The sequence below is a fragment of the Limnobaculum allomyrinae genome (genome assembly GCF_016649425.1).
In the GTDB taxonomy this organism is placed as follows: Bacteria; Pseudomonadota; Gammaproteobacteria; order Enterobacterales; family Enterobacteriaceae; genus Limnobaculum; species Limnobaculum allomyrinae.
The window spans coordinates 133,971-249,313 of sequence record NZ_JADRCR010000005.1 but is presented as its reverse complement, the minus strand read 5'-3'; the positions used below and the strand labels follow the sequence as shown (position 1 = coordinate 249,313).

General features: G+C 45.7%; 94 protein-coding genes, 1 tRNA gene and 1 pseudogene (1 of these 96 only partly in view). 50 read left to right on the top strand and 46 right to left on the bottom strand.

The window, feature by feature from the left end:
• Positions 1-2,354, top strand: the 3' portion of a protein-coding gene (gene pbpC / locus I2494_RS11625; protein ID WP_218467025.1) for a penicillin-binding protein 1C. Its footprint begins 37 nt before the window's first position; the window shows 2,354 of its 2,391 coding nt (coding positions 38-2,391); its start codon lies off the left edge, out of view; it ends in the stop codon at positions 2,352-2,354.
• A 3-nt stretch (positions 2,355-2,357) separates the two neighbouring features.
• On the opposite strand, the gene I2494_RS11620 is transcribed toward pbpC, so the two are convergent.
• Together I2494_RS11620 and I2494_RS20700 are read right to left on the bottom strand one after the other, a co-directional pair.
• A complete protein-coding gene (locus tag I2494_RS11620; RefSeq protein ID WP_218466854.1) occupies positions 2,358-3,524 on the bottom strand; it encodes a YbfB/YjiJ family MFS transporter in 1,167 nt (388 codons plus the stop codon).
• A 380-nt stretch (positions 3,525-3,904) separates the two neighbouring features.
• A complete protein-coding gene (locus I2494_RS20700) occupies positions 3,905-4,528 on the bottom strand; it encodes a peptidoglycan DD-metalloendopeptidase family protein (RefSeq protein WP_407657903.1) in 624 nt (207 codons plus the stop codon).
• A gap of 19 nt (positions 4,529-4,547) precedes the next feature.
• Here I2494_RS20700 and I2494_RS11610 point away from each other — a divergent pair, with 19 nt between their 5' ends.
• Positions 4,548-4,865 (top strand): hypothetical protein, encoded by a 318-nt coding sequence (locus I2494_RS11610; RefSeq protein WP_228350932.1) that lies wholly within the window; start codon positions 4,548-4,550, stop codon positions 4,863-4,865.
• Positions 4,866-5,334: 469 nt separating this feature from the next.
• On the opposite strand, the gene I2494_RS11605 is transcribed toward I2494_RS11610, so the two are convergent.
• Complete coding sequence (locus I2494_RS11605; RefSeq protein ID WP_218466856.1) at positions 5,335-7,125, bottom strand: DUF4153 domain-containing protein; 1,791 nt, start codon at positions 7,123-7,125, stop codon at positions 5,335-5,337.
• Positions 7,126-8,021: 896 nt separating this feature from the next.
• On the opposite strand from I2494_RS11605, the gene I2494_RS11600 reads away from it, so the two are divergent.
• The 4 genes from I2494_RS11600 (at position 8,022) to I2494_RS11585 (ending at position 14,640) form a co-directional block, all read left to right on the top strand.
• Positions 8,022-12,350, top strand: coding sequence for a 2-hydroxyacyl-CoA dehydratase (locus I2494_RS11600; protein ID WP_218466857.1), 4,329 nt, complete (start codon positions 8,022-8,024; stop codon positions 12,348-12,350).
• Between the two features lie 127 nt (positions 12,351-12,477).
• Entirely contained in the window at positions 12,478-13,224 is a 747-nt protein-coding gene (locus I2494_RS11595) for a hypothetical protein (protein WP_218466858.1), read from the top strand.
• 164 nt (positions 13,225-13,388) lie between these two features.
• The gene (locus I2494_RS11590; RefSeq protein WP_218466859.1) at positions 13,389-14,120 is read left to right on the top strand and encodes a DUF6882 domain-containing protein; all 732 of its coding nucleotides are present in this window, start codon (positions 13,389-13,391) and stop codon (positions 14,118-14,120) included.
• Between the two features lie 67 nt (positions 14,121-14,187).
• Entirely contained in the window at positions 14,188-14,640 is a 453-nt protein-coding gene (locus I2494_RS11585) for a hypothetical protein (protein WP_218466860.1), read from the top strand.
• Positions 14,641-14,729: 89 nt separating this feature from the next.
• Here the strand turns inward: I2494_RS11585 and I2494_RS11580 are convergent, their stop codons facing one another.
• Positions 14,730-16,754 carry a TonB-dependent receptor family protein gene (locus I2494_RS11580; RefSeq protein WP_407657908.1) on the bottom strand — a complete coding sequence of 675 codons (2,025 nt, stop codon included), beginning with the start codon at positions 16,752-16,754 and terminating at the stop codon, positions 14,730-14,732.
• Positions 16,755-16,985: 231 nt separating this feature from the next.
• Positions 16,986-18,125: an ABC transporter substrate-binding protein gene (locus tag I2494_RS11575; protein ID WP_218466862.1), complete on the bottom strand. Its 1,140-nt coding sequence runs from the start codon at positions 18,123-18,125 to the stop codon at positions 16,986-16,988.
• A 617-nt stretch (positions 18,126-18,742) separates the two neighbouring features.
• Between I2494_RS11575 and I2494_RS11570 the strand changes: the two genes are divergently transcribed.
• Together I2494_RS11570 and I2494_RS11565 are read left to right on the top strand one after the other, a co-directional pair.
• The gene (locus I2494_RS11570; RefSeq protein WP_218466863.1) at positions 18,743-19,516 is read left to right on the top strand and encodes an SDR family NAD(P)-dependent oxidoreductase; all 774 of its coding nucleotides are present in this window, start codon (positions 18,743-18,745) and stop codon (positions 19,514-19,516) included.
• Between the two features lie 72 nt (positions 19,517-19,588).
• Positions 19,589-20,626 (top strand): LacI family DNA-binding transcriptional regulator, encoded by a 1,038-nt coding sequence (locus tag I2494_RS11565; RefSeq protein WP_218466864.1) that lies wholly within the window; start codon positions 19,589-19,591, stop codon positions 20,624-20,626.
• 319 nt (positions 20,627-20,945) lie between these two features.
• Here I2494_RS11565 and I2494_RS11560 read toward each other — a convergent pair whose 3' ends face one another.
• Complete coding sequence (locus tag I2494_RS11560) at positions 20,946-21,461, bottom strand: periplasmic heavy metal sensor (RefSeq protein WP_218466865.1); 516 nt, start codon at positions 21,459-21,461, stop codon at positions 20,946-20,948.
• 235 nt (positions 21,462-21,696) lie between these two features.
• Between I2494_RS11560 and I2494_RS11555 the strand changes: the two genes are divergently transcribed.
• From I2494_RS11555 to I2494_RS11540, 4 genes are all read left to right on the top strand, one after another.
• The gene (locus I2494_RS11555) at positions 21,697-21,843 is read left to right on the top strand and encodes a hypothetical protein (protein ID WP_218467034.1); all 147 of its coding nucleotides are present in this window, start codon (positions 21,697-21,699) and stop codon (positions 21,841-21,843) included.
• Positions 21,830-23,629 carry an ATP-binding protein gene (locus tag I2494_RS11550; protein ID WP_228350931.1) on the top strand — a complete coding sequence of 600 codons (1,800 nt, stop codon included), beginning with the start codon at positions 21,830-21,832 and terminating at the stop codon, positions 23,627-23,629. The genes I2494_RS11555 and I2494_RS11550 overlap by 14 nt, the downstream gene beginning before the upstream one ends.
• Positions 23,616-24,962, top strand: a complete 1,347-nt coding sequence (locus tag I2494_RS11545) for a sigma 54-interacting transcriptional regulator (RefSeq protein ID WP_218466867.1) — start codon at positions 23,616-23,618, stop codon at positions 24,960-24,962. The genes I2494_RS11550 and I2494_RS11545 overlap by 14 nt, the downstream gene beginning before the upstream one ends.
• A 134-nt stretch (positions 24,963-25,096) precedes the next feature.
• Positions 25,097-25,462 (top strand): 5-carboxymethyl-2-hydroxymuconate Delta-isomerase, encoded by a 366-nt coding sequence (locus I2494_RS11540; protein ID WP_218466868.1) that lies wholly within the window; start codon positions 25,097-25,099, stop codon positions 25,460-25,462.
• 58 nt (positions 25,463-25,520) lie between these two features.
• Here the strand turns inward: I2494_RS11540 and I2494_RS11535 are convergent, their stop codons facing one another.
• Positions 25,521-26,543, bottom strand: coding sequence for a TerC/Alx family metal homeostasis membrane protein (locus I2494_RS11535; protein ID WP_218466869.1), 1,023 nt, complete (start codon positions 26,541-26,543; stop codon positions 25,521-25,523).
• A gap of 168 nt (positions 26,544-26,711) precedes the next feature.
• Entirely contained in the window at positions 26,712-27,176 is a 465-nt protein-coding gene (locus tag I2494_RS11530; protein ID WP_218466870.1) for a multidrug/biocide efflux PACE transporter, read from the bottom strand.
• 115 nt (positions 27,177-27,291) lie between these two features.
• Here I2494_RS11530 and I2494_RS11525 point away from each other — a divergent pair, with 115 nt between their 5' ends.
• Positions 27,292-28,167 carry a LysR family transcriptional regulator gene (locus I2494_RS11525; RefSeq protein WP_218466871.1) on the top strand — a complete coding sequence of 292 codons (876 nt, stop codon included), beginning with the start codon at positions 27,292-27,294 and terminating at the stop codon, positions 28,165-28,167.
• A 175-nt stretch (positions 28,168-28,342) separates the two neighbouring features.
• Positions 28,343-28,804, top strand: coding sequence for a YehS family protein (locus I2494_RS11520; protein WP_218466872.1), 462 nt, complete (start codon positions 28,343-28,345; stop codon positions 28,802-28,804).
• 45 nt (positions 28,805-28,849) lie between these two features.
• Here I2494_RS11520 and I2494_RS11515 read toward each other — a convergent pair whose 3' ends face one another.
• The 4 genes from I2494_RS11515 to I2494_RS11500 all read right to left on the bottom strand — a co-directional run bounded on the left by I2494_RS11515 (position 28,850) and on the right by I2494_RS11500 (position 33,744).
• On the bottom strand, positions 28,850-30,577 hold the full coding sequence (locus I2494_RS11515; RefSeq protein ID WP_218466873.1) for a ShlB/FhaC/HecB family hemolysin secretion/activation protein: 1,728 nt from the start codon (positions 30,575-30,577) through the stop codon (positions 28,850-28,852).
• 77 nt (positions 30,578-30,654) lie between these two features.
• Positions 30,655-31,959: a collagen-like triple helix repeat-containing protein gene (locus tag I2494_RS11510; protein WP_218466874.1), complete on the bottom strand. Its 1,305-nt coding sequence runs from the start codon at positions 31,957-31,959 to the stop codon at positions 30,655-30,657.
• A 456-nt stretch (positions 31,960-32,415) separates the two neighbouring features.
• Positions 32,416-33,003, bottom strand: coding sequence for an undecaprenyl-diphosphate phosphatase (gene ybjG, locus I2494_RS11505; protein WP_218466875.1), 588 nt, complete (start codon positions 33,001-33,003; stop codon positions 32,416-32,418).
• A gap of 15 nt (positions 33,004-33,018) precedes the next feature.
• Positions 33,019-33,744 (bottom strand): phosphatase PAP2 family protein, encoded by a 726-nt coding sequence (locus I2494_RS11500; protein ID WP_218466876.1) that lies wholly within the window; start codon positions 33,742-33,744, stop codon positions 33,019-33,021.
• Positions 33,745-33,978: 234 nt separating this feature from the next.
• On the opposite strand from I2494_RS11500, the gene panE reads away from it, so the two are divergent.
• Complete coding sequence (gene panE / locus I2494_RS11495; protein ID WP_218466877.1) at positions 33,979-34,908, top strand: 2-dehydropantoate 2-reductase; 930 nt, start codon at positions 33,979-33,981, stop codon at positions 34,906-34,908.
• A 39-nt stretch (positions 34,909-34,947) separates the two neighbouring features.
• Here panE and I2494_RS11490 read toward each other — a convergent pair whose 3' ends face one another.
• The 8 genes from I2494_RS11490 to ulaA form a co-directional block, all read right to left on the bottom strand.
• Entirely contained in the window at positions 34,948-35,388 is a 441-nt protein-coding gene (locus tag I2494_RS11490; protein ID WP_218466878.1) for a type II toxin-antitoxin system HicB family antitoxin, read from the bottom strand.
• 18 nt (positions 35,389-35,406) lie between these two features.
• The gene (locus I2494_RS11485; protein ID WP_130590345.1) at positions 35,407-35,589 is read right to left on the bottom strand and encodes a type II toxin-antitoxin system HicA family toxin; all 183 of its coding nucleotides are present in this window, start codon (positions 35,587-35,589) and stop codon (positions 35,407-35,409) included.
• A gap of 402 nt (positions 35,590-35,991) precedes the next feature.
• On the bottom strand, positions 35,992-36,678 hold the full coding sequence (locus I2494_RS11480; protein WP_218466879.1) for an L-ribulose-5-phosphate 4-epimerase: 687 nt from the start codon (positions 36,676-36,678) through the stop codon (positions 35,992-35,994).
• On the bottom strand, positions 36,678-37,538 hold the full coding sequence (locus I2494_RS11475; protein WP_218466880.1) for an L-ribulose-5-phosphate 3-epimerase: 861 nt from the start codon (positions 37,536-37,538) through the stop codon (positions 36,678-36,680). Before I2494_RS11475 ends, I2494_RS11480 begins: the two co-directional genes overlap by 1 nt.
• Positions 37,539-37,547: 9 nt before the next feature.
• Entirely contained in the window at positions 37,548-38,204 is a 657-nt protein-coding gene (locus I2494_RS11470) for a 3-keto-L-gulonate-6-phosphate decarboxylase UlaD (RefSeq protein WP_218466881.1), read from the bottom strand.
• Positions 38,205-38,252: 48 nt separating this feature from the next.
• Positions 38,253-38,711 (bottom strand): PTS ascorbate transporter subunit IIA, encoded by a 459-nt coding sequence (gene ulaC / locus I2494_RS11465; RefSeq protein ID WP_130590342.1) that lies wholly within the window; start codon positions 38,709-38,711, stop codon positions 38,253-38,255.
• Positions 38,712-38,720: 9 nt separating this feature from the next.
• Positions 38,721-39,026: a PTS ascorbate transporter subunit IIB gene (gene ulaB, locus I2494_RS11460; protein ID WP_130590341.1), complete on the bottom strand. Its 306-nt coding sequence runs from the start codon at positions 39,024-39,026 to the stop codon at positions 38,721-38,723.
• Positions 39,027-39,044: 18 nt separating this feature from the next.
• A complete protein-coding gene (gene ulaA, locus I2494_RS11455) occupies positions 39,045-40,451 on the bottom strand; it encodes a PTS ascorbate transporter subunit IIC (RefSeq protein WP_218466882.1) in 1,407 nt (468 codons plus the stop codon).
• Positions 40,452-40,882: 431 nt separating this feature from the next.
• On the opposite strand from ulaA, the gene ulaG reads away from it, so the two are divergent.
• Complete coding sequence (gene ulaG / locus I2494_RS11450; RefSeq protein WP_218466883.1) at positions 40,883-41,947, top strand: L-ascorbate 6-phosphate lactonase; 1,065 nt, start codon at positions 40,883-40,885, stop codon at positions 41,945-41,947.
• A gap of 112 nt (positions 41,948-42,059) precedes the next feature.
• Positions 42,060-42,815: an HTH-type transcriptional regulator UlaR gene (ulaR, locus tag I2494_RS11445; protein WP_228350930.1), complete on the top strand. Its 756-nt coding sequence runs from the start codon at positions 42,060-42,062 to the stop codon at positions 42,813-42,815.
• A 103-nt stretch (positions 42,816-42,918) separates the two neighbouring features.
• Here ulaR and mgtE read toward each other — a convergent pair.
• Positions 42,919-44,373 (bottom strand): annotated as a pseudogene (gene mgtE, locus I2494_RS11440) (magnesium transporter).
• 338 nt (positions 44,374-44,711) lie between these two features.
• On the opposite strand from mgtE, the gene I2494_RS11435 reads away from it, so the two are divergent.
• The gene (locus tag I2494_RS11435) at positions 44,712-45,869 is read left to right on the top strand and encodes a 4Fe-4S binding protein (RefSeq protein ID WP_218466885.1); all 1,158 of its coding nucleotides are present in this window, start codon (positions 44,712-44,714) and stop codon (positions 45,867-45,869) included.
• Positions 45,870-45,926: 57 nt separating this feature from the next.
• Here I2494_RS11435 and uxaC read toward each other — a convergent pair whose 3' ends face one another.
• The 4 genes from uxaC to I2494_RS11415 form a co-directional block, all read right to left on the bottom strand.
• Positions 45,927-47,336: a glucuronate isomerase gene (gene uxaC, locus I2494_RS11430; RefSeq protein WP_218467026.1), complete on the bottom strand. Its 1,410-nt coding sequence runs from the start codon at positions 47,334-47,336 to the stop codon at positions 45,927-45,929.
• Positions 47,336-48,817 carry a mannitol dehydrogenase family protein gene (locus I2494_RS11425; protein ID WP_218466886.1) on the bottom strand — a complete coding sequence of 494 codons (1,482 nt, stop codon included), beginning with the start codon at positions 48,815-48,817 and terminating at the stop codon, positions 47,336-47,338. The genes uxaC and I2494_RS11425 overlap by 1 nt, the downstream gene beginning before the upstream one ends.
• Before the next feature lie 103 nt (positions 48,818-48,920).
• Positions 48,921-50,225 carry a TRAP transporter large permease gene (locus tag I2494_RS11420; protein ID WP_218466887.1) on the bottom strand — a complete coding sequence of 435 codons (1,305 nt, stop codon included), beginning with the start codon at positions 50,223-50,225 and terminating at the stop codon, positions 48,921-48,923.
• Between the two features lie 78 nt (positions 50,226-50,303).
• A complete protein-coding gene (locus I2494_RS11415) occupies positions 50,304-50,798 on the bottom strand; it encodes a TRAP transporter small permease (RefSeq protein ID WP_218466888.1) in 495 nt (164 codons plus the stop codon).
• A 322-nt stretch (positions 50,799-51,120) separates the two neighbouring features.
• Here I2494_RS11415 and I2494_RS11410 point away from each other — a divergent pair, with 322 nt between their 5' ends.
• The 3 genes from I2494_RS11410 (at position 51,121) to uxuA (ending at position 54,309) form a co-directional block, all read left to right on the top strand.
• Entirely contained in the window at positions 51,121-52,095 is a 975-nt protein-coding gene (locus I2494_RS11410; RefSeq protein WP_218466889.1) for a TRAP transporter substrate-binding protein, read from the top strand.
• A 104-nt stretch (positions 52,096-52,199) separates the two neighbouring features.
• Positions 52,200-52,952 (top strand): FCD domain-containing protein, encoded by a 753-nt coding sequence (locus I2494_RS11405; RefSeq protein WP_218466890.1) that lies wholly within the window; start codon positions 52,200-52,202, stop codon positions 52,950-52,952.
• Positions 52,953-53,118: 166 nt separating this feature from the next.
• Positions 53,119-54,309, top strand: coding sequence for a mannonate dehydratase (uxuA, locus tag I2494_RS11400; protein ID WP_218466891.1), 1,191 nt, complete (start codon positions 53,119-53,121; stop codon positions 54,307-54,309).
• Between the two features lie 73 nt (positions 54,310-54,382).
• Here the strand turns inward: uxuA and I2494_RS11395 are convergent, their stop codons facing one another.
• A complete protein-coding gene (locus I2494_RS11395) occupies positions 54,383-56,758 on the bottom strand; it encodes a glycoside hydrolase family 31 protein (protein WP_218466892.1) in 2,376 nt (791 codons plus the stop codon).
• Between the two features lie 386 nt (positions 56,759-57,144).
• Here I2494_RS11395 and I2494_RS11390 point away from each other — a divergent pair, with 386 nt between their 5' ends.
• Complete coding sequence (locus I2494_RS11390; protein ID WP_218466893.1) at positions 57,145-57,336, top strand: hypothetical protein; 192 nt, start codon at positions 57,145-57,147, stop codon at positions 57,334-57,336.
• 66 nt (positions 57,337-57,402) lie between these two features.
• Here I2494_RS11390 and I2494_RS11385 read toward each other — a convergent pair whose 3' ends face one another.
• On the bottom strand, positions 57,403-59,688 hold the full coding sequence (locus I2494_RS11385) for a YgiQ family radical SAM protein (protein WP_218466894.1): 2,286 nt from the start codon (positions 59,686-59,688) through the stop codon (positions 57,403-57,405).
• A 394-nt stretch (positions 59,689-60,082) separates the two neighbouring features.
• On the opposite strand from I2494_RS11385, the gene nrdD reads away from it, so the two are divergent.
• The 4 genes from nrdD to I2494_RS11365 all read left to right on the top strand — a co-directional run bounded on the left by nrdD (position 60,083) and on the right by I2494_RS11365 (position 63,537).
• Positions 60,083-62,242 carry an anaerobic ribonucleoside-triphosphate reductase gene (gene nrdD, locus I2494_RS11380; RefSeq protein ID WP_218466895.1) on the top strand — a complete coding sequence of 720 codons (2,160 nt, stop codon included), beginning with the start codon at positions 60,083-60,085 and terminating at the stop codon, positions 62,240-62,242.
• Between the two features lie 95 nt (positions 62,243-62,337).
• Positions 62,338-62,802 carry an anaerobic ribonucleoside-triphosphate reductase-activating protein gene (gene nrdG / locus I2494_RS11375; RefSeq protein WP_218466896.1) on the top strand — a complete coding sequence of 155 codons (465 nt, stop codon included), beginning with the start codon at positions 62,338-62,340 and terminating at the stop codon, positions 62,800-62,802.
• Positions 62,803-63,009: 207 nt separating this feature from the next.
• On the top strand, positions 63,010-63,267 hold the full coding sequence (locus I2494_RS11370; RefSeq protein WP_140919777.1) for a type II toxin-antitoxin system RelB/DinJ family antitoxin: 258 nt from the start codon (positions 63,010-63,012) through the stop codon (positions 63,265-63,267).
• A 3-nt stretch (positions 63,268-63,270) separates the two neighbouring features.
• Positions 63,271-63,537, top strand: coding sequence for a type II toxin-antitoxin system RelE/ParE family toxin (locus I2494_RS11365; protein WP_218466897.1), 267 nt, complete (start codon positions 63,271-63,273; stop codon positions 63,535-63,537).
• Here I2494_RS11365 and I2494_RS11360 read toward each other — a convergent pair whose 3' ends face one another.
• Entirely contained in the window at positions 63,538-63,987 is a 450-nt protein-coding gene (locus tag I2494_RS11360; RefSeq protein WP_218466898.1) for a YhbP family protein, read from the bottom strand.
• A 110-nt stretch (positions 63,988-64,097) separates the two neighbouring features.
• On the opposite strand from I2494_RS11360, the gene I2494_RS11355 reads away from it, so the two are divergent.
• The gene (locus tag I2494_RS11355; RefSeq protein ID WP_218466899.1) at positions 64,098-64,445 is read left to right on the top strand and encodes a GIY-YIG nuclease family protein; all 348 of its coding nucleotides are present in this window, start codon (positions 64,098-64,100) and stop codon (positions 64,443-64,445) included.
• Here the strand turns inward: I2494_RS11355 and I2494_RS11350 are convergent.
• Positions 64,442-64,945 (bottom strand): GNAT family N-acetyltransferase, encoded by a 504-nt coding sequence (locus I2494_RS11350; RefSeq protein WP_218466900.1) that lies wholly within the window; start codon positions 64,943-64,945, stop codon positions 64,442-64,444. The genes I2494_RS11355 and I2494_RS11350 overlap by 4 nt on opposite strands.
• Positions 64,939-65,460 (bottom strand): ubiquinone anaerobic biosynthesis accessory factor UbiT, encoded by a 522-nt coding sequence (gene ubiT / locus I2494_RS11345; RefSeq protein WP_218466901.1) that lies wholly within the window; start codon positions 65,458-65,460, stop codon positions 64,939-64,941. The genes I2494_RS11350 and ubiT overlap by 7 nt, the downstream gene beginning before the upstream one ends.
• Positions 65,461-65,770: 310 nt before the next feature.
• On the opposite strand from ubiT, the gene ubiU reads away from it, so the two are divergent.
• The 3 genes from ubiU to I2494_RS11330 all read left to right on the top strand — a co-directional run bounded on the left by ubiU (position 65,771) and on the right by I2494_RS11330 (position 68,940).
• Entirely contained in the window at positions 65,771-66,766 is a 996-nt protein-coding gene (ubiU, locus tag I2494_RS11340; protein ID WP_218466902.1) for a ubiquinone anaerobic biosynthesis protein UbiU, read from the top strand.
• A gap of 12 nt (positions 66,767-66,778) precedes the next feature.
• On the top strand, positions 66,779-67,660 hold the full coding sequence (locus I2494_RS11335; RefSeq protein ID WP_218466903.1) for a U32 family peptidase: 882 nt from the start codon (positions 66,779-66,781) through the stop codon (positions 67,658-67,660).
• Positions 67,661-68,088: 428 nt separating this feature from the next.
• Positions 68,089-68,940 (top strand): ergot alkaloid biosynthesis protein, encoded by an 852-nt coding sequence (locus tag I2494_RS11330; RefSeq protein ID WP_218466904.1) that lies wholly within the window; start codon positions 68,089-68,091, stop codon positions 68,938-68,940.
• A gap of 28 nt (positions 68,941-68,968) precedes the next feature.
• On the opposite strand, the gene I2494_RS11325 is transcribed toward I2494_RS11330, so the two are convergent.
• Entirely contained in the window at positions 68,969-70,690 is a 1,722-nt protein-coding gene (locus tag I2494_RS11325) for a M14 family metallopeptidase (protein ID WP_218466905.1), read from the bottom strand.
• Between the two features lie 224 nt (positions 70,691-70,914).
• Between I2494_RS11325 and I2494_RS11320 the strand changes: the two genes are divergently transcribed.
• From I2494_RS11320 to I2494_RS11280, 9 genes are all read left to right on the top strand, one after another.
• The gene (locus tag I2494_RS11320) at positions 70,915-71,466 is read left to right on the top strand and encodes a metal-dependent hydrolase (RefSeq protein ID WP_218466906.1); all 552 of its coding nucleotides are present in this window, start codon (positions 70,915-70,917) and stop codon (positions 71,464-71,466) included.
• A gap of 400 nt (positions 71,467-71,866) precedes the next feature.
• Complete coding sequence (gene cyoA / locus I2494_RS11315; protein ID WP_218466907.1) at positions 71,867-72,754, top strand: ubiquinol oxidase subunit II; 888 nt, start codon at positions 71,867-71,869, stop codon at positions 72,752-72,754.
• Between the two features lie 3 nt (positions 72,755-72,757).
• A complete protein-coding gene (gene cyoB / locus I2494_RS11310) occupies positions 72,758-74,752 on the top strand; it encodes a cytochrome o ubiquinol oxidase subunit I (protein ID WP_218466908.1) in 1,995 nt (664 codons plus the stop codon).
• Positions 74,742-75,362, top strand: a complete 621-nt coding sequence (locus I2494_RS11305) for a cytochrome o ubiquinol oxidase subunit III (protein WP_218466909.1) — start codon at positions 74,742-74,744, stop codon at positions 75,360-75,362. Before cyoB ends, I2494_RS11305 begins: the two co-directional genes overlap by 11 nt.
• Complete coding sequence (locus I2494_RS11300; RefSeq protein WP_218466910.1) at positions 75,363-75,695, top strand: cytochrome o ubiquinol oxidase subunit IV; 333 nt, start codon at positions 75,363-75,365, stop codon at positions 75,693-75,695.
• 11 nt (positions 75,696-75,706) lie between these two features.
• Positions 75,707-76,600 carry a heme o synthase gene (gene cyoE / locus I2494_RS11295; RefSeq protein WP_218466911.1) on the top strand — a complete coding sequence of 298 codons (894 nt, stop codon included), beginning with the start codon at positions 75,707-75,709 and terminating at the stop codon, positions 76,598-76,600.
• Between the two features lie 237 nt (positions 76,601-76,837).
• Positions 76,838-78,217 carry an MFS transporter gene (locus tag I2494_RS11290; RefSeq protein ID WP_218466912.1) on the top strand — a complete coding sequence of 460 codons (1,380 nt, stop codon included), beginning with the start codon at positions 76,838-76,840 and terminating at the stop codon, positions 78,215-78,217.
• 48 nt (positions 78,218-78,265) lie between these two features.
• Entirely contained in the window at positions 78,266-79,276 is a 1,011-nt protein-coding gene (locus I2494_RS11285; protein WP_218466913.1) for a luciferase-like monooxygenase, read from the top strand.
• A gap of 78 nt (positions 79,277-79,354) precedes the next feature.
• Positions 79,355-80,311 carry a D-2-hydroxyacid dehydrogenase gene (locus tag I2494_RS11280; protein WP_218466914.1) on the top strand — a complete coding sequence of 319 codons (957 nt, stop codon included), beginning with the start codon at positions 79,355-79,357 and terminating at the stop codon, positions 80,309-80,311.
• 55 nt (positions 80,312-80,366) lie between these two features.
• Here the strand turns inward: I2494_RS11280 and yedF are convergent, their stop codons facing one another.
• From yedF to rpsO, 8 genes are all read right to left on the bottom strand, one after another.
• Positions 80,367-80,612 (bottom strand): sulfurtransferase-like selenium metabolism protein YedF, encoded by a 246-nt coding sequence (gene yedF / locus I2494_RS11275; RefSeq protein ID WP_218466915.1) that lies wholly within the window; start codon positions 80,610-80,612, stop codon positions 80,367-80,369.
• Positions 80,609-81,832, bottom strand: a complete 1,224-nt coding sequence (gene yedE / locus I2494_RS11270; RefSeq protein WP_218466916.1) for a selenium metabolism membrane protein YedE/FdhT — start codon at positions 81,830-81,832, stop codon at positions 80,609-80,611. Before yedE ends, yedF begins: the two co-directional genes overlap by 4 nt.
• A gap of 296 nt (positions 81,833-82,128) precedes the next feature.
• The gene (locus I2494_RS11265) at positions 82,129-82,887 is read right to left on the bottom strand and encodes a hypothetical protein (protein ID WP_218466917.1); all 759 of its coding nucleotides are present in this window, start codon (positions 82,885-82,887) and stop codon (positions 82,129-82,131) included.
• A gap of 231 nt (positions 82,888-83,118) precedes the next feature.
• The gene (locus tag I2494_RS11260) at positions 83,119-85,032 is read right to left on the bottom strand and encodes a DEAD/DEAH family ATP-dependent RNA helicase (protein WP_218466918.1); all 1,914 of its coding nucleotides are present in this window, start codon (positions 85,030-85,032) and stop codon (positions 83,119-83,121) included.
• Positions 85,025-85,096, bottom strand: a complete 72-nt coding sequence (gene yrbN / locus I2494_RS20695) for a protein YrbN (protein ID WP_407656544.1) — start codon at positions 85,094-85,096, stop codon at positions 85,025-85,027. Before yrbN ends, I2494_RS11260 begins: the two co-directional genes overlap by 8 nt.
• A gap of 107 nt (positions 85,097-85,203) precedes the next feature.
• Positions 85,204-86,091 carry a lipoprotein NlpI gene (gene nlpI, locus I2494_RS11255; RefSeq protein ID WP_218466919.1) on the bottom strand — a complete coding sequence of 296 codons (888 nt, stop codon included), beginning with the start codon at positions 86,089-86,091 and terminating at the stop codon, positions 85,204-85,206.
• Between the two features lie 151 nt (positions 86,092-86,242).
• A complete protein-coding gene (gene pnp, locus I2494_RS11250; RefSeq protein ID WP_218466920.1) occupies positions 86,243-88,363 on the bottom strand; it encodes a polyribonucleotide nucleotidyltransferase in 2,121 nt (706 codons plus the stop codon).
• A 275-nt stretch (positions 88,364-88,638) separates the two neighbouring features.
• Complete coding sequence (rpsO, locus tag I2494_RS11245) at positions 88,639-88,908, bottom strand: 30S ribosomal protein S15 (protein ID WP_047779836.1); 270 nt, start codon at positions 88,906-88,908, stop codon at positions 88,639-88,641.
• A gap of 425 nt (positions 88,909-89,333) precedes the next feature.
• On the opposite strand from rpsO, the gene I2494_RS11240 reads away from it, so the two are divergent.
• From I2494_RS11240 to I2494_RS11210, 7 genes are read left to right on the top strand one after another with little or no spacing between them, the layout of a single operon-like run.
• A complete protein-coding gene (locus I2494_RS11240) occupies positions 89,334-90,143 on the top strand; it encodes a BPSS1780 family membrane protein (protein WP_228350929.1) in 810 nt (269 codons plus the stop codon).
• 40 nt (positions 90,144-90,183) lie between these two features.
• A complete protein-coding gene (locus I2494_RS11235) occupies positions 90,184-90,879 on the top strand; it encodes an RDD family protein (RefSeq protein ID WP_218466921.1) in 696 nt (231 codons plus the stop codon).
• Positions 90,876-91,874, top strand: coding sequence for a stage II sporulation protein M (locus I2494_RS11230; protein ID WP_218466922.1), 999 nt, complete (start codon positions 90,876-90,878; stop codon positions 91,872-91,874). Before I2494_RS11235 ends, I2494_RS11230 begins: the two co-directional genes overlap by 4 nt.
• Complete coding sequence (locus I2494_RS11225; protein ID WP_218466923.1) at positions 91,864-93,393, top strand: DUF4129 domain-containing protein; 1,530 nt, start codon at positions 91,864-91,866, stop codon at positions 93,391-93,393. Before I2494_RS11230 ends, I2494_RS11225 begins: the two co-directional genes overlap by 11 nt.
• 2 nt (positions 93,394-93,395) lie before the next feature.
• Positions 93,396-94,655 carry a DUF4350 domain-containing protein gene (locus I2494_RS11220; RefSeq protein WP_218466924.1) on the top strand — a complete coding sequence of 420 codons (1,260 nt, stop codon included), beginning with the start codon at positions 93,396-93,398 and terminating at the stop codon, positions 94,653-94,655.
• Positions 94,645-95,664 (top strand): AAA family ATPase, encoded by a 1,020-nt coding sequence (locus tag I2494_RS11215; protein ID WP_218466925.1) that lies wholly within the window; start codon positions 94,645-94,647, stop codon positions 95,662-95,664. Before I2494_RS11220 ends, I2494_RS11215 begins: the two co-directional genes overlap by 11 nt.
• Complete coding sequence (locus I2494_RS11210; protein ID WP_218466926.1) at positions 95,661-96,965, top strand: DUF58 domain-containing protein; 1,305 nt, start codon at positions 95,661-95,663, stop codon at positions 96,963-96,965. Before I2494_RS11215 ends, I2494_RS11210 begins: the two co-directional genes overlap by 4 nt.
• A 313-nt stretch (positions 96,966-97,278) precedes the next feature.
• On the opposite strand, the gene truB is transcribed toward I2494_RS11210, so the two are convergent.
• The 6 genes from truB to I2494_RS11180 all read right to left on the bottom strand — a co-directional run bounded on the left by truB (position 97,279) and on the right by I2494_RS11180 (position 103,633).
• Positions 97,279-98,226, bottom strand: a complete 948-nt coding sequence (gene truB / locus I2494_RS11205) for a tRNA pseudouridine(55) synthase TruB (RefSeq protein ID WP_218466927.1) — start codon at positions 98,224-98,226, stop codon at positions 97,279-97,281.
• On the bottom strand, positions 98,226-98,627 hold the full coding sequence (gene rbfA, locus I2494_RS11200; protein ID WP_130590296.1) for a 30S ribosome-binding factor RbfA: 402 nt from the start codon (positions 98,625-98,627) through the stop codon (positions 98,226-98,228). Before rbfA ends, truB begins: the two co-directional genes overlap by 1 nt.
• Positions 98,628-98,697: 70 nt before the next feature.
• Positions 98,698-101,370, bottom strand: a complete 2,673-nt coding sequence (gene infB / locus I2494_RS11195; RefSeq protein ID WP_218466928.1) for a translation initiation factor IF-2 — start codon at positions 101,368-101,370, stop codon at positions 98,698-98,700.
• 23 nt (positions 101,371-101,393) lie between these two features.
• A complete protein-coding gene (nusA, locus tag I2494_RS11190; protein ID WP_218466929.1) occupies positions 101,394-102,881 on the bottom strand; it encodes a transcription termination factor NusA in 1,488 nt (495 codons plus the stop codon).
• Between the two features lie 20 nt (positions 102,882-102,901).
• Positions 102,902-103,354 carry a ribosome maturation factor RimP gene (rimP, locus tag I2494_RS11185; RefSeq protein ID WP_218466930.1) on the bottom strand — a complete coding sequence of 151 codons (453 nt, stop codon included), beginning with the start codon at positions 103,352-103,354 and terminating at the stop codon, positions 102,902-102,904.
• Between the two features lie 202 nt (positions 103,355-103,556).
• Positions 103,557-103,633, bottom strand: a tRNA-Met gene (locus I2494_RS11180).
• Positions 103,634-104,218: 585 nt separating this feature from the next.
• Between I2494_RS11180 and I2494_RS11175 the strand changes: the two genes are divergently transcribed.
• The 4 genes from I2494_RS11175 (at position 104,219) to I2494_RS11160 (ending at position 111,477) form a co-directional block, all read left to right on the top strand.
• Positions 104,219-106,372 (top strand): carbon starvation CstA family protein, encoded by a 2,154-nt coding sequence (locus I2494_RS11175; RefSeq protein ID WP_218466931.1) that lies wholly within the window; start codon positions 104,219-104,221, stop codon positions 106,370-106,372.
• Positions 106,373-106,516: 144 nt separating this feature from the next.
• A complete protein-coding gene (locus I2494_RS11170) occupies positions 106,517-106,720 on the top strand; it encodes a YbdD/YjiX family protein (RefSeq protein WP_130590291.1) in 204 nt (67 codons plus the stop codon).
• A 19-nt stretch (positions 106,721-106,739) separates the two neighbouring features.
• Positions 106,740-107,705: a GTPase gene (yjiA, locus tag I2494_RS11165; protein WP_218466932.1), complete on the top strand. Its 966-nt coding sequence runs from the start codon at positions 106,740-106,742 to the stop codon at positions 107,703-107,705.
• A gap of 715 nt (positions 107,706-108,420) precedes the next feature.
• On the top strand, positions 108,421-111,477 hold the full coding sequence (locus I2494_RS11160; RefSeq protein ID WP_218466933.1) for an autotransporter outer membrane beta-barrel domain-containing protein: 3,057 nt from the start codon (positions 108,421-108,423) through the stop codon (positions 111,475-111,477).
• A 99-nt stretch (positions 111,478-111,576) separates the two neighbouring features.
• Here I2494_RS11160 and I2494_RS11155 read toward each other — a convergent pair.
• On the bottom strand, positions 111,577-115,343 hold a 3,767-nt coding region (locus I2494_RS11155), incomplete at its 5' end, for an Ig-like domain-containing protein (RefSeq protein ID WP_228350928.1).

The window sequence follows — 115,343 nt, the reverse complement described above, 5'->3', positions numbered from 1 at the left end:
TACAACCGGCTACCTTTAAGCGTCACATGCAAAACCTGTTGATGGGCGTGTTTTTGCTGGCGCTATTTTGCATCGGTTTTCGCTTGTGGCCTCACCCACCGCTCTCTCAGGGGTTACCTCTCTCAACGGCTTATTACGACCGTCAGGGAACCCTACTGCGTTTTTCTTTAGCTAATGACGACCGTTATCGGCTATGGACCAAACTGGAAGATATTTCACCGTTGGTGGTGGAAGGCATTCAACTTCATGAAGACCGCTGGTTTAAGTACCATCCAGGCTTTAACCCTTACAGCCTGATACGTGGTTTTTGGGTCAGCTATATCAGCGGAGGGCGGCAACAAGGTGGTTCAACACTGACCATGCAGTTAGCCCGTATGCACTGGCAACTCAACACCAAAACCCCGCAGGGTAAGCTGGTGCAAATTGTGCGCGCCATTCAGTTAGAACTCAGCTATTCAAAACACGATATTCTGGAAGCCTATCTGAACTATGCGCCCTATGGACGCAATATTGAGAGCATCGGTGCCGCCAGCCTTATCTACTTTGATAAACAACCCAATGACCTGACGTTACCGGAAGCCCTGACTCTCGCCGTTCTACCCCAATCACCCAGTTATCGTATTGATATTAATATCGGTATTGTTGGAGAGGCATTAACCAAAGCGCGCAACCAGCTCTATCATCGCTGGCAGTCAGAACACCCGTCAGATAACAGAATGTCTGCGCTGTTTCAGTTACCGCTTTCTCTGCGCCAACCTGAAAAACTGCCTTTTATTGCACCTCATTTTGTTGAACAAATACAACAAGACAAACAGCGTCGGGCAATCACCAACCAAACCGTTATAACCACACTGGACAGCAATTTACAGCTGTTGGTGGAAAAACAGGTGAATGCCTTTATTGAGCGCAATCAGAGTAGAGGAATACACAACAGCGCTGTCTTATTAGTCGATACACGGGATATGGGGATCAGAGCCATGGTTGGTTCAGCGGATTACCATAATCGAAAAATTCAGGGACAAGTTAATGGAACCAATGCCAAACGCTCTCCTGGTTCTACGCTAAAGCCGTTTATTTACGCCCTTGGCCTGGAACAAGGCATTCTTCACCCGATGACCATACTGAAAGATGTACCTTCATCTTTTGGCGCTTATGCACCTGAAAATTTTGACCGCCGCTTTCTCGGCCCTGTCTCTGCTACAGATGCCTTGAACTACAGCCGCAATATACCTGCGGTTTATATCTCTTCTCGCCTGAAACAGCCTAATCTTTATCAATTTCTACAGCTGGCCGGTGTGGCAAATCTGGCCAGTGAAAAGCACTATGGTTTATCTTTGATTCTGGGTGGTGGTGAAATTACCGCCCAGGAACTGGCGCGAATGTATTCTATGTTGGCTAATCGCGGTGAATTAAAACCGCTACGCCTGGAACAATCGGCACCAATGACATCATCAGTGCGCCTGTTAAGCAATGAAGCCAGCTTTATCACATTAAGTATGCTGAGTCAGCACCGCAGGCCGGGAGATACACTGGCTCAGCAGCCTACCTCGCTACCAGTCTACTGGAAAACAGGTACCTCATGGGGATTTCGCGATGCCTGGAGCAGCGGGATTTTTGGCCCCTATGTGTTGATTGTCTGGCAGGGAAATTTTGACGGTAAGGGTAATAATGCGTTTATTGGTGCAGATGCCGCAGCCCCGCTGTTTTTTAATATTATCGATAGCATACAGGCTGACTATCCGGCGTTAAAAGAGCCCAATCGTGGGCTACCACCGAACATTAAGCAGGTGGAAATATGTCTGGCCAGCGGCGATTTACCTACTCCCTGGTGCCAGCGTAAAGGTAAAACCTGGTTTATTCCCGGCAAGTCACCGATTAAAGTGGATACGGTTTATCGGCCTGTGGTTATCGATAAAGCCAGTGGCCAGGTTGCCTGCCCGCCTTATCGGGATGAGGACGTCACTACCGAAATATTTGAATTCTGGCCTTCCGATTTAGCTAACGTCTTTGCCCAGGCTGGTTTACCCAAACGTACACCGCCCTCTTCTGCTCATTGTAAAATAAGCGGAGCAGTTACCACCGGGCAAGCACCGCGCATTACATCTCCGCTACGCAACACCACCTACACGCTGCGTAATGTTAAACAACGCAACGACCCCATCGTTTTTAGCGCCATTACCGATGCCGATACCAAGGTCATTTACTGGTTTGTTGATGATATCTACCTGGGAAATACCGCCAGTAAACGCACTATCGAATGGCGACCAATTACCAGTGGGCGTTATCGCGTACGGGCTATAGACGATCGCGGGCGGGCAGACTCCAGAACCCTGAACGTTGAATTGGTCAACTAGTGTCTAAGCCTCTGCGCCTTCCTGTTCAGATTGTTTAACGTTTTCCGTCCATACCAGAAAACCGGCTAACAACAGTGCCAGTGCTGCAATATATAATGCAGGTTCCAAATGATGAGTTAATGAAGTCGACAACGCTGATAACATCGGGCCAACCAATTGTCCTACTGCATAGCCTGTTGTTAGCAAACCAGCCATATAACGGGCGTAGTCCGGTGCCAGTTCTCTGCCATATTGCAAAGCAAGCTGAACCACACATAAAAATGCACCGCCAACCAAAGTAGCACCTATCACCAATCCGCTAATTCCGGGCACCAGCTCAGCACAGGCAATACCTATTGCCTGTAACCAAAGAGCAATGGCCAAACGCACAGGTGTCGGAGTACTAAAATAGTGACGAGTCATAATACCTATGGCGATACCTACTACAGAAGCTGCACCAAATACCGGCCAGACAAACTGAGCAAACAGACTCTCGGGAAAACGTTGAACCGCCATTTGAGATAAGAAAGTAGCAGGAAGAATATAACCAAATCCCGCCAGGCTGTAGCTGAGAACCAGTCGTTTTACTTTGCGAGTCATCACCAGCGGAGACTGAACAACACCACCGGCTCGATGTAGCTCGCCTTTACGTGGGAAATTGGCAGTGACACAGGCGATCAGAATCAACGCTATACAGCCATAACCAAACCAGGCCATCTGAGCGTTCCAGTTAAAGGTATGAAACAGTACTGCCAGCATCCCACTAAGAAAAATTCCGGCACCCGGCCCGGCAAATACTGCCGCTGCCAATCCCGGTTTCCCCAACGTTAATAAACGTTCATTGCTCCAGGCCGCGACCATCACTAATCCCCAACCACTGGCCCAGCCAATAACAAAACGGATCAGGCTATGCCAATAAATACCGGATACCATACCCGACAACAGCGTCAACAGCACCGCTCCCCAGACACCGCCCCATAAGCGATATTCCACATGGCGCGTAGAGCGCATGGCATCATAAGAACCGCACAGATATCCCAGATAGTTAAAAGCCGCGACAATACCCGCCCCAGTGAGAGAAAAATCACCTTCAGCCAACATCAAAGGAACCTGAGGCGTAAAAGCAAAACGCCCAATTCCCATCGCCACGACTAAAGCAATAAACCCACTGAAAGCAATACGTAACGCCATCGTTGTCCCCCGATATATTTAAGACAGCGGTATAACTATAGTTGAGATTTAAACCAGAAATAAAAACGAAGGACGAGCTTGAGAGGAATATCACTTATTGTTTATTGGAGTAGCAATGCTTTCATCTTTTTCATTGTGAACGGGCGTTCAACCAACAACCAAATGAGATGGCAATACTCAAATAACAAAAAACCAGCCTTAAGCTGGTTTCAGACTGCTGACAAAGCCAGAACGTTCAATTTTTTACCTTAAGATAGCCAACTGTCAGGTCAAGTACAGGCTGTCTTCCGGCCGGACACAATGGCATTACATGCAACATCATTATGACGGCCGGAACATCCTCAAAATCAGATAAAAATATTATGATTCAAAGAATGACTTTAATCCGTCGACTTTTGTGCTCTCATCGTATAAAGAATCCGCCCTTCACCTAGCGAGCGATACTCAATATCACGACGTGGTTTAGCAAAGCCACCTTCTTGCCCCTGGTAGCTGGCAAACTCAACATCACGAGTTTTCGCATTACCAAATGGGTTTCTTCCTACATTACCGCTGTTGTCCGCAAGACGGGTATTGTCATAACCACCACCGGGTAAATTGAAGTTATTTACCAGAACTAAATCGCTGGACAGTGGATCCACAGCACGGTCATTCACTCTCAACTCATAGTGTAAGTGAGCGCCTGTGCTACGACCGGTATTACCCGATAATGCAATTTTCTGACCACGGCTTACTCTTTGCCCTGGCTGTACCATCAGTTTACTCAAATGCATGTAGTAGGTTTCATAGCTATTCTTATGACGAATGACTATGTAATTACCAGCAGAAGGACTGTATTTAGCAATAACCACTTCGCCCTCACCCGTAGAGACTACGGTTGAGCCAATGGGCATTGAAAAATCAATTCCTTCATGTGGAGCACGCTTACGTGTAACCGGATTTAAACGATAAGGGTCAAACTGAGATGTCACTTTAAGAGGCTCAGCGGTCGGGTAGCGAAACATAGCGCTACTGCTAGGGCCGGTGGCTAAAGTATATGACTTGGCATCCGCCATTTTGGTTGAAGACAACCGCTCAGATGAAACTTTGGCTGTTTTAGCCGTTTTAGTGCCCGCAGATTTAGTTTTTGCCGTTTTAGTTACGGAGACTTTTTTATCTGATGCTTTGGTTTTTGTGCTCTTGGTACCTGAAGATTTAGCGGCAGAAGCCGTTTTAGTACCAGAAGTTTTCGTATTTGATGTTTTGGCGTTAGACGTTTTGCTATTAGTCGACTTAACAGAAACTTTAGCCGTAGAAGCTTTATTTGATTTGCTACTTGAACTACTGTTCTGGGAAGCGTAAGAACTACTCGCTACCAATAGCAGACAGCATCCAATAGCTTGACATAATCGCTTATTAGAAACTTTCTTTATAATATTAAATCCCGCTGACATTGCACCTGTACCCCACTACAAACATCCATTTTCTATTGTGGATTCCGAATAAATAACAAACCGAGGGCGTATTGTGCACTATCTGAGTCAGAATTTGCGTATAATTTTGTAAATATCAGGGATAACGCCAATAAAAATTGAAGTTAGCAACAACATGGTAATAAAAATTTTATACAGATCAAAGAATAATTCTACTTCTATTTCTAATAAAAAATTTCTCCCTGACACCGGTTGTTTAATGAAACAGGCCCTCAAACATGAGATATAACGCTATAAAATTGTAATAATTTAGTAAAATCTTAATATATTCCTACCAAACTTCGATTTTTATATAATTAATCTCATTTAAAGCTAATAATCCATGATTGTTATTATCTTCATTCTACCGCTGGATAATAAATCTTAACCGGTTCGTTGCCGACTTCTGCATCGAGCCATCGTTTATTTCTTGCTTTCACATTTCCCTCCTTCAACGCCTGCTCAAAATAGGTTACGTTTACCGTTGTCGGAGGAAAATAAGCATGTCCAATACTTTTCCATTCTTCGCGCTGTTTAGCAAAAACATGGCAGCTGATATCTGAACCACGTTCAATATGACATAACAAGTATTCATATATACCATCCTGATTTAAATCCAGAGAGTTGACGACACAGACATCGCTATCTCGCAAGCATAAATCAATATCAACCTGTTGATTATTCTGTAACATTTTCCACCAATTCTCTTCCGGCATTTCGGTGTTTTTCGCTAATACTAACTTTTGCTGAATAAAATTTGATGTGAATTTTGGATGTATCTCTTTTAGTTCTTCAAGCTCACCATGAACTTCCCAGCGATTATGCTCTGTCATCACCCTCTCCAGACGCTGTTTACGCTGCGTATTGCTGACAAACGACGTGTCCTGATAGAGAAATATCAGCGCTTCCTGACCTCGTTTACCCGTATTAAACCGTAACAGGGACAAATCTAAATTGTCTGCACTGACCTCTCCGGTTTGATAGCGCTTCATTTGGTCATTGACGCTAATACGGTAAGGGTCAATCAATGGTGTATTAATCAAAATCAGCAGAACTATACAACCAGGAATCAAAACTCGATTAATCGAGCCTAATGGATGTAACCAGCTTCGCCGACTACGAATCACTGCAATGGCGTAACTACATGAGAAAAAGAACGATACGATTATCACCAGATATCCCCATACTCGTATCGGAGTCCAACCATATTCATTCACACGAATAGAGATTGCATACAGAGCCAACCCTGCATACAGCGGTAAAACCAATAAAGATGCATTGACTATCAGCCTGACCGGCGTTGGGTATGGCGGTACTTTTAATCCGCTTTTATAAACAATATTTATTGCGGTAATCAGCAGGCCAACCATAGTGACCAATAGCGCTGAAGGTGACCAGGTAGCGGATAACGCATCCAGACCAACAAATGGCAAAGTAGCCATAAAGATTAACGCCACAAAAGAAAGCACAGGAAGCAGCCCTTTAACCATAATGGTTAAAAGATTGCGTACGGCTTTCATCAAATGGGTCTGAAGGCGACAGGTTCTAATCCCCATCCCGATAAGAAAACCATTGATAGTATAAATAAACAGATTATTTCTAAAAAACAGGTGACGAAAAAAGTGAATATCCAGTTGCTTAAACAACTCAACGCATAACCATAAGATTCCCCAAAAGAGAACGATCAACAGCAGGGTGAAAATAATGGTAATAGCATTAACACATAGATGATCATAAATAGTGGCATAGCTAACGTTCCACTGTTTATTCTTAATACGCGTCTGTAACCAGGGCAATGCAATAAACATCAGAGCACACAATGAACAGAGATAAGGTACGACAACACCATCATATTGACTAATGTTATCCACCTCCTCCACATTCCAGTTAACCCAGGTCGTGGTCAGTAGAATAACCAGTAAGCAAATCGCCAGATTCTGCCATAAAAACCGATCTCTCAATCTCATGATGGTAAAAGCAAACACCAGAGGTAATACCAGTAGTAATGCTTGCCAGTACAAAATGGTGTTTTGTTGCAGCAGCAGTGAGCTACCACTGCCATGATGGATTATAAAGGTTAGAAAACCCTGCAATATGCAGACAAATATGATGAGAATACGACTCAATCTGGGTAAGGAATTATCACTCATAATGGCTGTTTCCATCTGCCTGAAATAAAGTGAATAACGTATTGCGGTATAAATGAAGCTTGTCACAACATTCTGGCTCCAAATCAATATCCGTTATTATCACGTAACAAAACTTTAAACCCATTTTAGTCGCTTCAATTTAAATTACGTACTGTACTTACGTGATATAACAACTCAACAGAACGAAATCCCCCCTGAAATATCCTGGTTATTTTGGATAACCAACTAATAGCGATCATAATGACTTGATATAGTTGGAATTTTGATCATTTATTTTGCAAAAACTACACATTAACTCTCTTGAAAGACAATTAATCATAAAAATTAAAATAAAATAATGCGGTTAAATTAAATTATTATATAAATCAAATAATTTATGTATCAGGGAAATTATTTTTCGGTAAAACACGAGTTTCATTATAGAAATGATGCTCAAGATAAGATTTCATAAGGAATAGTTTTATAAACAACTATTTCATATTGAATTAGCACATCTGTTTTATCCATCTGTGCGTTATCTGCCTGACAAAAAAGAGTCTCTTTAATTTAAGAATCGCCTAACCTTTTGAGTTACAGGTCTCTTTAGACATAAAATTCTACCAGGCATCAAAATTGCCATTAATCTATCTGTAGAAAGCCCCTAAATTTAATGGTAGCTTATCGATTAATTACATAAACATAAGTTATTTTTATCCCTGGACAACGATTGAAAAATTGAAAGGCACAGGATGAAGAACGCTATGGTTATTAAGATGTGTACAGGCCGTACCTGTTAGCCAGCGTTATTCTCAGCCAAAGGTCACATTCCGGCTGTTTTGATTTTCAGTGAGATCGTCAACAAGTCCGCACTCTCTAATCGATATGGGATCATTTTTTAGAGGAGGTTGATTTATACCATGGCGTTTTATACACCAGGTCATTATTTTGCCGGAATCGATGTGGGCTCAACCACCGTTAAATTGGTGCTACTCGATCAACAGCAACAGCTGATTTATCATGACTACCAGCGTCACTTTTCTGATATCCGCCAAACGCTGCTCGTTCTGCTCGAACAGGTACAACAACAATATCCAACTATCTCTATCACACCAGTCATTACCGGCTCCGGTGGTCTGGCGCTATCTGACCTGTTAGCGATTCCCTTCGAACAGGAAGTTATCGCCAGCTCTAAAACTATCACCACGCTGGTGCCGCAAACTGATGTAGCAATAGAACTCGGCGGGGAAGACGCCAAAATTACCTATTTCGACCATCACAGCGTTGATCAACGTATGAATAATAGCTGCGCCGGGGGGACGGGGGCTTTTATCGATCAAATGGCTTCACTGCTGGAAACCGATGCGGCAGGCCTGAATCTGCTGGCTAACCAATACCAAACGATTCACCCAATCGCTTCCCGCTGTGGGGTTTTTGCCAAAACTGACGTTCAGCCATTAATCAATCAGGGAGCCGCAAAGGAAGATATTGCCGCCTCCATTTTACAGGCTATTGTCAACCAAACCATTAGCGGATTAGCTTGTGGTAAGCCTATTCGCGGGAAAGTTGCCTTTCTGGGCGGCCCTCTCTATTTTTTAGATAATTTACGTAAACTGTTTATCAAAACGCTGCGGCTGAAAAAAGATGATGTTATTTTTCCTGAACATCCACAGCTGTTTGTGGCGATAGGTGCTGCGTTACTGGCCAGACAGCAGGGAGATAGTCTGCCATTAACACAACTCATCGATCGCCTGCGTAGCGCTCAGGAAAATACGGTTAAAGAGGTCGATCTACTGCCTCCGCTATTTAATAGCCGGGAAGACGTAGAACAATTCCGCCAGCGTCATGCAAAAGCCAACGTTAAACGCTTACCGTTGGAGAGTTATCGCGGCAACGCATTTCTCGGGATCGACTCCGGCTCGACTACCACCAAAATCGCTATGATTGGTGAACAGGGTGAACTGCTATACGACTTCTACGGTAACAATAAAGGTAATCCGCTGAATATTGTGTGTGAAATCATACGAGATATTTATCAGCGCTTACCGGAACAAGTCACTATCGCCAAAGTTGCCACTACGGGTTATGGCGAACAACTGATTAAAGCGGCTTTCCGTGCCGATATTGGCGAAGTGGAAACCGTCGCCCATTATAAAGCCGCAGAGCAATTACTGCCCGGAGTAGAGTTTATTCTGGATATCGGCGGGCAGGATATGAAGTGCCTGTATATTCGTGATGGTGTCATTAATAGCATTTTACTCAATGAAGCCTGCTCTGCCGGGTGTGGCTCTTTTATTGAAATGTTTGCCCGTTCGCTGAAAATTCCGGTAACGGAGTTCTCACAGCAGGCACTGCTTGCTACTCATCCGGTAGATTTAGGTACTCGTTGTACAGTCTTTATGAACTCAAAGGTGAAGCAGGCACAAAAAGAAGGCGCTACCGTTGCCGATATTTCTGCTGGTCTCTCTTACTCTGTGATTAAAAATGCCCTGTATAAAGTAATTAAGTTAAAGCAGTTAGACATGCTGCCCAAAAAGATCATGGTTCAGGGTGGAACATTCTATAACGAAGCAGTGCTTCGTGCCTTCGAAAACCTGACGGAACGCCATGTCACACGAGTTGATATCGCCGGGTTAATGGGTGCTTACGGCGCAGCGTTAATTGCCAGAGAATTAGCCCGGCGGGATAACCAGCCCACGACGCTGCTGCTGCCTGATGAATTGATCAATTTTGATGTTGAACAGAGCAGCGACCGCTGTCGGGAATGTAATAACCAGTGCATGTTAACCATCAATACGTTTGATGATGGTCGTGAGTTCGTTTCCGGTAACCGCTGTGAAAAAGGGGCAAGAATTGAAATCACCCCCAGCCGATTACCTAACCTGTATGAATACAAAGAACATCGGGTATTTGACTATAAATCGTTACCAAAAGAGCAGGCACCGAACGGTACTGTCGGGATCCCTCGGGTATTGAACCAATTTGAAAACTATCCCTTCTGGCATACCTTTTTTACCGAACTGGGTTTCCGGGTAGTATTGTCACCCCCCTCGACTGAACGCCTCTATTTGAAAGGAATTGAGACAATTCCGTCAGAGTCCGCTTGCTACCCCGCTAAGCTGGTTCACGGTCATATTGAACACCTGATTGATCGTAACGTTGATCGTATCTTCTTCCCATCAGTAACCTATGAGTGGCAAGAGGATAAAGGCAGCGATCATCACTTTAACTGTCCGGTGGTGAGTACCTACTCCGAAGTGATTCGCACCAACATGGACCCAATAAGCCATGGCGATATTCCATTCCATAATCCATTCATCAACTTTAACCATCTGGAATCTGTCGAAAAGGTATTGTTTGATGAGCTGAAATCCCTGGGGCTTAAACATAAAGAGGTCAGGAAAGCTGTACAGGCTGCCTGGCAAGAGTTACAGGCAGTACGCGATGATATTCGCAATAAAGGAAAGGAAGTCGTGTCATGGCTGGTGGAAAATAATCTCCCCGGTATTGTTCTGGCTGGCCGCCCTTATCATGTTGACCCCGGTATTCATCACGGCATTGACCGAATTATCATTGAAGAAGGTATGGCTGTCCTCACCGAAGATAGCGTGGCGCATCTGGGTGAGTCCCTGCTGCAACGCCCTTTACGCGTTGTTGACCAGTGGGCTTATCACTCTCGCCTGTATGCTGCAGGAGCCTATGTAGCTGCCAGCCCGCAGTTAGAGCTGGTACAGCTTACTTCATTTGGCTGTGGTTTAGATGCACTGACCGCCGATCAGGTTGAAGAAGTGCTGAAAGCGGCCAATAAGGTCTATACCCTGATAAAAATTGATGAAGGGGCTAATCTGGGAGCAGTACGCATTCGTATCCGTTCGTTAAAAGCCGCCATGACAGCTCGCCGCCTGCGCGGTGTCAGCGCGACCGATACGCCTTACAAATCGAAAAGAACTGCCTTTACCGAAGAGATGCGCAGTACCCATACGATTCTGGCACCACAAATGGCGCCAATGCATTTCGATTTGATTCAGTCCGTATTTCGCTCTGAAGGCTATCGCCTGCACGTGCTGCCGACCGTCACTAAATCAGCCATTGAGCAAGGGTTGAAATATGTCAATAACGATGCCTGCTACCCCTGTGTTCTGGTGACCGGCCAAATTGTCGATGCGCTGCAAAGCGGTGAGTTTGATGCCGAAACCAGCGCCGCTATCATCACTCAAACTGGGGGAGCCTGCCGGGCAACCAACTATATTGCTTTTATTCGTAAGGCACTGGAAGACGCCGGTTTTTCCCAGGTTCCGGTAATATCTCTGAGTGCCTCCGGACTGGAGGAAAACCCCGGATTTCGCTACAGCTTTAGTATGGTGAAAAAAGCCGTAATGGCCGTTATTTATGCCGATTTACTGATGCGCACACTGTTTCGCACCCGCCCTTATGAAGCTGAGGTGGGTTCTGCACAACGGCTGTATGAGCACTGGAACCAGAGAGTTAAGCAGAATCTGGAAGGCGAAGGCAGTATGGGGCAATTTAAACAGGATGTGGCAGATATCGTTACCGATTTCGATCGATTACCCCTGCTGGCGGTACGCAAGCCTAAGGTGGGTGTGGTGGGTGAAATTCTGGTGAAATATCATCCTGGCGCCAATAACGATCTGGTTGGTCAGATTGAGGCCGAAGGCGGTGAAGCTGTAGTGCCGGATATGCTGGACTTTTTCCTCTCCTGCACTTACGGTACCCGCTATGACCGCCATCAATATGGACTGAATTTCCTGAGTATGGCACTCAATCAGGCGGCAACGACCACGATTGAATGGATGAGAAAATCCGTTAACAAGGCACTAAAACGCAGCCAACGTTTCAGTGCGCCTCCGGCCATTGCTGAACTTGCCTCAATGGCGGAAGAGGTTGTCTCCTTAGGTAATCAGGCAGGTGAAGGCTGGTTATTGACTGCTGAAATGCTGGAACTGCTGGAGATGGGCGTCAGTAATATTGTTTGCGTTCAGCCATTTGGCTGCTTACCAAACCACATTACCGGCAGAGGTGTTATCAAAAGTCTTAAGCAACGCTACCCCGCAGCCAATATTTTCGCTATCGATTACGATCCGGGTGCCAGTGAAGTTAACCAACTCAATCGGCTAAAACTGATGATGTCTGTCGCACAAAACGCAATTGACGTTCGGGTTGCTAACAATGAAGGTGAAAAAGGCTTAGGCTTTGGTAGCTCCTACCGACCGAAACCTTCTACCAGCTAACCATCAGTACCGGTTTAGAAATGAACCGGTACCTTTTAATAATGGAACAACAAATTGTTCAAATAGCCAGACGCTGTCTGAACGCTTTTCCCATGGAAAGGGTTATACCCGTTTTAAGGACAATGTAATGAAAAAGTTTGCCCTATTGCTGTTACCAGCGCTGCTCTCCGGCTGTGTTGCTTCTGGCCCTTCATCCCCAACAGTTGAAGCTTCCACTATTGTGCCAAACTCCATCATTCATCTGGACGATAAGATGAATGCCATGAGAAAAATTACGTTAACCAATGGGCAAGAACATCAACTGTGGTTTAACTACGACTGTACCGATAAGAAAATCTGGTCGCTATATCGCGACCAATACCAAAACGGCAAATTACAACAGCGTTATTATGGCTATGGCAGCGGCACACTCAGCTCACAATATACGGCTCCCGTTCTGATCGGCGGTGGTGCAGAAAACCCACAACAGGAAGCGGATATTGCTGCAATTTGTCAGATCAAAAGTATGAAAGTTGACTGGATTACACTGTCTGCAGCCAACGCTTCTGATTATCGTCTGTTATTTGATCGAAAAAATAGTGCCCGCAAAGGTGATTTATTAATGGCAAGACTGGGATTTCAGTTCAGTAAAAATAAATATATTTCCGCCTATAACGCCCCTTATTCACTAACAGTTGAAGACCATATATTTAATTGTAAAACTCAGGAAGACACCGTTGTCGCTACCTTTAACGTTGATAAACAAAACTTTATTACTAATGCCGATATAGGCCGCCCCTCTATCACTCATGATGATGCTCATCCGGATGCCACTCAAAAACGGTTAGTCTCAATGTGTAAGGTAAATGATCTGACCAGTTATAAAAATAAATAAAATCAATTCATTAAATGAAAAATATTTTTACCCGATTTAGTACAATAATTAACCCCTTGAATCGGGTAAAAAATACCTGTTCAAACCAGTGGTATGAATAAATGATGTCAGCTAAATGGATTATTATTAGAATATTTAAATAACCATTTTATACGGACGTCAAAATGAACTTCCTCAGAAAACTTTTCGGTAATCAAGAAAAGTCAGCCGCCTATCAAATACTCCAATTTGAAGGCGAACCAGCCTGTAAAAATCAGCAGGAATTGCTGGAAAGATATGGCACCATTGCGTTAGAAAAGCAGAGTACCCTTGGCAGTATCGTAGCAGACTTATCCTGGGAAACCGATCTGGAAAAAGGCACTATTCAGTTCGCCGGCAAGGCAACATTTCCTATACAAGTGTTGGGGACGTTGTCCCACTCTTCCGGAACATGGATGTGGGCATGGGCGAATGCTAAGTCAGATATTTCACAAAATTTATTACAGCAATCATTAATTCTGAAACAGTATGGTCAGGATAATGGTATTGATATCTTAACTAACCCGGAATTTACTGCAGACGACCGCGATTTGCATGTCATTGGCATGATTGCTTCGGGTATGTTTAATAACAGCGGTTATTATCTGGCTGACTATGGTCGTGGCATTATGTGCGTCACGATCAAATCCAATGATATCGATCTGGATTATCACAACACTCAGCTTGATGCACTTAGCACTTTCCCACGGATGATATCCCTTTACGACATTAACCATCGTCGCGCTCTAATCTGTTATTTAAAGCAGAAGGGTTATCAAATCACAGAAAATGGTGCCCAGCTCACTGCCGTTCGCAATGATGAAACCATCACCGCCTCGTTTGACGATCTTAACCGGTTATCGCAGTTGAAGGGGTAATTAGTTAATAACCATGGCAAAATTTAATTGTCGTTGTGGGTATACCATTTCTGATGGTCTCGAATATATGAGCAATAGGGCTCACTATATTGCCAATCAGGATTATTGGGATCTGTTGGATAAGTTGGAGCCAGCCCAGACATGGGAAGAAAACGCTCACCATCTGGCCCAATATTGCAGGCAAATCTATCAGTGTCCTCAGTGCAATAATTTAATATTTTTTGCTAAAGGAAACCGTTTTGATTTTAGCCCATTATCCGATAACACAAATAATTTGCTGTCTTCATGTTTAGGCTCTCAGTGGAAAGGAATGCTAAGAGGCCACTACCGGAAGAATACGGGAGAAGTTTTCTGGCAAACCAATTCAGAAAGTGGATTTAAGCAAGACCTTACACAAGCTGAACTTGAAGAGCTTTATTACCGTAAATTTGAACAATTAAATGCTCAACAAATATTGCGTGACGCCTTGTTAGAGATCGATGGTGAAACAGTTCATAAGTTTGATATCAACAAAATCTGACAATGATATATCTGTAGTTTTGTTCTTTATTGATTAGCCTTGAAGAAACAGAGGGTGAAATATATTTCCCCTCTGTTTCTGTAACTTACTTAAAACGCCAGCGAAGCCTGTACAAAGTAGATCCGCGGATCGCCAACATACTTACCAAAGTTATTATCATTGGAACGCGTGTAATAGCGCTGATCAAACAAGTTCTTCACGCCAGCGCCCACTTTCAGATTTGATACCTGAGGGCCAAAGTCATATTCACCACGGAAGTTCCATACCATATAGCCCGGAATATCACCGAACTGACCATCAGCACTCTCCTGTGTAATATAGTCCGGCCCGGTTCCCGGTGAACGCTGTTTTGACTGAGCGTAGCTGTCAACATTCCATACCCAGTTCCCCGTTTGATAGCGAGAACCAACCGTCACTACCGAGCGGGAATAGAAAGGCAGATCTTTACCTGCAAAATCACCGTTATCACTGGTGGCCTTGGTATAAGAGTAACTGCTGTAAATACTCGCACCATCTAAAGCACGGCTGAGATCGCTGAGATCATAAGTTAGTGCTAACTCCAGTCCCTTATGTTTTGTGGCGCCCAGGCTGGTCCAGCCAACTGTGTTGCTGATGTACTGTAGCTGATTGTCAAAATCGATATAAAACAGCGTGAATTCACCAGTCCAGACGGTGTCGTCAAAACGAGTCCCTACTTCATAAGTATGTGCTTTTTCGGCACTCAGTCCCGGAGCCGGATCGTTACCATTTCCCCCTTTAGACAGTTGGAAGTACTGCATACTGCCAAAAGAGGTACTGGCATTAGCAAACAGCTTCCATTCGTCAGTCAGATGGTACATCGCATTCATGGAAGGCAGCGGCTCGCTGTAGTGCTCTTTGCGGTGTGTATCAGCAAACGAATCATCAACATGAGTTCGGATATTCTCATAGCGAATCCCCGGGATCAGAGTCCAGTTCCCTACGTTAATGGTATCGTCCAGGTAGACGGCATGCGCTTCAGTTCCACCTGAGGTGTGCTGGTAATAATCGGTGGCGTCCGGTGCAGAGGTAATGGTGGCCGGGTTATACCAACCGGAACGGTATGCTTTCTCGTCCATTGTCTCTTTCAGATAGCGATAACCTACGGTTATCTCTTGGGTTGCATACTGATGATGGAACACCTGCGAATAGCTTGGCTCAATACCGTAGGTGGTGTAATTGCGAGGATAAGTCACCATACGCTTTTTACCCGCATTGGCACCGCTGCCCTCGGACTCAATACCGCTTCCGCGGTAGCTATCGGTATAGTAAGAGAGCAGTTCAAACTGGCGATCGTCTTCCTGATGTTTATATTTTAATGACACGTCTTTACGACGGCCGCTAAATTCATCATAAGGTCGGGTAACCTGGAATGGATCATCGGCATACTGTGCGCTGGTTAATCCACCGGGCATACCGGATTGTGCATCATAATAATGGAAGTTTGCCGCCAGTTGGTCTTTCTCCGTCAGGGCATAGCTGGTTTTTAACATCACATCATCAATATCGGTATTATCGTTACTTGCCCGATAGCCCTGCCCGTGTAACCCGGAATAGAGTAATACGGCACCAAAACCATTATCTGCCGTCCCGCCTACCGAGGTGCTGGTCAGCGTTTTTAATCCGCCCTTTCCTGCCCCCTGAGTTTGTACGCTGGCATCTCCACCAAATTCTTTCGGAATCGATTTAGTCACAAAATTGATAACGCCACCCACATTCTGCGGCCCATAGCGTACTGAACCACCTCCGCGTACTACATCCACCGACTGTAAATTACCAATCGATAGCGGAGCCATCGACAATTGAGGTTGACCATATGGCGCTACCGCCAGCGGTACTCCATCCATCAAAATAGTAGAACGAGGTGACAGACGAGCCGTTAACCCTCTAACCCCTACGTTTAGAGAGATATCACTCCCTCCGGTACCGTTATTATCCCGAACCTGTACGCCAGGAATACCGCGTAATACATCTGCGATGGTTTCACTGCCTTTCTCTTTCATTTTCTCTTCCGTGACAATGGTTCTGGCACCAGGATGGTTCAGCAATATCGAACTATTATCCTGGGCATCCAGCCAGTTACCAACCACGGTCATCGTTTCCTTCAGACCTGATGAATCAGAATCAACAGATTCTGTTACTGCATATGCAGAATGGGCCAACAGAATTGAACCTGCCAGCAGAGATAAACGAAACATTGAGGACATTCTCGAACCTTAACGGGGAGATAATAATTGAATGCTTATAATAATCATTATCAGTTACATGTAAATAGAATCACAAACAAAAAGCGTGCTGAAACCCTTATTCCAGCACGCTTTGCAGGGTTATTTAGCATTAATCCAAAATAGCCCCTGGTACTCCAGAGAAGAGAATTCGCGGTGCATCATTTTCAGATCGGCTAATGGATCAAGATCTGCAAACAGCGTTGGATGAAGAAATTTAGCGATTGCTTCCACTGCCGCGATATTAAACGGGCTGTCATAAAACTGGTGATAAAACGCCATCACTCGCCCCTCTTTCACCGCAGTAAGCACCCGCTGACTGCGACGCTCCATTAATCCCTTCAACATCTTTTGAGATATTTGTTCATCAGCACCATATCCCAAAGGAATAGAAACCGAACCTTTATGAGCCTGACTCCAGTCTGCCGCGGTCATCAGATAAAAACGAGGCTGGCTGGTAATCAGCTGCTCTTCGTTAATTTCACCGCCCATGGTCTCAAACCACTGGCTTCCCAGGTTATTCCCCCCGGCAGCTTGAATAAATTCACCAAAATTACCTTTACCAAAAGTATGACAGCAAGCGTCTGTACCCGTCATACCAGCATGGCGTTCAATAAATACCGTTGGTCGCTGCTGAGGAGTGAGTGTGGCAACCCGCTGTTGAATCAGTGATAAGCGCTGTTGGTAAAAAGAGATGTATTTTTCCCCATTTTTCTCTTCCCCAAATACTTTGCCCAGCAATCGAATACTGGCGACGGTATTGGTCAATGGCTGCTGGCGGAAATCGATAAAAATCACCGGAACGCCTGACTTTTCTAACTGATTAAGGGTACCGCTATCCCTTAATTTAGCCAGCAAACCCGTATCAAATATCACCAGATCGGGCTTCATTTTCAACGCCCGCTCAACACTGAAATCAGAAGCATAGGGGTTGGCAAATACCGGAACTTTATCTATTGCCGGAAATTTTTTGCTGTATGCCTGTGCCATATCCGGCACTTTTACTTGTAATGCGTTATCCCAGGCAATAATGCCATGCAGCGGATTTTGTGGATTCAGAATATTCAAGGCCACTAACGCCCGGCTGTCCGCCAGTACGACTCGCGATACCGGCGCATTTAGCGTTACCTGCCTGCCGGCAATATCGGTCACCGTGATGGATGAAGCAAAACAAGAGAAGGAAAAAGTCAGTGCGACCAGCGGCACCAACCGGTTTAAAACAGACAGTACAGGACACAGCATTGAATGACTCTTTAATCACAAGACGATAATGAGAATGATAATTCATCTCCTTTGCTAAAACACCTAAAACAAGTCCACTGACTTATCAGGGTTTTTAGCTAAATAATCACGATTGTGAGGCTAACGTCGTCGATTATCTAAAAATCACAAAAAATCATCGGCTATTTCACCTGATAATCTTTCTGCCAGAAAGATCGCAATAGATCCTGAGACTGCTGGCAAACTTAATCAATCAGCAGCCGTGCCTATTCCGGCCGTAAAAACCATATTGCTCATATCATCTTCATATCCGGTCGGAAGACCATCTGTGCTTAGCTAAGGAGTGCTCCGGCAGCTAATGCTGCTACGGCCTCAACGAACAACGCCTTACGTTGTCCCGAAGGGCAGGCACCCGTCTGTAAATCTCTCCCTTCGATTGGTTATGCTAAAACATAAAATTGAATCATCTGGCTTTGTCATCGACCTGAAAGATCTCATGAGATCTTTTTGTAGCACTTTATGATATTTGGTGTATCGTTACACTAAAAAGCCATACTTAACGGGTAAATATGTCGTGATATGAATCGTCAAGGCATGTTCTACCGACTTAACTGAAGATGAAAACAGGAAACAGACTTATGTTTAACGATCTCCAAGGTAAACGAGTTCTTATCACCGGTTCCACCGCTGGTATTGGTTTGGCCGCGGCAAAAGCATTCATCCGCAGCGGAGCAAAAGTTGGCATTAACGGCTCTCGTAATGAAAGTTGCCAAAAAGCAAAAGCAGAACTGGCTGCGCTGGGTGGCGATGTGGAATTCTTTATTGCTGATGTATCCAAATCCGAACAGTGCGAAAAACTGGTTAATGATTTCGTTGAACGCTTTGGTGGTATGGATGTACTCATCAATAATGCCGGTGGTTTAGGTGGCCGCCGTGGGTTAGAAGCTATCGATGATGAGTTTTACGACCACGTTATGAACCTTAATGCACGCTCAGCTATGATGGTAACTAAGTTTGCCATTCCTCATTTGCGTGCGGCGGCTAAAGCCAGTGGAAAAACCACGTCGGTAATCAGTAGCGGTTCCATTGCCGGACGTGAAGGTGGCGGTCTGGGTGCCAGCCTCTACGCCAGCTCTAAAGCCTGGTTGCACAATATGCATCGTAACTGGGTGAAAGAGTTCACTAAGGACAACATTCGCTTTAACGTGGTTGCTCCGGGCAGTATTGATACTGCATTCCACAGTGATAAGAGTCAGGAGTTGATTGAAAAAATCAGCTCAACTATTCCAATGGGTCGTTTTGGTACCAGTGAAGAAGTGGCACCAACCTATCTCTTTCTGGCATCTCACGCCTGTAGCGGTTACATTACCGGTCAAATTATTGACGTAAATGGCGGCCAGATGGCACCTTAAGCCGTTACTGGTTGGCAAATTGGTATCGACAGCCCGGCTTTTTCCGGGCTGTTCGCTATAAATCGGGGAAACATGGCAAACATACGTGATGTAGCACAGCGCGCTGGGGTTTCCGTCAGCACCGTATCTAACCTGCTCAATGGCCGGACTAATCGCATGAGGCCAGAGACACTGGCGCGGATTGAAGCCGCCATTACCGAACTGCAATTCTCGCCTAACCGTGCCGCCCGTCAATTAAAAACCGGGCAGGTCAACATGTTGGGGCTATTAGTTCCTTCTATTGTTAACCCCAGTTTTGCTGAATTAGCTCATGAAATAGATCTGGCCGCGAAACAACACGGCTACCGGGTTTTATTAGGTAACACATATCGCAATCAGGAAGAAGAGCGCACCTTCCTTAACGATCTGCTTTCTCAGGGGATCCGCGGCATGATTGTGGTCTCTACTATGACTGAGCAATCCCATTTTCATGATGCCATCGCCCGAGGTTTAGTGATGGTCAACTACGATATGCAAACTCACCCCGACTCGCCAGAGCGCTCAGTGATTGGCGATAGCATTTCCATGGATAACTTTCAGGCGGGAAAAATTGCCGCTCAGCACCTGATAGATCGGGGCTGCAAACATATCGCCTTCGTCACTGAAAGCGGTAAAACCGTAAGCCGAATGAACCGGATTAGCGGTTTTATCAACGCCGCTCAACAGTCTGGTCTGTCAGATCATTATCGCATTATCGAAGGCAAAGCCCGCTCCGGTTATGGCGATGCCGAGATGACTGAACTGGGTAAGATGCTGGCGAAAACCATCAGCCAACAACCAACACCTCCGGACGGTATTGTCGCGGTTAACGATGTGATGGCCATTGGCCTGATTGCCGGTTTTCGTGCTGCTGGTATCCGCGTGCCTGAAGACATCTCCGTAGTGGGTATCGACAATACCTTCCTCACCAGTCTGGTTACACCAGCATTAACCTCTGTTGCTCCACCGCTCACCGAGATTGCTACAGTGATGGTCGACAGACTTATCGCCCGGCTGGATGACCAATCCATTGAAGTAGAAGAATTTTTGTTTTTACCGGCGTTGGTAGTCAGAGAATCGGTAGTAGAGTAGTTTTTACTTTATAGAATGCGTTTCAGATTGGTGAAAAGTCTAAAAAACCGATTGTCGGGAGGAACAGGCGTTGAGGTCGACCTGGCGTAAGCCAACGACAAACAGGTAAAGCCTGTTTGAACAGCGCTAGCGCTGGCCCGACACACTCCGTCGCTAAGTATATGGCTCTTCCGTCCGAGCACTTTAGTCGTATGAGCACATAACTTTTACGGCTGGAATATTCACTGAAGATAATTTATTTGGTTTCAATAATAATTAAAAAACCCCGCACCGCGGGGTTTTTTAAACTCTAAAACAACAAGATATCAAACAACAATAATTAACGGCATCCTCTTCCACCGTGCATACCCTGACCACCATGCATACCTTTACCACCCATGTGGTCGCCCATTCCCATACCCATGTGACGGCCAGTCATTGGCATACCGGCTTTCGCCATTTCAATGTCCATGGCAACGCGGTTCTGGTGAAGAGCATTACGTAATTCATCAATCTCTTTACTTACAGCCTGAACCTTTTGCTCATCCAGCGGGCTACTGGTTAACAGCGCTTTGTATTCATAATTTTTAGACATCATTTTCTGACGCAGGTCAGCACTTTTAGTCTGGAACTCATTGAATATTTTCTGACTGGTAGCTTGCTGTTCTGGCGTCAAATTAGCCATAAAGCCACGATGATAACCTTGTCCCGGCTTCATTCCGTTATATCCCATCATTGGCTGACCATTCATACCCGGCTGAGGTGCGGTTTCGCTTTGTGCCATAGCAACACCGCCAAATCCGGTCAGGGCAGCAAGAGAAAGTACGGCAGCAATAGCAGTTTTATTCAGAGTCATAATTAATTTCCTTCTGTTGGTATATCAATAAATAAGTGAAACATCACACTGTGGTTTAATTTGATATTGCAACTGGCGTGCCAGTTTTTCTCTGGCACGGAAATTGAATAGCTATAAGTACTATTTACGATAAGTAATCTGTCCGTCAGAGCGCATTACAGCAGGCCTTTTTCCTAACAGCTGCGCTTCTGCTGGTTAATCAATAAATTTTAGTTACCCGTGATTTGAGGTTTAAATGGTGGCATGCGGTCAGGAAGATCGGGTAATTATTACCCATTCGGTTTATAGTGTGAGTAATTATTACCCGCATGATACGTTAACCATGTCCGGTTATGACCTTCCTCACGCCAACTATAAGGATACCTGTAGTGAAAGCGCTTAAGTGGAGGCCGGGGTTACCCGCCATCTTACCCTCGTGGTTTTTTATCGGCTCCGTCATTATTCTGATTGCCGTGATTATTATCGTGACGGTAAAAGATCTGAATCGGGGACGCGATATTGAAATTCAAACACTGCTGGAAAAAAGCACGGTATTAATACGCGCTTTCGAATCAGGTACCCGCACCGGAATGGGTATGCGCTGGCGTCACGACCAGCGACAAACTCTGCTGGAAGAGATGGCCTATCAGCCTGGTATTCTGTATATCGCCATTACCGATACCTCCGGCAGAATTCTGGCGCACAGCGATCCGGATAAAGTCGGCGCACAACTTTACACACCACAGGAAATGCGGGATCTGCATGTTGCTCAAACAGAGCAGTGGCGTATCACCCCATTTGCTGACGAACAGGACAAACATCAAAGTGCTTTTGAAGTCTATCGTTTCTTCAAACCGTTAAAGCGGATGGCTGGCCACCGTATGCATATGGGGAGCAAAAGACCGGATACCTACTGGTCTGATGATATCGAGGATGAAGATCAGGATCGTAATGTCATCTTTACTGCCTTTGATACCTCCACATTGGAAGCTTCACAAGCAAAAGATATTCGCAATACGCTAATTTTTCTGTCTATTCTTGGTCTGTTGGCCTTAGCCAGCATACTATCGCTATTTTGGGCCAAACGGTACCAGCGCTCCAGCCGCCAATTGCAAGATTCCAAAGCATTCTCATCAGAGATTATCAGCAATTTGCCAATTGGGTTAATCACCACCAACGAACACCGACAAATCAGCGTAGTAAACCATACTGCAGAAGAAATTCTGGGGCACAGCGCTATCGGGCTGTCCGGACGTAATATCAAACAGGCGCTTCCCGACAGTTGGAACCAACTGGCTGGCAGTGAGCATAACCATCAGCCGGTAATAGAGCGGGAAATTGATTATACCCTGACCTCAGGCCAGACCATTCCTCTAAGTATCAGTGTGGCTAACATTGTTAATAACAACGGAAATTTTTTAGGTAACGTATTTATCTTCCGGGATATGCGCGAAGTCCGACAGCTACAGGAAGAGGTTCGACGTAAAGAGAAAATGGCTGCCATCGGCAATCTGGCCGCTGGTGTTGCACATGAAATCAGAAACCCACTCTCCTCCATTAAAGGCTTTGCCAAATACTTTGAAGGTCGTTCAGAACAGGGCAGTGAAGAGCAAGAACTGGCAAAAGTCATGGCAAAAGAAGTTGACCGTTTAAACCGGGTTATAACCGAACTACTGGAGCTGGTTCGCCCTACGGACTTAAGAATTCAGCGGGTGAATATTTGTGATGTCATTGAGCACTCACTTCATCTGATACGGCAGGATGCAGAAGCTAAACATATCAACATTTTGTTTAAAGCAGAGCCCGGGCTACCGCTGGTTGATATTGATCCGGATCGTTTTACTCAAGCGCTATTGAACCTTTATCTGAATGCGATCCAAGCTATAGGCAACAACGGTACCGTCGAAGTTCATTTGAGTACCAATGCAGCTTCGGAGCTACAGATCATCGTTAAAGATTCAGGTAAAGGTATTCCTGCTGACGATCTGACCAATATTTTTAACCCGTACTTTACTACTAAGGCTTCTGGCACTGGCCTTGGCCTGACCGTGGTTCAAAAAGTGGTGGAAGAACATCAGGGTAAAATAGGTGTTACCAGTCAACTCTCAATCGGCACCCGCTTTGAACTAACGATTCCAATGAAACATAGCCCATCAACACAGGAGGCATCTGACCATGGCCACCCATAAAGCCCATATTCTGGTCGTTGATGACGATCTGAGCCACTGCACTATTATTCAGGCACTGATGAAAGGCTGGGGCTATCAGGTTACTCTGGCTCATAACGGCCTTGAAGCACTGGAGCAGGTCAGACAAACGCCATTCGATCTGATTTTGACCGATGTACGTATGTCTGAAATGGACGGCATTGAGGCATTGAAAGCCATCAAAGCCTACAATCCTGCCATCCCTATTCTGATTATGACCGCCTATTCAAATGTAGAGTCCGCGGTGGAAGCCATCAAAGCCGGTGCATACGATTACCTCACCAAACCACTGGATTTTGATATGTTACAGTTGACCATCGAACGGGCACTGGAACACACCAATCTAAAAACAGAGAACCAGCAATTACGCCAGCAGCTTACAGTAGATAATCCCAATATGATCGGTCGCAGCCCACAAATGCGGCGCCTGATGGAAATGGTTGCAATGATCGCCCCCTCAGAAGCAACCGTACTGATATGTGGGGAATCAGGCACCGGTAAAGAGCTGATTGCGCGTTCTGTTCACGCTTATAGTTTACGCAAAGACCAACCGCTGGTTATCGTTAACTGCGCAGCTTTAAGTGAGTCTCTGTTGGAGTCAGAGTTATTTGGTCATGAAAAAGGTGCATTTACCGGTGCCGATAAGCGTCGGGAAGGCCGCTTTATGGAGGCGGACAAGGGCACGTTATTTCTGGATGAAATTGGTGAAGTTTCGCTGTTGATGCAGGCCAAACTATTACGAGCTATTCAGGAACGGGAGATTCAGCGAGTAGGCAGCAACCAAACCCTGACGGTGGATGTACGACTGATTGCCGCTACCAACCGCGACCTTAAAGCTGATGTGGAAGCGGGAAAGTTTCGTCAGGATCTTTACTATCGCCTCAATGTGGTTACCGTCGATGCTCCGGCCCTAAGAGAGAGGCGAGAAGATATTCCTCCACTGGCCATGCATTTTCTGGAGAAGTTTGCTCAACGCAACCGTAAGTCGGTGAAGGGCTTTACTCCCCAGGCCATGGATATGTTGTTGAAATATAGCTGGCCCGGTAATGTTCGCGAATTAGAAAATACTATTGAACGGGCCGTTATTCTATTGACCGGTGACTTTATCAGCGAAAAAGAGCTACCGTTAAGCATCCATCAGTTTGCAGAAGAGCATCCACACAGCCTCGATTTAGATAAGCCCATTCAACCACTGGAACTGGTAGAGAAAGAAGCCATTTTAACCGCGCTGGAAAAAACCGGCGGTAATAAAACTGAAGCGGCTAAACAGTTAGGTATTACCCGAAAAACGTTGTTGGCAAAGCTACAAAAATAACCGGCATGATTGAAGGTTATCCGGGGCGCCGATAATAAGCGCCCCTACTCTATGTTTTCATTGGATTTATTCGTGCCAAATGCCGCGTTATCAGGTATATATACTAAAAAAACCTAATAACGGAACCTGACTTCATGCCACAAATTCATATCACTTATACTCCTAACCTGCCGTCACAATCGCAGTTAGAGTCTTTTGTTATTCAGATACATCAATCAGTATCACCGCTAATTTCATCGGATGCCTCTAACTTTAAAACTTACCTTACCCCAATTGAAAGATCGGTAATTGGTCTGGCAGATAAAGAAAAAGCCGTGATGCACATTGATTTCAGAATGTTTGCCGGACGCAGTGCCTCGATCAAACAGGAGGTGGCAAAAACCATCCTGGCGCTGGCAAAAAGTACCTTTTCACAGCCAAATGGTGTTGAAACAGAAATTACGTTAGAGGTAGGAAATCTGGACAACGATAACTATCATAAAGTTATCGTTAATCAGTAACATCATCCGCCAAGATTCAGCATACCGGTAACACCCCTCAGGAGTTACCGGCCTGTAGCTACTTGTCGTCTTTCGCCGGGAAGATAAAACTGCTCAGGATACCAATGGCTAATGCAGCCAATACCACACCAAGACTGGCCGTTGCGCTGATTTCATACCCATGATGCCATATATGCTCACTGGCATTTAGCGCCAGTTTAAAACCAACAAAGAACAGTAAGAAGATGACCGCTTTTTCCAAATGAACCAGATGGTTACGTAGCGCCTCCAACACAAAGTAGAAGGTTCTCAAGCCTAATACGGCAAACATCATGGCTGAGTAGACAATGAGCGGTTCGCGGCTAACTGCTATCACCGCAGGAACGCTGTCAAAAGCGAACATCACATCAGAAATTTCCACCACCGCTACACATAAAAATAACGGCGTGGCGTAACGTACGTTTTTCTTCACGTGAAAAACAAAATCTTTATTTTCAGGGCGGGCTAAATCAGCCTTTACTTCTTCAGCACTTAGCAAAAAGTGATTACCCACCAGCTTTGGATAGACGGGAAAGAAGCGCCGCACTAAACGGTTGGCAGGATGACGCGAATAGTCTTCAATTTCGTCACCATCATGATTGGAACGAAGCATCATAATCGCTGTAAAAAATACAATCACCGCAAACAGCATCTCAACCCAAGGGCCTAACGCTAATAAACCGGTACCTATCGCCACAAAAATACCGCGGAAAACAATGGCGCCAATAATGCCCCAATAGAGTACTCGATGGCGATATCCGTTTGGGATCTTAAACCAGGCGAAAATAGCCATGATGACAAACAAATTATCGACAGACAGCACCTCTTCCAGCGCATACCCCGTCAAATACAGACTGGCGATATCTGCGCCATGTTGAACATAGAGAAAACCACCAAATCCAAGACCAATAGACAACCAAAACAGGCACCAGATTGAAGCGTTTTTCAAACTAATCGGCTTATCCTTGCGATGTGCTATCAGGTCGATAGCCAGGGCAGAAACGGCAAGTACAATAAAAACCGTTACGGTTAACGGAGGAAAACCAAGGCTGGTTTGTTCCATGATTTGACAGGGCCTTTATTAAATTTGAATAAATTATATACGATGGGATTCGTGCCGTCGTCGATTATAGCACCGTTGATAAAGAGGTGGAGGAAAGAGTTACCGCTAAAAGAACGAACGAAAAACAATATTAATGGGGGGCAATTTTAATATTTCCCCCCATTGGTTTTACTTCTTATAATTTCCAGCCAGTCGCATTTCCATCTTTCTGCTCCGGTGCTTAATCACCTTCTCCCTTAAGGTGTCGTAAGCCAGATTGAAGATATAGGTATAAGGCAAGAAAAAGAGAAAGAAACCAATCTCCATCAGGAATGCCGTTTTAACACTCACGCCTAATATTGCTACCACTAATCCCAAACCGATAATGATAAATCCACCTTCAAAACCCAGTGCATGGAAAGTTCGCACTTTGGCGTTACGGGTAATACGACTTGAAGGCCAGAAACGATCGAACAATGCGTTATAAATCACGTTCCAGATCATCGCGGTAGTCGAAAGCACTATTGCCAACGTCCCCATCTGCAGGATGGAGCGCCCCATCAGCCACGAAAAAAGTGGCGCAGTAATGATAATGGCAATCACCTCAAAACAGACCGCGTGAAAAATACGTTCTGCTAATGTTTTCTTCTGCATAAATGACCTGCTTGTTACTTTAAGTTAAAAAAAATCCAAACTATTCGGAATTGTCGATTATCATCGATTTTTGGGATATATTAAAAATAGATACCATCTAAAAAATCGATACATCATGAATTACTCTCCGGAAGCACTCGTTGCCTTTGTTGAAGCCGCCGCGCTGGGCTCCTTCTCCGCCGCAGCCCGGAAGCTACACAAAAGCCAGTCCACTATTAGCACGGCTATTGCCAATCTGGAAGTTGATCTCGGACTTATGCTGTTTGATCGCAATAGCCGTCATCCGGTACTGACCCCTCAGGGTCTCAGAGTACTAAATCAAGTAAAAGAGATTCTGAATGCCAGTCAGCACCTTGATGAACTGGCTATTCGCCTCTCGACCCACATTGAGCCACGCCTCAGCTTTGTCTTGTCTGATACTTATCAGCCAACCCGCCATGAAGAGATCATGCAAAATTTTGAACGCCGCTATCCCGATATCGAGTTCGAATGTTTGATAGCCGAAGACGAAGATGTCATTAACCTGCTACAAACTGGCCGGGCTCATATCGGACTCATCGAAGTTCAAAACAGCTATCCGCAGGACATCGGTTCCTCCCGATTGCTGGAGCAGACAGAAATGAGTTTGTTTGTCGCAAAACAGCACCCATTGGCATCATTAAAACAGGTAACAAAAGAGCAATTAGCCAGTTCACGCCAGCTTTGTCTTAATACCTATCAGCGCACTCAGGAGCGAATACCTCAAGGGCTTATCTGGTCAGCGCCCAGTTATTTAATGCTGCTGGAAATGGCTGAACAGGGCTTTGGCTGGGCGATACTTCCCCGCTGGTTGGTTCGTCAGTTCAGCCAGCGTCCTCTGATTGAACTGAACGCTCGGGGCTGGCCAAAAACCATTTCTGTGGATGCCGTTTGGTCAAAGAACTCTCCCCCTGGCCCTGCCGGACGATGGTTTTTGGATCAACTCTTGGATCTGAATAAACAGCCCCTGTAAGGCGTTGCACAATGGCTTCACCATAAAATAATCTCGATTAAATATTGAGAAACCATGGATTAATGCCTACTATGCTGCCGTTAATGTCAGCGGTTAAAGAATATCCACTGAACAATAATGAAACCGGCACCGACAACAAAGTTCAGTCCGAAACGAAAAATGTGGATAATAATCAATGATTAATACTTATACCTTACGAAGTGTACGTTACATGCTGGATCTCAGTGATGCTCAGATGGTTCAAATCATTAAACTGGCGGATCTGGAAGTCTCTGTAGCCGACATGGCTTGCTGGTTAAAAAAAGAAGATGAGCCGGACTACAAAGCGTGCGACGATCGGGTTATGGGCCATTTTCTTAACGGCCTGATCTTCTTTAGACGCGGCAAAGATGAAAACTTCCCTGCTCCTGAAATTGAGCCTCGGATAACTAATAACATCGTATTAAAGAAATTGCGTATCGCTTTTGAGCTAAAAGATACTGACCTGCTGGATATTTATAAATCAGTAGATTTCCGCGTATCTAAACCCGAATTAAGCGCAGTGTTCCGCAAACCAGGCCATAAGAATTACCGCGAATGTGGCGATCAACTATTACGCTACTTTCTGAAAGGTCTTACCAAACGCCTGCGTGGCTAATTGAGTTCATTACTAATAATCAGGCCGGGATATCCCGGCCTGATGTTAATTATTAAAGTTATAAGTAAAAGTGGCATTAAAGCGAAAACCACGTTTATCACTGTCGCTGGGAACATCGCCCACTGGTCGCGCACCTTCCAGAGACAGAGAATAGTGCTTACTGTCACCAATAGTGACACCCGCCGCATAGGATGCCAACTTCCGGTCATCTAACGCTCGCTGATTAAAGTAACTTCTGGCAGTATCGACTAATACGTAGGGTTGAACAGTATTAAGCCAACGACTTTCGCGGCTATACATATACCGCATTTCAAGTTGTCCACCATAGCCATAGTCACCACTGGCATCACCATCCGGATATCCCCGACCATAACGTAAACCACCAAAACTGACGCGCTCCGGCTCAGGCAAATCGTTATCTGACCAGTCCCCTTCCAGACTGGCGCTTAATCGCCATTTTTCAGCCAAAAGATAAGCGGCATCGTTATTTAATCGCCAGCGAGTAAAAGCAAGATCGGTATCGGGTAGATCGCTGTTAGCCATTGAACCTTCAATACCCTGGCGTAAATTCAGCCGGGTAGACCAGACGCCCAAAGTATATTCCCGGTAACGCGCTAACGATAAATCCGCAGCCGGATAGCGTAATTTAAATCCTTCTTTTGCTGAGAAAGGATCGCCCAGCAATCGACCATGATAAGAAACGTCATATTGCTTATCCAGATAGTCCAGACCACCACTTAAAGTCCATTGATTCTGTCTGGTTAATAACAAAGGGTAATTAAACTGGATACCGCTGGTATATTGAGTCTCTTCCGTTTTACTTCCAATATCCACATCTAACTGGGGCAATACCAGTACAGGCGTATTATTCTTTGGCTTCTTATTGTAATAACTTCCTTTCAGTTGCACCTGCAAACCATCATCATTCAAATACTGTTGGTAGTTCATACCAACATAGTTCTCTTTATTGTCATTGCTCCCCAAAGGAACCAAAGTGGCAATACCAAGCTGTTCACCATAAGAAGTTAAACCACTCAGGGTGCCGTTAATGACTGCTTTCTGCTGGTCTTTCCGACTATCTACCGTTGAACTCAGATTCCAATAGTGAGGATGGTCTGCTTTAACATCCAGTTGAGTAGCACCATAAATATTATCCGGATTTTTTGCTGATGCGCTGACAGTTGTATCAGGCGTTCGGTTCATTAAAATGCTGTAGCGCTCAAACCACTCTTGTGTCAGCGGTTTTTGCTCCATAATTTTACGCGACAGCCTTTCTAATCGGTGAGCGATAGCCGTGTTATCACTTTGCACACGACTATTAGCAATATAACCTTCTACCAATGCCACACTTAAGGTGCCCTGTTGAAAATTTTTGGATGGCAGATAGGCATAAGAGAGAATATAGCCATCCCGATGGTACTTTTCAGTAATGGCTTGCGTCGCTTCAATCAGTTTTTTCAACGGAATTTTTTTACCAATAAAATCAGCATAGGGTTTGATCAATTCCTCATTGGAATAACGCGTACCACCAATAAATTGCAAGTGTTTAACTTCAATTAATGTTTCCAGCGTCAACCCGCCAGCTGCGGTCTGTTCATCAGAAGAGGGAACTGTGGCCTGTGCACCTCTCTCTCGTGGTGTACCAGGTTTAGCCACTTCACTGGCTAATTTTGCCGGGTTATTAGGGTCAATCAGCGTTGGCAAAACGTCAGCCCACGCGCTGCCTACGCCAGAAGTGAATAAACACAACAAGCCAATTTGTCTTATTTTCATAATCGATTTCTCGTGGCATACCCAGATACTAAAGTGCCCCCACGAATGGGGGCACTAATCATGATGATTAAAAATGATTATTTACCTGACTTATTTTGTGTTCCACCAATGCTGATGCCAGCCCCCGCACCAAGACCTGCTGTAACATTACCGACCAGACTTCCAACCGGATTAGTATTGGTGCCACCAGTAGCATTACCAGAAGTGACACCACCAACCGTATTGGTTACACCACTAACTAAACCACCAACCAGACCACCAACGCTACCTGCACTTCCCGATGAAGAACCTCCGGTAGAACCGGTTGCACCAGATGCTGTGTTAGTCAGAGTATTAACCACACTACCCACGACTCCACCGCCAGATGATGCTGAATCCGAAGTGACCAGGCCGCCAGTGTCTCCGACCGCTTTTCCTGCATTAGCAACGGTATCCCCCAGGCCATTTAACGCTGGTGCAGTATTGCCTACCTGATTTCCCAAATTAGCAACTGCAGTACCAACCTGACCAAGTACTGTATTAACCGGAGCCCCTAATCCTGTGGTATCTCCTACTTTTTGGGTAATATTTTCTGTTGTAACAACCACCGGAGTAACAACGCCGGTTAATGCTGTTGTCACTTTAGCTGTGGTACCCGAAGTTAGATCTTTTGCTAATCCATCACCAACATCAGAAACAACCCCACCAACCTTATTAACTACCCCGCCAGTTGTATCCAGTACACCTGTTTTACCGACAGTACCCAATAGTTTGGTATCGCCTAAAGCTGCAACGGTATCACCTAAACCAGAAACACCATCACCCAATGAGCTCACTGCTTTTGGTACGCCAGCAGCGGTATCACCTAAAGCATTTGGGTTTGAACCCAACTTACCAACGCCGTTCTGAATGCCGCTACCTACATCATTAATGGCATTACCTGCAGAATCCACCAGCGATACGGTACCCTGAACAACAACGCCTCCGGCGTCCGGTAATGTCACGTTACTGACCACATCACCTACACCTTTAACAGTGTCACCAACACCATTCACTGCACCACCCACATCATTCAGTACATTTCCGGTAGTGGTAGAAGCCGTATCAGTTCCACCTCCACCGTTGTTGCCGCCGTTGTTTCCACCATTGTTACCGCCGTTGTTACCGCCGTTATTTCCAGTACCTCCATCTCCAGTGCCTCCGCTGCCACCATCACCACCGTTATTTGCACTACCACCATCATCACCACCAGAACCACTATTATTGTCAACGTTCTGGTTACCCTTATCTTTTAATGCGGAGCTAATCGATCCTCCTCCGCCCCCACTACATGCCGCAAGAGAACAGGCAAGCATAATTGCCAATGCAATGCTGCTCAACCGGCCAATATTTGTCCGTCTCATATGAATAGCCTCTAATTAGAAAACGTCTGATGACGTAATTATAATTTTAGGAGCGGTTTTTAATTATTCCAGAATAGAAAGAATATATTTCTGATAATAACCAGAAGTGGTTAAATAAAATTTTTATATTTTAAATACCACAAACAAAAAATATATCTACAACACATAAATATATAATTAAAATTACTTAATGAAATACATGTTAAATAATTTAACCTTTAAATATCATGATATTAATTAAAAATAACAATATTGATATTATATGTATTTATAATGAATGTTTAGTAAATAAAAAGGTTTAAATAGAATGCTACTTTATTATAAATAGCTATACGAAATGAAGGGTTTAAAATATACAAAGGTATCATTTGTTAATTAAAAAAATATTTACTCTGTTAACAATATTCAATAATTTTCAGGGCCATCATTGACCCTGTTTTAACATTAGCTGGTTAATTAATATTTAACCCAACTTTTCTTGATTGGCAGAATAAAAACTCGATGATATATCTTCTCAGAATTAGACAAAAAAGCCCTTCCCCACAGTGACCAGATCCATTGCGTCAGAAAGCATGAAACTAACGCCACCATAAAAGCACCCGCCATATCCATTGGCCAATGAACACCTAAATAGACCCGAGACCATGCAATACCCAACGCCCACACCATAAACAGCATCCCCATACCCAAACGCCCCCAAAGCAGAAATGCCAGTGCAAACGTAAACGCTCCAGTACCATGGTTACTTGGAAAAGATGGCGTATTACCATGACCCAGTAACTGATAACCAACTCCCTGAATAAACGGGCGAACGTGAGGAAATAGGGTTCCCAGCGTTTTGGCTAATATCACGCCAAATACCAGTGCAATAAGCGTTTTTATCACTAATTCCCGGCGAGGTACCCATAACCATGCAACTAATAAAACAATCGGTATAATATTTATCGCCTGTTTTGCCAAAAACTCAGCTAACTCAATAGCCCAAAGCGGAGAGTCTGGCGTGACATTTATCATCATAAATAATTGATAGTTAAAATTTTCCATAGAATATTCTCTCTATTAATAACGTTGTCTGCGCCATACGATAATTCGTCCCAACAACCAATAGCCTCCTAGCTGGCTTAACCACACCCACCAACCGGCCCAAAGATTATGAGAAAGAAAATGAGCCCCCCTCATAACTTGCCCATATCCCATTACCATCCCAAGAGAAATCCCCAGCAACCAGCAACTCCAGGCCAATTTAGGGCGTTCCGGATAAAACAAAAAGAACAGCGCCATCACAGCAAATCCACAAGATGAATGCCCCCCGGGAAAACATTTTCCCGGCCCGGGGTTTACGCCGACAGGAACTGATTCAAACAGATGAAGGTAATCAGCCTGACCACCAAACTCACTCAGACTCCAGGGGCATGAATGAATACTGGATGCTTTTAAAGCGCCAACCACTGCTGTACCAATACCAAGCAATACCATTGCCGCGACCAAACGAGGATTTTTACGGTATATCCCGCAGAACAGAGCGATAACGGCAGATGTAATAATCGAAAACTTAAGCAGTTTGTGATTAATCAGCTCCAGCCAGACGTTATCTTTCAGGGGAAAAGAGTGCGTTTCAATCTGATACCACTGAGTAGTGATCCAAAAGTCGAGTCGATCATGCCAGGACAGCCCCAAAAAAAGCATGGCCGCGGCTAACAGAAATAAAATCTGACGCCTATAAAAGGAAGAGGATAAAACCTGAATACCCTTACCGGTGACCTGAGTCTGCTTGTTGCCGGCCATTAAATTACCCTGTTGAACATCCAAAGCGATCTTTACCAACATAGCGACAAAGTGTAGAGGGCAATCCTTAGTGAATTATTAAGCGTTAACTGTTTGACCAGAATTCATTATTTATTCGTTCGGATATCTTATGGAAGGTATGTCACGAAATGGTTTTTCGATCTATCCTGAATACCTGACACTCAATTCTCATTTCAAAACATGGTTAATCGTCTATCAAACTGAGGATGTTATATGCGAATTCTTATCGTAGGGGCCGGTGCTGTTGGTGGGTACTTTGGTGGCAAACTGCTCGAATCAGGACAGGATGTAACTTTTTTGGTTCGCCCTGCACGAGCACAGAAGTTAAAACAAAATGGCTTGGTCATTAAGAATCCGGGGAATCAGCTAATTTCACTCCCTTCTCCTCCTCTGGTGACCACTGAGGAAATTGATCATCCTTACGATCTGATACTGCTTAGTTGTAAAGCTTACGATCTGGAGAATGCTATTGATTCATTCTCCCCGGCCGTCGGCCCAAACACAGCTATCCTGCCGTTGCTCAATGGTATGCGTCACATCCAGGTGTTAGAGCAAGCTTTTGGCAGTCAAAAAGTACTGGGTGGATTATGTAACATTGTTTCTACGGTAGAAGCTGATGGCACTATTTATCGCATGACACCGACCCATAACATCATTTTTGGTGAATTGAACGGAGCCAAAAGTGACAGAACCAACCACATCGCTGACATTTTTAAACAGACAGATTTTCAGTCTGAGCATAGCGATAATATTTTACTGGCAATGTGGGAAAAGTGGCTGTTCCTTGCCTCTCTGGCATCCAGTACCTGTCTGATGCGGGCACCCATTGGCGATATTATTGCTTCGCCCGATGGTAAAACATTTATCTTGATGTTGATTGAAGAGATAAGAAGCATAGCGCTGAAAGCTGGCTATGCTCCTGGTGTAGAACGCGCACATCAGATGTTAACCGAACCAGGGTCTAAATTAACCGCATCAATGTATCGTGATTTGCAAAATGGCTCACGTATTGAAGCTGACCATATTGTTGGCGATCTGCTGTTCCGCGCCGAGCAATCCGGTATTGACCCTGATAGCCTGATACGGCTACGAGCAGCTTACACTCACCTGAAGTCTTATGAGTTACAGCGTTCCGCTGTTTAAGCTCATCGGTTAGCCTCCTTCCCGGTAATCCGGGGAGGATTATCCTTCCATCCTTAATAATTCATTTTTTGCCGCAACGGCCAGAAAATGGCTGCGATCGCGGTAATCTTCCTGAGTTTTAACGCGCGAATCAATTCGACGAATTAACACATCAGGTAGAGAAATATTAATCCGCTGTGGCTTTCCCTCTAGCTCAGATAAATCAACTTCAATCACGAACCATTGTTGCCCATCAAATTCAGGGTGTGTATTCTGATAAACTAATGGGCCACGATCGTTAATTTGCTCCAGAGCATAATTTCCTGATTCAATCATATCTGTGATGGTTAGTAAGATGGCTTCCCGAGCCATTCCGGCAACATCTTCTATCTGGTCTGCCGCTGAAAAACATCCATAGTCTTCATTACATAATGCAGGCACCGTCAGCCCATAAGCCGTCTGTTCATCCTGTGGTACTTCAACAGCAATAGAAAATAACATATAGCCCCCTGATAAAACCTAAATTCCAGCCGCTCTTCTGATCGATCGAATCGTTCCCTCAGGCAAATTCTTTTTAGGATGAGGTACTGGAAATGTCTTTTTTGTGATTGGAGACCACCATATCTGATGACTTCCTCCATTATGCCGCCGCCATTCACACCCGGCAGCCCGAAGATCTTTAATCAAATCCGATGATTTCATTTATCACTTCCATTTCAATATACACACTAATACACACCAGCGCAATAACTGTGTGTATCGATGTGTAATAAAATTAAACACTATCGCTACAGCGCAATGCAATCTAATTGAATGTACTGATAAATAAGAAGAAAAAGATAATATGAATGGAATGCACTCTGATTAAAAAAAGATCTGATGATGTAACTTACATTGTCTTTTTAGATATATATCGCAGCAAACAAGCTGAGATATAAATATTGGTACCATCTTGATAATAATTTGGGAGATAAGATCAGCGAAACAAATTACTCAAAACAGTATTGCTTAAAAAAACTGACCGATTTAATGGCGTAATTTATTAAAATCTCCAATTAAATCGGTCAGAAATGTTATTTCACACATTAAAAAACAGATAGCCTGCTATGACTGACCATAGTAAGCATCCGGGCCATGTTTTCTCAGGAAATGTTTATTTAATAAATAGTTATCTACTGGTCGTAGATGAGGATTAATACTGCAGGCTATCCAGGCCATTTTTGCCACTTCTTCCATAACCACCGCATTATGAACGGCCTCATCAGCATTTTTCCCCCAGCTAAAGGGACCATGCTGATAAACAACAATACCCGGCGTATATAAAGGATTAGATTCCTCTACCGTTTCAATAATAACTTTTCCCGTATTAAGCTCGTACTCGCTATTTACTTCATCGGCGGTGAGTGCCCGAGTACATGGAATGTCACCGGAAAAATAGTCCGCGTGTGTTGTACCCAAGGCAGGTATAGCCATTCCCGCCTGTGCCCAAGCCGTTGCATAAGTAGAATGAGTATGAACAATGCCCCCAAGTTGTTGGTAACGACGGTAAAGTTCAAGGTGCGTAGACGTATCAGAAGAGGGCTTATAGTGTCCTTCTACAACCTCCCCATGGAAATTAACCGTCACCATATCCTCAACTTTCATATCTTGATAGGCTACACCACTGGGCTTAATAACCATCAACTGCTGCTCACGATCGATAGCACTGACATTTCCCCAGGTAAAGGTCACCAGACCATAACGCGGCAGATCCATATTTGCTTCATACACTTGCTGTTTTAGCTGTTTCATCAGGCCACCGCCTCCATCAGTAAACCAGCATTTAACATACGCTGTTTAACCCAATCTCGAGCAGCTTTCACCTCTTTCACAGGATCCGCCGCAGCCTCACTCCACATTTCTATTAAGTATGGCCCGCTGTAGCCACTCTCCTTTAACGTCCGAAAACAACGCTCAAAATCAACAACGCCGGTACCAAAAGGAACATTTTTAAACACCCCGGGTAATGTGTCCTTAATATGTACCGCAACAATATGGCCACTCCCTGCTTTCAATTCCATTTGTACATCATTGTCCCAGGCAGATAGATTGCCAATATCCGGATAGAGCTGAAACCATGGATTATTCAAATAATGGGCATATCCCATCGCTTTGCTGATGGAGTTCATCAAGGGATAATCCATAATCTCCATCGCCAGTGTCACCTGAGCACGACTGGCCATATCAACAGCCAGCTTCAAACCATCCCGAAAGCGCTCACGAGTTTCATCATTGGCTTGTTGATAATAAACATCATAACCAGCCAGTTGAATCACTCGAATACCGACATCCTGCGCCAGCCGTATGGCTTTACGCATGATTTCTAATCCTTGATTACGTGTAGCATCGTCTTCAGAACCAAGAGGAAAACGACGGTGCGCACTTAAACACATAGAGGGAACGCGTATTCCCGTCATGGCTATGGCACTAACTAACGACAAACGCTGCTCACAGCTCCAGTCAAGCCGAGCCAGTCGAATATCACTTTCATCTACCGACATTTCAACAAAGTCGAACTCCAGCTCTGCCGCTAACTGAAGGCGGCTTAGCCAATCCTCACCTGCGGGTAATGCTTTTTCATAAATGCCTAAAGGCACGGCTTTTTGCAGCATAGCGTTTCCCTAACCCCAAATCCGGGCAATGGAACATTTAAACTGACGGGCAGCCTCTACCGGATCGGCGGCATCACGAATGCTACGACCGGCAATAAAGACATGAATTGGTATTCCTTTAAACAGAGGTAAATCTTCCAGTGCCAGACCTCCCGTCACCGTCACTTTAAAACCCATATCTGATAACCGTTTAACAGCCTGAATATCTGCCTGCCCCCAGGCTACACCAGCGGCCTGAGCATCACGACTACGGTGGTATACCACTTGCTGAATCCCTGCCTGATGCCACTCCTGTGCCTGCTCCCAAGTCCAATATCCGGTTAATTCAATCTGAACATCGCCATTGAACTCTTTTGCAACTTCCAACGCGCCTTTAGCCGTATTAATATCCGCACAACAAATGACCGTTACCCAATCAGCATTAGCTTCAAAACACATACGAGAGAGGATTTTGCCGGCATCAGCAATTTTGGCATCAGCTAAAACAATTTTATGAGGGTAGAGCGCTTTAAGATCGCGTACCGCACGTACCCCCTCGCCTACACACAGAATGGTTCCCACCTCGATAATATCGACCTCTTCAGCAATCAGGCGGGTTGTCTGGTAGGCATGATCTAATGTCTGGTTATCTAACGCGACCTGTAGCATAGGTAAAGGATGAGTCATATTTTTTCCTTTTAAATCAATGAATTTAATATCATTACTACGGTGAACCTAAGCATTGACTCTGTCTATCAACGCCAGTACCTCTTCAGAAGTTCGGCAAGCCCGTAAATGTTCAAAATTAGCCTCGTCTTCAAACAGATTAACCACCTGCATGATCCCCACTTCCTGATGGGTGTGTGCATCAACAGCCGCTAAGGTGATCAAAATATCAACCGGATCGTTATCTTCATGATGAAAAACCAGCGGTTTTTTCAGCGTTACTAAAGCAAAACCCGTTTTTTTTACGCCTTCCTCAGGTCGCCCGTGAGGCATAGCTAAACCGGGCGCAATAACAAAATAGGGGCCAAAACGCTCGACTCCATCCAGAATGGCCTGATAATAGCGAGGCTCTACAACGTCAGCTTTCACCAGTAAATCAACACCAATCTTTACCGCCTCTTTCCAGTTATTCGCCTCTGCCTGCAGGCAGATAGCATTATTCTCAGCCAGAGAGTCACGCAGCTTCATATTCACTCCCTATTTCATATCCTGTGGGAAATGGGTCTGAATCACTTCCATCAGTTTTGGTCCAAAATCAGCGGCTGACAGCATATTTCGCACGCCGACCACATGCTTATTACCACTCACCGTGATTTCACTGGCTACATGAGTAGAAGCAACAATAATGTCGGCTCCCCCTAGCTCGGCTTTGTATTCACCGACCGCACAGCTATTGACCGAATGATTTACGCCCTGCTGCGTCAAAAACTGATCCACTTTCATTTTCATGATCATCGAGCTACCCTGCCCACAACCACAGACTGCAAGAATACGTACCGTCATAATGAGTTCTCCTATCAGTTAACTGGCAGAATTTAATGAAGATTCTGTTAAACGTTTTTCGGTATCTTCTTCAGCCCGCAGGCTACGACCGGCAAAAAACATGTAAATCAGAGCAATAACAATGACTACCCCCATAAACCACAGGCCCAGCGTTAATCCCTGCATTAGAGGCGGCGCTAAAATAGACCAGTCAGCCATTCCCATCCATGCACTCAGCCCCGTTAACTTAACCGCCCATACGCAGCCAAAAATCTCAATCATGCCCATAACCAGACAGATCTTGAGTGCAGCACGCCATCCACCAAAGTGGTTAGCAAATACGCCAATGGTGGCATTAGAAAAGAACATAGGAATAAAGCCGGGAATAATCATGATGGAAGAGCCTGCTGCTATCAAAATAGCAACTGCAATCAGTTGACCGATGGTTCCCCACAGGAAGCCCCAGACCACTGCATTAGGAGCAAAGCTATAAATTGCAGCACAATCGATGGCCAGTACGGCTCCGGGAATTAAGCGTTGAGAAATTCCATTAAAAGCTTCGGACAGTTCGGCAACAAACATCCGCACGCCCTGCACGATAATAAAGATGGCTACTGCGAACTGAAAACCGGTTTGCAGAATATAGATGCTCCAGTGCACCTTTCCCGCCATTTTTTGCACGGTATCAATGCCAAATGAGCAGAGAATGGCACCGAAGAACAGCGTCATCACAATGGCCGTAGAGACGATATTGTCGTGAAAGATATTCAGCCAGCCCGGAAGTTTCAGATCTTCAACGCTCTCGCCTTTTTTACCCAGATAGGGCGCTATCTTGTAGGCAATCCATGAGGCAAACTGCTGTTGATGGCCGATAGAGAATCCACAGTTATCGGTCACTTCCTGAGTTGGTTTGAACATCATATTAGAGGTAATGCCCCAATACAGAGAGACCAACACAGCGGTACAGAGAATGGTTGTCCACATCGGGTAGCCGAGAATATAGAAAAATACAGCAATCAGCCCCGCCTGCTGAAACATGATATGTCCCGTCAGCATGATGGTACGAATGCCCGTTATCCGACGCAGCAAAACATAGGTAATATTTAGCGCCAGTGCCAACAACACAGCATAACCAACCCAGCTGTAGGCATCCCCCATGCGTTCTATGGTTGCCATCATTGAGGCATAGGTATCCGAAATCGCACCGTTAATACCATAAACCTCGGACATTTTGGCCACTACAGGTTTAAAGGTGCTGGTCAAAATACCTGACCCAGCCTGCAACAGCATAAATCCAATGATGGTTTTAATGGTTCCTTTGATAATCACCGTGGCGCTTTTACGCAACAGCAAATAGCCAAGACAAGTCACAATGCCCAGTAATAACGGGGCATTAGTCATAACCTGATTAAAAAAGATGGTAAAGACGTTATAGAAGGTTTCCATAAAGCACTCCATTCGGCTTTTGGCATACTCGTCGGCCTTTAATATTTCTAAATTAAGGTGTGATATGACGAGCTGTGTTTATAATGCCCGAACACTCTAACAATCAAATTTAATCAAACAAAGATTGAGTTTGATTATTTGTGAATAAGATCGCAACTTAGTTTTAAGTAGCAATCATTTCATTCACCTACATTATCAAAATCAATATTTATCATTACATAACAATCAAATAGACATATCCGCATTATAAAAACAGAGAGATACGAAAAATAAAGCAGACTCAACCAAGATAAAATACATAGAAAAACAGAGTTCCCATTCTCATTATTTAATGATAAATTCCTCACAATTAATCTTAATAAATCTTTTTGTGATTATTTTTGATTATAAAAGAAATCAACGTACATCAAACATTGTTGGGAGTTATCGCTATGAGTAAGATTGCAAGCATCACTCGTGAATCCTGGGTTTTGAATACCTTTCCGGAATGGGGAACCTGGCTGAATGAAGAAATTGAACAAGAGATTGTCACCCCCGGCACCTTTGCTATGTGGTGGCTGGGCTGTACAGGTATCTGGTTGAAATCTGAGGGAGGGGCGAATGTCTGCGTCGATTTTTGGTGCGGTACCGGCAAGCAAAACCATAGTAGCCCGCTGATGAAAACAGGCCATCAAATGCAACGAATGGCGGGAGTAAAAAAACTACAGCCAAACCTGCGTACCACACCATTTGTACTCGACCCCTTCGCTATTCGTGATATTGATGCCGTTTTATCTACTCATGACCACAATGACCATATTGACGTCAACGTTGCAGCCGCCGTGATGCAAAACTGTGATAGCTCAGTTCCATTTATCGGGCCACAAACCTGCGTTGATATTTGGGTGGGATGGGGAGTACCACGCGAACGCTGCATCGTAGTAAAACCAGGAGATATTATAAAGATAAAAGATACTGAGATTCATGCGCTTGACGCGTTTGACAGAACCGCACTGATCACCCTTCCGGCAGATGAAAAAGCCGCTGGCGTACTGCCCGATGGTATGGATAAACGAGCCGTTAATTATCTGTTTAAAACACCAGGAGGCAACTTGTATCACAGTGGTGATTCCCACTATTCAAACTATTACGCCAAACACGGTAATGACCATCAGATCGATGTTGCTCTGGGGTCTTATGGTGAAAATCCTCGGGGCATAACCGATAAAATGACCAGTGCTGATATCCTACGCATGGCTGAATCGCTAAACACTAAAGTGGTTATCCCCTTCCATCATGATATCTGGTCAAACTTTCAGGCCGACCCTCAGGAAATTCGCGTACTGTGGGATATGAAAAAGGATCGATTGAAATATGGGTTTAAACCTTATATCTGGCAGGTCGGTGGCAAATTTATCTGGCCACAGGATAAGGACGATTTTGAATATCACTATCCACGCGGCTTTGATGATTGTTTTACTATAGAGCCTGATTTGCCCTTTAAATCATTTCTGTAATAGCTTTGCTTTTGGTAGCCGGGTATTGCCCGGCTTTCATCCTGTTGGCGATAGGATAAAATATTTTTTTCAAATATAATCATCAAATCGTCATCAGCTATCTGGATTTTTCATGACAGAATCACAACGACATCAGATTTTACTGGAAATGCTGCAACAGTCAGGCTTTGTTACCGTAGAACAAGTCATCGAACGTTTAGGCATATCTCCAGCTACCGCACGCCGGGATATCAATAAACTGGGTGATGGTGGCAAATTGAAGAAAGTGCGTAATGGCGCAGAAGTTATCAGCCAAAATCGCGTGGCCTGGACGCCAATGAATATTCATCAGGCACAAAACCATGAAGAAAAAGTTCGTATTGCCAAAGCCGCTTCCCGCTTAGTTCAGCCAGGAGAGAGTGTGGTGATTAATTGCGGTTCTACCGCCTTTTTACTGGGGCGTGAAATTTGCGGTAAGGATGCACAAATCATCACTAATTACCTGCCGCTGGCAAACTTTTTGATCGAGCAAGAGCACGATAGCGTAGTCATCATGGGTGGCCAATACAATAAAAGTCAGGCTATTACACTTGCCCCTCAGGATGGTGATGCTTCACTGTATGCTGGCCACTGGATGTTTACCAGCGGTAAAGGGTTAACGGCAGAAGGTCTGTACAAAACAGATATGTTAACCGCTATGGCGGAACAAAAAATGCTGAACTATGTCGGTAAATTAGTGGTGCTGGTAGACAGCAGCAAAGTCGGCCAACGGGCAGGAATGTTGTTTAGCCGGGCGGAACAAATCGATATAGTGATTACCGGTAAAGAAGCTAACCATGAAGTGATTGAGCAGCTTAAAGCTCAGGGTGTTCAAGTCATATTGGTATAAAAATCGATAGCTTCCGGCCAGACAAATCTATGGTATCTACAGATTGCGTTTACGGCCGGAATACAACTTATCGCAGATGTCAGTCATGTCTTTCTGTATGTGGTCAAACTAAAAATAGCGTCGCCAGCCCAAGAAAAATAAAAAATCCACCGGTATCAGTAATGGCAGTAATCATCACACTGGAACCAATTGCCGGATCTTTCCCCAATCGGTTCATAGTGATTGGAATAGTTACTCCCATTAGCGCCGCCAGCAGCAGGTTTAATAACATCGCCAGCGTCATGACTCCCCCCATTAACGGGTTACCGTATAACAGCCAGGTAATTCCACCCATTACGCCGCCCCAGACCAGTCCGTTAATCACCGCCACACCCAGCTCACGCAACAGCATAAATGGCATGTCTTCAGAACGAATATGGTGTAAGGCCAATGCCCGTACAATCATGGTAATCGTCTGATTACCCGTGTTACCGCCTATACCAGCAACAATTGGCATTAACGTCGCCAGCGCCACCAGCTCGGATATAGTTCCTTCAAACAGCCCGATAACCCGTGATGCAATAAAAGCAGTACAGAGGTTAATCGCTAACCAGGCTGAACGCTGGCGAACCGACGTCAGAATGGGGGCAAAGATATCCTCTTTCTCACTTAAGCCCCCCATACGACGCAAATCATTATCACTTTCTTCAATCACCACGTTAACCACATCTTCGACGGTTAAACGCCCAATTAATTTGTTTTGATGATTCACTACGGCGGCGCTAATCAGGTTATAACGTTCGAAAGCACCGGCAGCCTCTTCAGCATTATCGTCAGGCAAAAAAGTAAGGGGATCAGTATGCATCAGAGCGGACACTCTGGTTTCCGGCGTATGTAATAAAATATCGGTAATCAGTAACTCACCCATCAGGCGATTTTCTCTATCGATAACAAACAGTTTATCGGTAGAGTCGGCGATGGTTTTACGCTTTTGCAAAAAGCGCAGTACTGTTGCCAGTGAAATATCATCACGAATGGCTATCAGTTCAAAATCCATCAGGGCACCGACTTTATCTCTGCCCAGATGAATCACTTCACTGATTCTTGCTCGCTAATGAGCATCCAGAGATGCCAATAATTGCTCAACCAGATCGCGCGGAAGATGACCAGCCAGATAGGCTTGCTCATTCAAATCCAGATGCTGCAATGCCGACAGCAACTGGCGATCGCTCATATCTTCAATCAGGCTATCCCAAACGGCATCCGATGCTTCAATCAGCGTTTTACCGCGTTTTTTATCACCCAGCAAAGACCAAATGGCCTGACGCTTGCTCTTTGGCAACGATTCGAGTAAATCGGCAAGGTCAGCGGCATGTAGCTTATTAACCAGGTGTTGAAGCTCATGCACGCCTTTCATCAGTGATGGATCGGACAAACTGGAGGACTGTTTACCGTAATCAATTGCCGCCACCAGCAAATGATCCGACAATAACTGCATAATTCGCTGGCGATTATGTTCCAGTTTTGAACCGGTCATTTTTTCATTATGTACTTGGTTATTGATTTCATTCTGCATCATAAAAATGGTGACTCTGTCGCTGTAAATTCATCGCCCGGCGCCTTGTTACTCAGTCATTGTTATCAGGCCAGGAGGTCAATAGTGCATTACCATAACGCTTTTCAATATAAATAGTAGTGAATGATTAGGATTAATCCGATTGAAAAGTCAGATTAATTTTTCTCAGCACCAAAACATAGCAAGTTCGACTACCCAAAAAGAGGTGAATTGAAGCTTAATACTGGCAAACCCGATCTATCTCAATAAACATGCATTTATCATGCAATATTCTTGCCTGTACCTCGTTTCGTTTTGATTAACCGGATGCATGTATCCATTGCTGCTTGTGCCAGGTGATTATGAAAAATCTTCCCCAACACCAGTCAGAATCTGATGCTCATTTTCTATGCTCTACCGATGATATAGAGCAAGTCGCTTCGCGTTCCCGTAAAAGGCTGGTTCGCCGTCCGGGTACCATCGCGGGTAAGCTCCCCTGGAATGATGTCCGTAATGGAAAGCTGTGGCGACATGGCACACAGTTTGTTGTGGTGCTGATTAATCTCTATATCTGTAGCACTTTCTACTTTTGGGTAAGATTTTACGAAACCGGCGGCACCACAACCTATGTCTCCCGTCCGGCAGGAATTGAAGGCTGGTTACCCATTGCTGGATTAATGAACCTGAAATATACACTGGAAACCTGGAATATCCCCCCAATTCATGCGGCATCCATGCTGTTATTGCTGGCCTTCTTATTGATGGCGCTACTGCTTAAAAAATCCTTTTGCTCATGGTTATGTCCAGTGGGGACACTATCTGAAATGTTAGGTGGATTGGGAAAAAAGCTGTTTGGTCAAACATACTTTCCCCCACGCTGGCTGGATATCCCTTTGCGCAGCCTGAAGTATTTATTATTGGGTTTTTTCCTGTATCTGGTCGTTCCAATGCCGGTAAGCGCTATTCAGGCATTTCTGATGTCCCCCTATGGCCTAATTGCTGATGTAAAAATGTTGAATTTTTTCCGTTTTATTGGGGAAACCACGTTAATTTCAGTCATTGTGCTGGTATTTGGTAGCCTGTTTATTCAAAATCTGTGGTGCCGTTATCTCTGTCCATACGGGGCATTACTGGGGCTATTTTCACTATTTTCACCGTTTAAAATTCGCCGTAATCCGGATAGCTGTATTGACTGTGGTAAATGTGCCAAAGCTTGCCCTTCTCGTATTCCCGTTGATCGTCTAATTCAAGTTCGCACCGTAGAATGTACTGCCTGTATGAGCTGCGTCGAATCCTGCCCGGCAAAAGACACATTAGTATTTTCAATCGCTAAACCAACGGGAGCTCCGGGTCAAACTCGCACCAGAGGAATTTCCGGCATGGTGATGGCATTACTATTAACTCTTATTCTGGGAGGAACCATTGGCTATGCTAAATATACAGGCCATTGGGAGACTAACCTGCCAGAACAGTTTTACTATCGTTTAATTCCCGGTAGCCAGATGCTGAGCCATCCTTGATAAATATAGCCCGCCAATCGGCGGGCTATATTTATTATTCGTAAAGAAATAATCCGTTTACTTCAGCTGAAAATAACGCTCGGCATTTCCGTAACAGATATCTTCAATCATACTTCCCACCAGTTGATAATCATGTGGAATTTCGCCGTTATGCATCCAGCCACCGACCATATCGCACAAAATACGACGGAAATATTCGTGACGGGTATAAGAAAGGAAACTTCTTGAATCGGTCAGCATACCGACAAACTGGCTCAATAAGCCCAGCTGTGACAACTGCATCATCTGGCGCTGCATGCCATCTTTCTGATCGTTAAACCACCAGCCAGAACCAAACTGTACTTTTCCGGCAATACCACCGCCCTGAAAATTACCACACATGGTGGCCAATACTTCGTTATCTGATGGATTCAGACAATAAAGAATAGTTTTCGGCAGGTTGTCATCTTTATCCAGCTCATTAAGTAAACGGGACAGTGATTCAGCAACCGGACGGTCGCCAATAGAATCAAACCCGGCATCCACGCCTAATCTGGCGAACATGCGCTGGCTATTATTACGTAACGCACCGATATGCAATTGCATCACCCAACCACGCTGATGATATTGACGACCTAACCATACCTGAACTGCCGTACTGAATTGTGCAATCTCTAATTCGCTTAGCGTCTCGCCCGATAAGCGCTGGCGCAAAATACGATCCAGTTCGGCGACAGCCGGTATTTCAGCAAACCTTACTATCTCCACACCATGATCGGCAGCAACACAGCCATGAGCAGCAAAATGGTCCAGGCGTTTTTCCAGTGCTTTCAGCAAATCAGTGAAACCATGAATACTGATATCAGCAGCCTTCTCTAACAGCGGAAGGTAATCAGTAAATCCGGGCAAATCAATTTTGAAAGCGCGATCCGGCCGCCAGCTTGGGCAGACCCGTATACCAAAAGTGTCATCAGCCGCAATACCACGATGGTACTCAAGAGAATCAACCGGATCATCAGTGGTACCTACCATTTTTACCTTCATCTGCTGCATAATTCCACGAGCAGAAAACTGAGGTTGTGCCAGTAATGCATTTGCCTGATTCCAGATTTGCTCTGCGGTATCAGAACTCAGGCAAATATTGCTGATGCCAAACGGGCGTTTCAGTTCCAGATGAGTCCAGTGGTAAATTGGGTTTCCTAAAGTTTTAGGCACCACCGAAGCCCAGGCCAGATACTTCTCATAGTCGCTGGCATCTCCGGTAATAAGCCGCTCATCAATACCCGCCGTTCTCAGCACCCGCCACTTGTAATGATCTCCCGCCAGCCAGATTTCAGACAAATTGCCAAACCGACGGTTTTGCATAATATCTTTCGGCGGCAGATGGCAGTGATAATCAAAGATAGGTTGAGGTGCAGCATAATCAAAATAGAGGCGCTGAGCTGCATCGGTGGATAATAAAAAATCATCCGCTAAAAAGTCTTTCATCATTGAATACTCCCCTGACTAACCAACTGATGCACCGTATTTTTAGCCCCTTGTACCATCAGAACCAGATAGCTGCGGGTCACCGCTTCGACAAAGCGAGGTTCTTGCGGCAATGCTGCACCAAACACCTCTTCCACTGCCAATAAACCCTGCACTCTTTCAATGCCATCTTTAGTTGAAGCGCAGACTAGTTTAAGACGCTCTGCCATTGGGTCACGAACATCGATAACAGTACCTGCATCATCCATTCCACCAACGTAACGCATCCATCCGGCAATCCCCAGCGCCAGACAATCGAAACTGCTATTGTGCGCCAGATGCCAGCGTACAGAATCTAACATTCGTTGCGGTAACTTTTGGGTACCATCCATCGCAATTTGCCAGGTACGGTGTTTCAACGAAGGATTACTGTAACGCTCAATCAGACGGTCAGCATAACTCGCTAAATCAACATTCTTCAGGCTCAGAGTTGGTGCCTGCTCTTGCAGCATCAATCGGTGGGCGGCAGTACGATAAGCGCTGTCGGTCATACAGTCGTTAATGTGCTGATATCCCGCCAGATAACCTAAATAGGCCAGGAAGGAGTGACTGCCGTTTAGCATTCTCAACTTCATTTCTTCATAAGGCAGTACATTGTCCACCAGTTCCGCGCCAATGGTTTCCCACTGAGGACGACCGGCAATAAAGTTATCCTCCACAACCCACTGGATAAAAGGTTCACAGGCAATACCGCATGGGTCGCTTACCCCTAGCGCTTGTTCTATTTCTGCCAAAGTTTCATCTGTGATAGCGGGAACGATTCGATCCACCATGGTGCTGGGGAAAGGCACATTCTGGTTTATCCAATCTGCCAGCTCAGCATTGCTGGCTTTGGCTAATCCAATGACCGCTTGTTTAACGATATGTCCATTCTCCGGGATGTTATCGCAAGACAGCACGGTGAAAGGCACCAGCCCGCGCTCGCGGCGACGGCGTAAAGCCTCAACAATCACCCCAATAGCGGATTTCGGTTGCTGTGGTTGTAGCAAATCGGCCTTAATTAATGCGTTACTAACATCTAAACCACCACCACCGGGCAATACACAATAACCTTTCTCAGTGATAGTCATAGACACGATGGCCACCTGTGGTTCAGCCATTTTCTCAATAACGCTTTCCATGCCATCCAGCTCAGAGTGCAGGGATTCAGTCACTGAACCAATAATCAATGCCTGATTACTTTCGGCCCCTTTTTCCAACACGCTATACAGATGATTCTGCTGGCGAAGTGTTTCAATTAATACTTCTCCCCCAAACAGATTCACTTCACAAATCCCCCAGTCACCACCAGATTGCTGTAATACCCGGTTGGTTAGTAACGCCTGATGAGCGCGATGAAATGCACCAAATCCTAAATGTACAATGCGACTTTTTAGCTGATGGCGGTCGTACGTAGGCCGCTGAACTGAAGCAGGTAACTGGCTGTTTTCGATGGTTTTCATGTTACATCCCATAATTTTTCGAATGACGAATGGCGCAGAAACGGCGGTCACCCTGTTACCGGAAGCCGCCGTATCTTATTTACTTCAGGTTAAATGTCGATAATTAACCGCCATATCCCAGAATAGTTCTTGGTAAATACAGGCTGATCTCCGGAATATAGGTCACCATCATCAGCGTAAATAACAGCATGGCGAAAAACGGCAGTAAAGGTTTCAGTACTTTATCAATAGGCACATCACCCACACTACAGCCGACAAACAGAGCACTGCCTACCGGTGGGGTACAGATACCAATACACAGGTTAAAGGTCATGATGATGCCAAAGTGCACCGGGTCAATACCCATCTGGTTAGCCAATGGCAGGAAGATTGGAGTAAAAATTAGTAATGCCGGCGTCATATCCATGAAGACACCGATAATTAGCAAGATAACGTTAATAATCAGCAGAATAATGATCGGGTTTTCTGATACCGAATTCAATCCATCACTGATCATATAAGGGATATCGGCATTTGCCATCGCCCATGACATGCCCATCGACGTACCGATAAGCAGCAGTACGATAGAGGTGGTTACCGCGGAATCAAGAATCACTTTCGGTAAATCCCTCAGTTTCATTTCACCATAAATCATTGATAAACCTATGGTATACACCACTGCCACTGCGGAAGCTTCTGTCGCAGTGAAAATTCCGGCAATAATTCCTCCCATGATCACGACAATCAGAGCCAGAGAAGGTAATGCATCTAACGTACGATAGAAAGCCTCTGAACAAGTGGCCTTTTCCGGACGACCGTATCCTTTGCGCTTGGCAATGATTCCCGCAACAACCATCAAACCAAAGCCCATCAAAATACCCGGTAAATAACCGGCTAAAAACAGAGCAGAGATAGATGTACCACCAGAAATCAGGGAATAAACAATCAGCGTATTAGACGGTGGGATCAGCAGACCTGTGGGGCAAGAGGTAATATTCACCGCCGCAGAGAACGCCGGATCGTAGCCCTCTTTTTTCTGCATCGGAGACATTACGCCCCCGACTGCCGCTGCTGATGCTACCGCAGAGCCGGACAGCGCACCAAACATCATGTTGGCTAATACGTTGCAGTGAGCTAACGGGCCGGGCAGCCGCCCGCCCAACACTTTGGCAAAGTTAATCAGCCGTAGCGCAATTCCGCCCCGGTTCATGATATTCCCCGCCAGAATAAAGAACGGAATGGCTAACAAAGCAAAACTATCCAATCCGGTTGCCATTTTTTGAGCAATAACAGCAATTGCCGGATCAAAAGGCAGCGACAACATAATGGTTGCCAGAGAAGCCAGACCAATAGAGAAAGAGATTGGAACACCAATGATTAACAGGAAAGCAAAAACGCCAAACAGCGTCAAAATAATATCCCATTCCATGATTAAGTTACCTTTTTCAATATTTAGTTATTAAACCTGTGAGCTATCCTGCTTCAGGTTACTAATGGAAAAGCACTATTACCCTGCAGTATTGACAGAGGAATGCGGCGTAAACTTGTTCAGTAAATCGACCAGTGAATAAAAAATAATGGCGATACCACTGAAAGGAATGGCGAAATAGATATATCCCATAGGAATACCTAAAGCCGGAGAGAGCTGCTGAGTGCTGAGGGTTTTCTGAACTAACCCCAGGCCGCCGTAAACCATAACCAGCCCGGCAAACAGTAGCGTCATTAAAATTATGACCACTTCGGAAACCAACTTGCGTGTGCCGGTTAATTTTTGCGTTAACAAATCGATAGCCAGATGGCGTTTGAGACTGACTGCATAAGCAGCCCCGACCAGGCCAACCCACATAAACATAAAGCGGGCAATCTCATCCGTTGCTACGCTGGGGGTGCCCAGGCAATAACGAGAAAAAACCTGCCATAAAACGCAAAGTACAAGAACGCTGGAAATAAGGATCACCGCCCACGCAAGAAATTGGTCAACCACTTCCTTAAGTGTATTCATCAAGTTTGACTCCCTACTGGTATTGCTGATTTAGCAGGACTAACAAATTCATTCTATTTATTTAGCCACAACCACATGATTTAAATATAAATAACCTTATCGAGCCTAAATTTCACACAAAATTAGTCCGTGTTATAAGACATTTTTTCTGTTTCCCGATCAATCAATTCAGGCGACCTTATTGCAATTTTGAGATATTGGTCAACCAATTCACATTGTTATTGCATTTTATTTTGACTTTTTACCCCAAAGTGGTCAGCCTGCTGAACGTACCCTGCTATATCCACTCTAAAAAATACAACAACGACAGAAGGAGAGTTACATGTCATTAAAGAAGGGCTTGTTGCCTCTGATTATTGGCTCCGTCATGCTGGTAGCAGCACCTGCCTATGCAGCAGTTACCATGAAACTCAGCCATAACCATAACCGCAACCATCCGGTACAAAAAGCCATGGAACACATGGCCAACCGGGCGAAAGAACTGTCTGATGGAAATCTGGTTATTCGTATTTATCCGGATGCGCAATTGGGCGACCAAAGAGAATCGCTTGAGTTGGTACAAAATGGCGCGCTGGCAATGGCAAAATCCAATGCCGCCGAGCTGGAGGCTTTCTCCAAAAACTATGGCGCATTTAACATGCCTTATCTGTTTACTGACCGTGAACACTATTACCGCGCCATGTTAAGTGAATCAGGTAAATCTATTCTGCAATCTTCCCGACCGAATGGTTTTATTGGTTTGACCTACTATGATGCCGGCTCTCGTAGCTTCTACGCCAAAAAAGCGATTAACTCACCGGACGACCTGAAAGGATTAAAAGTCCGCGTTCAGCCAAGCCCAAGCGCCGTTGAAATGATCAAACTGTTAGGAGGTAACCCTACCCCTCTGGCATATGGTGAGTTATATACCGCATTACAACAGGGTGTCGTTGATGCCGCAGAAAACAACCTGACTGCATTAACGTTGAACCGTCATGGTGAAGTGACCAAGTTTTACAGCGTTGATGAACACACCTCGATTCCTGACGTACTGGTAATTTCAGCTAAGGTCTGGGATGGTCTGTCAGAAAAAGACCAAAAAGCCTTACAGCAAGCGGCTGATGAATCCATGATGTTTATGAAAGATTTATGGGCTAAATCTGATGCAGAAGAGAAAGTAAAAGCCGAGAAGATGGGCGTTCAGTTTATCTACCCCAAAAAAGCCAGCTTCCAACAGGCTGTTCAACCAATGTATGACGGATTACAAAAGAGCAATCCTGAAGTTTATCAACTGGTTGATTCTATGAAAAAACTTTAATGGAACGAATCGCATAATTGGTCAACCAGTTAATTGATCTTGTGTTGGATATTGCTACAATTAGCCTGATACCTTCCAAGACCATATAACGCTAAGGATATAACATGTCAGGTGCTAAACGCTCCTATCAAGAAATTGGTAAAGCGCTAAAAGCCATGTTGAGCTCAGGTAATTTTCCTGTGGGTTCACGACTACCGCCAGAAAGGGATATCGCAGCCCAGTTTAGCGTTAGCCGGGCGGTAATACGTGAAGCATTAATCATGCTTGAATTAGAAAACCTGGTTGATGTACGTAAAGGCTCCGGGGTTTATGTGATAAACCTGCCTGATAATGTTAAGCAAGCGCCACAACAGAACAGTGACGATATCGGCCCTTTTGAAATGCTACAGGCGCGGCAACTGCTGGAAAGCAATATTGCCGCCTTTGCCGCTACTCAACTGGTTAAATCAGATATTGCCGAACTGCGGCAGGCGCTCGAGCAGGAGCGTTCCGCACTGGAAAGCGGGCAAACCAATTATGACGGTGATGAGCTGTTCCATACCCTGATCGCTAAGGCTACCCAAAACTCGCTGCTGGAAGATATGGTACAAGACCTGTGGCGCCGTCGCAGAGACAGCGCCATGTGGCAAAAGCTGCATACCCATATCTCTAATCAGGACTATCGGCGAGCCTGGCTTAGCGATCACAACAAGATCTTGCAGGCATTACAACGCAGAGATCCTCAAGGTGCCCGTCAGGCAATGTGGCAGCACCTGGAGAATGTGAAACAAAAGTTGATGGAACTTTCTGATTCAGATGACCCTTCTTTTGATGGTTATCTTTTTGAATCAGTTCCCGTTGAAAATCAGGAACTCTGATCTCTCGGGAAAAGCCAATAACCGCCATGGCAAGCTCCTCTGCCATGGCCAGATAAGCGACATATAGCGCAACGCTGATGAGTCGATAAATATAATTTTATGTTTATACGCTATTTATGGCGGGGTTGCTTCTGTCTTTAACACCCTGATTTGAAGGTATTTATATATGGAACAAACATGGCGTTGGTATGGTCCTAATGACCCTGTATCTTTAGATGATATTCGTCAGGCTGGTGCTACCGGCATTGTCACGGCATTGCATCATATTCCAAACGGTGACGTCTGGAGTGTCGAAGAGATCGAAAAACGCAAAAAAGTGATTGAAGAGAAAGGATTAGTCTGGTCAGTGGTAGAAAGCATTCCTGTCCATGAAGAGATCAAAACTCAAACCGGTAACTATAAGCAGCATATCGCTAATTATCAGCAATCTATCCGTAATCTTGCGGCTTGTGGCATTGATACCGTGTGCTACAACTTTATGCCGGTATTAGACTGGACACGTACCGATCTGGAATACGTTTTACCCGATGGTTCTAAAGCCCTGCGTTTTGACCAAATCGCTTTTGCTGCCTTTGAGCTGCATATGTTAAAACGTCCGGGTGCTGAAGCTGACTATACCGCAGAAGAAGTTGCTCAGGCTAAAACCTATTATGATGCGATGAGTCAGGCTGAGATTGATAAACTGGTACGTAATATTATCGCCGGTCTGCCGGGTGCTGAAGAAGGTTATACTCTGGATCAATTCCGTAAACACCTCTCTACTTATGATGGCATTGATAAAGCGAAGCTACGTGAGCATATGGCCTATTTCCTGAAGGAGATTGTTCCGGTCGCCGAAGCTTGTGGTTTACGTCTGGCGGTACATCCTGACGATCCACCGCGTCCAATTCTGGGACTGCCACGCATTGTTTCCACCATTGAGGATATGCAGTGGTTAAAAGAGACTGTCGACAGTATTCATAACGGTTTCACCATGTGCACAGGCTCTTATGGTGTGCGGGCTGACAACGATTTAGTCAGAATGATCGAAACCTTTGGCGACCGTATCCACTTCACTCATTTGCGTTCAACCTGCCGTGAAGGTAATCCAAAAACGTTCCATGAAGGCGCACATTTAGATGGCGATGTGGATATGTATTCGGTGGTGAAAGCCATTCTGGAAGAAGAATCTCGCCGTCAAAAAACCGGTGATATGCGTAAAATTCCAATGCGCCCTGACCATGGTCACCAGATGCTGGACGACCTGAAGAAGAAGACTAACCCGGGGTATTCCGCCATTGGCCGCCTGAAAGGTCTGGCAGAAATACGTGGTGTTGAGATGGCGCTAAAGCGCACTTTCTTTAGCGATCTGAAGTAATGTTTTGATCTTCTGATATTTTAAATGGCGCCATAAGGCGCCATTTCTATTTCAATACTGAACTAATCTCACTTTATCTCAACGACGATAGTGTCATCTCTTCAACGGCCTGACCATTGACATACAGGCTGCGCTTTTCTCCCTGCGGTAATACCATCTTCAGAGTATCCCACACGGGAACATAGCTGCCTTTAACCTCAATTTTCAGGTCAATGCGATTTGTATCACTGGTTAATGTCCAGTTCAGCCACAGCGCCTGACCATCACGATAGCCAAAGCTTTCACCATCATCTTCGAACATTTCACCACAAGTCTCTCCCGCTGCAACCAGAGGGAAAATATGCAGTTCACGGACTTCCTGTTTGACCAATTGAGTAGAGCCAATATGGTTGGATAGTGGCAATACTGTGCCCGCTTTCACTAACAACGGCAGACGTTCCAGTGGAGCCGGTAACACAATTTTTTGCCCACCTTTATGCCACTGACCAGAATAGAAACAGTACCAACCGCTCTGATTATCAGGCAAATAAACCGGACGCTCACGTTGTCCTTGCTCTACCACGCTGGCCACCAGCAGGTCTTTACCAATCAGGAAATCATCGGTCTCACTGAACGTATTAATGTCATGTTCATGATCCAGAAAAGTTGCGCGGAGCATCGGCTCATCATCACGGTGGGCTTGCCACAGAAGGTTATAGAAATACGGCAGCAGGCGATAACGTAAGTTGATAGCCTCACGAATAGCGGGAGTGGCTTCCGGATACATCCAGGGTTCATTAACCGTATGGTCGTCATTCCATGAATGGATGGTAAACCGTGGATGCATCACACCATTTTGTACCCAACGGACAAACAGCTCAGCATCCGGGCGATCGCCGGAGAATCCCCCTACATCGTGCCCCACGTTATACAATCCGGACAAACTCATGCCGACACCCATACGGGTGTTGTAACGCAAAGTTTGCCAACTGGTGCGGTTATCTCCACTCCACGTCTGTACATAACGTTGCATACCAGCACAGCCAGAACGGGAAATAAGGTAAGGTCGCTTTTCCGGAGCAAACTTCTGCTGTGCTTCCATAGAAGAACGACACATCAACAACGCCATGACCGGACGAATATGCTTAATGGCAATCGGGCGACCAAAGCCGTGACAAACCGCTTCGCCATCCCATACTTCATACTCATTATTATCGTTCCAGGTTGAATCGATACCCATTTCCAACAATTGCTGAGTAACATTTCCCTGCCACCACTGAATGGCTTTCGGGTTAGTAAAATCAAGATGAGAGCCTTCGTCATCCCAGAAAACTGAACGCTCCGGTGAATCGGACTCAGAGTCACGAATAAATAATCCGGCTTTTGCCACTTCCTGATATTTGGGATGGTCCTGCAGCAAACAAGGTTTGATATTCGCGGCCAGTTTCAACCCGGCCTGATGAAATGCCTGACTCAGCATTTTTGGCTGAGGTACTTTGTCGTAGTTCCAGTTAAATACGTAGCGTTTATTGTTAATGGAGGTATAACCGGACGACAGCTGGAAGGAGTCACAAGGGATCTGATGCTCACGGCATAATGTGATGAATTTTTGCAGCTGTTGCTGAGCATCCGGCGCATCGGTGTAGTGCATGGTTGAACCACTGTAACCCAGGCTCCATTTAGGTCCGAAAAAGGTTTTTCCCGTCAATTGAACAAACTTTTTGGTGACATCCAATACTTTAGGGCCAAGGAACAAATAATAATCCAGATCCCCTGCTTCGGCCTGATAGCGCCGATATGGTAGATGATAGTTATCCAGTTCATTTCCCAGATCTAACCAACAGCTGCTCAGGTTATCGTAAAACAAGCCAAAACTAACCTCATTACGGCGTGTGATGGTAAACGGAATGTGCTTATACAGCGGATCGGTAGAGGCGGCGTTATAGCCCATCGCATCCAGATTACGCATTTCAAACCGGCGACCGTTACGGTTCAGGTCACCCGCCTTTTCCCCCAGACCATAAAACTGCTCGTTACCATAACGACGTTGGTAATGAGCAACACCATCGCCATGAGCATTTAATAAATAGGCGCTGGTAGGGCGATCCGCGGTTAATTGTTGCCAGTCGCCATTGCGGGTTTTGTATTCCCACTCCAGCCACAGCGGCTGATGAATAGTAACCCGCAGTTTATCAGTACTTACTCGTAGCCATTCATCCTGTTGTTCCAACTGATAGCCGGGCAGAGAGAATCCCTCACTACTTAATCTGGATCGCCCTTCCCATGGCGTGTCGTTATCCGGTGCAATCGTCCAGGTACGATCCAGAGCTAATTGGTTATTTTGCTTGATCAGAACCCGAAATAGGTCCGGCTCCAATACATACAGACAAAAGCAATGGCGGTTATCGACATTGAGTTCAATACGATCGGCATGCTGTTGCTGTAACATCCAGTTCTTTAGTGTTTTCATGATGTCCGTCTTTGTAGTTAGCAATAATCACAAGTCATTGATGTTAGCTAACGATAAAAAAAGTCATGCCTCAACGATTTTTTTGAAAAAAATTGCATAATCACATCAGTAAATAAGAACAACCCCAATAATTGCTCATATTTTTTCATACATTTCATATGAAAATTTTTTCATACTCGAATTAACCAGAGATCACAAAACGAATGAAAAGTTGGAAACCAGAAAAATTGACAGATTCACCGGGTTATACAACCACCAACGGATACCCGTTCCGGTGTTTTATTGAACGTTAATATTTGGCGGGAATGTGACAGCAAAAACGGACAGTTCAATCAGTCTGTCCTATAGTTAAAGGGATGTAGTTAAGATATTCATGGGGGGATGTTATGAACTTATCCTGCTTTCGAGCCAACATGCTGGGGCTGGCAGACTTTTCACTGCCAAGGCTAACAACGCTGACCGATATCCGTTCAAACCCGGTTTCACCAAACGAAACTGACGAACATCAACAAAAGAGAACATCGCGTTTTACATTTAAACGCGATAACCATTCAAAAACCTCATCGGATAACCGATAAGCTATTCAGACGACTTTTCATTTAAGCGGGTGAATGCAATATTCACCCGCCTCAAAAGTTAACAACTTAAAAAGACGGCTTTTTCCTGACCGAATTTTTTGGTTTCCCACTTTTTGTCGAATGTGCCGGTTCTTGCTTACCACTTTGTGGCTTAGCGCTTTTCGCTTTATTGGTTGGCTTATGCGCTGTTTCTGCTGGCTGCTGCCCTTTCGCCGGATCTCTTTGACGAGTAATGTCCGTATGCTTGGTTAGCGCAGGACGCGTCTGGCGCAAATTACGTTTAGCCGCTCTCTGTTCTTCAATGGTTGCCGCCGGTACCAGACAATCACGACGGCTACCTATCAGATGTTTTAATCCCATCTCTTCCAGCGCGGTGCGAATCAATGGCCAGTTGGCCGGATCGTGATAACGCAGCAGTGCTTTTTGTAACCGGCGCTGACGATCCCCTTTTGGAATGGTGACCTCTTCGCTTTTATAATCCACTTTCGATAACGGGTTCTTACCGGTGTAATACATGGTGGTTGAATTGGCCAGCGGTGACGGATAAAAGTTCTGCACCTGATCTAAACGGAAGCGATTCTTCTTCAACCATAGTGCCAGATTAACCATATCCTCATCTTCCGTGCCCGGATGAGCCGAAATGAAATAAGGAATAAGATACTGCTCTTTTCCGGCCTGCTTAGAGTAGGTATCAAACAGCTCTTTAAAGCGATCGTAACTGCCCATACCCGGCTTCATCATCTTAGATAGCGGCCCTTTTTCCGTATGTTCCGGAGCTATCTTCAAATAACCGCCAACGTGATGGGTTGCCAGTTCCTTAATATAACGCGGATCCTGCACCGCCAAATCGTAGCGAACGCCGGAAGCAATCAAAATCTTTTTGATACCTTTTAAATCTCTGGCCCGACGATATAACTTGATGGTTGGCTCATGGTTAGTGTCCATATACTGACAAATTTCAGGATAGACACAAGAAGCCCGACGACAGGTCTGTTCTGCTTTTGGTGACTGGCAACGCAACATATACATATTGGCCGTTGGCCCGCCGAGGTCGGAGATAATTCCGGTGAAACCTGGCACGCTGTCGCGGATCTCTTCAATTTCACGGATGATTGAATCTTCTGAACGACTCTGAATAATGCGCCCTTCGTGTTCGGTAATCGAACAGAACGAACAACCGCCATAACAACCGCGCATGATGTTAACCGAGAAGCGGATCATCTCATAGGCAGGCAATTTTTGACCGTTATAAGCAGGATGAGGTACACGCTGATAGGGTAAAGCAAATACGCTGTCCATCTCTTCCGTTGACAATGGAATAGCCGGTGGGTTAATCCACACATAGCGATCCCCATGTTTTTGCAATAATGCTCTGGCACAACCGGGGTTAGTCTCATGGTGCAAAATGCGCGAAGCATGGGCATACATGATTTTATCTGCTTTCACCTTTTCATAAGATGGCAGTAAAACATACGTTTTTTCCCACGGCTTTGGTTTAGCCGGCTGAACAACAACCTCTTTTGCTACCGGCTGTTTTTCAAGAGCAAACGGGCTGTCTTCATCAACGCAAGGCAGGTCATCACCATAAGGATGAGGAATAGGATCGATACGCCCCGGCTTATCCAGTCGAGTGGAATCTACCCCTGACCAACCCGGTAAAGGCCCTTTGCGCATTAACGCGGTGTTACGTACATCCTGAATATCAGCAATCGCTTCTCCGGCGGCCAGTCGGTGAGCCAGTTCAACCATTGGTCGTTCACCATTACCATAAACCAGCATATCCGCTTTTGAATCCACTAAAACGGAGCGGCGCACGGTATCTGACCAGTAGTCATAATGGGCGATACGACGCAGGCTGGCCTCAATACCACCAAGAATTACCGGAACCTCTTTGTAGGCCTCTTTACAACGCTGGGTATACACCAGCGTTGCGCGATCCGGCCGCTTACCACCAACGTTATCCGGCGTATAGGCATCATCATGACGCATACGTCGATCGGCGGTATAGCGATTAATCATAGAGTCCATATTTCCTGCGGTTACCCCGAAAAACAAGTTAGGTTTTCCAAGCCGCATAAAATCATCTTTGTTAGTCCAGTCAGGCTGAGCAATGATGCCGACGCGAAATCCCTGAGCCTCCAACATTCTTCCAACAATCGCCATACCAAAGCTGGGATGATCAACATAAGCATCACCGGTCACGATAATAATGTCACAGCTGTCCCAACCTAGTGTGTCCATCTCCTCGCGGGACATCGGCAAAAAAGGTGCCGTGCCAAAACACTCCGCCCAGTAAGGCGTATAGGAAAACAGGTCACGTTCAGGCTGGATCAGACTAATGCTGCTACTCATAGAAAACTCATTTAAACGTTATTGGAAGAACCGACGATACGGCAGGCCGGGAATTATACCGTTTTATTACGCTGAATCACGGACAAATAATGATCACGCACTGAATTATTACCAATGTACTGAAATTAATAACAATAGATTTGATGAAAAAACACGCTTTTCCCAGCTATTTTTGCCTGAAGAATGAGCAAGTAATCAATTCCTTGTTCTTCGTCAAACAAATCGGCTTTTATTTGTGTTTGATACAATATATAGTGTACGCAATTTCCAACACACCTATATATAGTAATTTATCCACATTCCATCCACAAGAACCCCCGCTTTCAGGGTGGCATTTCTTGTGGATAACTACGAATAAAGAAGACTAAACAGTCAGCTAGTGAAGGAGTCAATAGTGAAACCAGTTGTGATTAAACGTGATGGCTGCAAAGTGCCTTTTGATGAAGTACGAATCAAGGAAGCGATTGTACGTGCAGCCACTGCCGCCAATATCTACGACGACGACTATTGTGCCGACGTAGCAAAAGCCGTTTCGGATCAAATGGAAGGCCGAACCGCTGTTGATATTAATGAAATCCAGCAAGCAGTAGAAAACCAGCTAATGAGCGGTAACTATAAGACGCTGGCCCGTACCTATATCGAATACCGCCACGATCGTGATATTTCACGGGAAAAACGTGGTCGTCTGAACCAAGAGATTCAAGGTCTGGTTGAGCAAAGTGATATTGCCCTGCTCAATGAAAACGCCAACAAAGATAGCAAGGTTATCCCAACTCAACGCGACCTGTTGGCCGGCATTGTGGCTAAACATTATGCCAAACAGCATCTGCTACCCCGTGATATCGTCATGGCCCATGAGCGTGGTGAAATCCACTATCATGATTTGGACTATTCGCCATTCTTCCCAATGTTTAACTGTATGCTTATCGATCTGAAAGGCATGTTGACCAATGGGTTTAAGATGGGGAATGCAGAGATTGAGCCGCCAAAATCAATTTCTACCGCTACGGCAGTAACGGCTCAAATCATTGCACAAGTCGCCAGCCATATTTATGGTGGCACCACCATAAACCGTATTGATGAAGTACTCGCGCCGTTTGTCACAGAAAGCTATAACAAACATAAAAAAGTGGCACTGGAGTGGAATATTGCAAATGCGGACGAGTACGCTCAGTCCCGAACAGAAAAAGAGTGCTACGACGCATTCCAGTCACTGGAATATGAAGTGAATACCCTTCATACCGCCAATGGTCAAACACCGTTCGTTACCTTTGGTTTTGGTCTGGGTACCAGTTGGCAATCACGTATGATTCAGCAATCTATTCTGAAAAACCGTATTGCCGGATTAGGTAAAAACCACAAAACCGCCGTGTTCCCTAAACTGGTATTTGCCATCAAAGATGGAATCAACCATAGATTCGGCGACGCTAACTACGATATTAAACAATTAGCATTGGAGTGCGCCTCTAAGCGCATGTATCCGGACATTCTTAATTACGATCAGGTGGTAAAAGTCACTGGTTCATTTAAAACGCCAATGGGCTGTCGTAGCTTCCTGGGCGTTTATGAAGAAAACGGTGAGCAAATCCACGATGGTCGTAATAACCTTGGGGTTATCAGCCTAAACCTGCCACGTATTGCTCTGGAAGCGCGTGGTGATGAAGCCCGCTTCTGGCAAATTCTCGAGCAGCGTCTGACGCTGGCTAAACGAGCCCTGATGACGCGTATCGAGCGCCTTGATGGCATTAAAGCACGCGTAGCACCAATCCTGTATATGGAAGGTGCCTGTGGTGTACGTTTAAAGGCTGATGACAATATTTCTGAGATCTTTAAAAACGGTCGCGCCTCTATTTCATTAGGCTACATTGGTATTCACGAAACGGTAAATGCACTGTTTGGCAATCAGGTACATCCATACGATAGTCAGCAACTGCGTGACAAAGGTGTGGAAATCGTTCAACGCCTGAAAGTAGCTACCGAAGAGTGGAAAAAAGAAACTGGTTACGGTTTTAGCCTGTACAGCACGCCAAGTGAAAACCTGTGTAACCGCTTCTGCCGTTTAGATACCGCTGAGTTTGGTGTTATTGAAGATGTAACGGATAAGGGTTATTACACTAACAGCTTCCACCTGGACGTTGAGAAAAAAGTTAACCCATATGACAAGCTGGACTTTGAGGCTCCTTACCCGCCATTGGCTAACGGTGGTTTCATTTGTTATGGCGAATATCCAAATATTCAACATAACCTGAAAGCGCTGGAAGACGTGTGGGACTATAGCTATAGCCGAGTCCCTTACTATGGTACCAATACGCCGATCGATGAGTGTTATGAGTGCGGCTTCTCCGGTGAGTTTGAATGCACCAGCAAAGGCTTTACTTGTCCGAAATGCGGCAATCATGACTCGTCAAAAGTGTCGGTAACTCGCCGCGTTTGCGGTTATCTTGGTAGCCCGGATGCTCGTCCGTTTAACGCCGGTAAACAGGAAGAAGTGAAGCGCCGAGTGAAACATTTAGGCAATGGCCAGTTAGATCAAAGCGAGAGTCAGGCCAGCTAACAAAAACGCTGTTTTAACCTGACAAGCAGCAGAATCCAATATGTTATCGGGTTCTGCTGCAAGTTAACCGCTTCCCGGATACAGATATTTAAATTATGAATTACCATCAGTACTATCCCGTCGATATCGTTAACGGCCCCGGCACGCGCTGTACGCTGTTTGTCTCTGGCTGTGTTCATCAATGCCCCGGTTGCTACAACAAAAGCACATGGCGTTTGAACTCGGGAGTACTGTTTACCTCAGAAATGGAAGATCGCATTATTGCCGATCTCAACGATACTCGAATCTCTCGTCAGGGCCTTACCCTGTCCGGTGGCGATCCGTTACATCCGCAGAATGTGCCCGATATATTGAAACTGGTAAAACGAGTACGACAAGAGTGCCCGGGGAAAGATATCTGGCTCTGGACCGGATACTTACTGTCTGAACTCACCCCTGAGCAGCAAGAAGTAGTCGATTTAATTAATGTATTGATCGATGGCAAATTCGTTAAAGAGTTAGCCGATCCATCACTACTGTGGCGCGGCAGCAGCAATCAGGTAGTTCATAAATTGCGATAAATATCGCATTCTTTTGCTTATTCCTCATTCAGTGTCGCGATTAAATTTCGAGGCGCTTCGCAACCTGCAAGCTTCCACACTCTACCCCACTTTTATTAACTGCCATTAGGCGTAATCTCCCCACCAGTGATATTTCTCTCTATTGACCCGAGCCCTCATTGTGGACACAATGACTCCACAAAATTTAGAAGCAATAAGGGAAATATCATGAATGATGCAATCGTAAAAGCGCGGGTTTCACCAGAAATAAAGGCGGCAGCAATGGCAAATGCAAAAACACTGGGTTTCGATTTATCTACCGTCATCCGACTGGTAGTCAGACAGCTGGCAGCAACGGGAAAAATACCTGAAGGCCTAATTAACCCCAATAAGGAGACCCTTCAGGCAATTAAAGAGTTTGAGCTGGGCATTGGTGTACATCGTGTGAATTCAGTAGATGAACTGAAAAAAGATCTGGGATGGTAAGTAATGCTAACGATTGTTTATCAGAATCGGTTTAAAAAAGACGCTAAACATTATGCAAATAATAGAAACGCGCAAAGAGTCATCCTGTACACAATCGCTTTGCTACAAACGGGTCAACCACTACCTACTGGCTACCGGGAACATAAACTATCCGGTAGCTATGTTGGCTATCTGGAATATCATGGAGCTCCGGACATTCTGCTGATTTATCAACGTACCGATTCAGAGTTAAGACTGTATCGGGTAGGTAGCCATTCCAACCTGTTCTGACTATTCACACTCACTGCGCCGCCAGTAAAACTTTTTACCAAACCCAAGCTTATTGTCCGTCATTTTGATTTCATCAAAACTCAATCGCCACAAAGGTGCGCTGGTTAGCCTGGCAACAGGGAAACGTTGAACATATTTTTCCCGCGCGCTTCGCTCATCTTCTCCACTCAACAAATGAAGCTGGCCGGTATATTGAATCCCCTGAATTAAAGCGATGTTTCTTGTCTGAGCCGAAATAGTCCCTGCTACCTGAGGATTTGACAGTGCCTGTTTGCCGTGTCGGGTATGAGGTTCTGACATCAGAATTAGCCCCATGCTTTCCATATCAAACAGATAAAAACAGCTGGCGCACCACAGCTCATCAGAACTCAGGGTACATAAGCTGACAACATGATTTCTTTTCAGGTAGCGGCAAATCGCTTTCAGGCTGTATTCAGGATCGGTTGTCATCAGATTCATATCCCACGATAAAAATAAAATTCTGCCGCCAAGTTAACACAAAGGGTAATTCCGGGCACCAGTAAAGCCATACGCTGCTTTCAGGCAATAAAATTGATAAGATGCGTACTGATTTAGCAATCGAAAATGGAACTGGTGTGAAACAGAGCGATTCCCCGGAAGAAAACCGTAACTGGCATTTGTATATCTTGCGTACCGCTGATAATCGCCTGTACACCGGGATCACGACCTGTATCGAGCGTCGTTTTAAACAGCATCAATCCGGTAGCGGAGCTAAAGCACTAAGAAATGCCGGAGAGCTGACACTGGTTTACCAGATTAAAACTGCCGGACACTCCGAGGCATTAAAAATGGAATATCGAATAAAGCAACTGACCAAAACCAAAAAAGAAAAGCTGGTCAAAGACCAGCCTTCAATCGAACAGTTAACCGCATTATTAAATCATTAAAAGCGGTCAAACGGGGCAGAGTACTCTACCAATCCGGAAACACCCTGCAAAGATTCTTCAGCTAAAGGATAGATTTGGAAAGCAGAGGCCGTATCCGGCCACTTGCAGTGTAAACCAAACTCAGTTGCGGGTTTAAAACCTAACGCTCCGTAGTAAGCAGGTTCACCCAATACGGCAACGGCAGCATAGCCAAACTCATTAAGCGCATCCAAACCTTCGTAAACTAATGCTTTACCTAAACCTTTTCCTCGGTATTTTTCAGCCACCGCTAACGGCGCTAAACCAACCCATTGGCGATCTTCACCATTAACCATCACCGGGCTAAATGCCGCATAGCCAACTACCCCGCCGTAATCATCAGTAGCAACAATGCCTAACGTAATCAGACCATCTTCACGCAAATGATTGACCAGTTCAGCTTCAGCATCCCCGGCAAAAGCTTTGCGCAACAGCTTATTGATGCCTGCTGCGTCAACGGGTATTTCAACGCGAATTAACACGATGCTGGTGCGCGCGAATGTTCTTCGCCGCCCTCTTTTAAACCCGCTTCAACAAAATCAGCCAACTGCTGTAACCCAATTCGCAAAGGCGCTGGCATATTTTCCAGTTCAATTGCATCCATCAGGTTTTTCACATACAGACCCAGCTCGGTATCACCTTCAATCACCAGACGACGTTGGAAAAACAGCGTATCAGGATCTTGTTTACGCGCTGCAATCAGAATCAGATCGTTCGCGTCACCGCTAAAACTGACATCTTCCTGCTGATTATCACTCACCAACAATACACCTTCACGTACGGTAACAAACCAGCGCAGATCCAGATCGCGAACTTCAACTTTTAGCCAACGTTGTTCAAGAAAATCTAAATCGCCTTCTGCCAATGCATGGCGAAACTGCCAGCCCAATAGCTGTTGCAGAACCTGTTTCTGTAAAGCAAACGGCGTTAACTTTATTGGTAAACGTAAAAGGGAAGGTCCCTGACGAACCAAACGGGCTCTCAGTTGATCAAACACGGGCTGACTCCTGCTAAAAAATAATTACGCTATTTTGCCACAATGAAGCACGAGATCATCGAGTCAGGTCAAAAAATTATCAAATTATCTACTGCTAAATACCTTAACCTCAGAATGAAAACATATTTCCTGGCATTCCCTGTACTTTGGGACACCATAATTAACTGACCAATCAGCAATAAGCTGCCTCAAATCAAAAATCGTTATCAAAAGGTTAACTACAATCAGCCGACAGATTCAGGTAACGACTTCAATAGGTTATTAAGCGCCTACGCTTTAATAACCTTCTTACTTTTTGCAGGACGATAAGATGGAACTGCTGTGCCCGGCTGGTAATTTACCGGCATTGAAAGCAGCCGTAGATAACGGCGCTGATGCCGTCTACATTGGCTTTAAAGATGATACTAATGCCCGTCATTTTGCCGGTCTGAACTTTACCGATAAAAAACTTGAGGAAGCGGTAAGCTATGTTCATCGCCATCGGCGCAAGTTGCATATCGCCATCAATACCTTCGCTCACCCGGATGGCTATAATCGCTGGCAACGAGCAGTGGATCAGGCGGCGGATATTGGTGCCGACGCCTTAATTCTGGCGGATATTGCTATGCTGGAATATGCATCTGAACGTTATCCTCATCTTGAACGCCATGTTTCGGTTCAGGCATCCGCAACTAATGAAGAAGCGATTCGCTTTTATCAACGGAATTTTGATGTGGCGAGGGTCGTTTTACCTCGAGTGCTTTCTATGCATCAGGTTAAACAATTAGCCCGTACCAGCCCGGTACCGCTGGAAGTTTTCGCCTTTGGTAGCCTGTGTATTATGGCTGAAGGACGCTGCTACCTCTCCTCTTATCTTACCGGTGAATCCCCTAACACCGTGGGTGCCTGCTCACCAGCCCGTTTTGTTCGCTGGCAGCAAACACCTCAGGGCTTAGAGTCTCGCCTGAATGATGTGCTGATCGATCGCTATAAAGACGGTGAAAACGCCGGTTATCCGACACTGTGCAAAGGTCGCTATCAGGTGGGAGATGAGCTGTATCACGCTCTGGAAGAGCCCACCAGTTTAAATACGCTGGAGCTGTTACCAGACCTGTTAGCCGCCAATATTGCCTCAGTAAAAATTGAAGGTCGTCAGCGCAGCCCTGCTTATGTCAGTCAGGTAGCAAAAGTTTGGCGTCAGGCCATCGACCGCTGTCTGGCGGATCCACAGAACTTCAGCGTAGAGAAATCCTGGATGGAGACGCTGGGCGCGATGTCCGAAGGTACCCAAACCACTCTGGGTGCTTATCACCGTAAATGGCAATAACAGGAGGCAACAATGAAATATTCTCTGGGGCCTCTGCTCTACTACTGGCCTAAAAACCAAACCGAAGCCTTCTATCATGCGGCAATGAAAAGCAGTGCCGATATTATCTATTTAGGCGAAGCGGTTTGCAGTAAACGCCGTGAAATGAAGGTTAATGACTGGCTGGATCTGGCTAAAACTCTGGCGCAATCCGGTAAGCAAGTGGTGTTATCCACACTGGCGCTTATTCAGGCACCATCAGAACTAACTGAGTTAAAACGTTATATCGAAAATGGCGATTATCTGATTGAGGCTAACGATCTCGGCGCCGTCAATATGGCTGCTGAACACAAACTTCCCTATGTCGCTGGCCCGGCACTCAACTGCTATAACGCCTATACCCTACGTTCACTATACAAGCAGGGAATGATTCGTTGGTGTATGCCGGTGGAGCTGTCTCGCGACTGGTTGTTCAATTTACTGAACCAATGCGAAGAATTAGGTATTCGCCATCAATTTGAAGTGGAAGTATTCAGCTACGGTCATCTGCCTCTGGCCTATTCCGCCCGTTGCTTTACCGCCCGTTCAGAAAACCGACCTAAAGATGAGTGTGAGACCTGTTGTATTAACTACCCAACAGGCCGCAATGTCATCTCTCAGGAGAATCAGCAGGTGTTTGTGTTAAACGGCATTCAGACACAAAGCGGCTATTGCTATAACCTCGGTAATAATCTGAGAGAAATGGATGGACTGGTGGATATCGTGCGCCTGTCACCACAGGGCCACAATACTCTGGAACTCATCACCCAATTCCGCAATAACGAACAGGGTCAGTCGCCTCTGCAATTGCAAAATCATGCAGACTGTAATGGGTACTGGAAACGCATTGCCGGACTGGAGTTGGTGGAGGAATGAGAACCTTTCCGCTCGGGTCGATGACAAAGTCTGATAGTTTAGTGTGATGGCTTAAAACAACTTATTGTCGGGAGGGTCGAGGTTGGGGCGACCTGGCGTCAGCCAGGATGAGCACTCAAGCTGAGTATATGGCCCTTCCGGCCGAGCACTATGACGATTTTTCTCATAGCTTTTGCGGCCGGCATATCCACTGAAATTGAAACAGACAAATTTGCTATCACTCTGAAGTTGGATAGATTCAAATCCCCGTGAGGGTATAGTCGACATAAATCTTAACGTATATCCCCCTTTCAACAGGGGCTACAGGGTCGATCTTTCCCGTTTTTCTGCTATGTTCAAATTAACGCTGGCTTCGTGCCTACTCAACATTCCGATGCTTTACCAGGCCAATCACCGGCGATAAGTTCAGGCTACAGAGAGCGTTCATTATGACTAATCCTACCATTCTGATTACCGGTGGAACGGGTAAGACCGGCCGGCGTATCGCGTCACAGTTAAAAGATTCAGGGCATGCCTGTGTTATTGCTTCACGTTCTGGTTCATCAATTTACGGGCATCAAGCGGTACGCTTTGACTGGAGCAACAGGCTTAACCATGCTGATGTTCTTCAGGGTATTCATGCGGTTTATCTGGTCGCGCCGCCTAACGTGTCCGAACCACTGACAGTGATGCGCCCTTTTATTGACCTTGCGCTTAAACAGGGTATTCGGCGTTTTGTATTACTTAGTGCCTCTCTGTTGGAAGAAGGCGGCCCCATGATCGGTACGGTACACAGCTATCTGAAACAAAATGTACCGGAATGGGCGGTTTTACGTCCTACCTGGTTTATGCAAAACTTTTCGGAGGAGTATCATATGTCCTCCATTCTGGATGAAAGCCGTATCTATTCCGCCACCTTTGATGGACGAGTTCCATTTGTTGATACCAGTGATATCGCAGCTGTTGCTTGTTCAGCACTGTTACGCCCTGATTCATTAAACCGGGATGTGGTGATTACTGGCCCTAAAGCGCTTTCCTATTGTGATGTTGCAAAGATTATTAGTGCCGCAATTGGACTGAAGATAGACCATATAAAACTAACAGAAGGTGGGCTGGCTAAACGTTTTGTGGCTCAGGGAATGAATGAGAATTATGCGCGTGCACTGGCTTCTCTGGATACCATGATTGCAGGAGGCGCAGAAACCCGACTAACCAATGAAGTAGAGACATTAACGGGCAGAACACCGAAAAATCTGGAAACCTTTGCCAGAGAAATGCGCAGAGTCTGGCTGTCAGATTAGTCCGGTGAAAATCTGCCCGAATATATTTTTACTCGGCTAATACCAATGAGACATCAGCGCGTTCAGTCAAACGGTAAAGCGGTAACACGGGCAATGTCACTTCGGCATGAGTAGCCTGAGTTTTCGCTTTGGCTTTAGCCTTTTTCTTTTCTGCTTTTACTTTTGGCAGGCTGATAATGCCGTTTGCCACAAAGCTACTTTGCGTTTCTGGCTCCAGCGCCGCTATGGACAGGTTCGCCAAAGGCTGATTCAGTGGAATGTAATAGTACCCGGCAGATAAATCCAGTTCCCGATCGTCTATTCTGGTGGTTACCTGAACCATCTGATTTCCTTTTTGCCCTACACTGCCGGTAACATCTTTTTTGGTACCTTCGTTACGATCCGCCAGTGTATATTGCTGAACCTTAACTTTTTGTGGTTGAGCAATCCGATAAACCTCAATCCCTAATGCCTGAAGGTTTTGCACCGCTTTTTTCTCCGTCGGCGCTAACAAATAAGCATAAGGACGGGTGCGGGTAATCACTGGCATGATACTTAACGCCGAGCGCCAGTCTGCATTCACTTTGATACCATCAGCGGTTTTAGCATCAATCATAGAAATAGTACGTTTTTCTGGCGTCATTTCGCCCTTCACAACAATAGCTCCCTGTCCGGCCTGAGTGGCAATGTCGTGTCGAATCTCTTGCCCATTATTAAGCAAGTCTGCACTATTTTTAGCACTGGTTTTGACCATGGTTTGCATCGCCAGAAACTGGGTATACACCCGCCGGGCAAAGTGTGCTTTTCCTAACCCCACACCCCGGTTTTCCAGAAGAAATGAAACCGAATTACGCAGCCCGGCAATATTACGCAGCGTGTCGGCTTCAATGCCTCCCATGGACAATGTTTTATCCTGCTTATCTAACTTATCCGTAGTGTAGTACCAGGAGTGGCTTAATCCATTGGTTTCGAAGGTACTGACGATACCTTCACGAAATGGTTTATCCATCATCTTGGTTAGCCGCGCTGGCAAATTATTCGTGGTCGCTTGCTGCAACATGGCATCATAACGTTGCACTGCACCAAATTTTTCCACCCAGCGACCGGCGACACTATATTCATGGCTGTCTAACACGACATCCGGCTGGTACTGAATAAATACCTGTGCAATGGCGCGGCTTTCCGGCGTACTCAGCAATAAGTGGTCGCGGTTAAGATTGATGCCGTTTGCCAAATCACGGCTGAAACTTTCAGCACCGTCGGGGTTAGCTCTGGGTATAATTAATACATTAACCCTTGTGAGCACATCACCCTCTTTACCTTCTGCCAGGCTTTTCGCATAGGCCAGCGCTGCTTCACCCGGAGCAGGCTCATTGCCATGCTGCAAAGCAATAATCAGTACCGTCGGTTTACCATTTTTCAGCAGAACTTCCGGTGATACCGATTGTGTAGCAGAAAAAACTAACAGTGGAATTGATTTTCCCTGTTGAGATACTCCAATCTGCTTCACCCCCAATGTACCGGATGTTTTACTCAGATCATCAATAAATTTTTCCATTTCCTGCTGAGAAGTAAAATCGGTTTTATCTTTATTAAAGGCCGGAGTCCCTAACTCAATCAAACTGGGAGCCGGGAACTGTTTTACGATAGCGGGAATTTCCTGATAATCTTTAGCGGGATCATATTTTGCCAAACTAACGGAAGGGAAAAACAACCCGGATAACACACAGGGAAGCAGTACGGATACAACCGTGCGAGAAAAGCACTTCATTGAACTCTCCAAAATACGCTATCGATTATCAGCCAGGTTGGCGGCATGATCTTTTCTGTATGCCAATGATAAATCGGTTTATCACGAATGTGTTATACAACGCATAAAAAAAACTACACAAAGAAAATTAAATCACTTCATCTATGCTTCACATAAGACACTTATGCTGAGTTTCATGACCTCAGTAACTTATGCTTGTAGCGAGCTTTTTACAGGATGTTGATATGCCAACAATTATCACCCACGCCGCAGTACCTATCTGTTTGGGTATCGGATTAGGATCGCGAAAAATACCACCGGCGTTACTTATGACCGGTATTGCCTTCTCAATGATTCCCGACCTGGATGTACTTGCCTTTAAATTTGGTATCGCCTACGCCAATGCTTTTGGCCATCGGGGTTTCACCCACTCTCTGTTGTTTGCGTTTGCGCTGCCTACTCTGGCACTGTTATTTAAAAATGTTTTTAAGATTGGCTACCGACGAATTTGGGGTTTTCTAACCGTTTCACTACTATCTCATAGCGTACTGGATTCATTAACCACGGGTGGAATGGGCGTTGGCTGGTTGTGGCCATGGTCAGAAGCGCGTTTTTTTGCACCGGTTCAAGTAATCAAGGTTGCACCATTCCAGCTGGCGCAGTACCTGAAGCCTAATGGCATCGCTGTTATTCAGTCAGAATTATTGTGGGTTTGGCTACCGGGTGTCGTCATAATGTTAGCACTAATAGCCTTAAGGAGAATAAATAACCACTCAACAGCCCCATCATCGGTATAAGCTATCCCTTTGATAGTATTTACTTTCAATCTAAATTCATTCAACTTTCTGGTGAATAATATCGCTATTCACCAGTGACGCTATTTTTTAACAAATTTAACACCTTGGGCATAACCTTTTAGTCTGTAATATAAAAAACCGCAATAAATAATATTTAACTATTTTTGATAGAAAATAATTAAATATCCCCCTGCTGAGCAGGGTTTTATTCCTGATTCTTTCGAAAAATCCACATCATCCGCTCAATTAAACCACAACAAACTGATATCATTTGATGACAACGATTTAATGATATTTACATATTTGTAACTTTTCCATAAAATTGCCGCACACCCGGAACCAATTATCATCGGTTCTCAATACCACAAAGCGCTTATGTACTTTGTCATGAGGTCGTTCAATGAGACTCAAACAATGCAATAAGTTTTCTAAAGTGCTAATGCTCGGCCTTGCAGCGTTGCTGCTAACCGGCTGTGACATGGCTCTGATGAATCCTAAAGGCCAGATCGGGATGGAGCAGAAATCCCTGATCATTACGGCTACTCTTCTGATGTTGATCGTTGTTATTCCCGTTATCATTATGACTTTTCTATTCGCATGGAAATATCGCGAATCGAACAAAGAGGCTAAATACACACCTAACTGGGCTCATTCCAATAAAATTGAAATGGTCGTTTGGGGTATTCCTTGCGTCATCATTCTGGTATTGGGCACGTTAACCTGGAAAAGTACTCACGCACTTGACCCGCGTCAGACCATTCCAAGTGAAGCCCAAACGATTACCATTGAAGCAGTCTCCATGGATTGGAAATGGTTATTTATTTACCCTGACCTCGGTATTGCATCGGTTAACGAACTCTCTTTCCCGGAGAACGTGCCGGTGAAATTTAAAATTACCTCCGATACCGTGATGAACTCTTTCTTTATTCCTCGTCTGGGCAGTCAGATTTACGCTATGGGCGGCATGCAAAATATTCTGCATCTGGTCGCTAATGAAAAAGGCGTTTATCCGGGCATGTCAGCTAACTATAGCGGCAAAGGATTCTCCGGAATGAAGTTCAACGCTATTGTTACTTCTCAGGAAGACTTTGATAAATGGGTTGAAAAAGTTAAGCAATCCCCAAATCAGCTTCAATGGGAAGATTACAATCAACTTGCTAAACCAAGCGAAAACAACGCTGTTGAGTATTTCTCAACGGTTAAGCCTGGTCTGTATCTCGATATCATTAATAAATATATGAAAATGGATACCAGCAAGCACTCACATCATTCTGGAGGCGAGGAATAAACGATGTTAGGAAAATTAACACTTGAAGCGATTCCTTACCATGAACCGATTATTATGGGTGCCGTTGGCCTTATTGTTATCGGCGGAATTGCCTTGCTTGCTCTGATTACTTGGGCAGGAAAATGGAAATGGTTGTGGAATGAATGGCTCACCAGCGTTGACCACAAAAAAATTGGTGTAATGTATATTCTGGTCGCCATGGTGATGTTACTGCGTGGCTTCGCCGATGCCATCATGATGCGTACTCAGCTGGCGGTGGCAGCCGCCACCAGTGGGGAAGGTTTCCTCCCGCCTCATCACTATGACCAAATTTTTACCGCGCACGGCGTTATCATGATTTTCTTCATGGCTATGCCGTTCGTTATTGGTTTGATGAACATTGTGGTGCCACTGCAAATCGGTGCCCGCGATGTGGCATTCCCATTCCTGAACTCCCTGAGTTTCTGGCTGTTCGTTGCCGGCGTGGTGTTAATCAACATCTCTCTTGGCGTTGGCGAATTTGCACAAACCGGCTGGCTGGCTTATCCGCCACTCTCGGGTAAGGTGTATAATCCGGGGGTCGGGGTCGACTACTGGATATGGAGTCTACAGATATCCGGGGTCGGTACCTTGCTTACCGGGGTTAACTTCTTTGCTACCATTCTGAAGATGCGTGCCCCTGGCATGAAAATGATGCAAATGCCGGTTTTCACCTGGACTGCATTATGTGCCAACATCCTGATTATTGCGGCGTTCCCGATTCTGACTGCTACCATCGCCATGCTCACCCTTGACCGCTATCTGGACTTCCACTTCTTCACCAATGACCTTGGTGGTAACCAGATGATGTATGTCAACCTGATCTGGGCATGGGGTCACCCTGAAGTATATATTCTGATTCTGCCTTGTTTTGGTATCTTCTCCGAAGTCGTGGCAACCTTCAGTAAAAAACGGCTGTTCGGTTATACCTCGCTGGTATGGGCAACGGTTGCTATTACCCTGCTCTCCTTTATCGTTTGGTTGCACCACTTCTTTACCATGGGTGCGGGTGCCAACGTGAATGCCTTCTTTGGTATTGCCACTATGATTATCTCCATACCGACCGGCGTGAAGATCTTCAACTGGCTGTTCACCATGTATCAGGGCCGTATTAAGTTCTCTACGCCAATCCTGTGGACGCTGGGCTTCCTGGTGACCTTTACCGTAGGTGGTATGACCGGGGTTCTGCTGGCGGTACCGGGCGCCAACATGGTACTGCACAATAGCCTGTTCCTGATTGCTCACTTCCATAACGTTATTATTGGCGGCGTGGTGTTTGGTTGTCTGGCTGGTTTTAACTACTGGTTCCCGAAAGCTTTTGGTTTCAAACTAAACGAAACTTTAGGTAAATACGCCTTCTGGTTCTGGATTATTGGCTTCTTCGTTGCCTTTATGCCGCTGTACATTCTGGGCTTTATGGGTATGACCCGTCGTCTGAACTACAGCCTGCAACCTGAGTGGACATCGCTTCTGGTTGTCGCAGCCTTCGGTGCGGTATTAATTGCACTGGGTATTGCCTGCCAAATCCTGCAACTGCTGGTGAGTATCAAAGATCGCAAGAAAAATATGGACGTTACCGGCGACCCATGGGGCGGCCGTACGCTGGAGTGGGCAACCTCTTCTCCGGCACCGTTCTATAACTTTGCGCATCTTCCGGTAATTAAAGGTATTGATGCTTTCTCTGATATGAAAGATGACGGTACTGCCTATAAACGCCCGGCGAGTTATGAACCAATTCATATGCCAAGAAATACCGGCACCGGCGTCATCATTGCTGCCTTTAGCGTGGTGTTTGGTTTTGCCATGGTCTGGGAAATCTGGTGGATGGCTATCGTTGGTTTGATTGGTATGGCGGTGGTCTATATTGCCCATACCTTCAATGATGATACCGACTACTACGTACCAGTTGAAGAGATTGAGAAAATCGAAAATCAGCGTTTTGAACAATTAAGCCAGGCAGGGGTAAATCATGGCAACTGATACCTTGATCAATTCTCACGCTCATCTTGATGAGCATGAGCACCACGATCACGACAGTGGTGCCAAGACCGTATTCGGTTTTTGGATCTACCTGATGAGCGACTGTATTCTGTTCGCCTCAGTATTTGCCACCTATGCCGTACTGGCTACCGGCATTGCAGATGGCCCATCAGGCAAAGATATTTTTGAACTGCCTTATGTTATTGGTGAAACCGCCCTGCTGCTGTTAAGTAGCTTTACTTACGGTATGGCTATCATTTCGATGTACAAGGGTAATAAGAGCCAGGTTATTGGTTGGTTAGCCATCACTTTCCTGTTCGGCCTTGGCTTTATCGGCATGGAAATCAATAAATTCCATCTGCTGATCAGTGAAGGTTATGGCCCATCTCGTAGCGCCTTCTTATCAGGATTCTTTACGCTGGTTGGTACTCACGGACTGCACGTGACCCTGGGTCTGATCTGGATGGCAATCATGATGATTCAGGTATCGAAAAAAGGTTTAACGCCAAAAAACAATGCGCGTTTAATGTGCCTCAGTTTGTTCTGGCACTTCCTGGACGTTATCTGGATTTGCGTGTTTACCGTGGTTTATCTGATGGGGGCAATCTAAATGAAACATACCGCTGTAGACGCTTCCGGCGCCAGCCATGGCTCGGTTAACTCTTATCTTATCGGGTTTGTGCTCTCAGTTATTCTGACGGCAATTCCTTTCTGGATGGTCATGACAGGAGCCGCAGCACCAGCAACGCTGGCTGTCGTTATCTCTCTGTTTGCCGTAGTCCAGATCGTGGTTCATTTGGTCTATTTCTTACATATGAACACAAAATCAGAGGGTGGCTGGAACTTTGTCGCCCTGGTATTCACCGGATTGATAATCGCCATCGTCGTTGTAGGTTCACTATGGATTATGTACAACCTTAATACCAACATGATGGTTCACTAAGAGCTACTCAGATGATTAAGAAATATCTGTTAGTCACCAAACCGGGAATCATTTTTGGCAATATGATTTCAGTCATTGGAGGATTCCTGCTTGCCTCTCAGGGCAGTGTGGATTTCTCCCTGCTGTTTGCCACTATTATCGGAGTCTCTCTGGTGGTGGCATCCGGCTGTGTGTTTAATAACTATATTGACCGGGATATTGATTGCCTGATGGAAAGAACCAAGAACCGCGTTCTGGTTCAGGGATTAATCTCCCCTGCCATCACTATTCTCTACGCTTGTTTGTTGGGAATTGCCGGCTTTGCCTTACTCTATACCTATACTAATTTACTGGCGGTAGAGTTTGCTCTGTTAGGGTTCGTGGTTTATGTGGGGCTATACAGTCTGTATCTGAAACGTAAATCCGTTTACGGTACTCTGGTCGGAAGTCTGTCTGGTGCCGCTCCACCGGTTATCGGTTACTGTGCGGTAAGCAATCAGTTTGATACCGGGGCATTAATTCTGTTGGTGATTTTCAGCCTGTGGCAAATGCCTCATTCATACGCTATCGCTATTTTCCGCTATAAAGATTATCTGGCGGCGTCGATTCCGGTTTTACCGGTAAAGCGCGGGATTTCCGTAACCAAGAACCACATTACGCTGTATATCATCGGCTTTATTGTGGCAACCCTGATGTTAACTATCAGTGGCTATGCGGGCTATAGCTATTTGTTTGTTGCGGCAGTGGTAGGCTTTGGTTGGCTGATTATGGCGTTAACCGGCTATAAAACGACAGATAACAAAATTTGGGCAAGAAAGCTGTTTATCTTCTCCATTGTGGCTATCACCACACTAAGCATCATGATGTCGGTAGATTACTCTCAGGTGGCAGCACCTGAGTCTCTGCTTACCTTCGTCTGGCCATAACTATCTGTAACATGGCGGCAGCCGCTCGACTGAGTGCGCTGTCGCTACTCCACCCTAAATCTTGTCGTTATCTCAATCTTTATCAGAAATATAAAGCAATTCACCCGGCTTACTACTATTCTATCCAACGCTATAATCCAGTGGTTTAATTAACCTGTGACAGAATAAAAATAACAACAGGCCGTTCGTTTTCAGTTGGACAATTCCGACAATGGACGCGAAGTGATTTGAGGTGATATGAACGATTATGCAATGAGTCCGGGAGAACGCCGGGCAACCTTTGGCTTGGGGTTAGTTTTCTCCCTGCGTATGCTGGGAATGTTTATGGTGCTACCAGTTCTTACTACTCATGGTATGGCACTGGCCGGAGCTACCAAACCGCTAATTGGCCTTGCCATTGGCATCTACGGCCTGACACAGGCAATTTTCCAGATCCCTTTTGGTCTGATTTCCGATCGGGTTGGTCGTAAACCGCTCATCGTTGGCGGACTGTTCATTTTCGCTATCGGCAGCATGATTGCGGCTTTAAGTGATTCCATATGGGGCGTGATTCTGGGACGCGCACTGCAGGGTTCTGGCGCCATTGCTGCCGCGGTTATGGCTCTGCTTTCAGACCTGACCCGGGAACAAAACCGTACTAAAGCCATGGCGTTTATTGGCGTCAGCTTTGGTATTACTTTTGCTATTGCGATGGTACTTGGGCCTATTGTGACCCACGCTTTTGGCCTTAATGCGCTGTTCTGGGGCATCGCCGTACTGGCAATGGTAGGAATAGTGTTAACACTAACGCTGATACCTACCCCTTCCGGCCACGTATTAAACCGGGAATCCGGTATGGTAAAAGGCAGTTTTAGTAAAGTCCTCAGAAACGAACGTTTGTTAAAACTGAATATCGGCATTCTCTGCCTGCATACGTTACTGATGGCAACCTTCCTTGCTCTGCCGGTGGCGATGGAAAATGCCGGTTTTATGCCTGCGGATCACTGGAAGGTTTATCTGGTCACGATGTTGGTTTCTTTTGTTGCAGTTGTGCCCTTCATCATAATTGCGGAAAAAAAACGCAAAATGAAGCAAGTATTTTTAACCTGTGTCGCACTGCTTCTTATTTCAGAGTCTATACTTTTTTCCAGCGGGCAGCACCTGTGGACTATTTTTGTCGGTGTTCAGCTATTTTTTATCGCTTTCAATATCATGGAAGCCATCTTACCTTCGCTGATAAGTAAAGAAGCACCTGCAGGTTATAAAGGTACAGCGATGGGTGTCTATTCGACCAGCCAATTTATTGGTGTGGCTATCGGCGGAAGTTTGGGTGGATGGTTATTTGGCCTTAACGGGACAAATGCAGTATTTATTGGCTGCGTTGTGCTCTGTACCTTGTGGTTAATGCTCAGCGCCACAATGAAGCAACCACCTTATGTCAGCAGCCTACGCATTGAATTATCAGAAACAGCGTTGCAAGACGGTCTGTTAGAAAGCTACCTGAAAATGGTTGCCGGTGTAAATGACGTCGTTATTGTGCCGGAAGAACAGTCCGCTTACGTAAAAATCGATTCGGGTAAAACTAATCGAGCCAAATTGGAACAGTTAATCAGTTCGTATCACTCTCAACCGGCGTAATCCGGGGGGATAATCTATTAAATAATAGCGATAACGGAGATTACCAGCATGTCTAATTCTTCCAGCGTACCACTTTCAGTGCTTGACCTTTCCCCCATTGTTCAGGGTGGCACTATTCCTCAGGCATTCACTCGCTCAAAAGAGCTGGCCATTCTGGCAGAACGTCTTGGTTATCATCGCTACTGGATGGCCGAACACCATAACATGGCGGGTATCGCCAGTTCCGCGACTTCCGTACTGGTCGGTTATATTGCCGGAGCGACGTCAACCATTCGTGTCGGTGCCGGGGGTGTGATGTTGCCTAACCATTCACCGTTGGTGATTGCCGAGCAGTTTGGCACACTGGCATCTCTCTATCCTAATCGTATCGATTTAGGTTTAGGGCGTGCACCGGGTACCAATCAGGAAACGGCACAAGCTCTGCGTCGTAATGACCATGACGCTTCAGAGAATTTTCCGGCCAATATTGCCGAGCTGACCGGTTATTTTGATGATGAAAAACCTACCCAGACCATAAAGGCAATTCCGGGTCAGGGATTACGCGTTCCCGTCTGGCTATTAGGTTCAAGCCTGTACGGCGCTCAACTGGCTGCGCGTCTGGGACTACCTTACGCTTTCGCTTCCCACTTTGCGCCCGATATGATGCTACAGGCGCTTGAATTATATCGCCGTGAGTTCAAACCATCCGCCGACTTGAAAAAACCTTATGCTATGGTCTGTGTTAATGCCATTGCCGCTGATACCAGTGCTGAAGCAGAGTATATGTTTACCTCTTTACAACAGCACTTTGTCAACATGTTGCGTGGAACGCCGGGCCCACTACCTCATCCGGTAGAAGACATTAATTCTGTGGTGGCCAAACATGAGCTTTATAGCGCTAACCATACGTTGAGCCTGTCAATTATCGGTGATAAAAATGGTGTACGTACCGGATTGCAAAATTTACTGAAAGAGACCGGTGCAGATGAGATTATGATTAACGGACAGATATTCGATCATCCTGCTCGTATGCGTTCTTTTGAACTGATTGCGGAAATTTCTGCTGATTTAGCTAAATAACCTTTAAAAATGTCAATAATCAGCGATAGGAGCAAACATTATTATCACTTTCTACATTAATGGACGTTCTGGTGAATTATGAAAATAGTTATCTTAGATGGTCATACCCTTAATCCGGGCGATATATCCTGGACCGATCTTGAGCAATTGGGTCAGTTAACCGTTTACGATCGCACTCCGGCAGAACTCATCGTCGAACGAATCGGAGATGCTGACATTGTCTTAACCAATAAGACGCCGCTTAGCCAGCAGACCATTGAGCAATGTCGCTCAATTAAAATGATTGGTGTATTAGCCACCGGTTATAACATTGTTGATGTTAAAGCGGCTCGTCAGAGAGATATCCCGGTATGCAATGTACCCAGTTACAGTACCATGGCTGTCGCTCAGCTCAGTACTGCTTTACTAATGGAACTCTGTCATCACGTAGGCGAGCACAGCAGTGATGTGCGCTCCGGCGGTTGGGCAAGAAGTATCGATTTTTGCTACTGGCATTCACCGCTTATTGAACTGATGGGGAAAAAGTTAGGTCTGATTGGCTATGGCCAGATTGGATCAGCCTTTGCCAAAATAGCTCTGGCCATGGGTATGGAAATTCTGGTGTATACCCCAAGCCAGAAAAAGAGTATTGAGCAGCCTAATTTGCGTGTCGTTATGTTAGACCAACTGTTGGCAGAGTCGGATGTGATTAGTTTGCATTGCCCGTTGACTGAACAAAACACCGGCCTGATTAATCAGAGCAATATCGCCAAAATGAAGAATGGTGTAATGCTGATTAACACCTCGCGTGGTGGATTAATTGTCGAACAAGATCTGGCTGATGCGTTGAACAATGGAAAAGTTGCTGGTGCCGGGTTGGATGTACTGTCCACCGAGCCACCGTCAGAAACGAATCCATTGCTCAATGCCCGTAACTGCATTATCACTCCTCATATCGCCTGGGCACCTAAAGAAGCTCGCCTGCGTCTGATGGAAATTACGGTAAACAATCTGAAGCATTTCATTGCCGGTAAGCTACAAAACGTGGTGAATTAAGTCTGATGCATTAATGGGGCAATGTGAACCATCACCATTGCCCCACTATTTTCTGTTATTTTCTGATTAAATAACGAATGGTTGGCCCATCCTGCTGAATATCCAACACTTCATAGCCATGGTTTTTGGCATCAAGAGGGATATTATTAATGGATTGCGGGCAATCACTGATCACTTCCAGAACTTCCCCTGACTTCAACTGAGGCATCGCTTCCAGTGTTGCTACCGCAGGATAGGGACAAGGCTCACCTACCATATCTAAACGGTAATCCGGAACTATATTTGGGTTATCCTGACTCATGCGGGTTCCTTACTGGTGTTAAGAGAAATGGCGCTTTGGGCATTCTTTTTGGCAAAAAAGTGCTTCTCCCACCACAACATGGCTGCAAAGGCTAAACCCAGCAGAATATAGGTCACTAACAGGCCGCCATAAGGGCCAAAGGTATCAAGCAGGTTTACCTTGTCATAATTGGTTGCCAGCGCGGGAGCTATATCATCCCAATAATAGGCCAGAATAGTCGCACCAATAACGTTACCGATGCCTACCCACCAATAGTGAACTTGCCCTTCAACTGCACGGTACATCCAGCCAGTTTCACAACCACCGGCTAAGACAATACCGAAACCAAACAGTAATCCACCCAATACTGCATTTGGCCCGGCCCACATAATTTTTGGATGAGCCCCCATCTGAACATAGCTGAAGATCCCAATTGCGCTCACCGCCATACCGATAATAATGGCTTTCGCCATATGGGTACGTCCGGTGATCCACAGGTCGCGAAAAGCCGAGGTGAAGCAGATTTGGGCTCGTTCAATCAACAAACCAAACCCCAAGCCAAACAGCATTGCAATTCCCAGCTTAGGACTACTGGTAATCTCCACCATTCCCCAGATAACCATCACCAGGAAGATAATCATACCAATACGAAAGCGACGACGAGCCTGTACAGGTTTTTGAGTCAATGGTGATGCGGCACTGACCTTTTGCAATTTGACCGGAATGCGAAATATTGGCAACAGAGTAAAACGAGCGCCAAAATAAGAACCCACTGCCGTAGCCAACGCAAAGAACCAGGCATGCAGTGAAAACTGAGGAATACCGGTAAAGAAAGCCGCCAGGTTACAGCCCATCGCTAAACGAGCACCAAAACCGGCAATAATGCCTCCCAGTACCGCCTGGAAAATACGGATACGATGCTGTGGTAAACGCAGTTTAATATTATTGGCCCATAGCGCCGCAGCGATACAGCCACCAAACATACCAATAATCATCATGCCATCAATGCGATCCAGTGGCGTTCCTTCAAGACCTATCACCTTGAAATAACCCCACTGTTGAGGATCGGCACCGAATAGCTGGGCTATATGACCACCCCAGCGAGTGAATTCGCCGGTGACCGCCCAAAATGTGCCGGTTAAGCCAAAATAATAAGTAGAAAGAATACCTGCTGCAATAACCGCAGGGAGAGGTGCCCAGAATTTTATTAAATACTGGGTTTTAAAATCTTGCCAACGCATAGATTTCTTATCCTTGAAAAAATTATTTTAAATAAATAATTGTTCTCAATAGTGATAAATCAATCTTAATCAGGAACAGTATCAGCACTTGCCAGCCAGAGGGCGACAAACAAGATAAGAATTGATGTATTGCAGTATTAAGTAACGAACAGGCACTGAGCTGTTAACATCAGAGCCGCGCTATTTTACCCAATAACATGTAAAAAAACCGTGATAATTTTGTGTTATTCAGAAAAATTGACGTCCATAAAAAAAACGGCACTGAGGCCGTTTTTTTACTCTTGTCACCGTAAACCTTATTTCAGCAATTCAGCAACTTTTGGCGTGAAGTAATCCACATTCAGATAGTGTTCCTGCCCCATAAGCTGACCGCTACCATACCAATTAATCCCACCCAATCTCAGACTCAACCCATTAATATCATAGTTAAATACATAACCGTTTGAACTGGTGAAAGTAAATTGATTGTTCTGCATTTGTAACAGATTGAAATTTAATCCATTATGGAAATAGGCCTGAACTCGCTCCATATATACTGGCGCTAATAAACCAAACAGACGAGTGATTTCAGTGCGGTAAGCTTCAACCGTTAGATTCTCTGGTAAAATCCGGGCAATCAAAGCAAACACATCTACGTTGGCTAATGCAACCGCCAGCTTAGTCGTTAATGAGGCATTCAAACGTTCCTGATTAATCGAGAACTCTTGCTTACCATCTTTATTATCATCAGATTTATCTGCCGCAGGCTCCAAAAACTCACCAAAATTAGGTGGAATTAAAACTGTTGAAGCAATATACGCAGCACATGCTGCATCTTGCTCAGGGCGACGCTCACCGACAAATAGTGAAAATGCTTTATCATTAGAGGTATCAATGACATTTTCTTTTAAATAGTTTGCTGCTTCTTCAGCTGTTTTTTCGCCGCGAACTAATGCACATAATACATTCATATGCCCATCATGACGGCCACCACCAAAAGTCGGGGCTGAAGCTAATACAGTACTTTGAATAATAGGTAATGCCGGAATAGGTAAAACGTTTTTTTCTGTGTTCATGTGGTAATTATCCGTAAATTAAAAACAAATTAAATAAAACCTTTCACCTCATTATATGCAGGAGTCGGTTTAATATCAGATTAAATCCATTAATAATGACAATAGGTGAATACTCCTATTTATATAATAGCATAATAAAAAAAAGCACCTGATGAGAGTACTCACAGGTGCTTTTTATGTAATCTTTAATGAATCAAGGCTTACAAACCTTTACCCATGTATTTTTACATCTTATTCATTACCAGAATATGAACGACGACGTGGGGCACTGTTACCACCTTCACGGCTACCAGCTTCACGACGTGGGCCACGGGATTGACCATCACGACCCCGGCCTGCGCCACCGTTGCCGGAAGAACGACGTTCACCATTAAAAGGACGACGCTCACCACCTGCTGCCGGGGCACCATCACGACGACCACCGCCACCACGACGAGGTTCACTGGCAGGTGCATCACCCATCAGTTGCATATTCAATGGTTTATTCAGTACGCGAGTCTTGGTGAAGTGCTGTAACAGCTCTCCAGGCATACCTTTTGGCAACTCGATCGTTGAATGAGTGGCGTACAGTTTGATGTTACCAATGTAACGGCTGCTGATATCCCCTTCGTTGGCAATAGCCCCAACGATATGACGGACTTCAACACCATCATCACGACCCACCTCAATACGGTACATCTCCATTTCACCCACATCACGACGTTCGCGACGTGGTGGAGCTTCACGGCTGTTACTGCTATCACGTTCACGACGACCAAAACGATCGTTACTGCCACGATCGTCACGATCGCGCATTTCACGACGAGGACGACGGTCAACTGGCGCATCCGGTGGCAAAATTAATGGACGTTCGCCCTGAGCCATCTTCAACAGTGCAGCGGCCAGTGTTTCAATATCCTGCTCTTCCGCTGGCTGTAATTTAGCCAACAGCGCACGGTATTGATCCAGATCGCTACTTTCCAGTTGCTGACTAACGCGTGTAGCAAACTTCTCTAAACGACGCTTACTTAGCAAGTCACCTGAAGGTAAATCAACTTCAGGAATGGTAATTTTCATCGTACGTTCAATGTTGCGCAGTAAACGACGTTCACGGTTCTCAACGAACAGTAATGCACGACCAGCACGACCAGCACGACCGGTACGACCGATACGGTGAACATAGGACTCTGAATCCATCGGGATATCATAGTTTACTACCAGGCTGATACGCTCAACGTCCAGACCACGAGCAGCAACGTCAGTCGCAATCAGAATATCCAGACGGCCATTCTTCAGGCGCTCCAGTGTTTGTTCACGCAGAGCCTGGTTCATATCACCATTTAACGCGGCGCTGTTATAGCCACTACGCTCTAACGCTTCAGCAACTTCCAGCGTGGCATTTTTGGTACGAACGAAAATAATCGCCGCATCAAAATCTTCCGCTTCAAGGAAACGAACCAGCGCTTCATTCTTACGCATACCGTATACCGTCCAGTAACTCTGGCTGATATCTGGTGTATTCACTACGCTGGACTGAATGCGAACTTCTTGTGGATCCTTCATGAAACGACGGGTAATACGACGAATCGCTTCCGGCATCGTTGCAGAGAACAGTGCGGTCTGATGTTCAGCCGGGATCTGCGCCATGATGGTTTCAACGTCTTCGATGAAGCCCATACGTAACATTTCGTCAGCTTCATCCAGCACTAAACCTTTCAGCTTAGATAAATCTAAAGTACCACGTTTCAGGTGGTCTAACAGACGACCAGGGGTTCCCACTACAATTTGTGGGCCCTGACGTAAAGCGCGCAGCTGCACGTCATAGCGCTGACCGCCGTACAGAGCAACAACGCGAACACCCGACATATTTTTAGCATATTCAGTACAAGCTTCCGCTACCTGAACCGCTAATTCGCGGGTTGGAGCCAATACCAGAACCTGCGGACAGGCCATATCAGCTTGAATATTGTTAAGAAACGGCAATGCGAATGCCGCTGTTTTACCGCTACCGGTTTGCGCCATGCCCAATACATCGCGACCTTCCAGTAGGTGTGGAATACAAGCCGACTGAATCGGGGATGGTTTTTCATATCCCATATCGGTCAATGCTTTTAATAAAGGTGCTGATAAGCCTAAATCAGCAAAAGAGGTTTCTATCTCAGACATGTACACGTGCCTCACTAAAAATGGCGGCCAGTCTACATACCTTATTGAGAAAATACTCAGTCATTTTCATTTAAAAGTGTGAACCAGCTCAAATTAGATTAAAAAACGAACAGAAAAACCGCCCTCGTTTGTCATTAAGACACGCAAGGCCGCTTTGACTTAATCGTCAGTCTATTTTTTATCCGATTCTGATAGGTCGTCTTGCTCTAGCCCGAACAAGGCTAATTCCAACAGTGCATAGCGGTGCTCAACAAAGTTATGTACATTGTTGGCAACCGTCAGTTTGAACAACGCCACGGCGGTGTTCTTGTCCCCCAGACTCAGGTAGTGTTTACCTAAATAGAAGTCAGTTTCACTGAGATGCTCAGCGAGCGAAGTGTTATCCGTTGCTTCTGCCTGTAAGCGGCTAACCAGCGTTTTTTCGCTGATGTTACCCAGGTAGAACTCCACAATATTCCAGCCCCACTCTCCTCGTTCAGCCTTAGCATAACGCTCTTTAAGAGCCTTTTTTGCTTTGCCTGAATCAATCTCTTTTTCAGCTAAATACAGCCACAGAGACCGGAAAGGATCGTTAGGGTCGTCATGATAAAACGCCAGCAGATCATCCTGCGCTAAAATGTAGCGACCGCCATAATACAAGGCAATCCCTCGGTTTAAACGCGCGTAGTTATAAGTTGGATCAAGCTCTAATACAGAATCAAACGCATCATAAGCAGCATCAAAGTTGCCGCCCTGCGTCAGATATATTCCTAAGTAATTGAATGCCTCTGGAATATCAGGACGAATCATTAACGCTTGCGAAAAGTCATTACGTGCTAATGCCCGCAGTCCAAGACTGTCGAACAGTACGCCACGTTCATACAATAGCTGCGCTCTTTCATCACCTGATAAGACCTGACTTGCAAGGATTTGTTCCATGCGTGCCAGCATCACTTCCTGTTGCAGCGTTGGCTGCAATGGAATTGCCAAAACGCCATATTTACGCCCTTCAAGGCTGCTACATCCTGTTAACAGAATGGCTGTTGCAACAATGTAGCACCAGCGCAAAATAGGCTTCATTTCAACTCCCGGAGACAAACATGGGATAGGTATCCTACCATCCACTTGCTTTTACACAAGAACTCCCTGTCCCAGTCATACACATGGTGACTTGTTATTATACAACAACAAGACACCATGTAATTAATTACAGTAATAATAAATATTACCGTTATTGCTCTTCAGATGCCGCTGGAGCGTCTTGACTTGGCGCGGTCGCTTCTTTAATGCTTAAGCGAATACGGCCTTGACGATCAACTTCCATCACTTTCACCTGAACTTCCTGACCCATTTGCAGGTAATCTGATACTTTCTCTACGCGCTTATCCGCGATTTGAGAGATATGAACCAGACCTTCTTTACCGCCAACGATGGATACGAAAGCACCAAAGTCAACGATACGGGTCACTTTACCGGCATAAACGCGATTAACTTCAACATCAGCGGTGATTTCTTCAATGCGGCGAATAGCGTGTTTCGCTTTATCACCGTCAACTGCAGCAATCTTCACTGTGCCATCATCTTCGATTTCGATAGTTGTACCGGTTTCTTCAGTCAGAGCACGAATTACCGCACCACCTTTACCGATCACATCCTTGATTTTCTCAGGATTAATCTTGATGGTGTGAATACGTGGTGCAAACTCAGAAATATCACCACGAGGTGCAGAAATAGCTTGTTCCATCACGCCAAGAATGTGCAGACGAGCACCTTTAGCCTGATTCAGAGCTACTTTCATGATCTCACGGGTAATACCTTCAATTTTAATATCCATCTGCAGCGCAGAGATACCTTCACGGCTACCGGCTACTTTAAAGTCCATATCACCTAAGTGATCTTCATCACCCAGGATATCTGACAGAACAACAAAGTTTTCATCATCTTTTACCAGACCCATTGCGATACCCGCAACGGCAGCTTTAATTGGCACGCCTGCGTCCATCAGTGCTAATGAAGCACCACAAACAGAAGCCATTGAAGATGAACCGTTAGATTCAGTAATTTCTGATACCACACGAACGGTATACGGGAATTCAGTCTGGTCAGGCATCACAGCCAATACGCCGCGTTTAGCCAGACGACCATGACCAATCTCACGACGCTTCGGTGAACCAACCATACCGGTTTCACCTACAGAGTACGGAGGGAAGTTATAATGGAACAGGAAGCTGTCGGTACGTTCACCGGTCAACTCATCAATGTTTTGTGCATCACGGGCAGTACCCAGCGTTGCCACAACCAGTGCCTGAGTTTCACCACGGGTAAACAGCGCTGAACCATGGGTACGTGGTAATACGCCTGTGCGTACATCTAATCCACGAATCATATCTTTTTCACGGCCATCGATACGTGGCTCACCGCGTAATACGCGACTACGAACCACGTTCTTCTCGATGCTGCCCAGCATGTCGCCGATTTCGCTTTGGTTTAAGTCTGCATTCTGTTCTAACAGGGCTGCAACTACGTCTGCTTTAATCACGTCGATTTGAGCATAACGTTCTTGTTTATCAGTAATACGGTAAGCATCACCTAAGCGAGCAGAAGCTAACGCTTCAACCTGAGCATACAGCGCCTGATTAGTTTCAGGTGCTTGCCATTCCCACTTAGCTTTACCCGCTTCTGCTGCCAGCGCATTGATGTTATCAATCACAACTTGCTGTTGCTCATGACCAAACATAACGGCACCCAGCATTTGTTCTTCGCTCAGTAATTCTGCTTCTGATTCAACCATCAATACTGCGCTTTGAGTACCTGCAACCACCAGATCCAGACGGCTCTCTTTCAGCTCATCGGTAGTTGGGTTCAGAACATATTGATCGTTAATATAACCGACGCGTGCCGCTCCAATTGGGCCATTGAATGGAATACCTGACAGCACTAATGCTGCAGAAGTACCAATCATTGCCACGATATCCGGGCTAACTTGTGGGTTAACAGAAACTACGGTCGCGATAACCTGAACTTCATTCAGGAAACCTTCAGGGAACAGAGGACGAATCGGACGGTCAATCAGACGAGCAATCAGTGTTTCACCTTCGCTAGGACGACCTTCACGACGGAAAAAACCACCCGGGATACGACCAGCAGCGTAAGTACGCTCTTGATAGTTAACGGTTAATGGGAAGAAAGATTGACCTTCTTTTGCTTTTTTCGCGCCCACAACAGTAACGAATACTGCGGTGTCATCAACGTTTACCATCACAGCAGCCGTTGCCTGACGAGCCATCATACCGGTTTCTAACGTCACGGTATGTTGACCATACTTAAATTTACGAACAATCGGATTTAGCAAGCTATTTTCCTTTATTTTCATACGGGTCCATCAAGCATTTGCTTCGACAGACTAACTTTAACTTTCTTCTGACTGCATCCTCGCGACTAATGAAAATCCTGATTTAACAGAGTATTGGTCATAAAAATAACCGCTACCACATCAATACTTTCATTAGCCGCGCGAATCTCTGCACCAGAAGGCCCAAAAATCAGCGTTCTATGATACTGCTATTTAACGTCTAATCCTAGAAGAAAGGGGCCACATTTGGCCCCTTTCTCCTGAAACTCATCGACTTAGCGACGCAGACCCAGACTTGCAATCAGTTGAGTATAGCGTGAGCTGTCTTTACGCTTCAGATAGTCCAGCAGCTTACGACGCTGAGAAACCATACGCAGCAGACCACGACGGCTGTGGTGATCTTTTTTGTGCTCGGAGAAATGGCCTTGCAGGTGGTTAATTTGTGCAGTCAGCAGGGCTACCTGAACTTCTGGTGAACCACTGTCGTTTGCGCCACGACCATACTCAGCAACAATTTTAGCTTTCGCTTCAACACTTAGAGACATTATAGAACTCCAACTCTTAGATATAAATAAAACAGGCGCCGATCTCTAATTCAGCCACCCAATGCATAAGCCGATATATACTACTCCCCGCTCTGCCATATAGCAAGCCAGCGAACAAGTTAGGCACTAAAAATTATTTAACAAACGCCAATAACCATTAACTATCACAACTACTAACAATTTACACCGCAATCTAACTATTAACCAGCTAATGACTTTTAGGGAAAAGAGTGGGCAAATATATCAAAAACACGCAAATTCCCTTTTCATAAAATCGCTTGGCGAGTATGATTATCGTTCCTCAACCCCCCGCTATATTTGATTTTTTTGGGTGCTGAGGGCCTTGGCTGAAATAATTTTTTAAATATATGGATTTGGTCAATACTTTATAGACCATAAACTCCCTAAGGAAAGAGAAACATACTATGACTCAACAAGACCATAACCCTTACACACCACCAGAATCTAACGTCGAAGACGTAGCAGTGGTACTTGATAAAGCTGGTGAAACCTTTATCCCTGGCGGTCAAGCTGTTCCTGCCGGTGAAGGCGTTAATTGGATTACTCAAGCCTGGAACTTCATGAAACCTAAATTAGGTATGTGGGTTGTTCTGGGTATCGTTCTGTTTGTAATTCTCATGATTGTTAGTTTCATCCCATTCCTGAACATCTTAACTGCCGTTATTATGCCAATTTTCGTTGGTGGCATTATTGCTATCTGTGAAAAGCAACGTATGACGGGTGAAGTTGACCTTGGCTTATTGTTCTCCGGTTTCCAAAAGAATCTGGGTTCGCTGCTGGGTGTTGGCGCTATCATGTTCGGTATCATGATTCTGGCGATTATTGTGATGTTCGTTGTTGGCGGTAGTGCTATGCTGGCAATGGCTGTGGGTTCACAAGCAGGTGGCGATCCATCAATGGCAATGGCTGGCGCAAGCGGCGGTATGATGTTCCTGGCCTTCCTGTTAATGATGGTTATCTATCTGGTTGGTTATGCATTAACCTGGTTTGCTCCTGCTCTGATCGTGGTGCACAACCTGCCTTTAGGTCAGGCTGTTTCTATGAGCCTGTCTGCGGTTAAAAAGAACATTGTTTCAGGCCTGCTGTTCTTCCTGGTAATGGGTATCATCATGTTCATTTCAGCCTTACCTTTTGGTTTAGGTCTGTTAATCACCATGCCTCTGTTCCTTGCTACGTACTACACGACTTACCGTAGTCTGTTTATTGCTAAGTAATTTTCAGAGATAAAGCCGGGCTTCTGCCCGGCTTTAATATATGATGCTTGATACGGTTCGTGACATCACTACACCGGAGCTGATTGAAATCCGATTGCACCCTGCCGGATTTCTGCCCCGTGGTTTCGCTTTTTTTATTGATACCATCTTACGATGGCTATTAATGCTGCTTATCGCAATACCTTCCATGTTTATTGGTGATTTAGGTATTGGGCTATTTCTGATTTCAATTTTCCTTATTGAATGGTTTTACCCGGTCTTTTTCGAAGTCGTATTTAAAGGAAAGACACCCGGTAAACGTCTGGTTGGCTTAAAAGTACTTAACGATAATGGAACCCCAATTAGTTTAAGTGCTTCTATCATTCGTAATTTTCTACGTTTTGCTGATTTCTTCCCACTTTTCTATCTGTTTGGTCTGATATCCATGTTGACCAATAAAGAGTTCCGTCGTCTGGGAGATATCGTCGCAGGCACCATGGTGGTTTATACCGAACCTGCCGCCAGACGCTTTAGCGTGCCGGAAGCAATGCCGGTTCCACCTGATTTTCCACTGTCGCGCGGCACACAAAAAACCATTGTCTCTTTCGCTGAACGTTCAGTTGGTTTGACTAAACCCAGACAAGAAGAGCTGGCGGCACTGTTGCCACAATTATCACAAACCATACACCCGCAAGAGCCTCAGGGTGCGGCACGCCTTATCAGCATTGCTAACTTCTTGATAGGACGCAAACCATGAAGCAGGAACGCTTCGAAGCATTACATCAGGCAGAATGGGAAGCCTTCGAAAACTGGTTAGGCCACCATCTGAGAATTATAAAAAATCAGGATGGGTCTGCATCTCCGCAACCTTTTGCCAACCATGAGATGCCACAGCGCTATCGAAATCTTTGCCAACATTTATCTATCGCTCGCGATCGTGGTTATAGCTTGCTGTTGGTTGAGCGATTACACAATTTGGTTCAATCAGGACATGACATCTTATATCGTACCAACAGTGGTATAAGTGGTCGAATGTTGAACTATATCGCCGGTGGATTTGCCGCCGACCTGCGAGCCAATCTCCGTTGGGTGCTTCTCTCTGCGCTTCTTATTATTGGGCCGTGGATGATTATGATGGTGATTATTCGCCTGTGGCCTGATTTTATCTACGTGGTTATTGCCCCTGATGATATTCATCAGATGGATGATATGTACAACGGTGACGATGCCTTTGACTATGGCGCCAGTATCCTGCGTGATTCTGGCTCTAACTGGAAGATGTTTGGTTTCTACATTTATAACAATATTAGCATTGCCTTCAGGGCTTTTGCCGGTGGCCTGCTGGCTGGTTTAGGTACGGTATACACTCTGGTATTTAATGGCATCCACATGGGAGCCATCGAAGCCCGGTTGGTTAATATTGGTGCCGGGCGCAACTTTTATTCGTTTGTTCTTGGTCATACTGCATTTGAAATTGGTGGAATAATCATTTCTGGTGCCACCGGATTAAAGCTGGGCTGGAGTTTAATTATGCCTGGCCGTCTGAGTCGCCCTGATTCATTAAGAACCACAGCGCGTTCAGTGTTGGGTCTGATTTGTGGTAGCGGCATCATGTTACTGATAGCCGCGATGATTGAAGCATTCTGGTCACCGCATAATTTCCCTCTACCAATAAAAATTGCTGGTGGTGTCTTTACGCTACTTCTGTTGCTTGGCTATTTTATTTTTACAGGGCGTCGCCATGCGTCTTGATCGTTTAGCCATTGTGCTACGTACCAGACCTGCCAATGAGGCCATTGATTTAGGCGTTCGCATGGCAATGCACTGGTTCAAGCCTCTCTATATTGCGTGGTTATGCTTTTCGTTACCGGTGATTGGCCTGCTGTTTAGTTTGTCCTATTGGGCTGAATTTAGTTATACCGCTATCTATCTGCTGATTTGGTGGATAAAACCAATGCTTGACCGTATGGCGCTGTTTGTTATTAGCAGGGCGGTGTTTGGCTCTGCCCCAACCTTACGTCAAAGCATGAAGGCGATTCCTACATTACTATTCAAAACCCGGTTAATTCGAGCTCTCACCTGGGCCCGTTTCTCACCTTATCGCTCATTGACGCTCCCCGTTGATGTGCTTGAAGGTGTTAAAGGCCGCAATGCCAAAATAAGACGCAAAGCGATTTCAAACTACATTGGTATTAATGCTGCCGTATTAACGCTGTTTGGTTTTGTGGTAGAAAAGATTTTTCCTGTCTGTGCTATTGCATTCGTCGCCATGATATCTATTGATAACAATAGCTATAGCGACGATCTGCTAAAAGATCTGTGGTTTAACAATGTTAGTTACCACTCACTGATGGCTCTGGGATTCTATATTCTTGGCATTTTATTGTGGGAACCTATCTACGTTGCCGCTGGTTTTTCTCTTTATTTAAAGAGACGCAGTGATATCGAAGCCTGGGATATTGAACTGGAATTTCGCAAAATAGAAAAACGAAGCCGTATTGCTTCGTCGACTCTGTTTGCTGCTATGTTGCTTGTGTTGACCCTAGGTATCTCTGGCTACCCTTCTCACAGTTATGCCAGCCAAAACAATTCAACCGTCAGACAAGAAACGATTAATGATGCTCCTGAAAAATTACAACAAATACTGAAACAACCAGAGTATGGCGGTAAAGAAGTCAGAAAGCGTCTGAAGTTTATGCAAGAAAAGAAGGTGAAGAAGCCCAATAAAAAACCGGATTTCTCACCGCCTCCTGTTTCAGCCAATCCTAACAGTGCATTAGTTGCTTTAACGGGCGCTGGCCAATGGATGCTCTGGGGAATACTGGCTCTGGTGGTCATTGCTATTGCCTATTTTATTATTATTCGATTACCCGATATGCGGGGGCAAAAAGGTCAGAAAGAGGCTCCTCCGGCACAAATTGCCGGATTGGATATTCAACCCGAATCTTTGCCTGAGAATATCGCTGAAGTTGCCCTGTCGATGATTCATTCCGGCGATTTGCGTTCTGCCCTCAGCCTGCTATTTCGCGGTTCGTTATCGGTGCTTGCACATCGGGATCGGGTGATGTTTCGCTCTTCTGACACCGAACAGGACTGTATCCGTTTAGTCAAACGCGCAGAACTTAACAGTGCAGATTTTTTTATCAAGCTAACTCAGCTCTGGCTGGCACAGGCTTACGCACATCGTTCTCCTGATATAACAAAACTGGAACAACTGTGCCGGGAATGGCCAACTCACTATGATCATCAATCTCAGTGGGAGGCCAGCTAATCATGTCAGCAGATAATATGAAAAAGAGCAGCAACCCATGGCCGATTTTGGCGATTATTTTTGCCGTTATTGCCGGGCTGGCAATTTACTACTATCAGCAACTTGAGTGGGAAGAACGAGAAGTTACCACACCACCCAGTTGGAAAGTTATCGCCAATAATTACTACACCGCAGAACAATTGCTAAATAAGTCCGGCTATCAGGTCAAGACCGTTGGTGATTCGTTGTCATTGAATAAGCTACCGGCAAAATCAACCCTGGTGTTATTCAATCCTGATGGCTTACTTAAAGAACCTACACAAAAAAGTAAACTGATGGACTGGGTTAGTAACGGAGGCCATCTGGTTATTGCTCCTCTCGAAGATAAAAACAGCGTCGACCTGCAGGAACTGTTTGATATTTATCTGAAGGATGAATGTGATGACGATGATAAATGCAAAACCGCAAAAGCGCCGGTTGAGCTGGTTACGGTTAAATTGCCGGAAAAAGAGACAAAGAATGATACGCCAAACCAAAAACAGGATGGTGTACCCATCGTATTTGAAAAAGACAAAATGGTGGCTGATGTCGCTGATACACCTCGTTTTTACGTAGACTGGAAAACCACAGAAAACGTTCCGGAATCACCGAAAAGCGAATGGGATATTATCAGCCGCTTTCAGTTTGAACAGGGTTGGGTTACGGTTGCACCACTCAATCTGTTTGGCAATAACACTATTAAGCAATATGACCATGCCAAACTCTGGCTACATATCGCCACATTGCCAGACCGAAATGACACCCTCTACCTGGTTCGTTATGCCACATTACCAAATTTGTTAAGCTGGCTGGTCGAACATGCGCTTTACACATTACTGGCATTTGGGCTTTGCGTTTTACTGGTGTTATGGCGCTATATTCCTCGTTTTGGTGCACTGATTCCTACGCCGCCACCTGCCCGTCCCAGCCTTACCGAACATTTAAGGGCCGTTGCTGACTTCCATCTGAATAATTACGACTATGAACGACTGGTTGCGCCATTGAGGGAAGAGGTGTTACGCCTGCTGCAACCGTTGCGCATTCAGTACCCAGGCAGACGTAGCGACGCTCAACTTATTGAACATATTACTCATTATGACATCGGGCTTATTACTCAGGCGATGGAAGGGGAGGTTCAGCACCTGAACCAATTTACCCAGTCTACCCAAACCCTGTGCCTGCTGATTGACCGATTAAACTCACTGCAAAGCAGTTCGAGTAGGAGACTAAACTATGGAATTTAACTCAACGGATAACTACTTTTCACCATCTGTTGCGGTACCTGCTATCCCGACTACCCCTCAGGATGCAACGAATATTGTTCTGCGTATTCAGGAACAGATCCGTAAGGTATTTATTGGTCAGGAACAGGTTGTAGAACAAATCCTTTGCGCCCTGCTGGCTGGCGGTCATGTGCTGCTCGAAGGGGTTCCGGGGCTGGGGAAAACTTTACTGGCTAAAGCGCTGGCGCAGGCCTGTAGCTGTCATTCATCACGTATCCAATTTACTCCGGATTTGATGCCTGCCGACGTCACCGGCCATATGTTTTATGACATGAAGGCATCTGAATTTGTGGTGCGTCGTGGCCCGGTATTTACCAACCTGATGCTGGCGGATGAAATTAACCGGGCTCCGGCAAAAACTCAGGCCGCGTTGTTGGAAGTTATGCAGGAAGGTCAGGTTACGATTGAAGGAGAAACGGCTCTGCTTTCTCCTCCTTTTTTAGTGATTGCGACTCAAAACCCGATCGAGCAGGATGGAACCTATGCCCTGCCGGAAGCTCAGCTGGACAGATTTTTACTTCATGTGATGTTTGACTACCCTACCGAGCAGGAAGAGCTGGCATTAGTGGCCGCCAGCACCTTTGAGCGCGTTGGCGATCGTCTGGACGTTGATAAAATCGAAGCGGTTGCCAGCCCGGAAATGATTGTTGCCTTGCAAAAAATTACTGCGTGTATTCGGGTTGATGACAGTGTGCTGAATTATGCATTAAGTATTGTCAGAACAACACGTAACTGGCCGGGTATCAGCACTGGTGCTGGCCCACGCGGTGGTATCGCGTTAATTCGTTCCTCCCGCGCCAGTGCCATACTGGCAGGGCGTGACTTTGTTACTCCTGATGATGTGAAACAACAAGCAATACCGACATTACGTCACCGTATTGCACTCTCACCCGATGCTGAAATTGAAGGCCTGACGGAAGAGCATATCCTCAACCGTTTGCTAGACCAAATTGAGGCTCCACGCAGATGATTCTGCCTTCTAACCGGCTACTGGTACTTGGAGGTCTTTGGTTCTGTGGGTCAATTCCCGCAGCGATCGTACCTTCTCTGTTTCCTGTCTGGCTGATAGGTGGCGCTGCACTTCTGCTGCTGGTTACTCTGGATGCCATCGGCTTATACCGACAACCATTGCCGGTTATTGAACGTGAAGTTGCCGGCAGTTTACCGCAGACCATCTGGCGTAATGTGACCTTATATGTCACTTCTCAGGTATCCGTGCGGCAAAAAATTCAGTTAAAAGATAGTCCGCCAGAAAAGTGTGAATACGATGACAGAACTATTCATCTGATACTTACACCGCCACAAATTTCTCAGGTCGTTTACCGGATCAAACCGTTAATGCGCGGTGATTTATGGTTTGGTCACGTTCATTTACGTCTGTTTTCACCTTTGCAATTATGGCAACGTCAGGCATTAGTTGGTTCAACACAAAAAGTCAGTGTTTTTCCAAACTTTGCACCTATCACTCAAATGGCACTACAAACTACCATTACTCAGGCAGGTATGGGATTTCATAAATTCCGTAAACGCGGTCAGGGTATGGAGTTTGAGCAATTACGTGAATACCGTAGTGGTGATGCCATGCGGCAAATCGACTGGAAAGCCACCACCCGAATGAGAAAAATGATCTCTCGGGAATATCAGGATGAACGCAATCAACGCATTATCATGATGCTGGACTGTGGACGCCGTATGGGTGCCAGTGAAGGTGAGCTGATGCATTTTGACCATGCGTTAAATGCCGTGTTGCTGCTCTCCTATGTTGGGCTACGCTATGGTGACTCCGTCGGTTTAATAACCCTGGGTGGCCCGGAGCGGTATTTACCGCCGGTTCGCTCAGTTAATGCCATCAACCGGGTGCTGCATGAGGTGTACGACCTGCAACCTACTCTGTCCAGTAGCGATTTTGAAGTTGCTGCCCAGTCACTGATTACCCGGGAACGTAAGCGCTCGCTAGTCGTACTGTTTACCAACTTAAGAGATGAAGATGAACAGAGCCTGCTGGCGGCGGTAAAACTACTAAGCAAGCGCCATCTGGTGCTGGTTGCCAGCCTGCGAGAAACCGAACTGGATAATGCCGCTTCTATACCAATTAATAATCAACAGGATGCAGCACTGCGAGCCGCAGCGGCGAGCTATCAATCTAAGCGTCAGGCGGTATTAACGCGATTGCGTAGCGCGGGTGTACTTTGTCTGGACGTTCAGCCGCAGCAGTTGGCGGTTGAGAGTGTGAATCGGTACCTGGCGATTAAGGCGGCGGGGCAATTATAGTGGGAATTATGTGGTTAATGGTTCCACTTTAAATTAGCTTCTGAGAATATTCCGGCCGTAAAATCCATGTACTCATATCACTAAAGTGCTCGGCCGGAAGACCATCGGTACTTAGCATCGGAGAGCTTCGGGCCTAGCCCGCCCAGGGGCAGTTATGAAACACCTCGCGGTGTTTCACCCTGACGGGCCAGCGCTAGCGCTGTTCAAACAGGCCTTCGCCTGTTTGTCGTTGGCTTACGCCAAGTCGACCCCAACGGCGGTCTCTCCCTCAGTTTGAGTTTCTAACTAACTCAAAACGTGGAAACATATTCTCTCATTCAACCGGGTTTTCAACTACCAGACGGCGGGGAGCTACGCGGCCATCGTCGTCGATTTGGCCGACGCCGATAAATTCGCGTTCATCGCCTACGGTAATGCGCACTAATCCACTACGTGGAGCGCCGGCGGCTTGTACTGCTTGCCCCTGTTTAACGTATACGCCCATTACAGGTAATAGATTAACTTCAGGGAAGTCAGCAACAGCGCTGTCCATTGGTAGCAGCAGTGGATCTAAATCCTCAGCCGGAGCGCGTTCTTCCGCCTGCGCGTTATTAACAATTTGCTCAAGCTGAGTCAGCGTTACCATTCGTTTTGTTGGATAGTCAGCCACATTCAGACGGCGCAAGAAAATCACATGGGCACCGCAGCCCAGTAACTCACCTAAATCGTCAACGATGGTGCGGATGTAAGTACCTTTAGAACAGTGAATTTCCAGCTCCAGCTCATTACCTTCCCAGCGAATAAATTTCAGTTCATACACCGTAATTTTTCGGGATTCGCGTGGAACGTCAATACCCTGACGGGCATATTCATACAGCGGTCGCCCTTGATATTTCAATGCGGAATACATTGATGGGATCTGGTCTGATTCGCCGCGAAAACTCTCCAGCGCGCTATCAAGCTGAGCCTGAGTAAAATTAACCGGACGTTCAGAAATGATAGCGCCATCAGAATCAGAGGTATCGGTTCGTTGTCCTAACCGAGCGATCACCCGATAACGTTTATCCGCATCCAATAAGAATTGGGAGAATTTGGTCGCCTCTCCCAGACAAATTGGCAACATACCGGTAGCCAGTGGATCCAACGCACCAGTATGTCCCGCCTTATTGGCGTTGAAAATACGTTTTACCTTCTGCAAAACGTCGTTAGAGCCAATACCAGTCGGCTTATCCAGTAACAAAACACCGTGTATATCGCGACCGCGACGACGAGGACGTCCCATTACTCTTTTTCCTCATCCTCACCGGCAGCAGCACGGCGCTCGGCATCGTTCTTCACTACGCTGGTAACCAGGTTTGACATACGCATACCTTCCACCAGTGAATTATCATAAGCAAAGGTCAACTCAGGAATAACCCGCAGACGCATCGCCTTTCCTAACAGGGAACGAATAAAACCAGATGCATCATGTAAGGCTTTCAGGCCGCCAGCAATAGCGTCTTCGTCGTTGTCATTCAGGAAAGTCACGAATACTTTGGCATAGGCCAGATCCCGTGACAGCTCTACACCAGAAACCGTTGCCATTCCAATGCGCGGATCTTTTACTTCGCGCTGTAAAATGATGGCAATCTCTTTTTGCATCTCCTGAGAAACGCGCTGAGTACGGCTAAATTCTCTTGCCATAAATATATTCTCCAAAACAATGAGGGGGGCGCCAGGCCCCCCAAATGGATACTACTTTAAGCCATCAGAATTAAGCGATAGTACGCTGAATCTCGATAACTTCAAACACTTCAATCAGGTCGCCAACGCGAACATCATTGTAGTTTTTCACGCCAATACCACATTCCATACCGTTACGTACTTCGCTGGCATCATCTTTGAAGCGGCGCAGAGATTCCAGCTCGCCTTCATAGATAACCACGTTGTCACGCAATACGCGGATTGGGTTATGACGTTTAACAATACCTTCAGTTACCATACAACCTGCGATGGAACCAAACTTCGGTGAACGGAATACGTCACGCACTTCAGCCAGACCAATGATCTGCTGTTTGTATTCAGGTGCTAACATACCGCTCATGGCTTGTTTCACTTCGCCAATCAGGTCATAAATAACCGAGTAGTAACGCAGATCCAGGTTCTCAGCTTCGATAACTTTACGCGCAGAAGCATCCGCACGAACGTTGAAGCCTAAGATGATTGCGTTAGAAGCTGCTGCCAGAGTAGCATCAGTTTCAGTAATACCACCTACGCCTGAACCAACAATTTTCACTTTCACTTCATCAGTAGACAGGTTCAGCAGTGATTCACAAATCGCTTCGGTAGAACCCTGAACGTCCGCTTTCAGAACGATATTCAGTTCAGAAACATCACCTTCTTCCATGTTCGCAAACATGTTTTCCAGTTTAGACTTCTGCTGGCGAGCCAGTTTCACTTCGCGGTATTTGCCCTGACGATATAAAGCTACTTCACGCGCTTTCTTCTCATCACGAACCACTGTCGCTTCATCACCTGCCGCAGGAACTGCTGACAGACCCAGAATTTCTACTGGAATAGATGGACCGGCTTCATTGATTTCATGACCCACTTCATCACGCATTGCGCGAACGCGACCATATTCAAAACCACAAAGAACGATATCACCTTTACGCAGTGTACCTTCCTGAACCAGAACCGTTGCCACCGGGCCACGACCTTTATCCAGGAACGATTCGATGACTACACCGCTCGCCATACCTTCACGTACTGCTTTCAGCTCCAGAACTTCAGCCTGTAGCAGAATCGCATTCAGCAGGTCATCAATACCGGTACCGACTTTTGCAGAAACAGGAATGAACTGAGTATCGCCGCCCCACTCTTCAGGCAGAACGTTGTGCTGAGACAGTTCGTTCTTAACGCGATCCATATCTGCTTCTGGCTTATCGATTTTGTTCACTGCAACGACTAAAGGAACTTTCGCTGCTTTAGCATGTTGAATAGCTTCGATAGTTTGTGGCATCACGCCATCATCTGCCGCGACGACCAGAACAACGATATCCGTTGCCTGAGCACCACGAGCACGCATTGAGGTAAACGCGGCGTGTCCCGGGGTATCCAGGAAGGTGATCATGCCATTTTCAGTTTCAACATGGTAAGCACCGATATGCTGGGTAATACCACCCGCTTCGCCGGAGGCTACTTTAGTTGAACGGATATAGTCCAGAAGCGATGTTTTACCGTGGTCTACGTGACCCATGATAGTAACAACCGGGGCACGAGGCTCCAGTGCTGCATTGGTATCACGATCGCTCATCAGCGCTTCTTCAAGCTCGTTTTCACGACGCAGAATAACTTTGTGGCCCATCTCTTCAGCAACCAGCTGAGCGGTTTCCTGATCGATAACCTGGTTGATGGTTGCCATGGCGCCCAGTTTCATCATGGTTTTAATAACCTGAGAACCTTTGACTGCCATTTTGTTTGCCAGCTCAGCAACGGTGATGGTTTCACCAATGACTACGTCACGGTTTACTACCTGAGCCGGTTTATTAAAGCTGTGCTGTAATGTGCTTGGCTTACGCTTACCTTTACCACCACGGGTAACGGCACGAGCCTCTTCGCGGTCAGCTTTCGATTCAGAGAGTTTATTCCCTTTCTTCGGCTTACCAGATTTACCACCGCGAGCACGACGATCGCCTTCAACTTTACGATCGTTCTCGTCTTCTGCTTCACGCGCATGATGAGAAGTCGTAACGTGATAATCTTCAGCTACTTCTTCTTCCACAGGTTCAGACGCCCAACGGCCTTCGTTCTCTTCAGCCATTTTGCGTGCTTCTTCTGCTACACGTTTTGCTTCTTCTTCAACTTTGCGCTGCATCTCTTCTTCAGCTTTACGCTTCAGTTCTGCTGCTTCTGCTTCACGACGGGCTTTTTCCGTCTGAGCTGGTTTTTCAGCTTTTTCAGCAGGTTTATTTGTTGTCGCCACTTTAGCTTTCTCTTCTGCCGCTTTCTTAGCAGCTGCTTCACGCTTAGCTTTCTCTTCAGCTTCGCGCTTCGCCTGCTCTTCTGCAGCACGTTTGGCTTTCTCTTCTGCTTCGCGTTGAGCTAATTCTTCAGCTTCGCGAGCGGCCTGTGCTTCCGCTTCCTGAGCTTCTTGTGAGTCACGGTTTACATAAGTACGCTTTTTACGTACTTCAATCTGGACAGATTTACTTTTGCCACCGGTACTTGGAATACTCAGAGTGCTACGGGTTTTACGTTGCAGAGTAAGTTTACTTGGCGCACCACCATGTTCATGGTTTAAATGCGCCAGCAACGTCTCTTTTTCCTGCTGGGTCACGGAGTCCGAGGCAGACTTTTTGATACCTGCATCAGCAAACTGCTGTAACAGGCGGTCTACCGGAGTTTGGATCTCTTCGGCCAGCGATTTTATGGTTACTTCTGACATGCTGTTCCTTCCTGCTACAGTGATTACTCTTGATCGCCAAACCAACAAATATTGCGCGCGGCCATAATTAACTCACCAGCCTTCTCGCTGGTCAGGCCATCAATATCTGTCAAATCGTCAACACCTTGCTCTGCAAGGTCTTCTAACGTACAAACGCCTTTTGCAGCCAATTTGTACGCCATAGAACGATCAAGATTAGGCAGACCTAATAAATCTTCTGCCGGCTTGTTGTCGCCAAGGCTCTCTTCCTGCGCTAATGCCAGCGTAGTTAACGCATTTTTAGCACGGGTACGTAACGCTTCAATAGTGTCTTCATCCAGACCATCGATTTCTAACAGCTCTTTCACCGGCACATAAGCCAGCTCTTCCAGAGATGAGAAACCTTCCTGTACCAGTACGGTAGCGAAATCTTCATCGATATCCAGATACTTGGTAAAGGCATCAATCGCAGCGTACGTTTCTGCCTGATGTTTTGCATGTAACTCTTCAGTGGTCATTACGTTCAGTTCCCAGCCAGTTAGCTGAGCTGCAAGACGAACGTTTTGACCGTTACGACCAATCGCCTGAGCCAAATTACCGGCTTCTACAGCGATATCCATGGTATGTCTATCTTCGTCAACGACGATAGAGGCCACGTCTGCGGGGGCCATCGCATTAATCACAAACTGTGCCGGGTTGTCATCCCATAACACAATATCGATACGCTCGCCGCCCAGTTCACCAGAAACAGCTTGCACGCGCGCACCGCGCATACCAACACAAGCACCAACCGGGTCGATACGTTTATCGTTGGTTTTCACGGCAATTTTCGCACGAGAACCCGGATCGCGAGCTGCGGCTTTAATTTCGATAACTTCTTCGCCAATTTCCGGTACTTCAATGCGGAACAGTTCGATCAGCATTTCCGGACGTGAACGGCTGATAAACAGCTGAGCACCACGCGCTTCCGGACGAACGATATACAGTACGCCACGTACACGGTCACCCGGGCGGAAGTTTTCGCGCGGTAACATATCTTCACGACCGATAACCGCTTCTGCGTTGTTACCTAAATCAAGAATAATGCTGTCGCGGTTAACTTTTTTAACGACACCAGTAACGATTTCGCCTTCGTACTCGCGGAATTGCTCAACCACCATCGCACGCTCAGCTTCACGTACTTTTTGTACGATAACCTGTTTCGCGGTCTGGGTTGTAATGCGGTCAAAGGTTACCGATTCAATTTGATCTTCAACGAAATCGCCAACCTGAATTTCAGGTTCATCAAGACGAGCTGCATCTAACGTAATTTCACGCGTTGGTTGAGTAACAGTTTCAACCACCATCCAGCGACGGAAGGTATCAAAATCGCCAGAGCGATGATCGATACTTACGCGTACGTCAATTTCTTGCTCATACTTTTTCTTAGTTGCCGTTGCCAGAGCTGTTTCTAGCGCCTCGAAAATTTTCTCACGAGGAAGCGCCTTTTCATTAGAAACCGCTTCAACAACAGCCAGAATCTCTTTATTCATCTAGTTGCCTCATATGAGCTCTAAAAGTGGGGGACCAGATTCGCCTTCTGAATATTGCTCAGCGCGAATACTTCATCTTTACCTTCCACATCAAGAGTTATCATTTCACCCTCGACGGATTTAATCTTGCCTGCCCATCTACGACGGTTTTGTACACCCATACGTAAAGTCAGGGATACGTCTTCACCAACAAAGCGTTCATAGTGAGCCGCTGTGAATAACGGTCTTTCCAGACCCGGAGACGATACCTCCAGGTTATAGGCCGTGGTAATTGGATCTTCAACATCCAGTACCGCACTGACCTGATGACTGACATCGGCGCAATCATCGACATTAATACCGTTTTCACTGTCAATGTAGATACGCAGTGTCGATTGACGCCCACGGATGAACTCAATACCAACCAGTTCAAAGCCTAATGCTTCCACCGGTGCGCTTATCAACTCTGTCAACTTCTGCTCTAGCGTGGCCAACCCCACCCCCAAGACATAAAAAAAGGGCATAAAGCCCAGTGATTCTGCTGTCTAATAACAAAAAACCCCGATAAGTCGGGGCTTTTTGCAACTGGACCCTGTTACTGAGAAAGCGATTGAGCTACTGACTCAGTGAGTATCTTTTCAAATAAACAGCCGCAACAAACCGTCGCTGCTCTATTTGAAAATAAACTAGGGAAAATGGTTGCGGGGGCCGGATTTGAACCGACGACCTTCGGGTTATGAGCCCGACGAGCTACCAGGCTGCTCCACCCCGCGTCCGAACGATGCGTATAATACGCTAACCACCTGCAAAACGCAAATGTTCAAAAGGTAATGCTTATGGGACAGGCCTCAAATACTCATGCGATGGGTTAATGATGGTAAATAGCCACTAACCGGCTTCGCCTGTCTAAATCCAATGACTGCATCTTTTATATTTGCATACGATAACTTAATGACAATATAAACACCTTAGATGCGCCGATAATACGGATTCTTCCGCAAGAAATCAAAATTTTATCACCGGACATTACCGTATCGCTCTTCAAACAGTCAGCTGAACCGCACAACCGTAAAAACACACTATTTGATTAATCAACGTCTGTTGTTCTACCGCTAGACCGGAGACTCAACCACTCGCCATTCGATTTTAACCGCTTAGCCTTCAGATCAAACCGCTGACCCAAATTGAGATGTTATCCCTTGACGCGGGTCATGATAATGAGACGTCACTATTATATTCCCCCCTATTTAATAGGATGGAAATGACATTTGTCCGGATCAGGCAGCGACTTGCTTAAAACGACATATAACCGGGCTAATCACTCAATTTATTACAGATAGGAAGAAAAAGGATACCTCATGAAAAGAGAGGGAATATTAAAACATATCCCATGGATATTGTTGGCGATACTCGGTGCATCTTGCCTCGGCGTAGTTGCTCTGCGCCGTGGTGAATCCATCAGTGCCCTGTGGATTATCGTTGCTTCGGTATCGGTTTATCTGGTGGCATATCGCTACTACAGCCTTTATATCGCTTCTAAAGTGATGCAATTGGATCCAAACCGTGCAACCCCAGCCGTGATTAATAATGACGGTCTGAACTACGTACCTACTAACAAAAAAGTACTGTTTGGTCACCACTTTGCTGCTATCGCGGGTGCAGGTCCTTTAGTTGGGCCTGTATTGGCTGCACAGGTTGGTTATCTGCCTGGTACCCTATGGCTGTTGGCCGGTGTGGTATTAGCCGGTGCTGTACAAGACTTTATGGTACTGTTCATCTCCTCACGCCGTAACGGTGCTTCACTGGGTGAGATCATCAAAAAGGAAATGGGCCCAGTTCCGGGAACTATCGCGCTGTTTGGCTGCTTCCTGATTATGATCATCATTCTGGCGGTACTGGCTCTGATCGTTGTTAAAGCCTTAGCCGAAAGCCCATGGGGTGTGTTCACCGTATGTTCTACTGTACCGATTGCGCTGTTTATGGGGATTTACATGCGCTTCTTACGCCCGGGTCGTGTGGGCGAAGTTTCGGTTATCGGTATCGTACTGTTAGTTGCATCCATTTGGTTCGGTGGCGTTATTGCTCATGACCCATACTGGGGCCCTGCTCTGACTTTCAAAGACACCACGATTACTTATACGCTGATTGGTTATGCCTTTATCTCTGCCTTACTGCCTGTATGGTTGATTCTGGCACCACGCGATTATCTGGCAACCTTCCTGAAAATCGGTGTTATCGTTGGCTTAGCAATTGGTATCGTGATCCTGAACCCAGACCTGAAAATGCCTGCCGTAACGCAGTACATTGATGGTACTGGCCCGGTTTGGAAAGGTTCACTGTTCCCATTCCTGTTTATTACTATTGCCTGTGGTGCTGTTTCTGGCTTCCACGCACTGATTTCTTCTGGTACTACACCAAAACTGCTGGCTTGCGAAACCGACTCTCGCTTTATCGGTTACGGCGCAATGCTGATGGAATCTTTCGTAGCTATCATGGCTCTGATCGCGGCTTCTATTATTGAACCAGGTCTGTACTTTGCAATGAATACCCCGCCAGCAGCGTTAGGCATCACCATGCCAGACCTGCACAGACTGGGTACTGCAGATGCGCCAATGATCATGGAATCACTGCGTGATGTGACTACCCATGCTGCGGCTACCGTTAGCTCATGGGGCTTCGTCATCAGTCCTGAGCAAATTCTGCAAACGGCTAAAGACATCGGTGAACCTTCAGTACTGAACCGTGCTGGTGGTGCTCCAACATTAGCTGTTGGTATTGCACACGTGTTCCATCAGATCATTCCTGCTGCTGACATGGGCTTCTGGTATCACTTCGGTATTCTGTTTGAAGCACTGTTCATCCTGACTGCTCTGGATGCGGGTACCCGTTCTGGCCGCTTTATGCTGCAAGACCTGCTGGGTAACTTCGTACCATTCCTGAAGAAAACTGATTCTCTGGTTGCCGGTATTGTCGGTACGGCGGGTTGTGTTGGTCTTTGGGGTTACTTACTGTATCAAGGCGTAGTGGATCCATTAGGCGGCGTTAAGAGCCTGTGGCCTCTGTTCGGTATCTCCAACCAGATGTTAGCTGCTGTTGCACTGGTTCTGAGTACCGTTGTACTGATTAAGATGAAGCGCACCAAGTACATTTGGGTTACTGTGATCCCAGCGGTTTGGCTGCTGATCTGTACCACTTATGCACTGGGTCTGAAACTGCTGAGCGATAATCCACAGTTAGAAGGCTTCTTCTTCCAGGCTAACAACTATAAGCAGAAGATCGCTGATGGTGGTGCCAACCTGACAGCACAACAGATTGCTAACATGAACCACATTGTAGTCAACAACTACACTAACGCTGGTTTAAGTATTCTGTTCCTGTTAGTAGTTTACAGCATCATTTTCTACGGTATCAAAACCGCGATGGCTGCAAGCAAGAAACCAGAACGTACCGATCAGGAAACGCCTTTTGTGCCAGTTCCTGAAGGTGGCATTCAGATTTCTTCACACCACTAATATGGTGTAATGGATATGCTTCATGTAAATGATGCCGTATTCAAAACAACTTAAGATCTGATATTCATGGGCGCAGCAAACACTGCGCCCATTATCCATCAGGTTTACCGATAATCTCTGTAGCGTATTTTCCTGGAGAACAAAATGTTTGGAAATCTCGGTCAGGCTGGTAAATATCTGGGGCAAGCAGCACGTATGTTAATTGGCGTGCCTGACTATGATAATTATGTTCAGCATATAAAGCTCACCCACCCGGAGCAAACGCCGATGACTTATGAAGAGTTTTTCCGCGAACGCCAGGATGCCCGCTATGGTGCAGACGGTAAAGGCGGAATGCGCTGCTGCTAATAAATACTAAGGATGCGATATGAAACCCATTGCAGTCACGATCCTGACAGGCTTTTTGGGTGCAGGTAAAACCACACTGTTACGCCACATTCTGAATGAAAATCACGGTTACAAAATCGCCGTTATTGAAAATGAATTTGGTGAAGTACCGATCGACAACACCATCATTGGCGATCGCGCCAGCCGTATTACTACTCTCAGCAACGGCTGCATCTGTTGCAGTAAATCGGATGAACTGGAAAACGCCCTGCTGGATTTGTTAGATGGCGTAGATAAAAATCAGTTGGAATTTGACCGTCTGATTATCGAATGTACCGGCATGGCCGATCCTGGTCCAATTACTCAGGCATTTTTTGCCCATGAGCTCATTTGCCAACGCTTTCTGTTAGATGGCATCCTCACATTAGTCGATGCAGTACATGCAGACCAGCAGTTGAGTCAGTTTACTATCTCACAAGCACAAGTAGGCTATGCCGATCGTATTTTGCTGACCAAAACCGATGTGGCTACCGATAACGAAGCACTGATCCAACGGCTACAGCTCATGAATGCCCGTGCTTCTATTCATAAAGTGACACATGGCAATATCGATCTCAGTGTGTTATTCAATATCGAAGGTTTTGTGCTCAATGACAAAATTGATGTTGCGACACCAACACCGATCTTTCGTCGTATTCCTCAACCGCAGAATAATATTCAGTCAATAGTGATCTATCACGATCGACCGGTTGAGTTGATGCAAATATCAGAAGTTATGGAAAATCTTCTGGTGAAATTTGCCGATAATTTACTACGTTATAAAGGTATTTTATTGATAAAAGATGAGCCCCGTCGTTTGTTGTTTCAGGGTGTACAACGCTTGTATAACGCTGACTGGGATCGCGAGTGGCTTGCAGATGAAGAGCAAAAAAGCACTATGGTATTCATCGGTATAGATTTACCTGAAGAAGAAATTCGAACCAAATTTGCAGAATTATCAAACTGATCATTACCCTCAATAATACCGATTCAACACAAAAGTCCTGTATTTACAGGATTTTTTATTTAACAGTACCCTAACTTAATTACTATGATAAAAAATCAGCTTATTAAATTGTTTCATTTAATAAAATAACACACTTTTGAATTTAAATTATATAAATACAATCCTGTTCAATTAATTATTTTATACATATAAATTATATAGATAAATGAAATCTCAATACTGAGATTAAAAAATAACATAAATTCAACAAAAAATAATCATTCAAAATTGAATAATAAAAAACACTATTAGGTAAAATTAAGTAAATAATGATGCTGTCTATCCAAATAATAGATAAGAACTGTTGATATTTTACCTGAATTCATTTTATTATTATAAAAGCGTTGCTATACAGATGAATTGCTCACCAACCTAATCTCGTTGTTATAGATAATTCAATGGAAGCCACATAAGGATATGAATTTGATAAATATAGAATTATTTATGAATAACACCTCCTGCAAACAGATGAGATATAAAAATCAAATGAATTGATTTTTATTCCTCAACTTACTATTAGCCGGCTAATAAACTAAAGCTAACCAGTTGCAACTCTGACTTTTAATGAAGCTTTTCATATTCTGTTCATAGATAAGTCAGTACCTGAACTGGTTATAACTTCATTTTTACTAAGTCACTTGGATAAGTTTTTCTACCGTTGTGGAGAGTATCAGGGATGAAAAAAATCAAAAAAACGGACATCGCGATCTTAGTGATGACTGCATTGTCTATCTATCCTGCTACCAGTAGCGCTTCTTTCACCGCAGAGTGGAATAATACTGGCACCGATTATCACGAAGAGGATAGTTGGAATATCAACTTCGATGACAGTGAAAAATCAACCATCATCATTGGTAATACTGACCAAACCATTCACACCCCTATTGATGGATGGGATTGGTTTAATCCCCATTCTGTAGGTAGTGCAGATAAATATATTGTTGGCCATGCCGGCGGAAACGCCTCTATCATTTTTGAAAAGGCGCCCGACTATTTGGTCTGGAGTCAGAACAGCAGTGAAATCACTATTGGTAGTGGCACCAACAGCGTAGGTGAAGTCACCTTACTCAGCTCCGGTAAAACTTTAGCCCAACAAAATCCAAACACTCATTCGATGGAGACAAGAGAGGATATTACCGTCGGTTATGATGGCGGAGACGGCAAGTTAAATATTATTGGTACGGGCTTTGGAATTAATGCTGATTCAAAACTGTTTATTGGCGATGGCACCAACTCATCAGGACAAGTCTCGGTATTAAGCGGTGGTAAACTGCTGGGTGGCGGATATTCAGCCTACCTACCTCCTGATAGTGAAATATTTGACGAAACCCATATTGGTACTGCACAAGCGATTATCGGATACAACGGTGGTCAGGGAACGCTGATTGTCAGTGGCAAAAATAGCGATGGAACGGCAACCAGCCGTGCAGCCTTACATACCGGAACCATTGTTGGTTCAGGAGAAAACAGTGTTGGGCAAGTATTCATTAGCGATGAAGCCTATATCAATGCCGTCGGATATTATGAAAGTTATGACACGACAACCATAGAGGCACTGACGCCTGAAAAAGCAGCATTCGTTATTGGCCATAACGATGGTACCGGTTTTGTTACCGTAGATAATGGTACCTTGAATGTAGCCGGCATCATGGGCAAAAAATACTTTGCTGATCACGATGGTGACGGTATTAATGAATATGAAGATATTTATGCCGAGTCTATCGTTGGTGAGATCAATGTTGGCTACTCTGGTCAGGGAACCTTGGTAATAAAAAACCAGGGTACCGTTAATGCAACCCAGATGTATGAATTTGCTGCAGATGATCCTTTACTTGGTTCCTACTATGACCATCAGGTTGCTGGTGAACAAGGCTTGCTCTCTATAGCCAAAAACACCAACTCAACCGGTGCTCTCTATATTGGATCTCTGCTGGGTGATGCCATCAGTGAAGCTGGTTATCTCAATGTCAGCAAAGTTCTGTTTGGTGAAGGCCAGGGAAGCGTTAACTTTAACCATAGCAATACTGACTATATTTTTGATACGCCAATGGAGAGCACCGTTCAGGGCTTGGGTGACGTTAATGTTTATAGCGGCGTAACTATTCTTAATCCTGTTGATGAAACGCTGACTGAAGTTAGCAATACCTATTCTGGTTCAACTACCGTTTATGGCGGTGAGCTGCAAGCGGGCAGAGTTAATGTATTCAGTGCTAACTCATTCCATGACATTCAGCAAAACGGTCTGTTGAACCTGAATGACTACGATCAAACTATCGACTCGATGAGCAATGCAGGAACGGTATCCCTGAGTGGAACGGGTGCGCAGACCAATACTCGCCTGACCATCTCACATGATTATGTGGGTAATGGTGGTTCACTGATACTGGACACGGTTTTAGGCGATGATAACTCAGAAACGGACAAGGTGATTATTGAAGGTCAGGCATCTGGTCTGACATACGTGATGATCAATAACGCAGGCGGAACTGGCGGAAAAACCGTTGACGGTATCGAAATTATTACCACTCAGGGCTCAACGGATGATGCTTTTGTTAAAGCTGGTCGTATTGTTGCCGGTGCTTATGAATATGATGTAGCAAAATCGGGTAACAATTGGTATCTGGTGAATTATGTTCCGCAGCCACCAACTGAACCTGAAGTACCTACTGTTCCGGAGACGCCAGAACCACCAGTTGAACCAGAAACACCAACGCCAACCCCGGAACAACCGGATGAAGGTAATGGCGGAGGCGATGGTGGTATCAAGGTTATGCGTCCGGAAAGTGGTGCCTATATTGCTAACCTGGCAGCGGCCAATACCATGTTCCTGTCCCGCTTACACGATCGGTTAGGGGAAACTCAATATACCGATTACTTAACCGGCGAAACTAAAGTTACCAGCATGTGGTTACGTCAGGAAGGTGGTCATAACCGCAGCAGAACTCAATCAGGACAAGCAAAGACTCAAACCAACCGTTATGTGGTACAGATCGGTGGAGATGTAGCTCAGTGGAGTACCGACGGCCTCGATCGTCTTAACTTAGGTGTTATGGCTGGTTATGGTTACTCACAGGGTAATACCGATGCTAAATACAGCGCTTACCGGTCCAAAAACAAAGTGGATGGTTATGCTCTGGGTCTGTATGGCATCTGGTACGCCAATCAGGCTGATAAGTCCGGCCTGTATGTTGACAGTTGGGTGCAGTATGCCTGGTTTGATAACATGGTTCAGGGCGATGGCCTGGCACAAGAGAACTATGACTCTAAAGGCTGGTTAGCTTCGCTTGAAACTGGCTACAGTTTTAAAATGGGCCAAAGCGAACGCGTGAGTTACTGGTTACAACCAAAAGCTCAGGTAACCTGGATGGGTATCCATGCAGATAAACACTATGAAGCAAACGGTACCAAAGTCACGGGTAACGGCGACAATCTGTCGACCCGCTTAGGCTTACGCGCTTATCGTCAGGGGCACAGCGAAATTGACGATAACACTGGTCGCGTATTCCAGCCGTTTGTGGAAGCCAACTGGATCTATAACAGCAAAAACTTTGGCGTAGCGATGAATGGTGTATCCGACTATCAGGCTGGAACCCGTAATATCGGGGAGGTTAAGGTTGGTTTAGAGGCTCACCTGAACAACAACCTGAATATGTGGGGTAGCATTGGTCAGCAAATCGGTGGCGAAGGCTATAGCGATACTCAGGCGATATTTGGCATTAAATACAGCTTCTGATTAATTTTAATCAATACGTTAGCTGATTTAAGCGTTTAACCAAAAAGAGGACACAATATGTGTCCTCTTTTTTTGTCGATAAGCGGCAATATAACGTCGCTACATATAGATGTTTTCCTGAACTAAAGCATTGTCCAGACCCAGTGATACATTATGGAACACCTCAAAAGATTGACTCTCCATTGTATGGGTATGCTCAATGTTGGTATTCCTGATTTCCTCTGGCGTATTAAATAACGTGATATAACCACTATCTTCATCTTCAGCAGAGATTAGGAGAGTGCCATGCAGGCCATCTTTATCTTCGGAGCTATCAGACAGATGAGGCGATAATCCTACTGTTCTGACACTATTAACCGAATAATTGGTTTGAGAATCACTCTGTATCGGTTCAATTAGCGCAATAAGAGGTGAATTAAATGTCAGGCTATTCATATCATTAACGCTAACAGTCGTATTTCCGTCAACCACTTTTGGATCATCATGGAGATGATAACTATCAATATTCTGCTCTGTCGTCATCAGGGAAAATAGCGTTGATAATCTCGCTGCTCCGGTATCAACAGTAAAATTACCATTCTGTATAACAGAATTTCCCGCTATATCCTGGGAAGTGACCTCCAAAGCGACTGAGCCTTGTGGTAATGCTTCCAGAGCCGCTATCGGCACTGTTATCTGCCAACTACCATTGCTAGCTATCTGCCCGAAATAAGTATCGCCATTTAGCGTCACGACAATACTCAACCCCGGATGGATATGGGTACTACTACCGGAAATAATCAAGTCACTGGTTATTTCATTTGCACTGAGAGTGTTATCTGCCGTCACAGCATTAATACTCAGCGTTGGCCGATTTACTGTTTCAGTCATAAAGGTTAACACTCTACTGGTATCAGCATCACTACCACCAAGCGTACTGACCGTACCCGTTATCGGGTAAGCATTATCTGGCAAAGCTTGTATGTCTCCGATCGGAATATTCATACTCCAGCGACCATCAGATCCCACTGTAGCCGTATAAGCAATATTATTCAGTGTAATGGTTACTATCTGTCCTTCTTCTACTCCTACCGTGCTACCACCTATCGCAATAGGAGAGTTGATTTCCAGTGCATTGATATAGTCATCTCCGGTAATAGGATCGATCGCTAATGCCGGGGTAGTGGTATTAATAGTAAAGTGATGGTCAATTGCTATGGTATTACCGGATAAATCCCCCATCGTGGCATGTAATGTAAAATTTCCATTACCAAGGCTCTGCAAATCAGCAGCCGGAATATCAAAACTCCAGGCACCACTAAGATTTGGGTTAATAGTATAGGTAAAAGATCCCATGGTCAGAGTAATAATCGAACTAACATCATCCCCGGAAGCAATACCAAATATTCTTACTGGCCCGGTAAGTTCTGCGGAGTTAATAATGTCATCTCCGGTTAATGGTTCAATCGTTAAGGCAATATAAGTATCAACAATGACCACATGCTCAGCGGTTGCCTGAGTACCGCTACTGTTAGTCACGCTTGCCGATACAACATAAACATTATCCGGAGTTGCGCCTACTGCCAGAGCTGGAACGCTAAGACTCCAACTGCCATCGGGTTGAACAGTCGCTGTATACTGAAGACTATTGAAAGTAACGGTGACTGTTCGACCAGCCGCTACACCCGTAGATGTACCGCTAATCAATAGATCCTGATTAATTTCAGTGGAGTTTATATAGTTGTTATCACTAATATCATTAATCGTCAGCGTAAGCGGGGCTGATGCATCAATGGTAATGTTGTGATCGACAGTGATGCTATTTGAGGCAAAATCAGTATAACTGGCTGTCAGAGTATAAGGGCCATCGGGAAGAGCCTGAATATCCTCCGCCGGAATATCTACACTCCAGATGCCTCCTGCCTGTATCGTCGTCGTGTAGTCCACACCATTTAGCGTTACCGTAACAGTCGCACTAATATCATCTGCCGATGCTGTTCCACTAATCGTCACGGGCGAGGCTGCTTCAGTATTATCAATAATATCGTCACCGGCAACAGTATCAATCACCAACGCAATCTGAGTATCTACCGTCAGTCCACCAATAATCGTTACTGAATTTCCAACCACATTCGAAACGCTACCTGTTACAGTATAGGTTCTGTCCAATAAGGCGCCCATGTCTCCTGCCGGAACCACCAGGCTCCATGTTCCATCTTCCTGTACGGTTCCCGAATAATTCTGACCGTTAAGGTTGATAGTGACTATTTGGCCCTCTTCCACGTTGTGTGTAGTCCCTGTAACCGTCATCGGCTGAGTGATCTCCAACGCATTAATGTAGTTATCACCGGTAAACGCATCAATAGTCAAAGTAGGCAGATTAGTGTGTACAATGAGCTCAATGTCATGCTCTACCAAGATATTATTACCTACTGCATCAGTCAGACTGGCACTGATAGTATAATTACCATCCGTCAAAGTACTTATATCAGCGGACGGGATAGACAAGCTCCAATTGCCATCACTTTGTACTGTGGTGGTATAACTGAAGCCTTCCAGAGTCACCGTCACCGTTTGTCCACTGTCGGCAACATCGGCGGTACCGCTAACCACCACTGGGGCGCCAGCCTCGGTAGCGTTGATGATATCGTCCCCCGCCACCACACCTACTGTCAGGTTAACCTGCGTGTCGACCGTAAAGCTGTCTGAGGCGGTTGCCGGGTTACCGGCAATATCGTCGGCACTCACCGCGATGGCCACGCTGCCCTGCGGCAGTGCCTGCACATCGGCGGCCGGCACCGTCACGCTCCAGCTGCCGTTGGCGCCCACCGTACCGGTGTAATCAATGTTGTTAATGGTGACGGTCACCGTCTGCCCTTGCTGCAGATGGGTACTGCCACCGCTGACAGTCACATCGCTCTGGCTTTCATTCGCCGAAACAATGTCGTCCGCCGTCACCGGATCCACACTCAGTGTTGGTAAGTTGGCGGCATCGGCGATCAGGGTGATGGTATGATCAACGCTGATGCTGTTGCCGGCCGCATCGCTCAGGCTGGCATTCAGAGTATAAGGCCCGTCCGCCAGTGCGCTGATATCCGCGGACGGAATCGAAACACTCCAGCGGCCGTCGCTCTGTACCGTGGTGGTGTAACTGCTGCCTTCCAGGGTAACGGTCACCGTCTGTCCGCTGTCGGCGGCATCGGCGGTACCGCTGACCACCACCGGGGCACCGGCTTCGGCGGCGTTGATGATATCGTCCCCGGCCACCACACCTACTGTCAGGTTAACCTGCGTGTCGACCGTAAAGCTGTCTGAGGCGGTTGCCGGGTTACCGGCAATATCGTCGGCACTCACCGCGATGGCCACGCTGCCCTGCGCCAGTGCCTGCACATCAGCGGCCGGCACCGTCACGCTCCAGCTGCCGCTGGCGCCCACCGTACCGGTGTAATCAATGTTATTAATGGTGACCGTCACCGTCTGCCCTTGCTGCAGGTGGGTACTGCCACCGCTGACGGTCACATCGCTCAGGCTTTCATTCGCCGAAACAATGTCGTCCGCCGTCACCGGATCCACACTCAGTGTCGGCAGGTTGGCGCTGTCGGTGATTAATACCAGCGGCTTGCTGTCGGAAGCCGGGTTGCCGGCGGCATCGCTTACCGTTGCCAGCACCTGATAAGTACCGTCGGTAATATTGTTCAGATCCGCCACCGACACCGTGGTACTCCAGCTGCCGTCGGCAGTAACCGTGGCGCTGTAGCTGATACCGTTCAGGGTCAGGGTGACGATTTGTCCTTCTTCCACGTTGGTGGAGGTGCCGCTTAAGGTCAGCGGCAAACCGGCTTCGGCGGCATTCAGGTAGCCGTCACCGGAGACCGGCGACACCGTCA

What these genes read in the sequence shown, in the direction of transcription:
- I2494_RS11620 (WP_218466854.1), bottom strand. Translation starts at nt 3,524, where the DNA reads ATGGCGTTACGTATTGCTTTCAGTGGGTTTATTGCTTTAGTCGTGGCG.
- I2494_RS20700 (WP_407657903.1), bottom strand. Translation starts at nt 4,528, where the DNA reads ATGTTTCGCTACCCGACCGCTGAGCCTCTTAAAGTGACATCTCAGTTT.
- I2494_RS11605 (WP_218466856.1), bottom strand. Translation starts at nt 7,125, where the DNA reads ATGAGTGATAATTCCTTACCCAGATTGAGTCGTATTCTCATCATATTT.
- I2494_RS11600 (WP_218466857.1), top strand. Translation starts at nt 8,022, where the DNA reads ATGGCGTTTTATACACCAGGTCATTATTTTGCCGGAATCGATGTGGGC.
- I2494_RS11595 (WP_218466858.1), top strand. Translation starts at nt 12,478, where the DNA reads ATGAAAAAGTTTGCCCTATTGCTGTTACCAGCGCTGCTCTCCGGCTGT.
- I2494_RS11590 (WP_218466859.1), top strand. Translation starts at nt 13,389, where the DNA reads ATGAACTTCCTCAGAAAACTTTTCGGTAATCAAGAAAAGTCAGCCGCC.
- I2494_RS11585 (WP_218466860.1), top strand. Translation starts at nt 14,188, where the DNA reads ATGAGCAATAGGGCTCACTATATTGCCAATCAGGATTATTGGGATCTG.
- I2494_RS11580 (WP_407657908.1), bottom strand. Translation starts at nt 16,754, where the DNA reads ATGACCGTGGTTGGTAACTGGCTGGATGCCCAGGATAATAGTTCGATA.
- I2494_RS11575 (WP_218466862.1), bottom strand. Translation starts at nt 18,125, where the DNA reads ATGCTGTGTCCTGTACTGTCTGTTTTAAACCGGTTGGTGCCGCTGGTC.
- I2494_RS11570 (WP_218466863.1), top strand. Translation starts at nt 18,743, where the DNA reads ATGTTTAACGATCTCCAAGGTAAACGAGTTCTTATCACCGGTTCCACC.
- I2494_RS11565 (WP_218466864.1), top strand. Translation starts at nt 19,589, where the DNA reads ATGGCAAACATACGTGATGTAGCACAGCGCGCTGGGGTTTCCGTCAGC.
- I2494_RS11560 (WP_218466865.1), bottom strand. Translation starts at nt 21,461, where the DNA reads ATGACTCTGAATAAAACTGCTATTGCTGCCGTACTTTCTCTTGCTGCC.
- I2494_RS11555 (WP_218467034.1), top strand. Translation starts at nt 21,697, where the DNA reads ATGGTGGCATGCGGTCAGGAAGATCGGGTAATTATTACCCATTCGGTT.
- I2494_RS11545 (WP_218466867.1), top strand. Translation starts at nt 23,616, where the DNA reads ATGGCCACCCATAAAGCCCATATTCTGGTCGTTGATGACGATCTGAGC.
- I2494_RS11540 (WP_218466868.1), top strand. Translation starts at nt 25,097, where the DNA reads ATGCCACAAATTCATATCACTTATACTCCTAACCTGCCGTCACAATCG.
- I2494_RS11535 (WP_218466869.1), bottom strand. Translation starts at nt 26,543, where the DNA reads ATGGAACAAACCAGCCTTGGTTTTCCTCCGTTAACCGTAACGGTTTTT.
- I2494_RS11530 (WP_218466870.1), bottom strand. Translation starts at nt 27,176, where the DNA reads ATGCAGAAGAAAACATTAGCAGAACGTATTTTTCACGCGGTCTGTTTT.
- I2494_RS11525 (WP_218466871.1), top strand. Translation starts at nt 27,292, where the DNA reads ATGAATTACTCTCCGGAAGCACTCGTTGCCTTTGTTGAAGCCGCCGCG.
- I2494_RS11520 (WP_218466872.1), top strand. Translation starts at nt 28,343, where the DNA reads ATGATTAATACTTATACCTTACGAAGTGTACGTTACATGCTGGATCTC.
- I2494_RS11515 (WP_218466873.1), bottom strand. Translation starts at nt 30,577, where the DNA reads ATGAAAATAAGACAAATTGGCTTGTTGTGTTTATTCACTTCTGGCGTA.
- I2494_RS11510 (WP_218466874.1), bottom strand. Translation starts at nt 31,959, where the DNA reads ATGAGACGGACAAATATTGGCCGGTTGAGCAGCATTGCATTGGCAATT.
- ybjG (WP_218466875.1), bottom strand. Translation starts at nt 33,003, where the DNA reads ATGGAAAATTTTAACTATCAATTATTTATGATGATAAATGTCACGCCA.
- I2494_RS11500 (WP_218466876.1), bottom strand. Translation starts at nt 33,744, where the DNA reads ATGGCCGGCAACAAGCAGACTCAGGTCACCGGTAAGGGTATTCAGGTT.
- panE (WP_218466877.1), top strand. Translation starts at nt 33,979, where the DNA reads ATGCGAATTCTTATCGTAGGGGCCGGTGCTGTTGGTGGGTACTTTGGT.
- I2494_RS11490 (WP_218466878.1), bottom strand. Translation starts at nt 35,388, where the DNA reads ATGTTATTTTCTATTGCTGTTGAAGTACCACAGGATGAACAGACGGCT.
- I2494_RS11485 (WP_130590345.1), bottom strand. Translation starts at nt 35,589, where the DNA reads ATGAAATCATCGGATTTGATTAAAGATCTTCGGGCTGCCGGGTGTGAA.
- I2494_RS11480 (WP_218466879.1), bottom strand. Translation starts at nt 36,678, where the DNA reads ATGAAACAGCTAAAACAGCAAGTGTATGAAGCAAATATGGATCTGCCG.
- I2494_RS11475 (WP_218466880.1), bottom strand. Translation starts at nt 37,538, where the DNA reads ATGCTGCAAAAAGCCGTGCCTTTAGGCATTTATGAAAAAGCATTACCC.
- I2494_RS11470 (WP_218466881.1), bottom strand. Translation starts at nt 38,204, where the DNA reads ATGACTCATCCTTTACCTATGCTACAGGTCGCGTTAGATAACCAGACA.
- ulaC (WP_130590342.1), bottom strand. Translation starts at nt 38,711, where the DNA reads ATGAAGCTGCGTGACTCTCTGGCTGAGAATAATGCTATCTGCCTGCAG.
- ulaB (WP_130590341.1), bottom strand. Translation starts at nt 39,026, where the DNA reads ATGACGGTACGTATTCTTGCAGTCTGTGGTTGTGGGCAGGGTAGCTCG.
- ulaA (WP_218466882.1), bottom strand. Translation starts at nt 40,451, where the DNA reads ATGGAAACCTTCTATAACGTCTTTACCATCTTTTTTAATCAGGTTATG.
- ulaG (WP_218466883.1), top strand. Translation starts at nt 40,883, where the DNA reads ATGAGTAAGATTGCAAGCATCACTCGTGAATCCTGGGTTTTGAATACC.
- ulaR (WP_228350930.1), top strand. Translation starts at nt 42,060, where the DNA reads ATGACAGAATCACAACGACATCAGATTTTACTGGAAATGCTGCAACAG.
- I2494_RS11435 (WP_218466885.1), top strand. Translation starts at nt 44,712, where the DNA reads ATGAAAAATCTTCCCCAACACCAGTCAGAATCTGATGCTCATTTTCTA.
- uxaC (WP_218467026.1), bottom strand. Translation starts at nt 47,336, where the DNA reads ATGAAAGACTTTTTAGCGGATGATTTTTTATTATCCACCGATGCAGCT.
- I2494_RS11425 (WP_218466886.1), bottom strand. Translation starts at nt 48,817, where the DNA reads ATGAAAACCATCGAAAACAGCCAGTTACCTGCTTCAGTTCAGCGGCCT.
- I2494_RS11420 (WP_218466887.1), bottom strand. Translation starts at nt 50,225, where the DNA reads ATGGAATGGGATATTATTTTGACGCTGTTTGGCGTTTTTGCTTTCCTG.
- I2494_RS11415 (WP_218466888.1), bottom strand. Translation starts at nt 50,798, where the DNA reads ATGAATACACTTAAGGAAGTGGTTGACCAATTTCTTGCGTGGGCGGTG.
- I2494_RS11410 (WP_218466889.1), top strand. Translation starts at nt 51,121, where the DNA reads ATGTCATTAAAGAAGGGCTTGTTGCCTCTGATTATTGGCTCCGTCATG.
- I2494_RS11405 (WP_218466890.1), top strand. Translation starts at nt 52,200, where the DNA reads ATGTCAGGTGCTAAACGCTCCTATCAAGAAATTGGTAAAGCGCTAAAA.
- uxuA (WP_218466891.1), top strand. Translation starts at nt 53,119, where the DNA reads ATGGAACAAACATGGCGTTGGTATGGTCCTAATGACCCTGTATCTTTA.
- I2494_RS11395 (WP_218466892.1), bottom strand. Translation starts at nt 56,758, where the DNA reads ATGAAAACACTAAAGAACTGGATGTTACAGCAACAGCATGCCGATCGT.
- I2494_RS11390 (WP_218466893.1), top strand. Translation starts at nt 57,145, where the DNA reads ATGAACTTATCCTGCTTTCGAGCCAACATGCTGGGGCTGGCAGACTTT.
- I2494_RS11385 (WP_218466894.1), bottom strand. Translation starts at nt 59,688, where the DNA reads ATGAGTAGCAGCATTAGTCTGATCCAGCCTGAACGTGACCTGTTTTCC.
- nrdG (WP_218466896.1), top strand. Translation starts at nt 62,338, where the DNA reads ATGAATTACCATCAGTACTATCCCGTCGATATCGTTAACGGCCCCGGC.
- I2494_RS11370 (WP_140919777.1), top strand. Translation starts at nt 63,010, where the DNA reads ATGAATGATGCAATCGTAAAAGCGCGGGTTTCACCAGAAATAAAGGCG.
- I2494_RS11365 (WP_218466897.1), top strand. Translation starts at nt 63,271, where the DNA reads ATGCTAACGATTGTTTATCAGAATCGGTTTAAAAAAGACGCTAAACAT.
- I2494_RS11360 (WP_218466898.1), bottom strand. Translation starts at nt 63,987, where the DNA reads ATGACAACCGATCCTGAATACAGCCTGAAAGCGATTTGCCGCTACCTG.
- I2494_RS11355 (WP_218466899.1), top strand. Translation starts at nt 64,098, where the DNA reads ATGCGTACTGATTTAGCAATCGAAAATGGAACTGGTGTGAAACAGAGC.
- ubiU (WP_218466902.1), top strand. Translation starts at nt 65,771, where the DNA reads ATGGAACTGCTGTGCCCGGCTGGTAATTTACCGGCATTGAAAGCAGCC.
- I2494_RS11335 (WP_218466903.1), top strand. Translation starts at nt 66,779, where the DNA reads ATGAAATATTCTCTGGGGCCTCTGCTCTACTACTGGCCTAAAAACCAA.
- I2494_RS11330 (WP_218466904.1), top strand. Translation starts at nt 68,089, where the DNA reads ATGACTAATCCTACCATTCTGATTACCGGTGGAACGGGTAAGACCGGC.
- I2494_RS11325 (WP_218466905.1), bottom strand. Translation starts at nt 70,690, where the DNA reads ATGAAGTGCTTTTCTCGCACGGTTGTATCCGTACTGCTTCCCTGTGTG.
- I2494_RS11320 (WP_218466906.1), top strand. Translation starts at nt 70,915, where the DNA reads ATGCCAACAATTATCACCCACGCCGCAGTACCTATCTGTTTGGGTATC.
- cyoA (WP_218466907.1), top strand. Translation starts at nt 71,867, where the DNA reads ATGAGACTCAAACAATGCAATAAGTTTTCTAAAGTGCTAATGCTCGGC.
- cyoB (WP_218466908.1), top strand. Translation starts at nt 72,758, where the DNA reads ATGTTAGGAAAATTAACACTTGAAGCGATTCCTTACCATGAACCGATT.
- I2494_RS11305 (WP_218466909.1), top strand. Translation starts at nt 74,742, where the DNA reads ATGGCAACTGATACCTTGATCAATTCTCACGCTCATCTTGATGAGCAT.
- I2494_RS11300 (WP_218466910.1), top strand. Translation starts at nt 75,363, where the DNA reads ATGAAACATACCGCTGTAGACGCTTCCGGCGCCAGCCATGGCTCGGTT.
- cyoE (WP_218466911.1), top strand. Translation starts at nt 75,707, where the DNA reads ATGATTAAGAAATATCTGTTAGTCACCAAACCGGGAATCATTTTTGGC.
- I2494_RS11290 (WP_218466912.1), top strand. Translation starts at nt 76,838, where the DNA reads ATGAACGATTATGCAATGAGTCCGGGAGAACGCCGGGCAACCTTTGGC.
- I2494_RS11285 (WP_218466913.1), top strand. Translation starts at nt 78,266, where the DNA reads ATGTCTAATTCTTCCAGCGTACCACTTTCAGTGCTTGACCTTTCCCCC.
- I2494_RS11280 (WP_218466914.1), top strand. Translation starts at nt 79,355, where the DNA reads ATGAAAATAGTTATCTTAGATGGTCATACCCTTAATCCGGGCGATATA.
- yedF (WP_218466915.1), bottom strand. Translation starts at nt 80,612, where the DNA reads ATGAGTCAGGATAACCCAAATATAGTTCCGGATTACCGTTTAGATATG.
- yedE (WP_218466916.1), bottom strand. Translation starts at nt 81,832, where the DNA reads ATGCGTTGGCAAGATTTTAAAACCCAGTATTTAATAAAATTCTGGGCA.
- I2494_RS11265 (WP_218466917.1), bottom strand. Translation starts at nt 82,887, where the DNA reads ATGAACACAGAAAAAAACGTTTTACCTATTCCGGCATTACCTATTATT.
- I2494_RS11260 (WP_218466918.1), bottom strand. Translation starts at nt 85,032, where the DNA reads ATGTCTGAGATAGAAACCTCTTTTGCTGATTTAGGCTTATCAGCACCT.
- nlpI (WP_218466919.1), bottom strand. Translation starts at nt 86,091, where the DNA reads ATGAAGCCTATTTTGCGCTGGTGCTACATTGTTGCAACAGCCATTCTG.
- rpsO (WP_047779836.1), bottom strand. Translation starts at nt 88,908, where the DNA reads ATGTCTCTAAGTGTTGAAGCGAAAGCTAAAATTGTTGCTGAGTATGGT.
- I2494_RS11240 (WP_228350929.1), top strand. Translation starts at nt 89,334, where the DNA reads ATGACTCAACAAGACCATAACCCTTACACACCACCAGAATCTAACGTC.
- I2494_RS11235 (WP_218466921.1), top strand. Translation starts at nt 90,184, where the DNA reads ATGATGCTTGATACGGTTCGTGACATCACTACACCGGAGCTGATTGAA.
- I2494_RS11230 (WP_218466922.1), top strand. Translation starts at nt 90,876, where the DNA reads ATGAAGCAGGAACGCTTCGAAGCATTACATCAGGCAGAATGGGAAGCC.
- I2494_RS11225 (WP_218466923.1), top strand. Translation starts at nt 91,864, where the DNA reads ATGCGTCTTGATCGTTTAGCCATTGTGCTACGTACCAGACCTGCCAAT.
- I2494_RS11220 (WP_218466924.1), top strand. Translation starts at nt 93,396, where the DNA reads ATGTCAGCAGATAATATGAAAAAGAGCAGCAACCCATGGCCGATTTTG.
- I2494_RS11215 (WP_218466925.1), top strand. Translation starts at nt 94,645, where the DNA reads ATGGAATTTAACTCAACGGATAACTACTTTTCACCATCTGTTGCGGTA.
- I2494_RS11210 (WP_218466926.1), top strand. Translation starts at nt 95,661, where the DNA reads ATGATTCTGCCTTCTAACCGGCTACTGGTACTTGGAGGTCTTTGGTTC.
- truB (WP_218466927.1), bottom strand. Translation starts at nt 98,226, where the DNA reads ATGGGACGTCCTCGTCGTCGCGGTCGCGATATACACGGTGTTTTGTTA.
- rbfA (WP_130590296.1), bottom strand. Translation starts at nt 98,627, where the DNA reads ATGGCAAGAGAATTTAGCCGTACTCAGCGCGTTTCTCAGGAGATGCAA.
- infB (WP_218466928.1), bottom strand. Translation starts at nt 101,370, where the DNA reads ATGTCAGAAGTAACCATAAAATCGCTGGCCGAAGAGATCCAAACTCCG.
- nusA (WP_218466929.1), bottom strand. Translation starts at nt 102,881, where the DNA reads ATGAATAAAGAGATTCTGGCTGTTGTTGAAGCGGTTTCTAATGAAAAG.
- I2494_RS11175 (WP_218466931.1), top strand. Translation starts at nt 104,219, where the DNA reads ATGAAAAGAGAGGGAATATTAAAACATATCCCATGGATATTGTTGGCG.
- I2494_RS11170 (WP_130590291.1), top strand. Translation starts at nt 106,517, where the DNA reads ATGTTTGGAAATCTCGGTCAGGCTGGTAAATATCTGGGGCAAGCAGCA.
- yjiA (WP_218466932.1), top strand. Translation starts at nt 106,740, where the DNA reads ATGAAACCCATTGCAGTCACGATCCTGACAGGCTTTTTGGGTGCAGGT.
- I2494_RS11160 (WP_218466933.1), top strand. Translation starts at nt 108,421, where the DNA reads ATGAAAAAAATCAAAAAAACGGACATCGCGATCTTAGTGATGACTGCA.